The organism is Pseudoduganella sp. jia 12, assembly GCF_055502675.1.
This window is the reverse complement of sequence record NZ_JBUXKP010000005.1, coordinates 341671-457013: the sequence shown is the minus strand read 5'-3', so window position 1 is coordinate 457013 and position 115343 is coordinate 341671. Positions and strand designations below refer to the sequence as shown.

Annotated in this window: 83 protein-coding genes (2 of these 83 only partly in view); 33 read left to right on the top strand and 50 right to left on the bottom strand. The window is 64.9% G+C overall.

What is annotated here, in order from left to right:
• Window positions 1-354: the 5' portion of a 3-keto-disaccharide hydrolase gene (locus ACY65G_RS14075; protein WP_464997976.1), read on the bottom strand. The gene continues 273 nt to the left of window position 1, outside the view; the window shows 354 of its 627 coding nt (coding positions 1-354); its start codon is at window positions 352-354; the stop codon falls past the left edge of the window.
• 15 nt (window positions 355-369) lie between these two features.
• On the opposite strand from ACY65G_RS14075, the gene ACY65G_RS14070 reads away from it, so the two are divergent.
• Window positions 370-1299: an alpha/beta hydrolase gene (locus tag ACY65G_RS14070; RefSeq protein ID WP_464997975.1), complete on the top strand. Its 930-nt coding sequence runs from the start codon at window positions 370-372 to the stop codon at window positions 1297-1299.
• A gap of 176 nt (window positions 1300-1475) precedes the next feature.
• Here the strand turns inward: ACY65G_RS14070 and ACY65G_RS14065 are convergent, their stop codons facing one another.
• The 5 genes from ACY65G_RS14065 to ACY65G_RS14045 form a co-directional block, all read right to left on the bottom strand.
• The gene (locus tag ACY65G_RS14065) at window positions 1476-1811 is read right to left on the bottom strand and encodes an L-rhamnose mutarotase (protein WP_464997974.1); all 336 of its coding nucleotides are present in this window, start codon (window positions 1809-1811) and stop codon (window positions 1476-1478) included.
• Window positions 1808-3022: a glycoside hydrolase family 88/105 protein gene (locus ACY65G_RS14060; RefSeq protein WP_464997973.1), complete on the bottom strand. Its 1215-nt coding sequence runs from the start codon at window positions 3020-3022 to the stop codon at window positions 1808-1810. Before ACY65G_RS14060 ends, ACY65G_RS14065 begins: the two co-directional genes overlap by 4 nt.
• The gene (locus ACY65G_RS14055; protein WP_464997972.1) at window positions 3019-4461 is read right to left on the bottom strand and encodes a glycoside hydrolase family 28 protein; all 1443 of its coding nucleotides are present in this window, start codon (window positions 4459-4461) and stop codon (window positions 3019-3021) included. Before ACY65G_RS14055 ends, ACY65G_RS14060 begins: the two co-directional genes overlap by 4 nt.
• 190 nt (window positions 4462-4651) lie before the next feature.
• Window positions 4652-5968, bottom strand: a complete 1317-nt coding sequence (gene rhaI / locus ACY65G_RS14050) for an L-rhamnose catabolism isomerase (protein ID WP_464997971.1) — start codon at window positions 5966-5968, stop codon at window positions 4652-4654.
• A 101-nt stretch (window positions 5969-6069) separates the two neighbouring features.
• Window positions 6070-8169, bottom strand: coding sequence for a bifunctional rhamnulose-1-phosphate aldolase/short-chain dehydrogenase (locus ACY65G_RS14045; protein WP_464997970.1), 2100 nt, complete (start codon window positions 8167-8169; stop codon window positions 6070-6072).
• Window positions 8170-8509: 340 nt separating this feature from the next.
• Here ACY65G_RS14045 and ACY65G_RS14040 point away from each other — a divergent pair, with 340 nt between their 5' ends.
• The 6 genes from ACY65G_RS14040 to ACY65G_RS14015 are packed head-to-tail and all read left to right on the top strand — an operon-like array spanning window position 8510 to window position 15408.
• A complete protein-coding gene (locus ACY65G_RS14040; protein ID WP_464997969.1) occupies window positions 8510-9376 on the top strand; it encodes a DeoR/GlpR family DNA-binding transcription regulator in 867 nt (288 codons plus the stop codon).
• On the top strand, window positions 9373-10407 hold the full coding sequence (rhaS, locus tag ACY65G_RS14035; protein ID WP_464997968.1) for a rhamnose ABC transporter substrate-binding protein: 1035 nt from the start codon (window positions 9373-9375) through the stop codon (window positions 10405-10407). The genes ACY65G_RS14040 and rhaS overlap by 4 nt, the downstream gene beginning before the upstream one ends.
• 3 nt (window positions 10408-10410) lie before the next feature.
• Window positions 10411-11961 (top strand): sugar ABC transporter ATP-binding protein, encoded by a 1551-nt coding sequence (locus ACY65G_RS14030; protein WP_464997967.1) that lies wholly within the window; start codon window positions 10411-10413, stop codon window positions 11959-11961.
• 20 nt (window positions 11962-11981) lie between these two features.
• Window positions 11982-12968 carry an ABC transporter permease gene (locus ACY65G_RS14025; RefSeq protein ID WP_464998032.1) on the top strand — a complete coding sequence of 329 codons (987 nt, stop codon included), beginning with the start codon at window positions 11982-11984 and terminating at the stop codon, window positions 12966-12968.
• A 5-nt stretch (window positions 12969-12973) separates the two neighbouring features.
• A complete protein-coding gene (locus ACY65G_RS14020; RefSeq protein WP_464998031.1) occupies window positions 12974-14020 on the top strand; it encodes an ABC transporter permease in 1047 nt (348 codons plus the stop codon).
• A gap of 11 nt (window positions 14021-14031) precedes the next feature.
• The gene (locus ACY65G_RS14015) at window positions 14032-15408 is read left to right on the top strand and encodes an FGGY-family carbohydrate kinase (RefSeq protein WP_464997966.1); all 1377 of its coding nucleotides are present in this window, start codon (window positions 14032-14034) and stop codon (window positions 15406-15408) included.
• Window positions 15409-15675: 267 nt separating this feature from the next.
• On the opposite strand, the gene ACY65G_RS14010 is transcribed toward ACY65G_RS14015, so the two are convergent.
• The 3 genes from ACY65G_RS14010 to typA form a co-directional block, all read right to left on the bottom strand.
• Window positions 15676-16677 (bottom strand): glycoside hydrolase family 43 protein, encoded by a 1002-nt coding sequence (locus tag ACY65G_RS14010; RefSeq protein ID WP_464997965.1) that lies wholly within the window; start codon window positions 16675-16677, stop codon window positions 15676-15678.
• 38 nt (window positions 16678-16715) lie between these two features.
• On the bottom strand, window positions 16716-19850 hold the full coding sequence (locus ACY65G_RS14005; RefSeq protein ID WP_464997964.1) for a TonB-dependent receptor: 3135 nt from the start codon (window positions 19848-19850) through the stop codon (window positions 16716-16718).
• A gap of 318 nt (window positions 19851-20168) precedes the next feature.
• The gene (typA, locus tag ACY65G_RS14000) at window positions 20169-22001 is read right to left on the bottom strand and encodes a translational GTPase TypA (RefSeq protein WP_464997963.1); all 1833 of its coding nucleotides are present in this window, start codon (window positions 21999-22001) and stop codon (window positions 20169-20171) included.
• Window positions 22002-22239: 238 nt separating this feature from the next.
• Between typA and ACY65G_RS13995 the strand changes: the two genes are divergently transcribed.
• Complete coding sequence (locus ACY65G_RS13995) at window positions 22240-24654, top strand: ATP-binding protein (protein ID WP_464997962.1); 2415 nt, start codon at window positions 22240-22242, stop codon at window positions 24652-24654.
• 9 nt (window positions 24655-24663) lie between these two features.
• On the opposite strand, the gene ACY65G_RS13990 is transcribed toward ACY65G_RS13995, so the two are convergent.
• The 15 genes from ACY65G_RS13990 to ACY65G_RS13920 form a co-directional block, all read right to left on the bottom strand.
• Window positions 24664-25329, bottom strand: a complete 666-nt coding sequence (locus ACY65G_RS13990) for a PEPxxWA-CTERM sorting domain-containing protein (protein WP_464997961.1) — start codon at window positions 25327-25329, stop codon at window positions 24664-24666.
• A gap of 131 nt (window positions 25330-25460) precedes the next feature.
• Window positions 25461-26153: a PEP-CTERM sorting domain-containing protein gene (locus tag ACY65G_RS13985; RefSeq protein WP_464997960.1), complete on the bottom strand. Its 693-nt coding sequence runs from the start codon at window positions 26151-26153 to the stop codon at window positions 25461-25463.
• Between the two features lie 464 nt (window positions 26154-26617).
• The gene (gene truB / locus ACY65G_RS13980) at window positions 26618-27574 is read right to left on the bottom strand and encodes a tRNA pseudouridine(55) synthase TruB (protein WP_464997959.1); all 957 of its coding nucleotides are present in this window, start codon (window positions 27572-27574) and stop codon (window positions 26618-26620) included.
• Window positions 27571-27990 carry a 30S ribosome-binding factor RbfA gene (rbfA, locus tag ACY65G_RS13975; protein ID WP_464997958.1) on the bottom strand — a complete coding sequence of 140 codons (420 nt, stop codon included), beginning with the start codon at window positions 27988-27990 and terminating at the stop codon, window positions 27571-27573. Before rbfA ends, truB begins: the two co-directional genes overlap by 4 nt.
• A gap of 89 nt (window positions 27991-28079) precedes the next feature.
• A complete protein-coding gene (gene infB, locus ACY65G_RS13970) occupies window positions 28080-30956 on the bottom strand; it encodes a translation initiation factor IF-2 (RefSeq protein ID WP_464997957.1) in 2877 nt (958 codons plus the stop codon).
• A gap of 68 nt (window positions 30957-31024) precedes the next feature.
• Window positions 31025-32590 (bottom strand): transcription termination factor NusA, encoded by a 1566-nt coding sequence (gene nusA, locus ACY65G_RS13965; protein WP_464997956.1) that lies wholly within the window; start codon window positions 32588-32590, stop codon window positions 31025-31027.
• Complete coding sequence (rimP, locus tag ACY65G_RS13960; RefSeq protein WP_464997955.1) at window positions 32587-33075, bottom strand: ribosome maturation factor RimP; 489 nt, start codon at window positions 33073-33075, stop codon at window positions 32587-32589. The genes nusA and rimP overlap by 4 nt, the downstream gene beginning before the upstream one ends.
• Window positions 33076-33507: 432 nt before the next feature.
• Window positions 33508-35748 (bottom strand): 23S rRNA pseudouridine(2605) synthase RluB, encoded by a 2241-nt coding sequence (gene rluB / locus ACY65G_RS13955; RefSeq protein ID WP_464997954.1) that lies wholly within the window; start codon window positions 35746-35748, stop codon window positions 33508-33510.
• A complete protein-coding gene (gene scpB, locus ACY65G_RS13950; protein WP_464998030.1) occupies window positions 35741-36478 on the bottom strand; it encodes an SMC-Scp complex subunit ScpB in 738 nt (245 codons plus the stop codon). Before scpB ends, rluB begins: the two co-directional genes overlap by 8 nt.
• Before the next feature lie 393 nt (window positions 36479-36871).
• Window positions 36872-37888, bottom strand: coding sequence for a glucokinase (locus tag ACY65G_RS13945; RefSeq protein WP_464997953.1), 1017 nt, complete (start codon window positions 37886-37888; stop codon window positions 36872-36874).
• Window positions 37889-38095: 207 nt separating this feature from the next.
• Entirely contained in the window at window positions 38096-39061 is a 966-nt protein-coding gene (locus ACY65G_RS13940) for a VTT domain-containing protein (protein WP_464997952.1), read from the bottom strand.
• Window positions 39062-39073: 12 nt separating this feature from the next.
• The gene (locus ACY65G_RS13935; RefSeq protein ID WP_464998029.1) at window positions 39074-40759 is read right to left on the bottom strand and encodes an ABC transporter ATP-binding protein; all 1686 of its coding nucleotides are present in this window, start codon (window positions 40757-40759) and stop codon (window positions 39074-39076) included.
• Between the two features lie 8 nt (window positions 40760-40767).
• Window positions 40768-41802 (bottom strand): ABC transporter permease, encoded by a 1035-nt coding sequence (locus tag ACY65G_RS13930; protein ID WP_464997951.1) that lies wholly within the window; start codon window positions 41800-41802, stop codon window positions 40768-40770.
• Window positions 41799-42737 carry an ABC transporter permease gene (locus tag ACY65G_RS13925; protein WP_464997950.1) on the bottom strand — a complete coding sequence of 313 codons (939 nt, stop codon included), beginning with the start codon at window positions 42735-42737 and terminating at the stop codon, window positions 41799-41801. Before ACY65G_RS13925 ends, ACY65G_RS13930 begins: the two co-directional genes overlap by 4 nt.
• A gap of 151 nt (window positions 42738-42888) precedes the next feature.
• Window positions 42889-43125 (bottom strand): hypothetical protein, encoded by a 237-nt coding sequence (locus ACY65G_RS13920; protein WP_464997949.1) that lies wholly within the window; start codon window positions 43123-43125, stop codon window positions 42889-42891.
• Between the two features lie 39 nt (window positions 43126-43164).
• On the opposite strand from ACY65G_RS13920, the gene ACY65G_RS13915 reads away from it, so the two are divergent.
• The gene (locus ACY65G_RS13915) at window positions 43165-45939 is read left to right on the top strand and encodes a TonB-dependent receptor (protein WP_464997948.1); all 2775 of its coding nucleotides are present in this window, start codon (window positions 43165-43167) and stop codon (window positions 45937-45939) included.
• Window positions 45940-46424: 485 nt separating this feature from the next.
• On the top strand, window positions 46425-49214 hold the full coding sequence (locus tag ACY65G_RS13910; RefSeq protein WP_464997947.1) for a TonB-dependent receptor domain-containing protein: 2790 nt from the start codon (window positions 46425-46427) through the stop codon (window positions 49212-49214).
• A gap of 151 nt (window positions 49215-49365) precedes the next feature.
• On the opposite strand, the gene aroG is transcribed toward ACY65G_RS13910, so the two are convergent.
• The gene (gene aroG, locus ACY65G_RS13905; RefSeq protein WP_464997946.1) at window positions 49366-50424 is read right to left on the bottom strand and encodes a 3-deoxy-7-phosphoheptulonate synthase AroG; all 1059 of its coding nucleotides are present in this window, start codon (window positions 50422-50424) and stop codon (window positions 49366-49368) included.
• A 360-nt stretch (window positions 50425-50784) separates the two neighbouring features.
• Here aroG and ACY65G_RS13900 point away from each other — a divergent pair, with 360 nt between their 5' ends.
• From ACY65G_RS13900 to ACY65G_RS13890, 3 genes are all read left to right on the top strand, one after another.
• The gene (locus ACY65G_RS13900; RefSeq protein ID WP_464997945.1) at window positions 50785-50907 is read left to right on the top strand and encodes a hypothetical protein; all 123 of its coding nucleotides are present in this window, start codon (window positions 50785-50787) and stop codon (window positions 50905-50907) included.
• Between the two features lie 457 nt (window positions 50908-51364).
• On the top strand, window positions 51365-54229 hold the full coding sequence (locus tag ACY65G_RS13895) for a TonB-dependent receptor (RefSeq protein WP_464997944.1): 2865 nt from the start codon (window positions 51365-51367) through the stop codon (window positions 54227-54229).
• A gap of 167 nt (window positions 54230-54396) precedes the next feature.
• Window positions 54397-57090 carry a TonB-dependent receptor gene (locus ACY65G_RS13890; protein WP_464997943.1) on the top strand — a complete coding sequence of 898 codons (2694 nt, stop codon included), beginning with the start codon at window positions 54397-54399 and terminating at the stop codon, window positions 57088-57090.
• Window positions 57091-57238: 148 nt separating this feature from the next.
• Here the strand turns inward: ACY65G_RS13890 and tldD are convergent, their stop codons facing one another.
• The 3 genes from tldD to ACY65G_RS13875 all read right to left on the bottom strand — a co-directional run bounded on the left by tldD (window position 57239) and on the right by ACY65G_RS13875 (window position 63893).
• Window positions 57239-58699, bottom strand: a complete 1461-nt coding sequence (gene tldD, locus ACY65G_RS13885; protein WP_464997942.1) for a metalloprotease TldD — start codon at window positions 58697-58699, stop codon at window positions 57239-57241.
• 87 nt (window positions 58700-58786) lie between these two features.
• Window positions 58787-59593 (bottom strand): carbon-nitrogen hydrolase family protein, encoded by an 807-nt coding sequence (locus tag ACY65G_RS13880; protein WP_464997941.1) that lies wholly within the window; start codon window positions 59591-59593, stop codon window positions 58787-58789.
• Window positions 59594-59600: 7 nt separating this feature from the next.
• Complete coding sequence (locus ACY65G_RS13875; protein ID WP_464997940.1) at window positions 59601-63893, bottom strand: YhdP family protein; 4293 nt, start codon at window positions 63891-63893, stop codon at window positions 59601-59603.
• A gap of 206 nt (window positions 63894-64099) precedes the next feature.
• Here ACY65G_RS13875 and glnE point away from each other — a divergent pair, with 206 nt between their 5' ends.
• Window positions 64100-66841: a bifunctional [glutamate--ammonia ligase]-adenylyl-L-tyrosine phosphorylase/[glutamate--ammonia-ligase] adenylyltransferase gene (glnE, locus tag ACY65G_RS13870; RefSeq protein ID WP_464997939.1), complete on the top strand. Its 2742-nt coding sequence runs from the start codon at window positions 64100-64102 to the stop codon at window positions 66839-66841.
• A gap of 186 nt (window positions 66842-67027) precedes the next feature.
• Complete coding sequence (locus ACY65G_RS13865) at window positions 67028-69730, top strand: TonB-dependent receptor (protein WP_464997938.1); 2703 nt, start codon at window positions 67028-67030, stop codon at window positions 69728-69730.
• 224 nt (window positions 69731-69954) lie between these two features.
• Here the strand turns inward: ACY65G_RS13865 and gap are convergent, their stop codons facing one another.
• Both gap and tkt read right to left on the bottom strand, forming a co-directional pair.
• Window positions 69955-70965, bottom strand: coding sequence for a type I glyceraldehyde-3-phosphate dehydrogenase (gene gap / locus ACY65G_RS13860; protein ID WP_464997937.1), 1011 nt, complete (start codon window positions 70963-70965; stop codon window positions 69955-69957).
• Window positions 70966-71057: 92 nt separating this feature from the next.
• Window positions 71058-73055 (bottom strand): transketolase, encoded by a 1998-nt coding sequence (tkt, locus tag ACY65G_RS13855; RefSeq protein WP_464997936.1) that lies wholly within the window; start codon window positions 73053-73055, stop codon window positions 71058-71060.
• Between the two features lie 176 nt (window positions 73056-73231).
• Here tkt and ACY65G_RS13850 point away from each other — a divergent pair, with 176 nt between their 5' ends.
• A complete protein-coding gene (locus tag ACY65G_RS13850) occupies window positions 73232-73954 on the top strand; it encodes a 16S rRNA (uracil(1498)-N(3))-methyltransferase (protein WP_464997935.1) in 723 nt (240 codons plus the stop codon).
• 224 nt (window positions 73955-74178) lie between these two features.
• On the opposite strand, the gene ACY65G_RS13845 is transcribed toward ACY65G_RS13850, so the two are convergent.
• On the bottom strand, window positions 74179-77220 hold the full coding sequence (locus ACY65G_RS13845; protein WP_464997934.1) for a TonB-dependent receptor: 3042 nt from the start codon (window positions 77218-77220) through the stop codon (window positions 74179-74181).
• Window positions 77221-77641: 421 nt separating this feature from the next.
• Between ACY65G_RS13845 and ACY65G_RS13840 the strand changes: the two genes are divergently transcribed.
• Window positions 77642-79273, top strand: coding sequence for an NAD(P)/FAD-dependent oxidoreductase (locus ACY65G_RS13840; protein ID WP_464997933.1), 1632 nt, complete (start codon window positions 77642-77644; stop codon window positions 79271-79273).
• A gap of 130 nt (window positions 79274-79403) precedes the next feature.
• Here ACY65G_RS13840 and ACY65G_RS13835 read toward each other — a convergent pair whose 3' ends face one another.
• From ACY65G_RS13835 to glnA, 5 genes are all read right to left on the bottom strand, one after another.
• The gene (locus tag ACY65G_RS13835; protein WP_464997932.1) at window positions 79404-80369 is read right to left on the bottom strand and encodes a magnesium and cobalt transport protein CorA; all 966 of its coding nucleotides are present in this window, start codon (window positions 80367-80369) and stop codon (window positions 79404-79406) included.
• A 125-nt stretch (window positions 80370-80494) separates the two neighbouring features.
• Window positions 80495-81979, bottom strand: a complete 1485-nt coding sequence (ntrC, locus tag ACY65G_RS13830) for a nitrogen regulation protein NR(I) (RefSeq protein ID WP_464997931.1) — start codon at window positions 81977-81979, stop codon at window positions 80495-80497.
• Window positions 81980-82038: 59 nt separating this feature from the next.
• Window positions 82039-83160 carry a nitrogen regulation protein NR(II) gene (gene glnL, locus ACY65G_RS13825; RefSeq protein WP_464997930.1) on the bottom strand — a complete coding sequence of 374 codons (1122 nt, stop codon included), beginning with the start codon at window positions 83158-83160 and terminating at the stop codon, window positions 82039-82041.
• Complete coding sequence (locus ACY65G_RS13820) at window positions 83157-83639, bottom strand: DUF4124 domain-containing protein (RefSeq protein WP_464997929.1); 483 nt, start codon at window positions 83637-83639, stop codon at window positions 83157-83159. The genes glnL and ACY65G_RS13820 overlap by 4 nt, the downstream gene beginning before the upstream one ends.
• A 135-nt stretch (window positions 83640-83774) precedes the next feature.
• A complete protein-coding gene (gene glnA, locus ACY65G_RS13815) occupies window positions 83775-85190 on the bottom strand; it encodes a type I glutamate--ammonia ligase (RefSeq protein WP_464997928.1) in 1416 nt (471 codons plus the stop codon).
• Window positions 85191-85526: 336 nt separating this feature from the next.
• Here glnA and ACY65G_RS13810 point away from each other — a divergent pair, with 336 nt between their 5' ends.
• On the top strand, window positions 85527-85982 hold the full coding sequence (locus tag ACY65G_RS13810; protein ID WP_464997927.1) for a rhodanese-like domain-containing protein: 456 nt from the start codon (window positions 85527-85529) through the stop codon (window positions 85980-85982).
• Between the two features lie 70 nt (window positions 85983-86052).
• Here the strand turns inward: ACY65G_RS13810 and ACY65G_RS13805 are convergent, their stop codons facing one another.
• The 6 genes from ACY65G_RS13805 to ACY65G_RS13780 all read right to left on the bottom strand — a co-directional run bounded on the left by ACY65G_RS13805 (window position 86053) and on the right by ACY65G_RS13780 (window position 95607).
• Window positions 86053-88542 (bottom strand): TonB-dependent receptor plug domain-containing protein, encoded by a 2490-nt coding sequence (locus tag ACY65G_RS13805; protein WP_464997926.1) that lies wholly within the window; start codon window positions 88540-88542, stop codon window positions 86053-86055.
• A 128-nt stretch (window positions 88543-88670) separates the two neighbouring features.
• The gene (locus tag ACY65G_RS13800; RefSeq protein ID WP_464998028.1) at window positions 88671-90038 is read right to left on the bottom strand and encodes a TAXI family TRAP transporter solute-binding subunit; all 1368 of its coding nucleotides are present in this window, start codon (window positions 90036-90038) and stop codon (window positions 88671-88673) included.
• Window positions 90039-90259: 221 nt separating this feature from the next.
• Entirely contained in the window at window positions 90260-93400 is a 3141-nt protein-coding gene (locus ACY65G_RS13795; RefSeq protein ID WP_464997925.1) for a transglycosylase domain-containing protein, read from the bottom strand.
• Window positions 93401-93719: 319 nt separating this feature from the next.
• A complete protein-coding gene (locus ACY65G_RS13790) occupies window positions 93720-94523 on the bottom strand; it encodes a competence/damage-inducible protein A (RefSeq protein WP_464997924.1) in 804 nt (267 codons plus the stop codon).
• Entirely contained in the window at window positions 94520-95347 is an 828-nt protein-coding gene (locus tag ACY65G_RS13785; RefSeq protein WP_464997923.1) for an EI24 domain-containing protein, read from the bottom strand. The genes ACY65G_RS13790 and ACY65G_RS13785 overlap by 4 nt, the downstream gene beginning before the upstream one ends.
• Window positions 95347-95607 carry a hypothetical protein gene (locus ACY65G_RS13780; protein ID WP_464997922.1) on the bottom strand — a complete coding sequence of 87 codons (261 nt, stop codon included), beginning with the start codon at window positions 95605-95607 and terminating at the stop codon, window positions 95347-95349. The genes ACY65G_RS13785 and ACY65G_RS13780 overlap by 1 nt, the downstream gene beginning before the upstream one ends.
• Window positions 95608-95832: 225 nt before the next feature.
• Here ACY65G_RS13780 and ACY65G_RS13775 point away from each other — a divergent pair, with 225 nt between their 5' ends.
• Both ACY65G_RS13775 and ACY65G_RS13770 read left to right on the top strand, forming a co-directional pair.
• Window positions 95833-96189 carry an FKBP-type peptidyl-prolyl cis-trans isomerase gene (locus ACY65G_RS13775; protein WP_464997921.1) on the top strand — a complete coding sequence of 119 codons (357 nt, stop codon included), beginning with the start codon at window positions 95833-95835 and terminating at the stop codon, window positions 96187-96189.
• A 44-nt stretch (window positions 96190-96233) separates the two neighbouring features.
• Window positions 96234-96461 carry a hypothetical protein gene (locus ACY65G_RS13770; RefSeq protein ID WP_464997920.1) on the top strand — a complete coding sequence of 76 codons (228 nt, stop codon included), beginning with the start codon at window positions 96234-96236 and terminating at the stop codon, window positions 96459-96461.
• A 216-nt stretch (window positions 96462-96677) separates the two neighbouring features.
• Here ACY65G_RS13770 and ACY65G_RS13765 read toward each other — a convergent pair whose 3' ends face one another.
• Window positions 96678-97502, bottom strand: coding sequence for an anti-sigma factor (locus ACY65G_RS13765; RefSeq protein ID WP_464997919.1), 825 nt, complete (start codon window positions 97500-97502; stop codon window positions 96678-96680).
• A 201-nt stretch (window positions 97503-97703) separates the two neighbouring features.
• Here ACY65G_RS13765 and ACY65G_RS13760 point away from each other — a divergent pair, with 201 nt between their 5' ends.
• Together ACY65G_RS13760 and ACY65G_RS13755 are read left to right on the top strand one after the other, a co-directional pair.
• Complete coding sequence (locus ACY65G_RS13760; RefSeq protein ID WP_050409188.1) at window positions 97704-97991, top strand: HU family DNA-binding protein; 288 nt, start codon at window positions 97704-97706, stop codon at window positions 97989-97991.
• A 180-nt stretch (window positions 97992-98171) separates the two neighbouring features.
• Complete coding sequence (locus ACY65G_RS13755) at window positions 98172-98426, top strand: acyl-CoA-binding protein (RefSeq protein WP_464997918.1); 255 nt, start codon at window positions 98172-98174, stop codon at window positions 98424-98426.
• Between the two features lie 50 nt (window positions 98427-98476).
• On the opposite strand, the gene ACY65G_RS13750 is transcribed toward ACY65G_RS13755, so the two are convergent.
• Window positions 98477-98752 (bottom strand): polyhydroxyalkanoic acid system family protein, encoded by a 276-nt coding sequence (locus tag ACY65G_RS13750; RefSeq protein WP_464997917.1) that lies wholly within the window; start codon window positions 98750-98752, stop codon window positions 98477-98479.
• 45 nt (window positions 98753-98797) lie between these two features.
• Window positions 98798-100054 carry a putative Na+/H+ antiporter gene (locus tag ACY65G_RS13745; protein WP_464997916.1) on the bottom strand — a complete coding sequence of 419 codons (1257 nt, stop codon included), beginning with the start codon at window positions 100052-100054 and terminating at the stop codon, window positions 98798-98800.
• Between the two features lie 181 nt (window positions 100055-100235).
• Here ACY65G_RS13745 and ACY65G_RS13740 point away from each other — a divergent pair, with 181 nt between their 5' ends.
• The 5 genes from ACY65G_RS13740 (at window position 100236) to ACY65G_RS13720 (ending at window position 105188) form a co-directional block, all read left to right on the top strand.
• Window positions 100236-101717 (top strand): hypothetical protein, encoded by a 1482-nt coding sequence (locus ACY65G_RS13740; protein WP_464997915.1) that lies wholly within the window; start codon window positions 100236-100238, stop codon window positions 101715-101717.
• Between the two features lie 31 nt (window positions 101718-101748).
• Window positions 101749-102048 carry a protealysin inhibitor emfourin gene (locus tag ACY65G_RS13735; protein WP_464997914.1) on the top strand — a complete coding sequence of 100 codons (300 nt, stop codon included), beginning with the start codon at window positions 101749-101751 and terminating at the stop codon, window positions 102046-102048.
• Between the two features lie 187 nt (window positions 102049-102235).
• Complete coding sequence (fdxA, locus tag ACY65G_RS13730) at window positions 102236-102559, top strand: ferredoxin FdxA (RefSeq protein WP_464997913.1); 324 nt, start codon at window positions 102236-102238, stop codon at window positions 102557-102559.
• Window positions 102560-102645: 86 nt separating this feature from the next.
• Complete coding sequence (locus tag ACY65G_RS13725) at window positions 102646-103713, top strand: NAD(P)/FAD-dependent oxidoreductase (RefSeq protein ID WP_464997912.1); 1068 nt, start codon at window positions 102646-102648, stop codon at window positions 103711-103713.
• A gap of 251 nt (window positions 103714-103964) precedes the next feature.
• Window positions 103965-105188 (top strand): polyhydroxyalkanoate depolymerase, encoded by a 1224-nt coding sequence (locus ACY65G_RS13720; protein WP_464997911.1) that lies wholly within the window; start codon window positions 103965-103967, stop codon window positions 105186-105188.
• A 62-nt stretch (window positions 105189-105250) separates the two neighbouring features.
• Here ACY65G_RS13720 and ACY65G_RS13715 read toward each other — a convergent pair whose 3' ends face one another.
• A complete protein-coding gene (locus ACY65G_RS13715; protein WP_464997910.1) occupies window positions 105251-106060 on the bottom strand; it encodes a substrate-binding periplasmic protein in 810 nt (269 codons plus the stop codon).
• Window positions 106061-106232: 172 nt separating this feature from the next.
• On the opposite strand from ACY65G_RS13715, the gene rsxB reads away from it, so the two are divergent.
• Both rsxB and nth read left to right on the top strand, forming a co-directional pair.
• Window positions 106233-106934, top strand: a complete 702-nt coding sequence (gene rsxB / locus ACY65G_RS13710) for an electron transport complex subunit RsxB (RefSeq protein WP_464997909.1) — start codon at window positions 106233-106235, stop codon at window positions 106932-106934.
• Complete coding sequence (nth, locus tag ACY65G_RS13705; protein WP_464997908.1) at window positions 106931-107578, top strand: endonuclease III; 648 nt, start codon at window positions 106931-106933, stop codon at window positions 107576-107578. The genes rsxB and nth overlap by 4 nt, the downstream gene beginning before the upstream one ends.
• A gap of 208 nt (window positions 107579-107786) precedes the next feature.
• Here nth and proB read toward each other — a convergent pair whose 3' ends face one another.
• The 4 genes from proB to rplU form a co-directional block, all read right to left on the bottom strand.
• A complete protein-coding gene (gene proB, locus ACY65G_RS13700) occupies window positions 107787-108920 on the bottom strand; it encodes a glutamate 5-kinase (protein WP_464997907.1) in 1134 nt (377 codons plus the stop codon).
• 195 nt (window positions 108921-109115) lie between these two features.
• Window positions 109116-110225, bottom strand: coding sequence for a GTPase ObgE (gene obgE, locus ACY65G_RS13695; RefSeq protein WP_130185980.1), 1110 nt, complete (start codon window positions 110223-110225; stop codon window positions 109116-109118).
• An 89-nt stretch (window positions 110226-110314) separates the two neighbouring features.
• Window positions 110315-110578, bottom strand: a complete 264-nt coding sequence (gene rpmA, locus ACY65G_RS13690; protein WP_130185981.1) for a 50S ribosomal protein L27 — start codon at window positions 110576-110578, stop codon at window positions 110315-110317.
• Window positions 110579-110617: 39 nt separating this feature from the next.
• Window positions 110618-110929 carry a 50S ribosomal protein L21 gene (rplU, locus tag ACY65G_RS13685; RefSeq protein ID WP_130185982.1) on the bottom strand — a complete coding sequence of 104 codons (312 nt, stop codon included), beginning with the start codon at window positions 110927-110929 and terminating at the stop codon, window positions 110618-110620.
• Window positions 110930-111138: 209 nt separating this feature from the next.
• On the opposite strand from rplU, the gene ispB reads away from it, so the two are divergent.
• The 4 genes from ispB to ACY65G_RS13665 form a co-directional block, all read left to right on the top strand.
• On the top strand, window positions 111139-112122 hold the full coding sequence (gene ispB, locus ACY65G_RS13680; RefSeq protein ID WP_464997906.1) for an octaprenyl diphosphate synthase: 984 nt from the start codon (window positions 111139-111141) through the stop codon (window positions 112120-112122).
• Window positions 112123-112273: 151 nt separating this feature from the next.
• Window positions 112274-112969, top strand: coding sequence for a FadR/GntR family transcriptional regulator (locus ACY65G_RS13675; protein ID WP_464997905.1), 696 nt, complete (start codon window positions 112274-112276; stop codon window positions 112967-112969).
• Between the two features lie 258 nt (window positions 112970-113227).
• Complete coding sequence (locus ACY65G_RS13670) at window positions 113228-114631, top strand: glycoside hydrolase family 88/105 protein (protein WP_464997904.1); 1404 nt, start codon at window positions 113228-113230, stop codon at window positions 114629-114631.
• Window positions 114632-114641: 10 nt separating this feature from the next.
• Window positions 114642-115343: the 5' portion of a DUF4861 domain-containing protein gene (locus ACY65G_RS13665; protein ID WP_464997903.1), read on the top strand. Its footprint extends 531 nt past the window's final position; the window shows 702 of its 1233 coding nt (coding positions 1-702); its start codon is at window positions 114642-114644; the stop codon falls past the right edge of the window.

Here is a 115343-nt window from a genome sequence, read left to right as displayed (position 1 = left end):
CAGGTCGCCGGCGGCGCCGTGCTTCGTCTGCACCTGGATGCTCGTCGGCCACACGCGGTCCATCGGCCCGTCGGCGATATGCAGCAGCACGCCGCCGTTGCCCGGCTTGTCCGTCCAGCGCCATTCGACGTGCAGCCGGTAGTCGCGGTAGCTGTCCGTGGTGGCCAGGAAGCCGGAGGGCTTGCCGGCCGTCGCGATCACGCCATCGGGCAGCAGCTGGAACACATCGGCCGCGGCGGCGGCGGGATCGGTGCGCAAATCCCACCCAGCGAAGCCGCGCGACGCAAACAGGTTTTCCGCGCCAGCCGACGCACACAAAGCCAGCAGTCCCGTGCACAATATCTTCTTGATCATTACACTCCACCACTCATGAAAAAATTCGTCCTTCCCATCCTGCTTGCCATGACCTTCTCGTACGCTTCATTCCCCACTGCCGCCGCGAAATCCAACGTCTTCCCCCTGTGGCCCGAAGGGGTGCCCGGCCTGAAGGATATCGGCCCCGAGCAGAACGGCAAGGGCTATATCCAGAACACGTCGAACCCCACGCTCACGCTGGTGGGCCCGGCCGTGGACCGCCCGAACGGCACCGCGATCATCGTGGCGCCGGGCGGTGGCTACGTGCGCCAGTCGGTCGACCGCGAGGGCACCCAGTATGCCACCTGGCTCAGCACCCTGGGGGTGACGACGTTCGTGCTGAACTACCGCATGCAGGAGTATGGCCACCCTGCCCCGTTGCAGGACGTGCTGCGTGCCGTGCGCCTGATCCGCTCGCGCGCGGCGGAGTTCGGCATCGACCCGAACCGCATCGGCGTGATGGGCAGTTCCGCCGGTGGCCACCTGGCGGCCAGCGCCGGCACGCTGTACGACAACCCGGCCGGCCGCACCGGCACGGACCTCGACAAGGTCAGCGCCCGCCCCGATTTCCTCGTGCTGATGTACCCGGTGATCGCGATGGAAGGCCCGGCCGCGCACATGGGTTCGCGCAAGGCGCTGCTCGGCGAGAAGCCGTCGAAGGAACTCGTGCAGCTGATGTCCGTCGACCGCCAGGTCACCGCGCAAACGCCGCCCACGCTGCTGATCCACACGCAGGCCGATACCGCCGTGCCGGTCGAGAACAGCATCCTGTTCTACCAGGCGCTCACGAAGAACAAGGTGCCGGCCGAGATGTACCTGTTCGAGCAGGGTGCCCACGGCATGGGCATGCGCGACGGCCTGGCCAACGCTTCCCAGTGGCCGCGCCGCGCCGAGGAATGGCTGCGCGCCCGCGGCTTGCTGACGCCTGCCAAGGCGGCGAAGTAATCCGCGCACGACCGGTGCGGATCGCGGCAGCCTGTGCCGCGCCTGCACCGGATACGGCAAAATGCCGGTCCATGCAGCAGCAGTTCGGCGCCACCGGCACGGCACGGCCCCAGGAGTCGCCGGACCCGGCCAATGCCCAGGCCGGGGTGAATGCATGCGTCAGCGGCAGGCCGCCGTCATGCCGGCGTCCCCGCGAAATGGAACATCTGCGGCAGCGCCCACTCCTTCGGACGATTGCCAGGTTCGACTTCCATTAAAGGCGCCATATGATCCCACCACCGCTTCATCACTGGCTGCTGCGGCAACTCCGCGATGGGAGCACCATCGCGAACCTTCAGCACGGCGAACAGCGACAGCGTGTCCTCGTCGAGGAAGATGGAGTAATCGAAGATGCCCGCGCCATCGAGCGCCGCGGCCAGGTCCGGCCACAGCTCGTCGTGCCGGCGCTTGTATTCCTCCACGACGCCGGGCTTCAGCTGCATCTTGAAGGCCTTGGTGGTAAATGTCGTCATTTGATCGCCATCTTCTTCAGTTCGGCGGCAGCCTGCATGAAGCCGCCCACGCCGTAGTTGTAGCTCGACGACGGCCGGTAGTGGGCCGGCTCGGCGCCCGTCTGCTGGATGCCGCCCAGGCGGCCGTCCGCGTAGATGTGGTTCTTCACCAGCGCGGCCCATGCCTTTTCGATCACCGGGCGGTAGGTCTTCTCGTCCAGGTAGCCGTTGTTCACGCCGTAGGCCATGCCATGGATGAACATGGCCGCACCCGACGTTTCGGCCAGCGGCCATGCCTGCGGGTCGAGCAGGCCGGCATGCCATTCGCCTTTCTCGTCCTGGATCGACGCCAGCTTGGCCGACATCTCCTGCAGCTGCTGCACGTAGAACGGGCGGTTCGGATCGTTCTTCGGCGTGAGGTCCAGCACCTTGGCCAGGCCGGCCATTACCCAGCCTTCGCCGCGCGACCAGAAGATCTTCTTGCCGTTCGGCTCGCGCTTGTTCGGGTCCTCGTAGGCGGTGTCGCGGGCGAACAGGTGTTCTTCCTTGTCGTACAGCAGGTCATACGTTTTCTTCCACTGCTCGTGCACGTAGTCGGCGTAGCGCTGCTCGCCGGTGGCCTGCGCCATCTTCAGCCATACGGGCGGCGCCATGAACAGCGCGTCGCACCACCACCACGGCAGGCGCGGGTCGTTCGGGCGCAGCGTGTCCAGGTCGATCAGCACGTCCAGGTATTTCTTCAGCACGGCGATCTTCTCCGGGCTCGGTTCCTGCAGGTACAGGTCGAGGTACATCTGGCCGATGCTGATGTCGTCCGCGTTGGGGTACTGGCCCGCGCGCAGCGTCCAGTCGAAGCCCTTCGCCAGCTTCAGCATCGCGTCGCGGTACTTCGGATCGCCCGTGGCCTTCGACGCGTCCATGAAGCCCGCGTAGGTCACGCTCGCGGTCCAGATCTGGTCCGTGTATTCCATCGTGCGGCGCAGCTGCCAGTCGGCCACCTTGCGCAGCACCTTGTCGATATCCTTCTTTGTGATGGCCGGCGACAGGTCCTTGGCCAGCGGCCCCGCGTCTTCGGGCGCATCGCCGAACTTGCGGCGGATATCCTTGTCGATGATGGCCTGCATGGCGGCCGTCGGCTGCGGATAGTCAACCTTCGGCGACTGGGCATGCAGCGCGGTGCTCGCGCACAGGGTCAGAGCGGCAACGGCCAGCGTAGTAAAACGATTCTTCATGACTTGTCCTGTTCTTCAAAGCTTTTCTTGGAGGGATCTTCCTTGATCGGGCGCGGCTGCACCACGAAGCTGCCTTGGGCGAGGCCACGCACGGCCTTGCCGTCTTCCATCTCCACCGGCTTGCCCAGCTTGAGCTGCGCGTTTTCAAAGGTCCAGTCGGCGATGTCGTAGAGGTGGCCGCCCTGCTCCGCCTGGATGTCCAGGTTGCGCAGCGAGAAGCGCGTGGCCGGCTTTTCCTTGTAGCTGTCCACTTCGAACGCCGTCTTCGCGCCGGTGGCCTTGATGTTCCAGATCTTCACGTCGCGCAGCTGGGCCATGCCCTGCTCCTTCGGCACCGGCGTGGCCAGCACCTTCCAGTAAGGCGGCACTTCCTTCACGTCGTCCGGGATCTTCGCGTAGCTGTAGCTGGGGTTCCAGTTCATCGTGATGCGCAGCACCACCGGCGTGCCCTTCATCGTGAAGTCGTGCAGGCGGATGTTCTCGCCGTAGCCGCCGCGCGTGTGGGCGGACTTGAACAGGATCCCGACGGGCACCTTGTCCAGCACCGTGATGTTGTAGGCCTCGATGTTGCGGAAGCCGCCCGACGTTTCGCTGCCGAACGTGAAGCCGGCCGCGCCGGAGCGGACGATCGAGTCGCGCACGACGACATCCTCGGTGCGCCGGCCGACGCGCAGGCCGTCCGAATCGCGGCCCGCCTTCATGCACAGCGCATCGTCGTTGACGTCGATGTCGGCGTTCTGCACGAGGATCTTCTTCGACGAGTCGATATCGATGCCGTCCGTGGACGGGCCGAGGCCATCCTGGTTGTTGCGGATGATGACACCGTCGATCGTCACGCCTTCCGAGTAGCAGATATGCACGGTCCAGAAACCGGCGCGCTTGAGCAGCAGGCCGCCGCCCAGCTTCACGTCCTTCGAATCGAACACCTGGATCAGGCGCGGGCGCTGCGCATCGTAGTCGGACGCCCAGCGCAGGCCGCGCGGTTCGTATTGCTTGCGCAGGGTCCAGTAGCTGTCCCAGAATACCTTGCCGTCGCCGTCGATCGTGCCTTCGCCTTCGATCTTCGCGTTGTTCTGCTGGTAGACATTGACCAGCGCCGCCGGCCATTTCATCTCGATGCCCGCGATCCGCGTGGGCAGCACCGGGTAGTCCTTGATGTCCTGCGATCCCAGCAGGGTGACGCCCTTGTCCACCTTCAGCGTGACACCGCTTTTCACGAAGATCGAGCCGGTGAGGTAGGTGCCGGCGGGGAATGTGACGGTGCCGCCCTGCTTCGCGGCGGCATCGATGGCGGCCTGGATGGCCTGGGTGTTCATGGTCTTGCCGTCGGGTTTCGCGCCGTATTTGCTTGCATCAAAGTCGGCGGCGTGGGTCGCGTTCGACATCATGAACGCGGCCGACAGCATGATTGCTGCGAGCGCGCGTAGCCAGTGGGTCATGGGGTCTCCTCCTGTGTTTTTGTAGTTGGCGGCCGAGCCACTGGGGTCAGTCCCCTATCCAGGCCAAGGACCAGGATCACGGCCAACACTTACCGGGGACAGACCCCTGAAACGCGAACGTCTTCTGCGACTTCAAGGGTCCGGACGTGCAAAAGCCTGCCCGCGAAGCGGGCAGGCTTGACCGGCAAGCTTAAACGATGCCGCTGCTGCTGGCACCGGCCTTGGCCGGGCGGCGCTCGGCGGCGCCGTCGCGATAGCCGGAAGAGCGGTAAGCGGCGACCGGGTCGGCGGCGCCGCCGGCACGCACGCGGGCCATGGCGAGGATCGCGGAAACGTCGGTGCGGTAGGCTTTCTTCAGCGTTTGCGCGGCGTTCAGCACGTCGTTCGACTCCTGGAACGCGCGCAGCGCGTTGCGGTCCACCAGCGCGGCCTGCACGAACGCGCGCTGCACTTCCACGGCGGACGACATCAGGCTTTCGATCGGATCGGTCACGTTGTGCGACTGGTCCAGCATGTAGGCCGGGGCGAAGTCGGTGTTGCCGGTCTTCGCACGTTCCGCCGCGTCGGCCAGCTCGTTGAACACCAGGAACAGCTGGAACGGGTTGATCGAGCCGGAATCCAGGTCGTCGTCGCCGTACTTGCTGTCGTTGAAGTGGAAGCCGCCCAGCTTGCCGAACTGCGCGAGGCGCGCCACAATCATCTCGATGTTCGTGTTCGGCGCGTGGTGGCCCAGGTCGACCAGGCATTTCGCTTTCGGGCCCAGTTCCTGGGCGCAGGCGAAGCTCGTGCCCCAGTCGGCGATCACGGTGGCGTAGAACGCCGGCTCGAACAGCTTGTGTTCGATGAACACGTTCCAGTCGGCCGGCAGCGCGCCGTAGATGTCGCGCATGCTGTCCAGGTAGCGTTCCAGCGAGCCGCGCAGGTTGTTCTGGCCGGGGAAGTTGGCGCCGTCGCCCACCCACACGGTCAGCGCCTTCGAGCCCAGCTTCTGGCCCAGTTCGATGCATTCGATATTGTGCTGCACGGCCTGCGCACGGGCGGCGCCCGATTGCGCCGACAGGCTGCCGTACTTGTACGTGTGGTCCTGGCCCTGCTGGTCCTGGAAGGTGTTCGAGTTCACGGCGTCGAAGCCCAGGCCGTAGCCGTCGGCGATTTCCTTCAGCGCGGCCGGGTCGTCGGTGCGGTCCCACGGGAAGTGCAGCGACACGGCCGGCGTGGCGCGCGTCAGCTGGTTGATCACGGCGCAGTCTTCCAGCTTCTCGAACACGTTGCGCGGTTCGCCGCGGCCCGGGAAGCGGGCGAAGCGGGTGCCGCCGGTACCGGCGCCCCAGCTGGGTACCGCGACCGCGAACGTGCCGGCCAGGGCCGTCAGCCGTTCGATGTCGACACCGCGGCGCGACAGCATGCCGCCCAGCGCGTCGTAGTCGGCTTGCAGGTTGGCCTGCTGCCCTGCGTTGTGCTCGGCCACCAGGCCAGCGTCGATCACTGCATTCTTAATGTCGGTCATGTTCGTCTCCTTCAAGTACCGCCGCCGCGACGGGGCGCGGCGGCGCGCTTTCTACAAGCGTGGCTTCGTTATTGTACGTGGCTATATGTGACCATCGGCGATCAGCGGGTGAACGCAGCGGCGTTGCCGGCATCCACGTTCAGCACGTTGCCGGTGCTCTTGCCGGCCTTGTCGCTGGACAGGAAGTACACGGCTTCGGCGATGTCTTCCGGCAGCACCGAGCGCTTCAGCATGCTGCGGTCGCGGTAGAAGGCTTCCACGTCGTCGGCCTCGATCTTGTTCGACTGGGCGCGTTCCTGCTTCCACTTGCCGTCCCAGATCTTCGAGCCCTTGATCACGGCGTCCGGGTTCACCACGTTGACGCGGATGCCCAGCGGTGCGCCTTCCAGCGCCACGCAGCGTGCCAGGTGGATCTCGGCGGCTTTCGCGGTGCAGTAGGCCGATGCGCCGGCCGATGCGACCAGGCCGTTCTTCGAGGCGACGAACACCATCGAACCGCCCAGCTTTTGCGTCTTCATCATGCGGAAGGCGGCGCGGCTGGCCAGGAAGTAGCCCTTGACCAGGATGTCCTGGTTGCGGTCCCACACTTCCAGCGTGGTGTCTTCCAGCGGTGCCGACGAGGCGATGCCCGCGTTCGAGATCAGGAGGTCGACGCCACCGAAGCGCAGCGCGGATTCGGTGAACACGGCTTCCACCTGCTCTTCGCTGGTGATGTTGCCGGTGATCGTGGCCACGTTGTCCTTGCCGGCCACCTTGGCCAGGGCGCTTTTCGCCTCGTCGAGGGCGCCGCCGTCGATGTCGGTCAGCAGCACGCAGGCGCCTTCGGACAGCAGCTGCTTCGCCACGGCCTGGCCGATGCCGCCGGCGCCGCCGGTAACGACCGCGATGCGGCCGGCCAGCGATTTCGGCTTCGGCATGCGCTGCAGTTTCGCTTCTTCGAGCAGCCAGTATTCGATGTCGAACGCTTCCTGCTCCGGCAGGCCCACGTATTTGTCGACGCCGTTCGCGCCGCGCATCACGTTGATGGCGTTGACATAGAACTCGCCGGCGATGCGCGCCGTGGCCTTGTCCTTCGCGAACGACAGCATGCCCACACCCGGGATCAGGTAGATGATCGGGTTCGCGTCACGCACTGCCGGCGAGTTGTCGCGCTTGCAGCGGTTGTAGTAGGCCGTGTAATCGGCGCGGTAGGCTTCCAGCGCGTCGTCCAGGCCGGCGGCCACGGCGTCGAAGTCCGGTTTCGTCGGGTCGAAGTCCACGACGAACGGGCGGATCTTCGTGCGCAGGAAGTGGTCGGGGCACGAGGTGCCCAGTGCCGCCAGCGGTGCCAGGTCGGCGCTGTTGACGAATTCCAGGATCGTGTCCGAATCCTCGAAGTGGCCCAGCTTGTATTCGGTCTTGCTGATCTTGCCGCGCAGCAGGGGCATCAGTTTCGCGGCGAAGGCGGCACGCTCGGCGGCTGGCAGGGCCGTGTGTTTCTGGCCGCCGAACACCGGCTGGGCGATGTTCGCATCCAGCCATTCCTCGGCGCGCTTGATGATCGCCAGCGTGGTTTCGTACGCTTCCTTGGCGGTGTCGCCCCAGGTGAACAGGCCGTGGCCCTCCAGGATGATGCCTTTCAGGTGCGGCTGCTCGGTCGACAGTTTTTCCAGGTCCAGGCCCAGGTCGAAGCCGGGGCGCTTCCATGGCAGCCAGCCCAGCACGCCTTCGAAGATCTTCTCCGTCAGGGCGCGGCTGTTGGCCGTGGCGGCGATCGCGATCAGCGAATCCGGGTGCATGTGGTCGACATGCTTCTTGTTGATGTAGGCGTGCAGCGGGGTATCGATCGACGCGGCGCGCGGGTTCAGGTTGAACGTGGCGTGCGGCAGGTAGCCGACCATTTCATCTTCGTGTTCCAGGCCGCGGTAGCGGTTCTTCAGCGCGTGCAGCTTGTCCAGGTACAGCGTCGAGAAGCCGTCCAGCTTGATGCTGCCCAGGTCGCCGCCCGAACCCTTCACCCACAGTACCTCGACCTTTTCGCCCGTGAGCGGGTCATCCATCATCACCTTGGCCGACGTGTTGCCGCCGCCGAAGTTGGTGATGCGCAGGTCCGAGCCCAGCAGGTTGGAGCGGTACAGCAGCAGCTCCGGTTCGCTCATCGTCGAGGCCTTCGCGTCGTCCCAGAGCGACGTGATGGGCTGTTTCTGCTTCGGTTGGTTCATGTGGTCTCCATCGTTGATTTGCATTCGGTTTTGCCCCCGTTTGACCAGCGATTTGATTGGTTTGATCAATCGATTTTTCGGTCCGGGAAGCAAGCGGAGTCAGTAGAAATCAGAGCCCACAGGGGTGTCAATGCACAAGCGATCAACATCGTGACCAAGAATGAATTAATCATTTACTTGAGCGAAATGATCAGAACGTGACAAGCAAATTTGGAAAAAATCATACATTTGAGCGCAGGGTGATTGACCTAAGCCATTCTTAAGCGTTAGGCTTGCCCTTAATAAATAGACCACTCACGGCACCCGCCGCGAAGTAGGATCACGACAAGGAGACGGAAACATGGTGAATCACAAGCGCCGTAAACGTTTGCTCAAACTGCTCGCCGAGCACCAGAACGCCAGCGTTCCCCAGCTGGTCGAATGGCTGAGCGCTTCCCCTGCCACCGTGCGCCGCGACATCAGCTGGCTCGCCGCGCGCAACCTGTTGACCCGCACCCGCGGCGGCGCGGCGAACCTGGCGCAGAAAAAGCGCAATCTCACGCTCACGAGCGAAACCTTCGAACACAACATCCAGTGCTTTGCCGACCGCAAGCGGGCCATTGCCCGTTACGCGGCCGGCATGTGCGAGGAAGGCGAAACGATCGTCATCAACGGCGGCACGACCACGTTCATGATGGCCGATTTCCTCGTCGACAAGCACCTGAAGATCCTCACGAACTCGTTCCTGATGGCCGAGCGCCTGCTGCTGTCGTCGGAAAACGAAGTGATCCTCCCGGGCGGCAAGGTGTACCGCGAGCAGAACGTGATCCTTTCGCCGTTCGACAACGACATCACGCAGCACCACTATGCGGCGAAGATGTTCATGAGCGTGTATGGCCTGTCGCTGCTGGGCCTGATGGAAGCCGACCCGCTGCTGATCCAGGCCGAGAAGCGCCTGATCGGCCAGGCCGAGGAACTGATCGTGCTGGCGGACAGCTCCAAGTTCGCCAAGAAGGCGGGCCTGATCCTGTGCGGCCTCGACCGCGTGTCGTGCGTGATCACGGATACCTATGCGTCGGACGCCGCCGTCCAGCTGCTCGAGCAATCCGGCGTCAAGGTCGTGACCGTGCAGCCGGAAGCCGTGCCCACCCAGGTCGGATCGCTGCAATTCTCGCACGGGTACGACTTCCCGGCATCATCGCTGTTCCACCCGGAGGCTGCACATTGAAACGCAAGACTTTTATCCAGGCGGTGCTGGTCGCCGCGGTGGCCGCAACGGGCATCACGGGCTGCGGCCAGAAGAGTGACAAGGCGGCAGCGGGCGCGAACGGCGAGAAGGTGAAGATCGCAATGGTCGTGAAGAGCCTGGGCAACGGCTTCTTCGATGCCGCCCACACGGGCGCCAAGGAAGCCGCCGGCGAGCTGAAGGATGTCGAGATCATCTATACCGGCCCCACCACGCCGTCCGCCGAAGGCCAGATCGAAATCGTCAACTCGCTGATCAGCCAGAAGGTCGATGCGATCGTCATTTCCGCCAACGATCTGAATGCGCTGGTACCGATCGCCAAGAAGGCCATGCAGCGCGGGATCAAGGTGGTGTCGTTCGACAGCGGCCTGGCGCCGGAAGGCCGGCTGATGCAGCTGAACCCGTCGAATCACGAAATGATCGCCCGCAAGCAGCTGCAGATGGCGGCCGATTCGATCGGCGGCGCCGGCGAGATCGCGATCCTGTCCGCTTCGGCGCAGGCCACGAACCAGAACATCTGGATCGACGTGATGAAGTCGCAGCTCGCCCAGCCCGAGTTCTCGAAGCTCAAACTGGTTGCCACCACCTATGGCGACGACCAGTCGGACAAGAGCTACCGCGAGGCGATCGGCCTGCTGCGCAGCTACCCGAACCTGAAGGCGATCATCGCGCCGACGACGGTCGGCATCGTGGCGGCGTCGAAAGCCGTCGTCGACGAGAACGTGGTGGGCAAGGTGTTCGTTACCGGCCTGGGCCTGCCATCGGAGATGGCCGGCCACGTGAAGAGCGGCGCCGTGAAGGAATTCGCGATCTGGAACCCGATCGACCTGGGCTACGCGGCCACCTACGCCGCCTACGACTTCGTCAAGGGCGCGCCGGACGCGAAGGCCGGCGGCAAGTTCGCCGCGGGCCGGATGGGCAATATCGCGATCGACGGGAAAGGCGAGGCCGCGATGGCCGAACCGTTCACGTACAACCGCGACAACGTCGACCAATTCGCCAAGATCTTCTAAGCCATGCAACAGACAACGAACACACCTGCCGGGGGTGCAACCCCGGCGGGCGAGGCCGTGCTGCGCCTCGAGGGTATCTGCAAGCGCTTCGGCGGTATCACCGCGCTGAATAAAATGGCGCTCACCGTGCGCGCCGGCGAAGTGATGGCCCTGCTGGGCGAGAACGGCGCCGGCAAGTCCACCCTCGTGAAGACGCTGACCGGCATCTACCAGCCGGACGAAGGCACGATCACGCTCAACGGCGAACGTGTGCAGTTCGCCAATGCGCAGGATGCGATGCGCGCCGGCGTCACGGCCGTGCACCAGGAAAGCGTGATGTTCGACGAGCTCACCGTGGCCGAGAACATCTACGTGGGCCGGCAGCCGCAAAAAGGCGGCCGCATCGACTGGAGCCGCATCGAGCGCGAAGCGGAACAACTGTTCGCACGGCTCGAGGTACCGCTACCGGTGCGCACGAAAGTAAAAGACCTGTCGGTGGCGCAGCGCCACTTCGTGGAAATCGCCCGCGCCCTGTCGCAGGATGCGCGCGTGGTGATCCTGGACGAGCCCACCGCCGCCCTCTCGCAGCGCGAGATCGGCGAGCTGTATCGCATCATCAACCAGCTGAAGGCGGCCGGCACGGCGATCATCTTCATCACCCACAAGTTCGACGAGATCTATGCCGTCGCGGACCGCTACACGGTGCTGCGCGACGGCCACTACATCACCGAGGGCGTGCTGGCCGACATCACCGAAGGCGAACTGGTATCGCTGATGGTGGGCCGCGCCGTGACGCAGGCTTACCCGAAGGCGGACGTGACGCCGGGCGCCACGCTCCTCGAAGTGAAGAATTTCTGCCACCCCACCGAGTTCGACGACGTGAGCTTCACGCTGAGGAAGGGCGAGATCCTGGGCTTCTACGGCCTGGTGGGCGCGGGCCGCTCCGAAGTGATGCAGGCGCTGTTCGGCCTCACGAAACCTTCGCGCGGCACCGTGGTCATCGAAGGCAAGGAAGTATCGATCGGCTGCGCGGCCGAGGGCATCGCGCACGGCATCGCCTACGTGCCGGAAGACCGCCAGCACCAGGGCGCGCACCTGACGATGCCGATCCTGCACAACATCACGCTGCCGATCCTGGACAAGATGGGCTGGTTCCTGCGCGGCGGCAAGGCAAAACGCGAATCGCTCGGCGTGGCGCGGCTGTACAGCGAGCAGCTGGAACTGAAGGCGCACCACCTGCGCCAGAACGTTTCCGAACTCTCCGGCGGCAACCAGCAGAAGGTGGTGCTGGGCAAGTGGCTGGCCACGAACCCGAAAGTGATCATCCTCGACGAACCCACGAAGGGCATCGACATCGGCTCGAAGGCCGCCGTGCACCGCTTCGTCGGCGAGCTGGTGAAGCAGGGGCTGTCCGTGATCCTCGTGTCGTCCGAACTGCCGGAAGTGCTGGGGTTGTCGGACCGCATCGTGGTGATGCACCAGGGCCGCGTCGAGCGCGTGTATGCGCGCGGCGAGGCGACACCGGAGAACGTTTGCGCGGCCGCCTCGGGCGCCGTGCTGGAGGAAGCGGCGTGAACGCAGCAACCCTGAAATCCATGAAGCGCGAACTGCTGCTGGCCGCGTCCATCGTCGTGCTGATCGTCGCCGTGGGCATGCGCGCACCGGTGTTCGTTACCGGTGCGAGCCTGGCCAACCTGCTGACGGACAGCACGCTGCTGATCATGCTGGCGCTGGCGCAGATGCTCGTCATCGTCACGCGCGGCGTCGACCTGTCCGTGGCATCGAACCTCGCCTTGTCCGGCATGGCCGCCGCCCTGCTGGCCGCCAGCAACCCGGGCCTGCCGCTGCCGGTGATCGTGCTGGCCGCCGCCCTGCTCGGCCTCGTGCTGGGGCTCGTCAACGGCTACCTGATCGGCTACCTGGACCTGCCGGCGATCGTCGTCACGCTGGGCACGATGAGCGTGTACCGCGGGCTGGTGTTCGTGCTGTCCGGCGGCGCGTGGGTGTCGTCGCACCAGATGCCGGAAGCCTTCATCGCCTTCCCGCTCACGAAATTCCTGGGCGTGACGAACCTGGTCTGGATCGCGTTCGTCGTCGTTCTGGCCGCGTGGTACCTGGCAAATCACAGCCGCTTCGGCCGCGACCTGTACGCGGTGGGCAACGCGCCTTCGTGCGCCCGCTATGTCGGTATTCCGATGGCGCAGCGGCTGCTGTGGACCTACGGGATCTCCGGCCTGGTGGCCGGCGTGTGCGGCTACCTGTGGGTGGCGCGCTACGCGGTGGCCTACACGGAGATCGCCTACGGCTTTGAATTCACCGTGATCGCCGCGTGCGTGATCGGCGGCATCAACATCGCCGGCGGCACGGGTTCCGTGGCCGGCGCCGTGCTGGGCGCGCTGTTCCTGGCGGTGATCGGCAATGCGCTGCCGGTCGTGAAAGTGTCGCCGTTCTGGCAAAGCGCGCTGACCGGCGCCGTGATCCTGATCGCCGTGCTGATCAACGCCCGCGACCGCAAGAAGGAAGGCCGGCAGATCCTGCCGCTGCACCTCGATTCTCATTCACCTGCGCGGAGTGCCGCTTGAATACGATGACCGCCACCACCGATACGACCACTACAGGCGGGACGCCGGACGCCGGAGCGCCGCCCGTGAAATCCCGCTACACGATCCTCGACCAGCCGAAGCTGGGCATCAAGGGGGTGCTGGGCAAATGGGAAACGCTGCTTGCCGTGCTGTTCCTGCTGGCCTTCGCCACCAACGGCATGCTGCTGGAGCACTTCCTCGATCCGTACAACCTGGCGGACGGCACGTTCAACTTCAGCGAGAAGGCCTTGATCGCGCTGCCGATGGCTTTATTGATCATCTGCCGCGAGATCGATATCTCCGTGGCCGGCATCCTCGCGCTGTCGTCCGTGGCGATGGGGCTGGCGATGAATGCCGGCTTCCCGCCCGCCTCGCTGCTGTTCGTGGCGCTGGCCACCGGCGTGGCATGCGGCACGCTGAACGGCGTGCTGGTCACGCGCTTCGGCTTGCCGGCGATCGTCGTCACCATCGGTACCGTGTCGCTGTTCCGGGGCCTGGCTTCCGTGGTGCTGGGCGATAAGGCCTTCACCGGCTACCCGCAGGTAATGACGGACTGGGGGCAAGGCTACTTCTTCGACTTCATCCCGCGCGAATTCGTGATCCTGCTGGTGTTCGCGGCGATCTTCGCCTTCGTGCTGCATGCCACGCGCTGGGGCCGCCGCATCTACGCGATCGGCAACAACCCGATCGCCGCAAGGTTCTCCGGCATCGAAGTGGACCGCTATCGCATGGTGCTGTTCATGCTGACCGGCGCGATGGCGGGCCTGGCGGCCTTCCTGCTGACGGGCCGCATCGGCAGCACGCGCCCGAACATCGCCATGGGCTGGGAGCTCGAAGTGATCACGATGGTGATCCTGGGCGGCGTGTCGATCGCGGGAGGCGCCGGCACGATCGGCGGCGTGATGCTGGCCGTGCTGACGCTCGGTACCGTGACATACGGCCTGTCGATGGCGAATATCCCGGGTATCTACATGACCATCGTGATCGGCTTGCTGCTGCTGGTGACGATTGCGCTGCCGCGCCTGCTGCGTGGGAAGAAGGTAGCCAAATGAGAGGTGGCCAAATGACCGCAGTTGTCAGCAACATCATCGTCCTCGATATCGGCAAGACCAACGTCAAGCTGGCCCTCATCGATGCCGAAGGCACGCAGCTGGCCGAGCGCCGCAAGGCCAATACCGTGCTGCGCGACGGGCCGTATCCGCATCACGACACGGAAGGCATCTGGAACTGGATGCTGGACACGATCAGGGAGTTCGCCGCGACCGCGCCGGTGCGCGCGATCGTGCCGGTGACGCATGGCGCCACGGCGGCGCTCGTCGACGACGCTGGGCTGGTGCTGCCGGTGCTCGACTACGAGTTCGAGCCGCCGGCCGCGCAGCGCTCGGCATACCTTGGACAACGGCCCGCGTATGACACGACGTATTCGCCGTCGCTGCCGGCCGGCCTGAACCTGGGGCGGCAGCTGGCCTGGCTGGCATCGGCCTTCCCCGCCGACTTCGCGCGCACGAAGCACATCCTGATGTATCCGCAGTACTGGGCGTGGCGCCTGTCAGGCGTGGCCGCCGGCGAAGTGACGTCGCTCGGCTGCCATACGGACCTGTGGCAGCCTTCGCGCCAGCAGTATTCGCAGCTCGTCGAGCGGCAGGGGTGGACCCCGCTGATGCCGCCGCTGCGCAATGCCTGGGATGCGCTGGGGCCCGTGCTGCCCGCACTGGTGGAACGCACCGGCTTGCCGGCCGACTGCCAGGTCGTCTGCGGCATCCACGACAGCAATGCCTCGCTGCTGCGCCACCTCGATGCCACGGGTAGCCATGCGGCGCCGCCGGCCATCCTGTCGACCGGCACGTGGGTGATCGCCGCCCTGCCCGGCGGCCAGCTCGACGGCCTGAAGGAAGCGTCGGACATGCTGGCCAACTGCAGCGCGCTGGGCCAGCCGGTGCCGTGCATCCGCTTCATGGGCGGCCGCGAGTTCGGCGCGCTGGCCGGCACGGACGCGATACCGTGCAGCGTGGCCGACCTGCAGCAGATCATCGACCAGGGCACCTATGCATTGCCCGCGTTCGCCGAAGCGGGCGGCCCGTTCGCCGGGCGCAAGGGCTCCGTCGTCGGCCCTGCGCTGCCGACGGATGCCGAGCGCACCGCGCTGGCCACGCTGTACTGCGTGCTGATGAGCGACTGGTGCCTGACCGCGCTGGGTTCGGCGGGCGACATCGTCGTCGAAGGCAGCTTCACCAACAATCCCCACTTCGCCCCGCTCCTTGCCGCCTTGCGGCGCGGCCAGCAGGTCACCGTGACCGACGACGCCAGCGGCACCACCAGCGGCGGCTGGATGCTCGCCCACTGGGGCTCCGCCCCCGCCGTGCGTTCCCACGCCGCCGCGCCCATTGCGCTGCAGGGCTGGCCGCAATACCGCGAACGCTGGCTCGCCCAGTTGCCCTGAAAACAAACTGGGGACGTACCCCTGTTTAAAGGAAATAACAGGGACGAAATATCAGGGACGGACCCTGTTTTACAGAAAATTTCTTGTAAAACAGGGTCCGTCCCTATTTGTTGGTCCCTATTTGTTGCACGACTGGCCGCAATACCTCTAACGCTGGGTGGCTCAGTTCACGAAAGTCCGCAGTCGCCGATCCAAAAACTGGGGACGGACCCTGTTTTTGAGGAAATTTCCTCTAAACTAGGGTACGTCCCCAGTTTTTCTTAAGCGCTACTTGTCGGCCACAGGTACCCCGAAATCCGGCGTGCCATCGGCCTTCCAGTTGATCACCTGCGCCCGCGTATGCCGGTCGGGATTGCGCAGCGGGTCGCCGGCGATGTCGCGGTAGTTGCGCGCGTGGTAGACCAGGATGTCGGTCTTGCCGTCCGGCGTGGTGGTAAACGAGTTGTGGCCCGGGCCGTACTGGCTGTTTTCCACGCTGCTGGCGAACACGGGTTGCGCGGACTTGGTCCACGATTTCGGGTCCAGCAGGTTGGCATCGGCGCGCGCGGTGAGCATGCCCAGCGCGTAGCTGGCGTCGGTGGCGGAGGCCGAATAGGTCATGAACACGCGGCCGTTCTTCACCAGCACGGACGGTGCCTCGTTGACGGCGTGCTTGACCTTTTCCCACGCATATTCGGGTTCCGTCAGCAGCACGGCCGGGCCGGAGATCGACAGCGGCGTGTCCATCGGCGCGATATAGATGTCGGTCTGCTTCCTGCCTTCCTGCTTCGGCCGCTGCGTCCACAGCAGGTAGCGCTGGCCTTTCAGCTCGAACGTGGTGGCATCGAGCGCGAACGATTCCCAACCGGTTCTGAGCTGGCCCCGTTCCTTCCACGGGCCGCGCAGCGGATCGTCGGATTCGCATTCGAGCACGTACAGGCGGATTTCCCAGATCGCATCCGAGCGGCCGGCCGTGAAGTAGATGTACCACTTGCCGTCGATCTTGTGCATCTCGGGCGCCCAGATGTGCGCGCCCATTTCGCCCCTGGCGTGCTTGCGCCAGACGGTATGCACGTCGGCCTTGCCCAGATCGTCGAGCGAGCGGGCGCGCCGCACTTCGATGCGGTCGTACTCCGGCACGGTGGCCGTGTAGTAGTACCAGCCGTCGGGCTGCAAGGTCACGTGCGGGTCGGCACGCTGCCGCACGAGTGGATTGTTGAACTCCGGCGCGGCAACGGCAGCGGTGGATGCTGCATGCGCGGGCGCCCCCAAAAGAAAAAGCGCCGCCATTGCGGCAGCGCTTGAGAGTGAAGCATGTCTCGTCATTGTCAGTATTTGTACGATGCACTCAGGAAGTAACGGCGGCCCGAGAAGGCAAGTTCGTTGACACGGAACGGATCGCCGGCATCGGTGACCTGCTCCTGGTCCGTGAGGTTCTTGCCTTCGATCGAGAACGTGAGGTTATCGTTATACCGGTACTGGAACTTCGCGTCCAGGAATCCGGTCTTGTTCTGGAACACCGGGTTGCCCGACACGTCGTTGTTCCCCGTGAAGAAGCGGTCGCGGTAGGTGTAGGCCAGGCGTGCGTTGTACTTGCCCAGGTCGTACCACACGGCGGCGTTGTAGCTGTTCTTCGACAGGCCCGGATACGGCAGCACGGTACCATCGAGCACGTTCAGGCGCTCGGTGCCTTGCGAGTACTTGAAGGTCATCCGCGTGTAGTTGCCGTCCACGCCGAAGCCGGACAGCCAGCCTGGCAGGAAAGTCAGCGCGGTGCGTGCGGTCAGCTCGATGCCCTTGGTTTCCGCGCCTTCGCCGTTGACCGGCTGGGTCACGGAGTACAGGTTGCCGTCCTTGAACAGGTCGACGTTCTTCACCACCGTGCGGTCCAGGATGTAGCTGGTGATCTTCTTCTTGAACAGCGCCAGGCTGACCTGCGAATCGTTGTTCGGGTAATACTCGAACGACAGGTCGTAGTTCTTGGCGCGGAACGGCTTCAGGTCCGGATTGCCGGCCGTGCAGTCGTCCTCGCCGTCACCGCCGAACAGGGGATTGCCGCTGCCGGCAATACAGTTCGCGTTCGGTGCCAGCAGGTCGATGCGCGGGCGGGCCATCACCTTGCCGAAGCCTGCGCGCACCAGGAACTCGTCCGGGATCGCCCACATCATCACGTTCGCACTCGGCAGCCAGTCGTGGTACGTGTTGTCCACCGTGGCCACGCTGTTCGACAGCACGAAATCGGACCAGCCACCGCCGGTGCTGTTCGCCACGCGCACGCGCTGGCTGCTCGAACCGGTGGAGATGTCGCGCGTACGGGTGTAGCGCATGCCGATGTTGCCCGAGATGCCGCGGTCGAACAGTTCGGTGTCGAAGTCCAGGCGGGCATAGGCTGCCTGGGTTTTCTCGCGCACCTTCCAGGCCGGGATCTGTGCATACATGTTGCCGTCGCTGCCCGGTGCGTTGTACAGGTACTGGTGGCTGAAGTTCGACGTGTCGAAGTTCGGCGCGGCGGCGGCGTAGTCCGGCGAGATCCACGACGACGGCAGGCCGCTGACGCCGTCGAAGCCCTTGAAGAACGTGCCCGGCGAACGGCCGGCGATCGACTGGACCAGCGTCGCCATCTGCTGCGCGTTGATGTAGTTCGTGGCGTTGAACTGGCTCATGAACGCGAACTTGTCCGGTGCGCGGTTCGCGCCGGCCGGTGCCAGCGGATCGAAGATCAGCGTCTGGTTGATGTTCGAGCCCACCACCGTGACGTCGTCCGCCGTGGAGTTCAGGTCGGCGCCGTTGCTGGCCAGGTAGCCGCCGCCGTTGTAGCGCTTGCCGGCCGTGTCGCGTGCCTGCGCACCGAACCACAGCTTGCTGAAGAACGGCGTATCGAGCTTGTACTTCAGGTCGATCTTGGCCTGGTCTTCGCGGTTGGTGGTTTCATACGGGCGGTACTGCAGCTGTACCTGCGTATAGGAACCGGGGTTGTCCGGCGAGTACGCGCCCGGGAAATCGAAATGCGGCAGGCCCTGCGCATCGAGCGACACGCGCAGGCCGGGCGCATTCTGCGTCATGACGACGCTGTTCGAATTGTTGGTGTACTGCGAATTCGAGGTGCCCAGCAGGCCTTCGATTTCCCACTTGCCCTGCTTGTAGTTGAAGCCCGTGGTGGTGTATTTCGAGTCGATGTCGAGCGCGAAGTCGCGCGCCGACGTGCTGAACGCGTTCTGGCCGCCCTGGCCACCCGCATACAGGCAATTGCCGACGGTGTACTGGGTGACGTGGTGGTTGTCGACGATCACGCCTTCCGGCGTGGCCGTGGTCGACGCCGCCGTGCAGTTACCACCCGAGGGGATGCCGGCCGCATTGTAGGTCGGCGCGGTACCGGCGTTGGCCAGGCGGTTGACGTTGCCCAGTTCGGTGCCGAAGTTGCGGTCGTTGAGGCGCTGCTCCTGCTTGTTGTGCTGGTAGCTCACATAAGCGTTGAAGCTCTTGCTGAACTCGTATTGCGCGGTCAGCTCGGCCGACGCGCGCTTGTGGTCGCGGGTCCAGATGCCGTAGCGGGCGATGCCCGGCGAATAGTCGTTCCACTGGTTGGTACAGGCGGTCTGCTGGTCCGTGGACAGGCCGCTGGTGCCGCAACCGGCCTTGCTGCCCACCGCGGCGACGGCGGGATCCCGGCTCACGACGGTCTTGTCGGCCGAAAAATCCCAGTCGCGCAGGAAGCGCCACGACGTATTGCGCGCATAGTCATTGCGCGTCAGTACCTTGTCGTAGACGATGTTCGCCATCACGCCCAGCTTGTTGTCCAGGAAGCGGTCCGCCGCCAGCAGCGACAGGCGCGGCTGCACGCCGCCCCGGCTCGACGACTGCTCGGCCGAGACGGTGGTGGCGATGGTGCGCTTCTTGAAGTCCAGCGGCTTGCGGGTCTTGATGCTGACGGTGCCGCCAACGCCGCCTTCGGTCATGTCGGCGGTGGTGCCCTTGTACACGTCGATGGAGGAGATCAGCTCGGAGGCCAGTTCGCGCAGCTCGGCGCCGCGGCCCGCTTCGCCGTTCGTGCCCAGCACCGACATGCCGTTGATCTCCACGCGGTTCAGGTCCGGCTCCACGCCGCGGATCGCCACCTGCGAGCCCTCGCCGAAATCGCGCGTCAACTGCACGCCGGTGATGCGCGACAGCGCCTCGCCCACGTTCTTGTCCGGGAACTGGTTAATGTCCTCGGCGATGATGGAATCGGACACGGTGGCGTTGCGGATCTTGCGGTCGATCGCCGACGCGACCGACTTGCGCGTGCCGACCACGGTCACCACGGCGCCCTGACCGACCGCGGGTTCGGCCGCCGGCGTTGCCGGCTGGGCTGGCGCCTGCTGCGCCATCGCGGCGCCTGCCGCCAGCATCGATGCGGCGATGGCAAAGGCGGTTCTGCGGTACAGGCGGCCAGCCGCCCGCACCTTGTTCGAATGCTTCGTCACTATGAATCTCCTCCGGTGTCGGCCCAGCTTGCAAGCCGCTAGTGAATGACTATTTTTTTGCAATTCTATGTGAGTCACACGGATGCAAAGTAGCGCGCAGGCAAAGAATCAAGATGATGATTAGGGAGCGATTTTGCTCAATAGAGTGAGCATTTCACGCAAGAGCATGCGCAGCGACGTGGAAACGTTCCCGTGAGCAAGCTCGTAAGTGCCTTCCCCGGCCGCGAGCAGCGGAACCGGGCGCTGGTCGTCGGGGCGTAAAAAAACCCGCCGGGCTTGCGCCGCGGCGGGTTTTTTCGATCGGCCAGGCCGAAGCGATTACGCTTCGCGCGATGCCTTCTTGCGCTCGTGCTCTTTCAGGAAGCGCTTGCGCAGGCGGATCGATTTCGGCGTGATTTCGACCAGTTCGTCGTCCTCGATGAATTCCACGGCGTATTCCAGGGACATCTGGATCGGCGGCACCAGGCGCACCGCTTCGTCGGTACCCGACGAACGCACGTTGGTCAGCTGCTTGCCCTTGATCGGGTTGACGACCAGGTCGTTGTCGCGCGAGTGGATGCCGATGATCATGCCTTCGTACACCGGGTCGTTGTGCGACACGAACATGCGGCCGCGGTCCTGCAGCTTCCAGATCGCGTAGGCGACGGCGGCGCCGTCATCCTGCGAGATCAGCACGCCGTTGCGGCGGCCAGCCAGCTCGCCGCGGGTGTTGTCGACCGGCGCGTAGGCGTCGAACACGTGGCTCATCAGGCCCGTGCCGCGCGTCAGCGTCATGAACTCGCCCTGGAAGCCGATCAGGCCACGGGCCGGAATGCGGTACTCGAGGCGCACGCGGCCCTTGCCGTCCGATTCCATGTTCTGCAGGTCGCCACGGCGGCGGCCCAGTTCTTCCATCACGCCGCCCTGGTTCACTTCTTCCACGTCGACGGACAGGTTTTCATACGGCTCGTGGCGCACGCCATCGACCATCTTGAACACCACACGCGGACGGGACACGGCCAGCTCGAAGCCTTCGCGGCGCATGTTCTCGATCAGGATGGTCAGGTGCAGCTCGCCGCGGCCGGACACTTCGAAGATCGTGTCGTCGTCGGTCGGTGCCACGCGCAGGGCCACGTTGGCCTTCAGTTCCTTGTCCAGGCGGTCGCGCAGCTGGCGCGACGTGACGAACTTGCCTTCACGGCCGGCCAGCGGCGAGTTGTTGACCATGAAGTTCATCGTCAGGGTCGGCTCGTCGACGGTCAGCATCGGCAGCGGGTCCACGGTATCCGGTGCGCACAAGGTCGAACCGATGCCGATTTCCTCGATACCGTTGATCAGCACGATGTCGCCGGCAACGGCTTCATCGACCAGCACGCGCTCCAGGCCCTTGAAGTTCAGCACCTGGTTGATGCGGCCCTTGATCGGGGTGGCGCCTTCGCCATCGACCACGACGACATCCTGGCCGGCCTTGACGCGGCCGCGCGAGATGCGGCCGATGCCGATCTTGCCCACGTACGACGAGTAGTCCAGCGACGTGATCTGCATCTGCAGTGGGCCGTCCGGGTTGTCATCACGCACCGGCACGTGCTTCAGGATCGCTTCGAACAGCGGCTTCATGTCGCCGCCGCGGACGGACTCGTCCAGGCCGGCATAGCCGTTCAGGCCCGATGCGTAGACGATCGGGAAGTCCAGCTGCTCGTCGTTGGCGCCCAGCTTGTCGAACAGTTCGAACGTCTGGTTGATCGCCCAGTCGGCGCGCGCGCCCGGACGGTCGATCTTGTTGACCACCACGATCGGCTTCAGGCCCAGCGCCAGCGCCTTGCGCGTGACGAAGCGGGTCTGCGGCATCGGGCCTTCCTGGGCATCGACCAGCAGCAGCACGGAGTCGACCATCGACAGCACGCGCTCCACTTCGCCGCCGAAGTCGGCGTGGCCCGGGGTGTCGACGATGTTGATGTGCGTGCCTTCATACTCAACGGCGCAGTTCTTCGACAGGATCGTGATGCCGCGCTCCTTTTCGAGGTCGTTCGAGTCCATGACGCGGGTATCGACCTGCTGGTTTTCACGGAAGGTGCCGGACTGGCGCAGCAGCTGGTCCACGAGGGTCGTCTTGCCGTGGTCGACGTGGGCGATGATGGCGATATTACGAATTGCGCGTTTAGTATTAGACATGGTCATTATGTTTAGTAAAACTGGTGGGACGCCGAAGCTGCTGGGTACTGATGACGCTGACGGCTGCTGAGCAGGCGCCCCGGCAAGTGCGGATACACTGAACCCACTAGTATAGCATGGGCTTGTGACAGCTCAAAGACCACGCCCGCCCGGTGTCGTTCAGTTTCGCTGTGTGACCTGCCCAACTGAACGAACGTTGCAATGCTGGCATGCTGCATTGATTCACCGTTGGATACCGATGAGCGATCTAACCCCCGACCCGAGCGCCGTCTTCGGTGCCGTTTTTGGTGCCCTGCCCGCGCCTTACCTGCTGCTGGCCGCCGATTTCACGATCGTGCTGGCCAGCGACGCCTACCTGCATGCCAACGGCTACGCGCGGGAAAACCTGATCGGGCGGGACGTGTTTGCCGTCTTCGGCGCCGTGCCCGCCGATCCGCACGCCAATGCGGGCACGATGGCCAACCTGCGCGCCTCGCTGCAAAAGGTGCTGGAAACCAGGGCGCCGGATGCGATGCAGGTGCAGCGCTACGACATCCCCGTGCCGGACGGCTCCGGCGAATTGCGCCAGAAGTTCTGGAGCCCCGTCAATACGCCGGTGTTCGACGCTGCCGGCAACGTCACGCACATCCTGCACTACGTGAAGGACGTGACGGCGCGGGTGCGCGGCAATGCGCGGCGCGATGCGCTGATCCGCCTCACCGATGCCTGGCGCGACCTGCGCTCGCCGCGCGAGATCGTGCTGGCGGCGCTGGCGATCCTTGGCGAACTGCTGGGCGCGAGCCGCGTGTCCTATGGCCGCTATAACGAAGCCACCGATACGCTGTACATCGGGCCCGACTGGCGCATGCCCGACGTGCCGTCGCTGGAAGGCACGGCGCACCTGCGCGAATTCGGTTCGTTCGTGGACGAGATGCTGCACGGCCATGCCGTGGTGGTGAGCGACGTGGCGCAGGATCCCCGCACGGTGGCGCACGCCGAGGCGTTTCGCCGCCATCATGCGCGGTCGTTCGTCGACATGCCCGTCATCGAACAGGGCCAGCTCAAGAGCATCCTGGTCGTCAGCAGCACGGTACCGCGCCAGTGGGCCGCCGAGGACGTGGCCCTCGTGCGCGAATTCGCCGAGCGCATTCGCACCACCAGCGAACGGGCGCGCAGCATGGAGGCGCTGGCCACCAGCGAAGCGAAATTCCGCTCCATCACCAATGCGATGCCGCAGATGGTGTGGTCGACGCTGCCGGACGGCTGGCACGATTACTACAACCAGCAGTGGTACGAATACACCGGCGTGCCGGCCGGCAGCACCGATGGCGTCGCCTGGAACGGCATCTTCCACCCCGAAGACCGCGAGCGGGCATGGGAAGCGTGGCACCACAGCCTGGCCACCGGCGAGGTATACGAGATCCAGTACCGGTTGCGGCACCGCTCGGGCGAATACCGCTGGACGCTGGGCCGGGCGCTGCCGGTGCGCGACGACACGGGCCGCATCCTGCGCTGGATGGGCACCTGCACCGACATCCATTCGCAGAAGCTGGCCGAGGATGCGCTGCGCGAGGCGGCCGCGCGCAAGGATGAATTCCTGGCCATGCTGGCGCACGAGCTGCGCAACCCGCTGGCGCCGATCGGCACCGCCGCGCAATTGCTGAAGACCGGGCTGACGAATGAAAGGACGCGGATCGCGGCCAGCGACATCATCACCCGGCAGGTGCGGCACATGGCGCACCTGGTGGACGACCTGCTCGACGTCTCCCGCGTCACGCGCGGGCTGGTGCAGCTCAACATCGTGGAACTGGAACTGGCCGACGTGGTGGCCAGCGCCGTCGAGCAGGCGCTGCCGCTGATCGAGGAACGCCGCCATGCACTCGACCTGGAGCTGGGGGACGTGCCGGCCAGGGTGGAGGGCGACCGCACGCGGCTGGTGCAGGTGATCGCCAATCTGCTGAACAACGCGGCGAAGTACACGCCGCCCGGCGGGCGCATCGCGCTGCACGTCGACGTAGCGGACCACCATGCCCGCGTGACCGTGCGCGACAACGGCAACGGCATCGCGGCCACGCTGCTGCCGCATATCTTCGACCTGTTCACGCAGGGCGAACGCAATCCGGACCGTGCCCAGGGCGGGCTCGGGCTCGGCCTGACCCTGGTAAAGAGCATCACCTCGCTGCACGGCGGCTTCGTGACGGCGCACAGCGAGGGGGCCGGCAAGGGCAGCGAATTCACGATCGGCCTGCCGCTGCTCGGCGACGTGCCCTTGGCCGCCCCGGCCACCCCGGCCACCGTGCACCACCCTGTCGGGCGCCCGCTGCGCCTGCTGGTGGTGGAGGACAATCCGGATGCCGCCGGCGTGCTGGCCGAACTGCTGCGCTCCGAGGGGCACGACGTGGCGGTGGCCGAGGATGCGGAAACGGCGCTGCGCCGCGCCGACCTGCCGGCCATGGATGCCTTCATCCTCGACATCGGCCTGCCCGGCATGGATGGCTACACGCTGGCGCGGCACCTGCGCGCCGACCCGGCCACGGCCGGCGCCACGCTGCTCGCGCTGACCGGCTACGGCCAGCCGAGCGACCGCGCCCAGTCGCACGCCGCCGGCTTCAACCGGCACTTCGTCAAGCCCGCCGATCCGGCCGAACTGCTGCTGGCGCTGGCGGCGGTGTAGCGTGGCGGGTCAGCTCCTGTTGCGCCGGCGCCGCGTCATGCAGCCCAGCAAACCCAGGCCGCCGGCCAGCATCGCCCACGTTTGCGGTTCCGGTACCGGCGCCGCCACCGAAATGTGGAAATTGTCGATCGAGGACCACACGCCCGGCTGCTGGCCGGCGGTGACCGTCAGCGACACCAGGTCGGCGCTGGAGACGAAACCGACGAACGAATGCACATCCGGATTTTCCAGCGTAAATGTCACCGTTGCGCCGGTGCTGTCGGTGGCGGTCAGCAGCAGGCTGGCTGCGGGAGTCGGATGGCTGTAGGTGTCCGAACCGAAGAAATTGCCGCCGGCGCCGGCCACGCCGTCCTGCAGCACGAACGTGGTGATATCGGTGCGGTTCTGCGAAGTCAGGAAGAAATCCACATAGTCCTCGGTGCCGGCCCAGATGGCCGGGGCTTTCGGCCCCGCGCTCACGCTGTAGGCATAATCGCCGGCCTGGCGCGGTATCTGGTCGAAGTACATTTGCTGGATCAGGTCGTTATAGTCGTCGACGCCGGTATTGCCGACAGCGGCAAGGTACGACGCCTGGCTGGTGAAGGTGGTGATTTCTGCCTGCGCGGAACCGGCGCAGAGCAGCAAGGCGGAAGCAATGGTCGCGGCAACGGCCGCGGCGGATGGGATCGATCGCACGTCAAGACTCCATGAACAGGGATGAACGGTGCCGCGTACCGCCGCCCGGCGCATCGTGCGCCGGCGTTGGCAGCGGCATCGGGAAGGCGCCTAGCGAGACAGCCTTCTGTTGCGCAGGTTCGCGTTGGTGCCTATGGCGCCGGCTGCGAGCCCTGGCGCTGCCGGCGCCGCGCGGTCCAGCCCAGCATGCCCAGGCCGGCCAGCAGCATCGCATAGGTACCCGGTTCCGGCACGGCGGCCACGGAGAGGTGCAGGTTGTTCACGGTGGGCCAGATAGGGTAGCCGTCGGCGCCCGTCTGGACGCCGGTGGCCACCGACATCGACACGATCTGCGCATCGGACACGAAGCCCAGGAACGAGCTCGGCACGGGATCGGTGATCGTGTAGGTCAGCGTGGCGCCGGTGCTGTCGGTCGCGGTCACGGTGATGTATGGGGCGAACACCGAATAACCGCCGCCATCCGACCCCCAGAAATACCCGCCGGCGCCGGCGACCGGCGTGTCGAAGCTGGAGAAGGTAACCGAGTCGGAGGCGCGGCTCGGGGTCAGGTACCAGTCGATATCGTCGTCACTCGCACCGTAAGCGCGCGGATTGCCGGGGCCGGTGGTGGCGACATAGCCGATGTCGCCCGCCGCGCGGGGGAACGGCGTGTCGTAGGGTTCGATCCAGAGGTCGTCGAACGTGTCGATTCCGGTGGTGCCGACCGCGGACAGATAGGCGGACTGGCTGGTGTAGGTGGTCAGGGCGGCATGGGCTGCCGAAGCGGAAAACAGCAGGATGGCCGAAGCCGCGGCGGTGGTAACCGCGCGATACGTCTTGCGCACTATGTGCTCCTTGTGGAAGTGGAGAGGAAGACTGACTGGGTACTTCGGCCGAAGTAGAGCCAATGTAGCCTTGCCTTCCTGCCGCCTCAACAAGGTTTTACGAAAGAATAATAATGATGATTAGTTACCGGCGAATCGTGGCTTTCCGGTTAAACGTACCGATTCGGGGAATTGACAGTGCAGCTGAGGCCGTGTCCCCGTGCCAGGCAGTGCGGGCACTGCCCGCACAACACGGGCTCAACCGAAAGGATTTGCTGCCTGAACCCGGAATGCCGCACGTGACAGCGCAGCCGAGCCCGTGTCCCCGTGCCAGGCACCGGGATACGGGCTCGACCGAGAGAGTTGTCTTTAAACCGGGGAATCTCGCAGGTAACAGTGCAGCTGAGCTCGTGTCCCCGTGCCAGGCAGTGCGGGCACTGCCCGCACAACACGGGCTCGACCGTGGGGAGACTTGCTAGGAAGTCTTACTGCGCGGCGGCGATCAGCCGCTCGGGCTTGAGGATGGCCCACTGCTCGAACAGCCCGGTGCCGAGGAGCTTGCCGCCTTCGCTGGCCGGTCCGTACACGCGCACGCGGCCTTCGTACGGCGCGGGCGTCTGCACATCGGGCTCCTTGCCGAGCGGCAGCCGCTGGCCTTGCAGGAAGCGCTTCGCCAGGTCGGCGGTCAGCTCGATGCGGGGGAACGACGACAGCAGCGCATCCACGGGGGCCAGCAGCGACATGGGCGCGGCGTGCGCGTTTACCTGTTCCAGCGTCACCATGCCGGTGGCGTCCAGCGCGCCCACGCCCGTGCGCCGCAGCGCGTTCAGGTGCGCGCCGCAGCCCAGCGCCGCGCCGATGTCCTCGCCCAGCACGCGGATATAGGTGCCCTTGCTGACCGTGGCTTCGAGCCGCAGGAACGGCGCTTCGTACGACAGCAGTTCCAGCCGGTGGATCACCACGTTGCGGGCTTCGCGCTCGAGCGTGATGCCGGCGCGGGCGTATTCGTAGAGCGGCTTGCCGTCGCGCTTGAGCGCCGAATACATCGGCGGCACCTGTGCGATCGGGCCGCGGAACCGGGCCAGCACGGCTTCGATCTCTTCCACCGTGATGGTGGCGGCGTCGCGGTCCAGCGCGGGGTCGGCGTCGAGCACGAGGCCTTCCGTGTCGCCCGTGTCGGTGCGCACGCCCAGGTGCACGGTGGTCACGTAGGTCTTGTCCGCTTCCAGCAGGTCCTGCGAGAACTTGGTCGCTTCGCCGAAGCATAGCGGCAGCAGGCCCGTGGCGAACGGGTCGAGCGTGCCGGTGTGGCCCGCCTTCTTCGCGTTCAGTACGCGCTTCACCTTGATCAGCGCATCGTTCGACGACAGCCCGACCGGCTTGTCCAGCAGCAGCACGCCGTCGACGAGGTCGCGCACCCGCTTTACCTTGGCTTCGGTCATTCCGCGTCTTGTTCCTTGCGTTGCTCTTGCTGTTCTTCGTAATCGGCCGCGCGCGTGGCGTTGGCCTTGTCGATCAGTGCCGACATCGCGATACCGCGCGAGGCGGACGTGTCGTGCACGAAGTGCAGCTGCGGCAGCGTGTGGATATGCAGGCGCTTGCCCAGCTGGTTGCGCAGGTAGCCGGCGGCGGCATGCAGGCCGGCCAGCGTGTTCTTCACGGTCTCGGGATCGTCCTTGAGCATCGTGAAGTAGATCTTTGCATGCGCGTAGTCCGGCGTGAGCTGCACTTCGGCGAGCGTGAGCATGCCCACGCGCGGGTCTTTCACCTCGAAGGCGATCAGTTCGGAAAGGTCTTTCTGGATCTGGTCCGCCACGCGCAGGCCGCGGGCGGGGATCGATTTGCTGTGTTTAGCCATGATGTTCTACCAAATATGAAAATGGCGGGTGGCGCCCATCCGCTTGCGCGGAGTGGGCGGCACCCGCCATGGATACCGCGTGCTGCGATTTACAGCGTACGTGCCACTTCCTGAATTTCAAAGACTTCCAGGGTGTCGCCAACCTGGATATCGTTGTAGTTCTTCAGCGACAGGCCGCACTCGAGGCCGGCGCGCACTTCCTTCGCATCGTCCTTGAAGCGCTTGAGCGAGTCGATCTCGCCGGTCCACACCACGATGTTGTTGCGCAGCAGGCGAACCGACGAGGAACGCTTGACCACGCCATCGGTGACCAGGCAACCGGCGATCGCGCCAACCTTCGACACCAGGATGACCTGGCGGATTTCCACCTGGCCCGTGATGTGCTCGCGCTTCTCCGGTGCCAGCATGCCCGACATTGCCGCCTTCACCTCTTCGATCGCGTCGTAGATGATGTTGTAGTAGCGGATGTCCACGCCGTTGGTTTCGGCCAGCTTGCGCGCCTGTGCATCGGCACGGGCGTTGAAGCCGATGATGACCGCCTTCGAGGCCGTGGCCAGGTTGACGTCCGATTCCGTGATGCCGCCGACGGCCGCGTGCACGATCTGCACCCGCACTTCGGAGGTGGACAGCTTTTGCAGCGAGCCCACCAGCGCTTCCTGCGAACCCTGCACGTCGGTCTTGACGATCAGCGGCACGTTCTGCACTTCGCCTTCGGCCATCTGGTCGAACAGGTTCTCCAGCTTGGCGGCCTGCTGCTTGGCCAGCTTCACGTCGCGGAATTTACCCTGACGGAACAGGCCGATTTCACGCGCCTTGCGCTCGTCCGCCATCACCATCACTTCTTCGCCGGCGGCCGGCACTTCGGTCAGGCCCTGGATCTCGACCGGGATCGACGGACCGGCTTCGGCGATCGCCTTGCCGTTCTCGTCCAGCATCGCACGGACACGGCCATACGACGAACCGGCCAGCACCACGTCGCCACGCTTCAGCGTACCGGACTGCACCAGGATCGTGGCCACCGGGCCGCGGCCCTTGTCCAGGCGGGCTTCCACCACCAGGCCACGGGCCGGCGCGGTAACCGGCGCCTTCAGTTCCAGCACTTCGGCCTGCAGCAGCACGTTTTCCAGCAGCGTGTCGATGCCCTGGCCCGTTTTCGCGGACACTGCCACGAACGGCGACTCGCCGCCGTATTCTTCCGGCACCACGCCTTCGGTGATCAGTTCCTGCGTCACGCGCTCCAGGTTGCCGCCCGGTTTGTCGATCTTGTTGACCGCCACCACCAGCGGCACGCCGGCTGCTTTCGCGTGGGCGATCGCTTCCTTCGTCTGCGGCATCACGCCGTCGTCCGCCGCCACCACCAGGATGACGATGTCGGTCGCCTTGGCACCGCGGGCACGCATCGCCGTGAAGGCTTCGTGGCCCGGGGTATCCAGGAACGTGATCATGCCGCGCGGCGTATCGACGTGATAGGCGCCGATGTGCTGCGTGATGCCGCCGGCTTCGCCCGACGCGACCTTGGCGCGGCGGATGTAGTCCAGCAGCGACGTTTTACCGTGGTCGACGTGGCCCATGACGGTGACGACCGGTGCGCGCGACGTGGATTCGTAATGCGTCTGCTCGCCCTGGTCGGCCAGCAGCGCTTCCGGATCGTCCTCGGCGGCAGGGAATGCCTTGTGGCCCATTTCCTCGACGAGGATCATCGCCGTTTCCTGGTCCAGCACCTGGTTGATCGTGCACATCTGGCCCAGCTTCATCAGCTGCTTGATCACCTCGGAAGCCTTGACGGCCATCTTGTGCGCCAGTTCGGCCACGGTGATGGTTTCCGGCACGTACACTTCCTTGACGATCGCTTCCGTCGGTGCCTGGAAGTTCGATTCGCGGTCATCGTGGTGCGAGTTGCGGCCACGGCCGCCACGGCCGCCACCGGCACGCCAGCCATCGCGGCTGGCCGGCCCGGTGCTGGTGCCGCGGCCCTTGCCGCCGCCCGGCGCGCCGCGCTTCTTGGCGTCGTCGGACCAGGTGGACGACACGTTGGCCGACTTGATCGACTTGCGATCGCCCGGCTTTTTATCGTCTTTCTTGTCGGTGCTTGCCGGCGTGGTGGTGCCCGGCTTCTTGTCGGCCGGCTTGTGCAGCGTGCCAGCCGGCGCGGCCGGCTTGGCGGCCACGGGTGCCGGTTCCGGCGCCTTGATGACGCGGCGCGGCTGCGCCATCATGGCCTTGATCTGCGCCACTTCGTCGGCCACGGCCTTGCGGGCACGCTCGGTTGCCGCGGCACGTTCCGCAGCTTCCTTGGTTGCCTGCTCGGCCTTCTTCTTGGCTTCCTCGGCGTCGGCAGCGCGTTTCTTGTCGGCGGCTTCGGTATCGGCCTGCTTCTGCGCGTCGCGGGCACCGGCCTTCTCGGCGGCTACCTTCTCGGCCGCCGCTTTCGCGGCTTCCTCGTCGGCGCGGCGCTTGGCATCCGCTTCTGCAGCAGCGGTGGCCTTGGCTTGCGCTTCCTTCTCCGCGTCCAGGCGCGCCAGGGCTTCCTGCTTCTCGCGCAGGTCCGCTTCCTGGCGGGCGATCAGCTCGGCCTGGCGGCGTGCGTCTTCCTCGCGACGGGCGTTCTCGGCCTCGTCGACCACCGGCGCCGCCGGGGCGGGCGTGGTGGTCGCGGGCAGGTCGTCGCGCTGCACGAAGGTACGCTTCTTGCGCACTTCGACCTGGATCGTGCGGGTCTTGCCAGAGGCATCGGCCTGCTTGATCTCGTTGGTTTCCTTGCGCGTGACCGTGATTTTCTTCTTCTCTGATGCTCCAGCCGCGCCGTGCGTGCGGCGCAGGTGCTCCAGCAGCTTGTCCTTATCATCTTTCGACAATGGATCTGACGCCGAGCTCTTCTCGACGCCCGCGGAACGCAGCTGCGTCAGCAGCAGGTCTGCAGGCATCTTCAGTTCGGTGGCAAATTGGGCTACGTTGTTACTCGCCATTCAGTCCTCTTTTCTATGTGTCGCGTAGATGATAATTGTTAGCTCGGCTGCCGTGGTGTCCAGGGCGCTCAGGCCTTGGCCGCCTCGGCCACCGACCACGCCTTGGCCTGCAGGGCCTTGGCGCGATCGTCGTACTTGGAGTCGACCAGCTTCATTTCATCGTCGGTCACATCTTCAAATTCATTTTTAATCAGTTCACTTGCACGGTCCGTCGACAGCGCGAGGATGGCCCCGAACTCGTCGTATGCCAGGCCGGCGAACTGTTCCAGCGTCTTGATGCCCGCCAGGCCCAGTTTGCCCGCCGTGATGCGGTCCATGCCTTCCAGGCCGACCAGGCCTTCTTCCATGCCTTCCAGGCCTTCTTCCGAAGCGATCGCCTCCGTGACCAGCGCATCTCGTGCCCGGGTACGCAGTTCGTTGACGGTGTCTTCGTCGAAGGCTTCGATGTCCAGCATCTCGGAAATCGGCACGTAGGCGATTTCTTCCAGGCTGCTGAAACCTTCTTCGACCAGGATGTCGGCCACTTCCTGGTCCACATCGAGCTTCTCCATGAACAGCGAGCGAACCGCCGCCGTTTCCTGGGCTGCCTTGTCGGCCGATTCCTCGGCCGTCATGATGTTGATCTTCCAGCCGGTCAGCTCGGAAGCCAGGCGCACGTTCTGGCCGGAGCGGCCGATCGCGATCGCCAGGTTTTCCTCGTCGACGACGACGTCCATCGCGTGCTTGTCTTCATCGACCATGATCGACGACACGTTGGCCGGGGCCAGCGCGCCGATCACGAACTGCGCCGGGTCTTCGGACCACAGCACGATGTCCACGCGCTCGCCGCCCAGTTCACCGGTCACGGCCTGCACGCGCGAACCGCGCATGCCGACGCAGGTGCCGATCGGGTCGATGCGCTTGTCGGCCGTGTAGACGGCGATCTTGGCGCGCACGCCGGCATCGCGGGCGGCGGATTTAATTTCCAGCATGCCCTGCTCGATTTCCGGCACTTCCAGCTCGAACAGCTTCATGATGAATTCCGGCGCGGTGCGCGACAGGATCACCTGCGGGCCGCGCATGTTGCGGTCCACGCGCAGGATGTACGCACGCACGCGGTCGCCGATGCGCAGGTTTTCCTTCGGGATCATCTGGTCGCGCGGCAGGCGGGCTTCGATCTTGCCGGATTCGACGATCGCATCGCCACGTTCCATGCGCTTGATCGTGCCGGTCACCAGCGCATCGCCGCGCTCGAGGAAGTCTTGCAGGATCTGTTCGCGTTCGGCATCGCGCACGCGCTGCAGCACTACCTGCTTGGTGTCCTGCGCGAAGCGGCGGCCGAACTCCACGGATTCGATCGGCTCTTCGATGTATTCGTCGACTTCGATATCGGGGATCTGTTCCTTGGCTTCGAACAGCAGCACTTCCTGGTCGGGCAGCTGCAGGCCGGCTTCGTCGGGCACCACGTGCCAGCGGCGGAAGGATTCGAATTCGCCGGAATCGCGGTCGATCGAAACGCGGATGTCGACTTCACCTTCATAGCGTTTCTTCGTGGCCTGCGCCAATGCGAATTCGAGCGCGCCGAATACCACGTCCTTGTCGACGTTTTTCTCGCGCGCAAGCGCGTCCACCAATAACAAAACTTCGCGACTCATGCTTTGCGGCTCCTAAAATCCACCTGCGGCACCAAACGTGCCTTATCCATGTCTGCGAGCGTGAAATTCAGCACCGCAGGACCATCTTTACTTTCAAATTCGATTCCCAGCTGGTCACCCTCGGGTGCCTGCAGGATGCCCTGGTAGGACTTGCGGTTGGCGGTGCCAGGCAGTGCCATGCGCAGCTTGACGATGGCCTCGAGGCCGGCGAAGCGTTCGAAGTCGGACAGCTTGCGCAGCGGCCGGTCGAGGCCCGGCGACGAAATCTCGAGCCGCTCGTAGGACACGTTTTCCACTGTCAGCACGTGCGACAGCTGGTGGCTCACCGTGGCGCAGTCTTCTACCGTGATCGGGCCCTTTTCCTCTGCGTCCGCAGGGAGGAAATCGATGTACACGCGCAGCAGGCCGCGCTCGGCCCGTTCGAAATCGACCAGGTCATAGCCGAGACCCGCGACGGTCTTCTCAATCAGTTCCGGCAGTTGCAAAGGAAAATCTCCAGATCGGGGTCGTGCGCATGCGCGCCGCGGACCCATAATATTCAGCTTACGTATTCAGTTCACTTCTCACTCACGCGCTGCATACTCGCTGCATACTTTTCGTGAGCAAAAAAAAAATGGGCAACTGCCCATCTTCTTGTACTACCAGCCAGATGAAAGCATCTTCGAGGAAACCATCCCCTTCCAAGGAAATAATCCTTGTGAAGAACTTTTACTAGGCCGCTTATTATAACGGCATATCCATTCCGCTGCAATGCCGCATAGGCGAAGCGGACGCCGTTACAACAGAGTCAAGGTTGGTTTTTTATACTGCCGAGTAGCAGCAAACCGCGGAGGACAGGCAAGCTGTGGCGTTAAGACAACGCCACCAACTTGTAGAAATCCGATATGTAGACGATCTACGGGAATTCAAGCTTTTAATCAGCCCTTCCGACGCCGCGGCATACCGTGATCGGTTGCACCGCCCCGTGGTTGTCCGCCACCGCGGCGCTGCGACTGGCCGCCGAAGCCGAACGTGGTTTGCAGCGGGTCCGGCTGGCGCGGGCCGCGGGCCTTGCCCTGCTGCGGACGGCCGCTGGTCTGCTCGCCGAAGGCCGGGCGACCGCTGCCGCCACCCGCACCGGCGGGACCGCGACCGGGACGACCGCCGCCACCGACTCCGAAGTAGCTGCCGGCGCCCTGGCCACCCGGGCGGCCGCCACGCGGCGACTGCGGGAACGGATCGGCGTTCTTGTTGGAAACATCCATCCGGTTGAAGTTCGGCTCGCTGTCGCGCTCGCGATCACGGCCGCCGCCACGCTTTTCACCGCCACGCTCGCCGACATTGCCGCGCTCGTTACCATTGCGCTCGCCGTTACCCTTGCGCTCGCCGGCATGGCGTTGGTTACCCTGACGTTCGCCACCGTTACGCTCATTGCCCTGACGTTCGCCGCCATGACGTTCGTTACCATTACGTTCGTTGCCATTGCGCTCGCCCGCCTGGCCGGCTTTCTGCTCGCCGCCGGCCGCCTTCTTCTCGACACCCACGAACGCCATCAGGTCGCGCACGGTGTTCTCTTCCATCTCTTCCCAGCGGCCGCGCTTCAGGTTCGACGGCAGCGTCAGCGCGCCATAACGGGTGCGGATCAGGCGCGACACGGTCAGGCCCACGGCTTCGAACATGCGGCGCACTTCGCGGTTGCGGCCTTCGCCGATCACCACGCGGTACCACTTGTTGACACCTTCGCCACCGCCATCGGCGATCTTCGAGAACTGCGCCAGGCCGTCTTCCAGCTCCACGCCGGCCAGCAGCTTCTGGCGCATGCCTTCTTCCAGCTCGCCCAGCGTGCGCACGGCATATTCGCGGTCGATGTTGTAACGCGGGTGCATCAGGCGGTTCGCCAGGTCGCCGGACGTGGTGAACAGCAGCAGGCCTTCGGTATTGAAGTCCAGGCGGCCCACGGCCAGCCACTTGCCGACCTTCATCTGCGGCAGGCGGTCGAACACGGACGGGCGGCCGTCCGGATCGTCGTGCGACACGATTTCGCCGGCCGGCTTGTGGTACACGAGCACGCGCGGCGGTTTCTTGCTGACTTTACGCTGGATCAGCTTGCCGTTGATGCGCACGGCATCGGTCGGCAGGATGCGCTGGCCGATATGGGCAGGCTCGCCGTTCACCGACACGCGGCCGGCCACGATCAGGTCTTCCATGTCGCGGCGCGAGCCCAGGCCCGCCTCGGCCAGCACCTTGTGCAGCTTCGGCGCGTCGTCGTCGGCCGTCAGGTCGCGGCGCACGGCCTTCGGCTGGCCCTTGCCGCGGGCGCCGTCTTCCTTGTCGAACGCCTCGGAGGTGACGAACGAGAACACCGCATCCGCGTCGTTCGGCTTGCCGGCGCCATTGCCGCGCTGGCCCTGGGCACCCCGGCCCTTGCCGCGCGCATTCTGCGCGTTGCGGTCGTTGCCGCGCGTGCCGTCGGCGCGCGCACCTTCCGCGCGGGGGCCGTCGACGCGAGGACCATCGGTGCGGCCGCCTTCACGGTTCGCATCGTTGCGGTTCCTGCCCTTGTTGCGGCCACCCTCGCGGCGCGCCGCGTCGGCGCGGGCTTCCGGGGAGGCTTCGGCCTGTGCCGACTCGGATACGGCGACCGGCTGTCCGGCCGGCTGTGCTTCGGCAACCGCCGGCTGGTGCTCGCCGGCCTGCTCGACCTGGCCGGCCGGCTCGCCCTGCTCCGCCTTCAGCGCCTCGCGCACGGCGCGCTGCTCGCGCATCTGGCGCGGACCGCGTGGCGCGCGGGGCTTTTTCGGCGCAGGCTCGGCTTCGACGGCCTCGGCGGCCGATTGCGCTACCGGCGCAACTTCGGCAGCCGGTGCGGCCGCGGCAGGCACCGCTTCCGCCTTCGGCTTGCGGGCACGGGGCTTTTTCACTGGTTCGGCGTCGCCTTCGGCGGGAGCCGCAGCGACCGGTGCGGCCGCGACGGGTTCCTGCGCAGGCTCGGCCTTCTTGCGGGTGCGCTTCGGCTTGGCCGGCGCTTCCGCCGCTTCGGCCTGGGCCGCAACAGGGGTCGCGGCCGGGGTTGCGGCAGCTGCCGCTTCTGCGGCGATCTGCGCCTTGGTGCGGCGCTTCGGCTTCACGGCCGGTTCAGCCGGCGTGCCGGTCTCGTTTGTGTTATCAGTGTTATTCATGCGTATGTTCTTGCGTGGGCTCAGCGTCAGGCGCCTGCACCGCGGGTGCGGATGCTTCCCCGGGCGCTACATTGTCAGTGACATCGGCGGCATGGGCCGCCTTCTCGAAATTCTCCTGCAGTGCGGCTTCGAGCATCTCGATCGAATTGGCGTTCTGCGTATCGCCGATTTGCTGCAGAGGCGGCAGCTGGGACAGCGACTGTAATCCCAGGTCGTCCAGGAAATGCCTGGTAGTGCCGAGAAGCGCCGGACGACCCGGCACGTCGCGGTGGCCGACGGTGTCGACCCAACCGCGCTCTTCCAGCATGCGGATCGTCTGCGAATTCACCGCCACGCCGCGAATCTCCTCGATATCGCCACGCGTGACGGGCTGGCGGTAAGCGATGATTGCCAGCGTTTCGAGCGTGGCCCGGGAATACTTCTGCGGCTTTTCCGGGTTCAGGCGATCCAGGTATTGCTTCATTTCGGGCCGGCTCTGGAAGCGCCAGCCGGACGACAGGCTGGCCAGCTCGATCCCCCTGCCCTGCCATGCCTGCCGCAACTCCTCGAGCATGCCGCGGATGTCAGCGTTACCAACGTTACCAACGCCATCGGCACCGACGCCGTCGGCCAATGGCCGGCCCGCATCGTCGACATCGACGAACAACCGCTTCAGGCTGTTCATCGACAACGGCTCGCGCGCGCATAGCAGTGCGGTTTCGAGGATTTTCTTCGCCTCAGCTGTATCCATATACCAACATGTGGTCGCCGTTCCGGCCGAACGAAACGCAAGCAATGAATAACTTCAACAAATATCAAGACTTGAATAATGGCCGGAAATGCCGGGGTGTGAGGCTTGCCCGGGGCGTCAGATCAAACAAGGGTCAACGATGGAGAGAAGTGTTTTCAATGCGCAGTAGCACAGGAGCGTATTGCCTTGCTGAACTGCCTGAAAAACTTGTCGGCCTTACCCGGAAGAGTTGCTGGGTCGGGTGGCGCCATTTCATCCAATGACGGGCATTGTACTCCATAAAATCGCGGGAAGTGCAATTTGCAGCTTCCTGCCGGAACAGCAAGCGCTTCGTGCGGCATGCCTGACCTCGATCAGGCCTGCCGGCATGCTGCGCCCACACCGGCAACGGCCTCAGTCGGCCAGCCGTTCGGCCAGGATCGCGGAAACGCCGATGAATGCCGGGTAGTCGGCGGTGATGACGAACGCGGGAATCGCCGCCAGGTACTGGCGGAAGCGGCCCTTGGCTTCGAACCGGGCACGGAACGCGGACCGGTCGAAACGCTCGCCCAGCTTCGGCACGATGCCGCCGCCGATATAGATGCCGCCCTGCGCGCCAAGCGTGACGGCCAGGTTGGCGGCGATCGTGCCGAGCATGCCGCAGAACGTTTCGATGGCCGCGTCGCACAGCGCGCAGTCGCCGGTCAGCGCACGGCGCGCGATCTCGGCCGGGGTCAGGGCTTCGGCCGGCAGTTGGCGCTGGTCGGCCAGCGCGCGGTAGATCAGTTCGATGCCGGCGCCGGACATCAGCCGTTCGGCGGACACGTGCTCGAATTCGCGCCAGGCGAACTGCAGGATCGCCACTTCGGTCTCGTTGACGGGCGAGAAGCTGACGTGGCCGCCCTCGGACAGCAGCGCCGTCCAGCCGGACGGCGACGGGATCAGGCCCGACACGCCCAGCCCGGTACCGGCGCCGATCAGGCCCAGCGGCGTGTCCGGCACGCCGGCGGCGCCGCCGACCTGGCGCTTGTGCTCGCCCAGGAACGGCAGCGACCGGGCCAGCGCCGTGAAGTCGTTGACGACGGCCAGCACCTCGAACCCGCACTCCTGGCGCATGGCCTCGATCGAGAATGCCCAGTGGTGGTTGGTCATCCGCACGTGATCGCCCGTGACCGGATTGGCGATCGCGATGGCGCCATGGCGCACCACGGGCGCGGCAGCCGCCACGTCCGGCAACGCCAGGTAGGCCCGCAATGCCGCCGCCAGCGTGGGATACTCCGCGCCAGGCAGCACATGGATGTGGCTCACCTGCCCCGGCGCCGATTCCAGCGCGAAGCGGGCATTCGTGCCGCCGACGTCGGCCAGCAGCCGGGGCCCGCCTGGAAATACGGATACGAGGGTCTGCTGCGCGGGAGTCGACATGGCGTTCATGGGCACGGGAGAAAAAGGTGAAGCCCAATGCTAGCGGATTTCTTGGCGAACGCGCAAGAGTTGGGTGTAGTTTGGGTACAAACTCTGCCGTACCTGTGGGGCCGACGCCAAAATAGCACGGTAGTATGACTACCTAACACCGGGGTCAGACCCCAATTTTAGGAAATATTTCCTGAAATTGGGGTCTGACCCCGGTTTCAGGCAATATCAGCGATGCCCGTCCACGGCGGGGAGCTGTTCGCCGACGACAACCGTTTCGCCGGCCCGGAACGCCGAGTTGTAGGCTTCTAGCCCGCCATGCAGTGGCCTGGCGAGCGTGTAGCCCTGGTCATGCAGCTGCTTGGCCACGCTGGCGGCGGTGACGTCGTTCGGGCAGCTGCAGTAGACGATGATGTGCCGGTCGCGCGGCAGTGCGCCGAGCAGGCCGGAGAGGTTGCCGTCCACCGGCAGCGCGCCGGGCACGGGCGGGTCGAGCTGGCGGGCGGTGGCGCTGCGGGCATCGACCATCACCGGGTCGTGTCCGGCATCGAGCAGGGCGCGCAGTTGCTCGACGTTGATGCGTTCGGTCTGCATCGCGCGCTGGAAGCGGCGCCGTTCGATGTACTTGAACAGCACGAACAGCGCCAGCAGCGTGCCCAGCACGGCAAGCGCGGTGCCGCCCATCGTCGACAGGATTTCCAGCACTTCGTCGATGTTTTCGTTGAAATACACGCCGATCAGGATGCCCGTCAGGCTCCACAGCAGGCCGCCCAGCAGGCTGAACGACAGGAACAGCGGCAGCCGCGTGCCCAGCGCACCGGCCATCGGCGGCGCGATCGTGTTGAAGCCGGGGATGAACTTGGCCACGATCATCGACTTCACGCCCCACTTCCTGAAATTGTCTTCCGTTTGGGAGACGCAATAGTCGGGCGAGAGGGAGATCCGGCACAGCACCTTCAGGATGCGCTTGCCATAGCGGCGCCCGGCGGTGAACCAGAACATGTCGGCCATCACGCAGCCGGCGAGGGCCACGGCCAGCACGCCGGCCAGCGGCGTGCCGCCGTTCATCGCCAGCGCCCCGGAGATGATCAGTACGGGATAGGCGGGAATCGGCGCCCCCATCTGCTCGACCAGGACGACGATGAAGACGATCAGCACGCCGTATTCCTGCAACAGATAGATCAAGTTCGCCATAGTGCCGCCATCTTACTCCACGCCACGGGGAAACGCCGACAACAAGCTGCGCGTATATGGATGCCGGGGGTTGCGATACAGCTCGTCGGCATCGGCGGTTTCGACGACCGCGCCGCCCTGCATCACCATCACGCGGTCCGACATGTATTTCACCACCGCGAGGTCGTGCGAAATGAAGATGTACGACAGGCCGAATTCATCCTGCAGGTCCTGCAGCAGGTTCAGCACCTGGGCCTGCACCGACACGTCCAGGGCCGATACCGATTCGTCGCAGACGAGGATTTCCGGCCGCATCGCCAGGCAGCGGGCAATGGCGATGCGCTGGCGCTGCCCGCCGGAAAATTCGTGCGGATAACGGTGCACCGCCTGCGCCGGCAAGCCCACGCGGTCCAGCAGGTCCATCGCCATCGCCATCCTTTGCGCGTCATCGGCGCCGATGCGGTGCAATCGCATCGGTTCGAGCAGGATCTGGCCGACCGTGAAGCGCGGGTTCAGCGATGCATACGGGTTCTGGAAGACGATCTGGATGCGCCGTTTGTACGGGTGGAACTCGCGGTCCGGCAGCGCCAGCAGGTCGCGCCCTTCGAACAGCGCGCTGCCGCCGGTGGCCCTGTGCAGCCGCAGCAGGGTCAGGCCCACCGTGGTCTTGCCGCAACCCGATTCGCCCACCACGCCCAGCGTTTTCCCGCGCGGCAGCTGGAACGACACGTCGTTCACGGCCCGGAATTCGCGCTTGCCGAACAGCCCTTCGCGGGTGAAGAAGCTTTTGCGCAAATTGCGCACGTCGAGGATGATGTCGTCTTCCGGTGCAACACCGCGCGTCCGCTGCGGCACCGCCTCGGCCAGCGCCCCCTGCTCCATGTAGTCGGCAATCACGGGCAGCCGCACCGGCCGCGAGTCCAGCGACGGCCGGCAATGCAGCAGCGCCCGCGTGTACAGGTCGCGCGGCGCGCCGAGCACCTGGGCCGCCGTACCCGTTTCGCGGATCTCGCCGTTGCGCATCACGATCACGTGGTCGGCGATCTCGCCCACCAGCCCCAGGTCGTGCGTGATGAACAGCATCGCCATGCCCCGCTCGCGCTGCAGGCGGCGCAGCAGCGCCACGATCTGCTTCTGCACCGTCACGTCCAGCGCGGTCGTCGGCTCGTCGGCGATCAGCAGCTTCGGCTCGCAGGCGATCGCCATGGCGATCATCACGCGCTGCTGCTGGCCGCCGGACAGTTGCCCCGGGTAGGCGTCGATCCGCCTGGCCGGATCGGGAATGCCCACTTCCTCGAGCAGGGCCAGCGTGCGCTCGCGCGCCTGGCGCCGGCCCATGCCCAGGTGCCGGCGCAGCACCTCGCCGACCTGGAAGCCCACGGTGAATACCGGGTTCAGCGACGACATCGGTTCCTGGAAGATCATCGCGATGTCGCGGCCGCACAGCGCGCGGCGCTCGCCGGCGGGCAGGTGCAGCACGTCGTGGCCATCGAAGCGGATGCTGCTGTCCGGATCGATCACCGTGGTGTCGGGCGGCAGCAGGCCCATCACGGCCAGCGAGCTCACCGACTTGCCGCTGCCCGATTCGCCCACCAGCGCCACGGTGGCATGCTGCGGCACGTCGAACGAGATGCCCTTGACGGCTGCCACGGTATGGCGCTTGTCCACCCGGAAGGCGATGCGCAGGCCGCGCACCTGCAGCAACGGTTCGTCGATCATTGCCTGTTTCACTGTTTCACCTTCGGATCGAGCGCGTCGCGCAGCGCATCGGCGAACAGGGAAAACGCCGTGACCAGCACCGCCATCGCCGTGGCGGCGGCGGCCAGCTGCCACCATTTGCCCAGCAACAGCTCATTTTGCGCCTCGTTCAGCATGGAACCCCACGACACCACGCCGGCGGGCACGCCGAAGCCGAGGAAGGACAGGATCACTTCGGCCTTGATGAAGCCCACGACCAGGATCGATACCTGCACCAGCGCCACATGGCTCACGTTCGGGAAGATGTGCACGAACATGCGGCGCCATGCGGAAGCGCCGATCGCGTCGGCCGCCAGCACGTATTCGCGCGCCTTGTGCCGGATGTATTCGGCGCGCACCAGCCGGTACGGCCCCGTCCAGCCGGTCAGCCCCAGGATCAGCACGATGGTGGCCACGCCCTTCACCTGCAGCACGGCGGCCACCGCCAGGATCATCAGGATCGACGGGATCGACGCGAATACGCTGTACAGCCATTCGAACAGGTCGTCGGCGATGCCGCCCGAATAGCCGGCCAGCGCGCCGAAGAACGTGCCGAGGCCCACCGCGACGAAGGCCGCCACCAGGCCGACGACGATCGACGTTTCGGCACCCTTGACCGTTTTCTTCAGGATGTCGTGGCCCCACTTGTCGGCGCCGAACGGCAGCGTGGCCCGGCGTTCGGGCGCCGCCCCGCCTTGCGGCAGCGTGGCACGCAGCGCCGCGATGTCGGCGGCCAGCGGGTCGAACGGATTGTCGCGCGCCGCGGGCGCGGACAGGGAGGATGGAACAGCGGGGCCTGCCGGATGAGCCTTGTCATTCGCCGCCGCGCCCAGGAACGATGGCGGCGCGTAGTTCACGCCCACCTCCTCTTCCCAGTCGCCGGCGATCCAGCCCGCGGCCGACAGCGCCACGAGCACCAGCCAGCCGGCGACGACCGCCAGCGCCGCCATCGCCAGCCGGTCGGCACGCAGGCGCCGCCACGCAAGCGTCCACAGGCCCGCCGGGGCGGCGTGGAACTCCGTCATGCCGGCTGCACCCGCGGGTCGACGAACCGGTACAGCACGTCCGTCAGCAGGTTGAACACCATCGTGGCGGCGGCCACCATCACGGTAATCGCCTTGATGACGGGGAAGTCGCTGCGCTCCACGGCCAGGATCACTTCGCGGCCGATGCCGGGAATGCCGAAGAAGCGCTCCAGCAGGAACGCGCCGATCAGCAGTGCCGGCAGGCTGGCCATCACGTGCGTGATGATCGGGATCGCGGCGTTGCGCAGCACGTGCACCCACATCACGCGCCGCTCCGGCAGGCCCTTGGCGCGCGCCGTGCGCACGTAATCCTGGTTCGCTTCGTCGAGCACGAAGCTGCGGTACAGCCGCAGCGTGGGCGCCACGGAAACGGCCAGGCCGATCAGGATCGGCAGCGGCGCATAGCGCAGCAGGTTGTCCGCCACGCCGTCTCCCCAGCCCTGCACCGGGAACCACCCCAGGCGGTAGGCCAGGCCGTACTGGAACACGATGATGTAGACAAGGATCGATACCGACATGGCCGCCGTGCAGGCCACCATCACGGCGCGATCGGTCAGCGAACCGCGCACGAAGGCGATCGCCAGCGCCAGCGCGATGCCGATCGCCGTTTCCAGGATCGTCAGCGGCACGAGCACCGTCAGCGACGGCCCCAGTCGGGAAGCGATGACGTGGCCGACGTCCTCGCCGGTGGCCCAGCTCTGGCCGAAGTCGAACGTGGCGACCTGCTTCATGAAGATCAGCAGCTGCACGGGCCACGGTTCGTCGACACCGAGCTGGCGGCGGATATTGGCGATGGCTTCCGCGCTCGACATCTTCCCGGCCAGCACGTAGGCCGGGTCGCCGCCCACCCAGTTGAACAGCACGAACACCAGCAGCACTACGCCGAGCATCGTCGGCAGCATCTGCCACAGGCGGCGCAGGACGAATCGGAGCATGGGCGGCCAGGAAGATGAAAAGCACACGATAGCGCAAAACCTTGCGGTACGGCAGTTTGATGCTTTTGCAAAATAAAGTTGCTTCATCAAAAGTTATGCAGAGAAGTGTATCAATTCGTCCACATCCGCGAAGTTGCCATTTATTTCATAATCAAAGTTCAATATCGCCGAAGATCAGCACAGAAGATGGGCAAGTCAGCAAAATTGTCGAGATTTCCCTGTCGCGCAGATCGCATTGGCATGCCGGCATACATTTGAGGGCATTCACCGCGACAACTTTTTGTTTGACCGTTGTGAAGCCGGGGTGATTACATGCAGCCTCAAGGAAGCACCGCGCTTCCTGGACACGAGCAACGGACACGCACACAACGCAGCCTTTGTAGCTCATCAGAAATTATTAGTGGAGGTAGTACCCATGGTAGAGAAAATGATGGCACGTTCGGTTCGCCTGTTATTCACGGGCGGCCTGATGGCCACGCTGGGCATGGCAGGCACGGCCGCGGCCCAGGACAACACGAACATGCAGCGCGTCGAGATCACCGGTTCGAGCATCAAGCGCGCGACCGCGGAAACCGCATCGCCGGTGCAGGTGATCGGCCGCGAAGAACTGCTGCGCTCGGGCAAGGCCACGGTCTCCGAGTACCTGCAGACGCTGACCGTCGACGGCGCCGGTTCGCTGCCGACCGGTTTCGGCAACGGCTTCGCCGCCGGTTCCACCGCGATCTCGCTGCGCGGCCTGGGCGCCACCTCCACGCTGGTGCTGCTGAACGGCCGCCGCATGGCGCCGTTCGCGCGCGCCGACGACGGCCAGAAGAGCTTTACCGACCTGTCCACCGTGCCGATGCAGATCGTCGAGCGCATCGAGATTCTGAAAGATGGCGCATCGTCCACCTACGGCGCCGACGCGATCGCCGGCGTGGTCAACATCATCCTGCGCAAGGACGTGCAAGGCCTGGAATTCAAGGCCGACACGGGCTGGTCGCGCTATGACGACGGCAAGCAGAACAAGGCTTCGGTCACGTTCGGCAAGGGCGACCTGGACGAAGACAAGTACAACTGGGTGGTCAACGCCGAGTACATGCAGTCCGACCGCATCAAGAACAGCGACCGCAAGGACCGCGCCTACATCGGCAGCGGCGATCTGCGTCCGTATGGCTTCCCGATCGGCACGCAATTCGCCGGCGGCTACATCAACGGCACCAACAGCGTCAGCCCGTCGCCGACCGGCATGGTGCGCGACCCGGTCACCACGAACTACACGAACCTGCCTGGCTGCGCGGGCATCTCGGCCACCACGAACCAGGCCGGCGCGAACGGCGGCTGCCTGTACTACGTCGACCAGTGGCGCGACATGCAGCCGGAGATCGAGTCGCTGAACCTGTACACGAAGGGCACGCTGCAGATCAACGAAGCGACCCAGGCCTACGTGGAACTGGGCTACTCGAAGCGCTCGACCGCCTTCATGATGACGCCGCCGTCGGTCACCCCGACCGTGGCCTTCCCGCCGAACGCGCAAACGCCGCAGGGCTTCATCAACTACGGCAATGCCAACCTGATGTCGGCCCTGCACCCACAGAATCCGTTCGGCGCCAACGCCCGGATGCGCTACATCGCCACCGACATCGGCCCGTCCGAGCGCCGTGCCGACAACGAATTCCGCCGCTTCGTCGTGGGCGTGAAAGGTTCGCTGGCAGGCTGGGACTACGACACCGGCTTCACCTATTCCGATTCCAAGCTGGACCTGGAATACACGAACATGCTGAACATGAACGTGGTCACCCAGGCGCTGAGCAATCCGGCTTCGCAGTACTTCCCGTACTACATCGGCGACCAGGCCTTCCGCAACCCGGCCTCGCTGTACCAGGCCATGGTGGTCGATGCGCTGTCGCACTCGAAGACCAGCCTGTCGGTCATCGACTTCAAGGCATCGCGCGAACTGCCGATCGCCCTGCCGGGCGGTAACATCGGCCTGGCGATCGGCGCCGAGCACCGCCGCGAGAAGGTGTCGAACCCGTCGCTGGCCGGTTCCGAGAACGGCTCGATCAACTCGTCGTACGTGGCTGCGTTCGGCGATTCGAAAGTGTCCGCCGTCTACGCCGAGATCCTGGCTCCGCTGCTGAAATCGCTCGAACTGTCCGCCGCCGTCCGCTACGACAAGTACGACAACTTCAACTCCACGACGCCGAAGGTCGGCCTGAAGTGGACGCCACTGCGCACGTTCGCCCTGCGTGGCACGTACACGGAAGGCTTCCGCGCACCGGGCGCCGCCGAAGGCAGCTCGTCGTCGCAGTCGACCGGCACGTCCACCGTGCGCGATCCGATCCGCTGCCCGAACGGCCCGGCCGCCGGCGGCGCCACGGCCACCGACTGCGCGATTCCGGTCGCCGCCGTCAAGGTCGGCGATCCGCGCCTGCAGCCGGAAACGTCGAAAGGCGTGACGCTGGGCATGGTGTGGGATCCGTTCGAAGGCACGTCCGTGGCACTGGACGGCTGGAAGATCAAGCGTGAAAACGAGATCAACCCGCTGCCGTACAACGAAGCGGCTGCCCTGCCGACCGCGATCCGCAACGACAACAACCTGGTGCAGAACGGCCAGGTGATCCCGAACTCGGGCACGCTGATCCTGACGCAGGCACCGTACCGCAACTCCAGCTTCACGGAAGTCTCGGGCGTGGATCTGGATGTCAAGCAGCGCCTGCGCCTGGGCGACTACGGCCGCGCCACGCTGGGTATGGTGATCACGCACGTGGCATCGTGGAAGCGCCAGGAGTCGGCAACGACCGCGTACCAGTACGCCGGCACGCACGGCAACTGCGACACGTCGAACTGCGCCGGCACGCCGAAGAACAAGGTCAACCTGTCCGCCACGTGGGACATCGCCGCGTTCAACTTCAACGCCAACCTGAACTGGCGCGACAAGATGGACAACGTGCTGTTCGTCGGCGACGCGTGCGCGTCCACGCTGGCCAACGGCCAGCCGGGCACGAAGGATTGCGAAATCGCTTCGTTCACGACGCTGGACCTGTCGACCCGCTACAACGTGAGCAAGAACTTTACGCTGTACGCCTCGGTGAACAACGCGTTCGACAAGATCGCCCCGCTCGATCCGCTGACCTACGGCGGCATCAGCTACAACCCGATGGATGCATCGGGCGCGGTTGGCCGTTACTTCAAGATCGGCGCGAGCTACAAGTTCTTCTAAGCTGACGTTTCGGCGACATGCAAAGCGGCCCTCACGGGCCGCTTTTTTTTTCGCCGTTGGTGTGCACCTGCATGCCGATTCCGTTGCATCCCCCTGAAAGCAAAGGTCGGGGTCAGACCCCGGCTTTCTGCTTGGGTTCAACAACGGGGCGCCCCCGAATTTTTAATCAGTTACGTTGTGCGTATCCCACACTCCGCATAGATGAATTGTTCATTTTCATAGCTACCAGGACTTTTCGGAGACTGTGTCCATTTGGTCCATTCTTGGCAGTACCTCGTCACTTTTGCTGACATCCACCGAACAAAAATTGACAACAGGCACGTTTTGATGGTTTGATACGCACCCCCGTGATTATTTGTGAGAATCGCGGGGGCTAGTGGTCACTGTATAACAGTTACTTCCAGTTGCAGCGTGGGCTGCGCCGGCCGCCACCTTACCCGGGTGGCGGCCGTTTGTCGTTCGCAATAACCCCTGAAAGAAGTTTCATGATTGAGAAAGTTTTGTCTCGCTCCCTGCGCGTAATGTTCGCGGGCAGCCTGGCGATGGGCATGCATGCCGCGACCGCGCAGGAAGCCGCCGAGCAGCCCATGCAGCGTGTAGAAATCACCGGCTCGTCCATCAAGCGCATCGCCGCCGAAGCGTCGCTGCCGGTGCAGTCCTTCAACCAGAAGGACATCAAGAAAACCGGTGTCACCACGGTTACCGACTTCATCCAGCAGATCCCGGCAATGCAGGGCTTCACGTCCGCGGCCCAGTCCGTGGGCGGCGGTGGCGGTGGCATCACCACGGCTTCCATCCACGACATCGGCGAGCAGTACACGCTGGTGCTGCTGAACGGCCGCCGCATCGCACCGTCCAACTCGGGCACCACGATCGACCTGAACTCGATCCCGCTGTCCGCCGTGGAACGCGTGGAAGTGCTGACCGACGGCGCCTCGGCGCTGTACGGTGCCGACGCCATTGCCGGCGTCGTGAACTTCATCCTGAAAAAGGGTGCTTCCGACTGGCAGATCGATGCCAAGTACAACAACCCGGAACGTTCGGGCGGCGCGTCGAATTCGGTGTCGATCTCGAAGGGCTTCGGCGACATCGATGAAGACGGCTACAGCGTGTTCTTCTCCGCCAGCCACGACGTGCAGAAGTCGCTGAAGGCTTCGCAGCGCAACTTCGCCAAGAGCGGCTTCATCAACTTCACCGACCCGGCCACCGGCAAGGCGCTGATGTTCGCAACCGGCTCGAGCCGCGCGCTGCCGGCCAATGCGTCGGTGCGCTACACGGCTGCCGACGGCACGTCGAAGGCAGTGAACCTGAACCCGTACGCCCTGTCGCACAACGGTGCCTGCGCACCGCTGAATGCCGACCTGTATGGCGACGGCGCCTGTTACTTCGACTCGTCGTCGACGATCGAAATCAACCCGGAAACGAAGCGCGACGGCATGTTCAGCTCGGGCGAACTGAAGCTGGGCAACACCGGCTTCAAGGCCTTCTACGACTTCGCGTTCACGAAGGCCAATGTGCGTTCGGCGATCGCACCGTTCCCGGCGCAATTCTCGATCGCCAAAGGTTCGTCGCTGTACAACCAGTACATCGCGCCGTACCTGACCGCCGAACAGGCGGCCGGCGTGACCGCCGTGAACGCGAACTACCGCCTGATGGAAATGGGCAACCGCACGTATGACTACGGCACCAAGTCCACCCACGTGGTGGCTGGCGTCGACGGCAATGCGTTCGGCTGGGACCTGAACTCCGCGTTCACGTGGTCGCGCAACCGCCAGACGCAGGACTACGTCAGCGGCTTCCCGCTGGCATCGAAGTTCGGCGCCGCGATCGATGCGGGCCTGCTCGATCCGTTCAGCTACGGCCTGGGCGAAATGCCCGAGTCGATGAAGAACACGCTGCTGGGTACGGGCTTCTCGGGCCTGTACCAGACGCAGACCGTGATCATGAAGGGCTGGGATGCACGCGGTTCGCGTGAAGCGTTCAAGCTGCCGGGCGGCACCGCCATGCTGGGCGTGGGCGTCGACTACCGCGACACCAACTACCACATGGACAGCGAGCCGGTCGCGGAAACCGCGTCGATCCTGTATGAAGGCGGCGCTGTCGACAGCGGCTACCACCGCGCCAATGCCGGCGCTTATGCCGAGCTGATGATGCCCCTGACGAAAGCCCTGGAACTGACCGCCTCGGCGCGCTACGACCGGATCGGCGCCGTCAAGGACAACGTCGGCGGCAAGACGTATGGCGATACCGAAAGCGCCAATACGTGGAAGCTGTCCGGCAAGTACACGGCCACGAAGAACCTGATGTTCCGCGCCGCGGCCGGCACCGGCTTCCGCGCCGCCACGATGCAGCAGATCGCAGGCGTGCAGGAAGACTGGGGCGTCACCGCCGGTACCTACCAGTGCCCGCTCGCCGGCACCAGCCACCCGCTGGCGTCGTACTGCAACGGCATCGGCCGCACGCAGTTCGAAGCGTTCCGCGCCGGTAACGCCAACCTGAGCCCGGAAAAGTCGAAGCAGTGGTCGATCGGTACCGTGTGGGAACCGCTGAACGGCCTGTCGCTGGCACTGGACCTGTGGAACGTGGAAATCAGCGACCAGGTGACCGACGTCGCCGAATCGCAGATCTTCGCCGACCCGGCCCGCTACGCGAACCTGTACACGACCAAGTACCTGAACTCGACCAACTCGAACGAGCTGGCGATCATCTACGCACCGATCAACATCGGCAAGACGGAAAACCGCGGTATCGACTACGACCTGACCCACAAGATGAACGTGTGGGGCGGTCGCCTGACGAGCCGCCTGGCCGGTACGTACCTGCTGCGCTCGCGCTACACCGAGCCGGGCACGGATGACGTGTGGACCACGAGCCTGAACCGTTACGGCAGCAACGACAAGGTCAGCTTCCGTCACGTGATCAAGGCATCGACGTCGTTCGAAACGAAGGAATTGACGCACACGCTGACCGCTTCGTACCGCAACGGCTACGCCGACAAGGTGTGGACGGTGGACGACTGCGTGGTGATCGTGGCCGGTTCGGCCGGCGAATGCGCCGCCGCCGCGCTGCAAGTGCCGAGCTATACCACGTTCGACTACCAGGTGGCCTACCGCCCGCTGTCCAACGTGGAAATCTCGGCCGGCGTGCTGAACCTGTTCGACCGCAACCCGCCGCTGTCGCTGCGTAATGCCGGCTCGCACCAGATGGGCTACAACCCTGCCTACTCCAGCGCGCTGGGCCGGCAGCTGTACCTGTCCGGTTCCTACCGGTTCTGATGGACTCCGGGCCTTACGGCCCGGCAGCCCAACAAAAAGCGGCGCCTCGTGCGCCGCTTTTTTATTGCCGGAATTCGGGGTCTGACCCCATTTCCAGGAAATATTTCCTGCAACCGGGGTCAGACCCCGATTTCAGGAAACTTTCTGTTGCTTATTCGCCCTTCAGGCGGCGCTGGCGAACGGCGTCGGCCAGTTGTTCCAGCACTTTTTCGCTGGCTTCCCAGTCGATGCAGCCGTCGGTGACGGATTGGCCGTAGGTCAGTTCCTTGCCCGGCACCAGGTCCTGGCGGCCGGCGACGAGGTGGGATTCGACCATCACGCCGACGATGCGCGTGTCGCCGCCGGCGACTTGCCCGGCGATGTCGGCGCAGACAGGCACCTGGTTTTCCGGCTTCTTCGAGCTGTTCGCGTGCGAGGCGTCGATCATCAGGCGGGCGGCCAGGCCATGGCCGGCGATGGCCTTGCTGGTTTCCTCCACGCTGGCGGCGTCGTAGTTCGGTGCCTTGCCGCCGCGCAGGATGACGTGGCAGTCCTCGTTACCGGCCGTCGACACGATGGCCGAGTGGCCGCCCTTCGTCACCGACAGGAAATGGTGCGGCTGCGACGCTGCCTTGATCGCTTCGACGGCGATCTTGATGTTGCCGTCGGTGCCGTTCTTGAAGCCGACCGGGCACGACAGGCCCGACGCCAGTTCGCGGTGCACCTGCGATTCCGTGGTGCGCGCACCGATCGCGCCCCAGGCGATCAGGTCGGCGATGTACTGCGGGCTGATCACGTCGAGGAACTCGGTGCCGGCCGGCAGCCCCAGCTCGTTGATGTCGCGCAGCAGTTCGCGCGCCATGCGCAGGCCGTCGTTGATGCGGAAGCTGTTGTCCATGTACGGATCGTTGATCATGCCCTTCCAGCCCACCGTGGTGCGGGGCTTCTCGAAGTACACGCGCATCACGATTTCCAGGTCGCCCTTCAGGCGCTCGCGCAGCACGACCAGCCGGCGCGCATACTCCATCGCCGCTTTCGGATCGTGGATGGAACACGGGCCGATGACCACCATCAGCCGGTCGTCCTGGCCATGCAGGATGCGGTGCAAGGCTACCCGCGCGCTGGATGCCGTGGCGGACGCGGCTTCGGTGCAGGGAAATTCGCGGATCAGGTGCGAGGGGGGCGTCAGTTCCTTCATCTCGCGGATGCGCAGGTCGTCGGTGCGTTGCATGGTGCTCTCCTGGAAAATTGCGGCTTGAACTTGCTTGTCTGGGTAAAAACAAAAAAAAACCGCCATCACTGGCGGTTTGTTTGTATCTGCTGGGACTCGTTCGCTGCTTCTGCTTACGTGCACCGGCCTTTACTCAACCGCCTGGAGGCAGGGAGCCAAAAGTAAAAAAAGCCGGTAAAGAAAACGAAGCGGTGCATGAACCAATCCTTTGAGTTGAGTTCACTATAACAACAAAATCTGAGGTTTGGCAAGACATTGTTTGGCCTGCGATGTTGCCAAGCGTATTTGATTGCCCATGCTGGTCCTCCGGGCCTTTTACAGGCTCAGCTGAACGAACACAGATGCCGGTCGAGGACGGTCATGCGAACCATTTCGAAGGCCTCGTTCGCCTGCCACATAATGCCGGGCTGCGCCGGCAGCATCATCCTGGTGCTGGCGACGCGCCTTTCCATTATGCAATCTGAGCCGGTGTTCTCGCTCTAATAATAATGGCGTCGAAAAATCGCCATTTAAGCCTAATTTAAGGTTTCTTCTCCAAACGCAGGCAGGAAGGAAGAGGTATCAAATTCACCTCTTCTTTTAGAGACCTCGTTCCACCAGCTTCTCTTTTTCTTTCCAAAAGCTTCTCAACCCTGACCACAGGAGTGGTCAGCACACTCCCGTTCCTGAACCCGGATTCATCTAAATCATTACATCCTCGCTCGCATTGCAGTTATCTTCACGTATATAACAGGATCTGTCTCGAACCCAAAACCGTCGAAATTAGATTCCAAGAGGAACCATAAATTAACTCCGAGTATAAGAAGATAGCGCTGCCATGGCTTGTCCCGCATATGTCCTGTTGCGCACATGAGACATTACGGTTTCGCAAAATCCTTAACTCCTATATAACTTTCACACTCACGAAAACCATTGGACACCTTTTCCGGAGATATAACGAATGAAACCAATGAAAATACGCCCGGTGCCGGGCGTTCTCCGCCGGGCCTTCCCTATCGCCGCACCGCTGCTGATGACGGTGCTGACGGCCCAGGCACAAACCACCGCCCCGACCGCTGCCGGCGCCCAGCCGATCCAGCGCGTTGAAATCACGGGCTCGAACATTCGCCGTTCGCAAGCCGAAACGGCATCGCCGGTGCAGACGGTGAACCGCGCCGACATCGAAAAATCGGGCAAGACCACGGTGGCCGAACTGCTGCAGACGCTGGCGGTCGATAACCAGGGTTCCGTGCCGACCACGTTCGGCAACGGCTTTGCTTCCGGCGCATCGGGCATTTCGCTGCGCGGCCTGGGCGCCGCCTCCACGCTGGTGCTGCTGAACGGCCGCCGCATCGCGCCGTATGGCCTGGCCGACGATGGCCAGAAAGTCTTCGCCGACCTGAACATCATTCCCGCGGAAGCCGTGGAACGCGTCGAGATCCTGAAGGACGGCGCTTCGGCCATCTACGGTTCCGACGCCATCGCCGGCGTGGTCAACGTCATCCTGCGCAAGGATTACGTGGGTACCACCGTGCGCCTGTCGCAGGGCCTGTCGAACGAAAGCGACGGCGGCGATACGCGCCTGGCCGTCACGCACGGCGTGGGCGACCTGGACACGGACCGCTACAACTTCCTGTTCTCGGCTGAATACGGCAAGAAGCGCGAAGTATGGAACCGCGACCGTGCCGGCCGCGGTGCCGTAGGCCGCGGCGACTTGCGCGATTTCGGCTTCTCGGCGCAGGAAGCGCTGGGTGGTACGGGCGCGATCGTTGCCCGCAACAGCGCCGGCAGCTCGGTCGTCGGCAACGTGCGCAACCCGTTCAACAACGATTACTACAGCCGCGGCAACCCGGCCGGCGTGGGCTTCACCCGCACCTTCCCCGGCGCGGCCTGCTCGAACTTCACCAATCACCCGCAAGGCGATCCGGGCGGCGGCTGCCTGACGGATGCCACCCAGATGTACAACCAGATCCAGCCGCGCCAGGAAACGCTGAACCTGTTCGGCCGCGCCACCTTCCAGCTGAACAACGACTGGCAGGCCTACGTGGAGCTGAACGGCTACCACAGCGATTCGGAATCGTGGTCGACACCTTCGGGCATCAGCGGCAGCGTCGGCTACCCTGGCGGCCCGGTCAACAATGCGGACGTGTCGCTGGGTGCCGCGCACCCGGACAACCCGTACTTTGGCAACCGCGCGCGCCTGCGCTATATCGCGTCGGACGTGGGCCCACGCACCAGCGCCATCGAAACGAACTTCGTGCGCGCCGTGGCCGGCCTGAAGGGCACCGTGGCAGGCTGGGATGTCGACAGCGCCCTGCTGTTCTCGCAAAGCAAAACAAATCGCAACCAGAACGGCTACCTGCAACGCGACGTGGCTTTCGCCCTGCTGGATCCGAGCGCGGCGAACGTTGCCGCCGCCAATGCGGGCAGCGCCGCCTACCGGGGCCTGCCTGTGGGCAGCTTCTGGCGCATCGGCGAAAATGCCGGCCTGAATTCGCAAGCCCTGTACGACGCCCTGTCGCCGACGATCTCGAACGACGCCACCACCAGCATCGCCGTGGCCGACGTGAAGGCGTCGCGTGAATTCGGCCAACTGCCGGGCGGTGCGCTCGGCGTGGCCGTGGGCGCCGAATTCCGCCATGATGAGACCGAGCTGAATCCAACGTCGGGCACCGACCGCGGCAACATCATCGGCCTGGGCTACTCGGCCTACGAAGGCCAGCGCAACTCGGCCGCGCTGTACACCGAAGTCATCGCGCCGGTTCTTCCGACCGTGGAACTGTCCGCCGCGCTGCGCTACGACCACTTCAATGACGTGGGCAACTCGTACACGCCGAAAGCGGGCTTCAAGTGGACGCCGGTGCGCAGCTTCGCACTGCGCGGCACGTTCGCCCGTGGTTTCCGCGCACCGAGCGCGGCCGAAAACGGCCGTGGCGGACTGGCAGCCTTCTCCACGTCGGACGATCCGGTCCGTTGCGCACTGGGCATCCCGGCTGCATGCGCCTCGTCGTCCGTTGCGGTGATCACGTCGCCGAACCCGGACCTGTCGCCTGAAAAGTCGAAGAGCTTCTCGCTGGGCGCCGTGTGGGATCCGCTGCCACGCACCAGCATCTCTCTGGACGCCTGGCAGATCGAGCGCAAGAACGAAATCAACCAGGAAACCACGTCGGCTGCGATCGCCGCGGGTAACCTCGTACGCGATCCGGGCAGCTCGCAGTTCGCCGGCGATCCGGGCGCCATCGTGGCCGTGCTGACGAACTACATCAACTCCAACTCGACCAAGGTCAACGGTATCGACCTGGATGCGCGCACCACGTTCCAGATGGGCGATGCCGGTAATCTGACGGCCGACATCAAGTGGACGCACATGTTCAAGTTCGAGCGCACCGACCTGGAAGGCAACACGGTCGACTACGCCGGCACGCACGGCAACTGCGATGCGACGAACTGCATGGGCACGCCGGACAACCGCATTAACCTGGGCCTGACCTGGGACCGTGGCCCGCTGCGCCTGTCCGGCGTGGTCAACCACCGCGGCAAGTTCGACAACACGCTGTTCAAGGACGATCCGGACGGCTGCGCCTTCCACTTCGCCAACGGCGACGACTCGCCGAACGGTTGCAAGATCAGCTCGTTCACGACGCTGGACCTGACCGCGAAGTACCGCTTCACCAACAAGGCCGAGCTGTTCGCCACGATCCAGAACGTGCTGGACAAGGAACCGCCGCTGGATCCGCTGACCTACGGTGCCGCCGGCTACAACCCGCTGGACTACAGCGGTGCACTGGGCCGCTACTTCCAGGTGGGCATGCGCTACACGTTCTAAGCGTCATCCCTGCAACAAAAATGGGCCTTCGGGCCCATTTTTTACGCCTGCAATTTGCGAATGATCAATATCGTGTCAAAGTGTTATTGCGAGCTGATGCGCACAATGAAAACATCGGCTGCTTCTGAGCGGTTCCATGAAAACTACTTGAGGAAGAACTCCCATCCATGAAGACCACCCGTCCACCCCATCGCCCCGGTTTCGCTCCTCGTTCCAGCTTCCGCTTCAACCTCCGTCTCGCCGCCCTCCCCCTCGCACTCGCTTCCCTGACACCGTTTTCCGCCCATGCCCAGCAGGCCGAGGAAGGCCAGATCACCCGCGTGCAGATTACCGGTTCGTCGATCAAGCGCATCCAATCGGAAACGGCCACGCCGCTGACCGTGTTCCGGGCCGAGGAATTCGTCAAGCAGGGCCTCACCACGGCGCAGGAAGTGCTGGACCGGATCCCGTCGAACCAGAGCAGCTTCGGTTCCGCGAACGCGGTGGGCGGCAATGCCAGCGGCTTGCCGACCGGCGGCCAGGCCACGGCCGACCTGCGCGGGCTGGGCGGCGACAAGACCCTGGTGCTGCTCAACGGCCGCCGGCTCGCCACCCACCCGTATGACGGCGCCAGTGTCGACCTGAACCTGATTCCCGTGGCGGCGCTGGAACGCGTGGAAGTGCTGCGCGATGGCGCATCGGCCATCTACGGCACCGATGCGATCGGCGGCGTGATCAACTTCATCACCAAGCGCAGCGTCGACCGCGCCACCGTTGCGGTGGAAGCCACGTTCCCCGAAGAGACGGGCGGCCGCGAACGGCGCGCCAACCTGACCGCGGGCGGCGGCGACCTGGACCGCGACCGCTGGACCGTGCTGGGCGTGCTCGACTGGCACCAGCAGGATGTGCTGACCTCGCAGCAGCGCCCCTTCTCCGCCACCGGCGTGATTCCGGGGCGCGGACTGAACATCACGTCCGGCACCACCTTCCCGGGTAACTACTTCGACCCGATCACCGAGGTGCAGGGCAACCCCGGCAATGCCTCCGGCTGCAACGCGCCGCTGTCCGTGCCGCATCCCACCAACGGCACGTGCCGCCAGGATTACACGCGCCAGATCGACAACAACCCCGAGCAGGAACACGTGACGGCGTACGGCAAGGCCAGCTTCAAGCTGGCGCCGGACCACACGGCGTACGTCGAACTGCTGCATTCCGTGAACCACGTGAAAGCGCGCACGGCGCCCCCGCCGCAGACCGACCTGGTACTGCCCGCTTCGAGCCCTTACTACCCGGGCAACTCGGGCGGCGTGCCGGCGCAGGCCGGGCTGTCCGGCGGGCCGCTGACGGTCAACTGGCGCCCCACCGAGGCCGGCCAGCGCCAGATCAATTCGAAGGGCACGGGCACGCGGGTGGTCGGCTCGCTCGAAGGCCTCATCGCCGGGTGGGATTATCAGGGCGGCCTCAGTTATTCCGTCAGCCGCTCCGAAGAGGAATTCACCGGCGGCTACGTGACCGACGCCACGTTCGCGGCCGGCGTGTTCAACGGCATCCTGAACCCGTTCGGGCTGCAGGACCAGGCAGGCCGCGATTACCTGGCCAGCACTGCGCTGCGCGGCCGCGTGCAGGACGCCAGCAACCAGCAGAGCGCGTTCGACTTCAAGGCCAGCCGCGAGCTGTTCGACCTGGGCGGCGGCAAGCTGGCCGTGGCGTTCGGCGGCGAGCTGCGGCACGAGAAGGCCGACTTCAACGTCAACCGCGACATCGCCGGGCAGGCATCGAGCTCGGGCCTGTCGGGCTCGCTGTCGAAGGATGGCAGCCGTACCGTGCAGGCCGTGTTCGGCGAAATCAGCGCGCCGTTCCTGAAGACCCTGGAAGCGTCGCTGGCCGCCCGCTACGACCACTACAGCGATGCCGGCAGCACCTGGAACCCGAAGGCTTCGCTGCGCTTCCAGCCCACGCAGGCCTTCGTGCTGCGCGGTTCGGCCAGCACCGGGTTCCGCGCACCCACGCTGTTCGAGAAGAACGCCCCGCTGTCGCGCAACGACACGAGCAATACCTACGACGATCCGATCCTGTGCCCGGGCGGCGTGCCGCAGCCGGGCGCGAATCCGCTGCGCGACTGCGACCTGCAGCAGTACAAGCTGCAAGGCGGCAACTCGGACCTGAAGCCGGAAAAATCGCGCACGTTCTCGATTGGCGCCGTCTTCGAGCCGATCCCCGCCATCACGCTGGCCGTGGACTACTGGACCATCCGCCTGCGCGACAAGATCGGCGCGCTGCCGGAACAGACGATCTTCGGCAATTATGAAAAATACCGCGACCGCTTCATCCGCTTCCCCGACGGGTCGCCGAACGCGATCCTGGACCTGAACGAGAACCTGGGCAAGGTCAAGACGGACGGCGTCGACGTGAGCCTGACCGCGCGCACGCCGAACCACAGCTGGGGCGCGCTGTCGTTCACGCTGGACGGCACGTGGGTACACAACTATGAATACCAGAACGAACGCGATGGCGAGTTCACGCAGAACGTGGGCCGCTACGCGGACAACAACGTGGTATTCCGCTGGCGGCACAACGCGGCGCTGACGTGGCGCTCGGGCGTGTGGAGCGCCACCGTGGCCCACAACTTCAAGACGGGCTACGACGACCAGAACCTGGTCGAGCCGCAATTCTTCAACCACGTGCCGTCGTATGGCCTGGTGAACCTGTCGGGCACGTACACGGGCTTCCAGAACATCTCGCTCACCGCTGGCATCAAGAACGTGGCCGACAAGGAACCGCATTTCTCGAACCAGGGCACGCTGTTCCAGAAAGGCTACGACCCGCGCTACACCGACCCGGTCGGCCGCGCGCTGTACGTACGCGGCTCGTACACGTTCTAAACAGCAAAACTGGGGACGTACCCCTGTTTAGAGGAAACTCGCTGGCTGCATCGGCGAGCGAAGTTTCCTGGAAACCAGGGTACGTCCCCTGTTTTGAGGCAACAAAAAAGGCGCCGGGAGGCGCCTTTGCGTTGGGGCGAAGCGAGCGTTACGCGGTGCCGCCGACGGTCACGCCGTCGATGCGCAGGGTCGGCTGGCCGACGCCGACCGGCACGCTCTGGCCTTCCTTGCCGCACACGCCCACGCCGGAGTCGAGCTTCATGTCGTTGCCGATCATCGACACGCGGTTCAGCACGTCCGGGCCGTTGCCGATCAAGGTGGCGCCCTTGACCGGGTAGGTGATCTTGCCGTCCTCGATCATGTAGGCTTCGCTGGCCGAGAACACGAACTTGCCGTTCGTGATGTCGACCTGGCCGCCGCCGAAGTTCACCGCGTACAGGCCGTTCTTCACGGAGGCCAGGATCTCGGCCGGGTCCTTGTCGCCGGCCAGCATGTAGGTGTTCGTCATGCGCGGCATCGGCAGGTGGGCGAACGATTCGCGGCGGGCGTTGCCCGTCACGGGCATCTTCATCAGGCGCGCGTTCAGCGTGTCCTGGATGTAGCCGCGCAGGATGCCGTCCTCGATCAGCGTGGTGCACTGCGTCGGGTTGCCTTCGTCGTCGATGTTCAGCGAACCGCGGCGGTCCTGCAGCGTGCCGTCGTCGACCACCGTCACGCCCTTCGCCGCGACGCGCTCGCCGATGCGGCCGGCGAACGTGGACGAACCCTTGCGATTGAAGTCGCCTTCCAGGCCATGGCCGATCGCTTCGTGCAGCAGGATGCCGGGCCAGCCCGGGCCCAGCACCACGGTCATCGGGCCGGCCGGGGCCGGACGCGAATCCAGGTTCACCAGCGCGCCCTTGACGGCATCCTCGGCATATTGCGTGAGCAGTTCGTCGGTGAAGTAGCCGTAGTCGTAGCGGCCGCCGCCGCCGGACGAACCCATCTCGCGCCGGCCGTTCTGCTCGACGATGACGGTCACCGACACGCGCACCAGCGGGCGGATGTCCGCCGCCAGCACGCCGTCGCTGCGCACCACCAGCACCACGTCGTATTCGCCGGCCAGGCCGGCCATCACCTGCACCACGCGCGGGTCTTTCGCGCGGGCGATCTTTTCCACGCGCTCGAGCAGTTTCACCTTCGATGCGGCATCCAGCGACACGAGCGGATCGTGCGGCAGGTACAGCGAGCGGCCGCCCTGCTGGGCGAGGCTGCCGGCCACCTTGATCTTGCCGGCGCCGGCGCGCGCGATCGTGCGCGTGGCGGCCGCCGCGTCCAGCAGGGCCGCTTCGGAAATCTCATCGGAATACGAGAACGCCGTCTTTTCGCCGGACACGGCGCGCACGCCCACGCCCTGGTCGATCGAGAAACTGCCCGTCTTGACGATGCCTTCTTCCAGGCTCCACCCTTCGTTCTTGGTGAACTGGAAGTACAGGTCGGCATAGTCGACCTTGTGCGTGAACATCGTGCCGAGCGTCTTGATCAACTTGGCTTCGTCCAGGCCGAACGGCGTCAGCAATACATCGCGTGCGACGGCCAGCGAAGAAAGGTTCGGTTCGAATGGTTTCATTTGGATTTCCCGTGCTATGACTGGCTGTCATTGTAGTGGATTCATGCCGGTGCCGCCGGCCCCGTGCCCGCTGCGCAGCGGCCGCGCCTACATGGTGCGGTGGCGCAGCGCCGGCAGCTTTTGCCGCACGCTGGCGATCAGTTCCGGGTCGATCCGCCCGCCGACGATGCCCTCGCCTTCGGGAAGGATCCCGAGCACTTCGCCCCACGGGTCGATCAGCTGGCTGTGGCCCCACGTGCGGCGCCCGTTCACGTGCGTGCCGCCCTGCGCCGACGCCAGCACGTAGCACTGGTTCTCGATGGCGCGGGCGCGCAGCAGCGTGTCCCAGTGGGCGGCCCCCGTGGTGTACGTGAACGCGGCCGGCACCACGATCAGGTCCACCGGCCCCATCGCGCGGAACAGTTCCGGGAAGCGCAGGTCGTAGCAGATCGCCATGCCCACCTTGCCCGCGCCCGCCTCCACGGTGCCGACATGCTTGCCCGGCACGATGGTGCGCGCCTCGTCATAGGACTCGCTCTCATTGGCAAAGCCGAACAGGTGGATCTTGTCGTAGCGGCCCACCTGCGCGCCGGACGGGTCGAACACCAGCGTGGTGTTGAGCACCTTGCCGGCCTCGCCGCTCTCGAGCGGCAAGGTGCCGCCGAACAGCCAGATGCCGTGCGTGCGCGCCAGCTCGGACATCGTGGCCTGGATGATGCCGCTGCCGAGCTGCTCGGCCAGCGCCACCTTGTCCGTATCGCTGCGGCCCATGACCGGCCAGTATTCGGGCAGCACCACGAGGCCGGCGCCATGGTCGACGGCGGCCTGCGCGACGAGGCGGCGGGCGGTGGCGATGTTCTCTTCCACGTCCGGCGTGGAAACCATCTGGATGGCGGCAACGAAATTGGCGTTCATGGCATCCTCATTGTGTACGGGTAGCGTTCTGCCGGGCGGGCGTGGCGACCCGGCCGGGTTCGACTGTATTACTGTCAAGCTTATTGCTGTCAAGCTTATTGCTGTCGAGCTTATTGCTGTCGAGCTTTGTGATGACGGGCGCCTTCCACGGTCCCGTCACCTGCATCTGGTACGTCAGCGCCTTCATCATCGGTTGCGACAGGAACAGCTGGGCCAGGTAACTGCCCAGCCCGATCACGGGGTTGACGGCCAGCGCATACACGAGCGGCGCGGTGCCGAAGTTCAGCTCCGGGATCACCACCACGTGCAGGTTCGTCGATTCGTTGGCGATGTCGGCCATGCCGGCCATCAGCACGGTCGCCTGCACGCCGTGCATCTTCAGGTTATCCGTTTTCACGATGCCGCGGTCGATGACGGCGTGGGCCGTGAGCCCATCGAACTGCAGCCCCTGCGAAAACACGTCGTTGAAATCGAACTTCAGCAGCCGCGGCAGCGCCTGCAGGCTCAGCACGCCCAGCAGCTTGGCCGCGCCCGGATCCTGCTTGAGGAACTGGCCTTTTTCCACGTTCATGTCGAGCTTGCCGGACAGCGTGGGAATGTGGAGCGAATACGGCAACCCCTGCCACGCGATGTCGCCGGACAGCTTGCCCTTGCCGCCTTTCACCGTGTCGGCGAAGCCGAAGCGTTCCAGCAGCTTGCCGGCGTCGTGGATCTCCAGGTTGAAATCGAGCGCGGTGTTGTGCCGCTCGTTCTGCACCTGGCTTGCTCCGCCGCGGCTGACCCAGCGGCCCGTGCCGTGCAGTGCGCCGTCGGCATTGACCAGCGCCAGCTTCGATACGCGCCATTCGCGCGACGACGTGATCAACGCATTATAGGCCTGCAATTCCAGGCTTCCCAGCGGCCGGTTGAACAGCTCGAACCGTTCGGCCACGATATCGAGCGCCGGGATTGCCGGCGAGCTGGCCGACCGTTCCAGCATGTCCTCCACGTCGCCGGCGGACGATTCGGGGATGATCAGGCTCGACAGACGGGCCGTGACCTTGCCCAGCCCGCGGCCCGTGGGCGATTCCGCCCACGTGATGTAGCCGTTGGCCTGCTTCGAGTCGATACTCGCCTGCCAGGTCCCGCCGCGGTGGGTGGCGCCCAGCACCACGCCGTCGAGCTTGCGGCTGGCCAGGATCAGCTCGTCGGCCCGCGCCGCCATCGTTTCCGGAACGATGTATTGCGCCAGGTTGATACCGCCGCTTTCGCCGGTATTGTTACTGCCATTGCCATTGCCACTGCCGCTGCCACTTTCCGCGCCGGCAATCTCGGTGCCCAGCGCCAGCCACTCGTCCACGTTCAGCGATTTCATGCTGACGTTCAGCGCCATGCCGCCGTCCGGTTCCGGCGCCGGTGTGTTGACGCCGATGCCGCCGCGCACCAGTTGCCAGGCGCCGCGCTCCTGGCCATGGCTCTGCCGCTGGCGCTGGTAGGCGGCCGCCACCACGCTGCCGATGGAAATGCGGATATCGTCGCGCGCCAGCCCCGCCTCGTTCGTGGCGGCGCCGTCGAGCACGAAATGCACGGGCAGCGCGTTGGCGGCTTCCTTTGCCAGCGGTGCCGGGAAATCCAGGCCCACGCCGGTCATCAGCGACTCGACGACGACCTTGTACTGGTGGTTGTGCGCCGTGATCAATCCGTTATAACGGGCACTGCCGCTCATGTGCCGGGCCAGCCGCTGCATCGCCGGCACCGGATACGTGCGGCGCAAGCCGTCGACCGTGACGTTGCCGCCGATGCGCACGGCAATGGTGCCGTCGGCCTGGGTACCGCCGCCCACCGTGAGCTGGCCGCCCAGCAGTGTGCCGTTCAGGCCGTTCAGGTTGACGCCATGTTCGTTGAATTCGATCTTGCCGGTGGCCAGCAGCACGGGCGGCATGTCGTTCCACAGCGTCACGTCGTTGCCCTGCAATTGCAGCGTGCCGTTGACCTTGCTCTCGCGCAGCCGGGCCAGCGGCAGGTCCAGCCTGAGGGCCAGTTTCGCGTTGCCGGTGGCCGTGGTCTGGTCGGTGAAGTGGCCGATCCAGCCCAGCACGGGGCTGTTGGCCACGTAACGCAGGTAGTCGCTCATGGTGCCGGCCGCGTTGCCGTCGATTTCCAGCACGCTGTCGTGGTGGATCAGGTCGGCGATCACCGCCTTCACGTTGGACAGGTTCACGTTGCCCGTCTTCGCCGTATCGGCGCGGATCTCCATGCGGGCCCGCTCGAACACGAAACCGCCCCGTATCTGCTCGGCCTGCGGCCACAACGGCGACTTGCCATCCGTGCCGAAGTGCCCCGGCTCGTAATTCAGCTTGCCGTCCAGGATGCGGCCGGCGATGCGGAACTCGCCCTTGTTGAAATCCGGCGTGTCCGCCGCGAACGGGAAATGCGCGAGGTTGCCGCCCAGGCGCACCGACACGTCGTGCGCGGTGCCGCCTTCGAGCGCGCCGGTGAGCCAGGCTTTCAGGTGCGGCGGCGTGGCGATGGGCAGGTAGCGGCCGATGCGGTTGATCGTGAAGCCGTCCAGCTTGCCGCGAATGTCGGCGGTGCCGGGCCCGGCCAGCTTGCCGTCGTCCTGCGCTGGCAGCAAGTGGGTGCCGGACAGCTCGCCCGTCAGGCCTTCCTGGTCGAACGCCAGCTGGCCGAGGTCGACGCGCAGCCCCTCGGCATCGCGCGACCACGACGCGTCGAGCTGCAGCTTCTTGAACGGCATCCTCGCCGTCTCGAACCAGGCCGGCATGTCGAGCACCAGGCCTGGCGCGTCGAGCACGATGCTGCCGCCGTCCGCGCGCGCATCGACCGTGCCGGACAGTTTTTCGAAACCCGGCAGAGCCGGCATGGCGGGCAGCGCCGGGATCTTGCCGTTCGTCGCCACGGCGGCGCGCGCGGCCAGTGCCGACATGCCGAGCTCGCGCAGGTCCGCCCGCACCCGCCAGGCGGCCGGGGCCGACAGTGGCCCCTGCCACTGCGCATGCAGGTTTTCCACCCGGCCGCGCGGTGCCAGGTCGGACAGCAGGCTGCGCGACGCGGCCGGCAGCGGCAGTTTCGTCGCCAGTTCGGCCAGTGCTTTCAGGTCCAGCGCCGGCGCCGTGACTTCGGTGCTCCCTGGCTTGTTCTTCGTGGAAGGCAGGGTACGCTCGGCCACGGTGGTGGGCACCAGCGTGGCGCCGTCGCGCGTGCGCAGCGTGAGTCCGGTCACGCTGGCCCGGTGGCCATAGGCGCCGAACGGCGCGTTGCGGTCGGCGCCGCGCGGCGCCTTGTCTTCGCTGAACGCGAGCCGGCCGGACAGCGCCGCCACGTCCAGCCGCGGCAAGTCGGCGCCCAGCTTGGCCACTACGTCGTGCAGCGCCAGGTCCGTCGTCACGCCCGTGAGCCGCGCGCGGTCGATGTCGAGCCAGGCGCGCACGCTGCCGCGGCCGGATTCGAGTTCATGGGGATAAGGCAGGTGCGGTTTCCAGGCGGCCAGGTCCGCGCCTTTCACCGCCGCATACAGCGTGCCGCGCCACTGCTTGACGTCGGCCGCATGCTGGGTGAAGGCGGGCTGCCGGAAGTCGGCCCGGATGTCGAGCTTGCCGCCCAGCGCGCGCGGCGGTGCGGCCGTGATGCCGAAGCGGTGCCGGCCCCAGCTGTTGTGCAGCACCACGTTCACGTCCTGCAAGGCCAGCGGCGCGGTGCCCCGCAGCGTATCGGTCCAGGCGACGCGCCCTTCGCGGATGACGATCTCGCGCTGCGCCAGCAGCCAGTCGGCGCCACGGCCGTCGTCCTTGCGGTTCGGATCGACGAGGGTGCCGGCCACGTACAGCCTGCCGTCGGCATCGCGCCGCACGTCCAGGTCCGGGCGGATCAGTTCCAGCGATTCGAAGCGCAGGTCGAACGACACCAGGCTCCACCACGACAGCGTGGCCGACACGCTGGGCAGGCGCAGCGCCTGCTGGCCGGCGCTGTCGCGCAGCACCACGTCGCCCAGGAACAGGTTCGGGCGCAGCCCCGACCAGGAAGCATAGATGCGGTCGATCGTGACGGGATTGCCGGCGGCGCTGCTCGCCATGCGTTCGATATCGTCCTTGTAGCGGTCGATATTGGGCAGCACGGCCCAGCGCAGGGCCAGGAACAGCAGCGCCAGCGCGAAATACACGACCAGCACCAGCTTGATCGTGAATCCCAGGACATGGTGGGTGGCCAGGTTGCACAGGCGGTAGGCTGTCTGAAGACGGTGCCAGCGCGCAACCAGGGGCCCCTCTCCTGCCAGCTCTTTCTCTGCCGTTTGTTCCGTCAACACACAATCCCAGGGCCAGCCGCCGAAACTGTTCCGGCGGCAAAATAAATGTCGATTCTTTACGAGGCGCCCATTCTACCCCAAGGCCCGGTTACACTAGGTTCCATAAAGCTGTTCATTACACAACGTTACGAAGTTTATTGTCCAAGGTTTTGTCGCAGTATTTCTGCCTTCCTGCGCCCATCTCTCCCCTTCTCGCTCTCTTCATGCCAAATTCCTCTTCCGTCTCCGACTCCCGCTTTTACCAGCGCTGGCTCGCGGCCGCGCCCGATCGCCAGGCCAAGATCGACGCGCTGGTGCAACAGCCGCTGGACAGTGCGGACCTCGAGGCCTTGCTGGCGGTCGAACGCGAAGGCGGCGCGCTGCCGGCAACCCGCGGCATGCGCCGCCTGCGCAACCTGCTGATCGCCGGCCTGATCCGGCGCGACCTGGAGGGGCTGGCGGACCTGAACGAAGTGGTGACGGCGGTGACGCGGCTGGCCGATTTCGCGATCCGCACCCACCTGGCGGAAGCCGACGCCGAGATGCGCGCGGCCCACGGCGTGCCCACCGGAAGCGAGTCCGGCGTGGCCCAGGAACTGATCGTGCTGGCGATGGGCAAGCAGGGTGGCTTCGAGCTGAACGTGTCGTCCGACATCGACCTGATCTTTGTTTACCCGGAAGACGGCGACACGGTGCCCACGGCGCCGGGCCAGCGGGTGCTGTCGAACCACGAGTATTTCGTGCGGCTCGGTAAAAAGCTGATCGCCGCCATTGCGGAGATCACCGAGGATGGCTTTACATTCCGGGTCGACATGGCGCTGCGCCCGAACGGCGGCTCCGGGCCGCTGGCGGCCAGCCTGGGCATGGTGGAACAGTACCTGATCGTGCAGGGCCGCGAGTGGGAACGCTATGCGTGGGTGAAGGCAAGGGCCGTGACCGGCCGGCCCGAGGATATCGCGGCGCTCGATGGGATCGTGCGGCCGTTCTGCTTCCGCCGCTACCTGGACTTCGGCGTGATCGACGCCATCCGCACGATGCACGCGCAGATCCGCGCCGAGGTGAACCGGCAGGAACGGCTGCACCCGGAGCGCAGCCACAACGTGAAACTGGGCCGCGGCGGCATCCGCGAGATCGAATTCCTGGCCCAGGTGTTCCAGCTGATCCGCGGCGGGCGCGACCCGAGCCTGCGTGACCGCTCCACGCGCGCCACGCTGCGCCAGTTGCCGGACAAGGGCCTGCTGGCGGCCGACATCGTGGAACGCCTGCTCGATTCGTACACATTCCTGCGCAACCTGGAACACCGGCTGCAGTACCTGGAGGATGCGCAGACGCATACCCTGCCGCCGAACGATGCCGACCGCGACACCGTGGCGCGCATGATGGGCCTGACCGACGCCGCCACGCTGATGGCGGCGCTGGATGGCCACCGCCGCTTCGTGGCCGAGCAGTTCGATGCGATGTTCGCCGAGAAGGCCGGCGACGACGAGATCGACCCGGCCACCAGCAACGAGTGCGCCGATCCCGACAACATCGAAGCGATCGAATCGCGCTTCGCCAGCCTGGGCTACGACAATCCATCCGCCGCGGCGCGCCGGCTGATCGCCACGTGGCAGGCGCCGCGCGTGCAATCGATGCCCGAAGCGAGCCGGCAGCTGTTCGTGGCGCTGATCAACGCCGCCCTGCCGCAGATCGCCCGGGCCGCCGAGAACAACCCGGTCGGCACGCAGGTCGGCACGCTGGGCCGGCTGCTCGACTTCCTCGAGGCGATCGCGCGGCGCTCCTCCTACCTGTCGCTGCTGACGGAATACCCGCACACGCTGGAACGCGTGATCGGCATGATGCACGCCAGCGCATGGGCCGCCACATTCCTCACGCAGCACCCGATCCTGCTGGACGAGCTGCTGGACGACCGCATCCGCAACGCCGTGTTCGATCCGCAAACGCTGGCGCAGGACCTCGATGGCCAGCTGGCCGTCTATGAAGGCGACACGGAGCGCCAGCTCGACATCCTGCGCGAAGTGCACCACGCGCAGCTGTTCCACCTGCTGGCGCAGGACCTGGCCGGCGACCTGACGGTGGAGAAGCTGGCCGATTACCTGTCCGAACTGGCGGACGTGATCGTGGCGGCCGTGGTCCAGGCCGCGTGGAAAACGGTGGCGAAGCGGCACCGGGAAGTGCCCCGCTTCGCCGTCATCGCCTATGGCAAGCTGGGCGGCAAGGAGCTGGGCTATGTCTCCGACCTGGACGTGATCTTCCTGTACGACGACGACGACCAGGAAGCGCCCGGCCTGTATGCGAAGCTGGCGCAGCGTTTCATCACCTGGATGACCACGCACACGTCCGCCGGCATCCTGTTCGACATCGACACGGCGCTGCGCCCCGATGGCGCGAGCGGCATGCTGGTGTCGTCGGTCACGGCGTTCGAGCGTTACCAGAAACAGTCGGCGTGGGTGTGGGAACACCAGGCGCTGACGCGCGCCCGCTTCGGTGCCGGCGATGCCGCGATCGGCCAGCGCTTCGAGGATATTCGCTGCGAGGTGCTGCGCCAGCCCCGCGTGACGGGCGAGGAACTGAAGCAGGAAGTGCGGGCGATGCGCCGCCGCATGCACGACGCTCACCCGAGCCGCCCTGAAAGCTTCGACCTCAAGCAGGATGCGGGCGGCATGATCGACATCGAGTTCATCGTGCAGTACCTCGTCCTCCAGCATGCCGGCCGGCACCGCGAACTGACGGCGAACCGGGGCAATATCGCGCTGCTGCGGATCTGCGCGGAGCTGGGGCTGGTCGATGCGGCACTGGCCGCCGAGGTGGGCGACGCCTACCGCGCCATGCGCAAGCTGCAGCACCAGATCCGGCTACAGGGGGGCGAGCAGTCGCGCGTGGATCCGCTGCGGGTCATGCTGCATGCCCAGAATGTGCGGCGCCTGTGGAACGATATCTTCGGCGAAGACAACACGGCCCAGTGACGCGGGAATAATCCCATTACATCGCCATACAATTCATAACAAAACTTTACGTAATTGTTGTATGTAACACGAAAGTAATAATTAACGTTAGATTATTGTTGACTAACGTTAAGGCCGCGTTGTCAGATGCAAGATCGTCCTGTGCACGTCCCGGGGCGGTTCGTGACAACTCTGGAGAAAAACCCGATGAAAGAAACAAACCTGTCCCGCTCGGTGCGGCTGATCTGCGCCGCCGGCCTGGCAAGTGCGCTGGCGATCCCGGCCCATGCCCAGCAAGCGGACCAGCCCATCCAGCGCGTGCAGATCACCGGTTCGGCGATCAAGCGCATCGATGCGGAAACCGCGGTACCCATCACCGTGGTCAAGATGGACCAGTTGAAGGCCGAAGGCATTACCACCGTGGAGCAGGTACTGTCCACCGTGGCGGCGATGCAGGCCACGCAAGGCACCAGCCAGGTCGTGGGCCTGGGCACCGGCGGCGCCTCGTTCGCCGACATGCGCGGCATCGGCGAAAACAAGACGCTGGTGCTGCTGAACGGCCGCCGCCTGGCGAACAATGCGTTCGACAGCTCGGCACCCGACCTGAACATGATCCCGTTCGCGGCGATCGAGCGCGTGGAAGTGCTGCGCGACGGCGCCTCGTCGCTGTATGGCTCCGACGCCGTGGGCGGCGTGATCAACTTCATCACGAAAAAAGACTTCACCGGCGGCGTCGTGACCGTGGGCGGCGATTCGCCGCACCACCAGGGCGGCCAGAGCCTGAACACCAATATCGGCCTGGGCTTCGGCGACCTGGACACGGATGGCTGGAACTTCTTCGCCGTGGGCGATTTCCAGAAGCAGCGCGCCATCGGCGGCCTGGACCGCGACTTCAACACGCGCTATGCCGGCGGCCTGTCGGGCAGCACGAGCCCCGCGAACTACTACCAGGAAGGCGATTCCGGCAACCCGGCCGCGCCGGACTGCACGAGCGCGCCGAACCTGGTGCCGAACGGCACCAGCTGCCGGATGACCACGTCGAGCTTCGTCGACTACGTGCCGCGCTCCGAGCGCGCCACGGGCCTGTTCAAGGGCACGCTGAAGCTGTCGAACAACCATGAACTGGGCCTGGAATACCTGATCAGCCGCAGCAAGGTGGAAAGCGCGATCGCGCCGGTACCCTACGGCGGCCTGATCATGAACCCACGGCTGGCCAACGGCGCGCTGAACCCGTATTACCCGGGCAATCCGGGCGCCATCACACGGAACATTCCGCTCGATCCGAACTTCGGCGCATCCGACCTGCCGGAAGGCGCCCAGCCCGGCTACATCAACGTGATGTGGCGTAACCTGCCGGGCGGTTCCCGCGCGGACGAAAACATCAACCGCCAGCAGCGTTTCGTCGCTTCGCTGTCCGGCAACGTGGCTGGCTGGGATTACCAGACCGCCCTGTCGTACAACGAAAACAAGGTGAAGGTGAACCTGAACGGCTACAGCAACGGCGACATCATCACGCAAGGCGTGCTCGATGGCGTGATCAACCCGTTCGGCGAGCAGAGCGCGGCCGGCATGGACCTGATCCTGGGCGCTGCGCTGAACGGCAACATCCAGAACGCCAAGGGCACCACCAAGACCTTCGACGTCAACGCCAGCCGCGAGCTGACCGACTGGTTCGGCGCCGGCCGTGCCGCCGCCCTGGCCATTGGCGGTGTGGCGAGCCGCGAGCACTTCATGCAGGCTTCGAACACCGAGTACGCCGAGAAAGTCGTGGCCAGCACGGGTATCGACCCGACGGCCTACAACGAAGGTTCGCGCAATGTGTACGCCGCGTACGCCGAGCTGAACGTGCCGCTGCTGCAGACGCTGGACGTGACGGCCGCCGTACGCTACGACAAGTACAGCGACTTCGGCAACAGCACCAATCCGAAGTTCAGCTTCCGCTGGCAGCCGGCACCGGAAGTGCTGGTGCGCGGTTCGTACTCGACGGGCTTCCGCGCGCCGTCGCTGTATGAAGTCAACGCGTCGCAGACGTACACCAACACGTCCACGCAGAACGATCCGATCAACTGCCCGAACGGCACGCCGATCCCGGGCAAGGGCTCGGCCACGAACTGCCGCGTGCAATTCCAGAAACTGCTGGGCGGTAACCAGAACCTGGATCCGGAAGAGTCGACGAACGCCACGCTGGGCATCGTCTACGAAGGCGTGAAGAACCTGACGCTGTCGGCCGACCTGTGGGCGATCAAGCTGGAACACCAGATCGACAGCCTGTCCGAGGATGACGTGTTCGCCGACGCCGTGAAATACGCGGCGCTGTACCACCGCAACGCGGCCGGCAACCTGTCGATCGACGGCTCGCAGTGCGTGACGCCGACGAACTGCGGCTATGTCGACCTGCGCACGCAGAACCTGGGCAACATCAAGACCCACGGTGTCGACCTGGCCGCCCAGTACCGCCTGCGCACCGATGCGTTCGGCACGTACAACTTCGCGCTGAACAGCACCTGGGTGCACGGCTTCAAGTACCAGACGTCGCAAGGCGGCGAATGGATCGAGCGCCTGGGCGCCTACCGCGGCACCGGCCCGGTGTTCCGCTGGCAGAACACCGCCAACGTGCGCTGGAGCCTGCGTGAACTGGGTGCCGGCCTGACCGCGAACTACAAGTCGGGCTACCTGGACGCGGACAACGCGTTCGTGGAAAACCACCGCGTGGCGTCGTACACCACGATCGACGGCTACCTGTCGTGGACGCAGCCGAAAGGCTACGCCGTCACGTTCGGCGTGCGCAACATGTTCGACCGCGACCCGCCGCTGTCCTACCAGGAAGACACCTTCCAGGCCGGCTACGACCCGCGTTTCGCTTCGGCGATCGGCCGCACGTTCTACCTGCGCGCTTCGTACAGCTTCTAAGCTCCACGCCGCATGACAAAGCCCCGCCGGCTCGCGCCGGCGGGGCTTTTTTTCGCACTTACCATGCAGAAAAACTGGGGACGTACCCCTGTTTCCAGGCAATTCTCAGCCAGAGGCACTTATGCCAAGCATATTTCTTTAAAACAGGGGTACGTCCCCAGTTTCGCCGAGAGGCAATAAAAAAGGCGCCGGGAGGCGCCTTTTTGCGGGTGCTGCGGGAGCGATTACTTCGCGTTGAACAGCGCGACGGTGGTGTCGAGCATGCGGTTCGAGAAGCCCCACTCATTGTCGTACCACGACGAGACCTTGACCAGGCGGCCGGAGACTTTCGTCAGCGTGGCGTCGAAGTTCGACGATGCCGGGTTGTGGTTGAAGTCGACGGAGACCAGCGGTTCGGTCTGGTAGGTCAGCACGCCAGCCAGCGCGCCTTCCGAAGCGGCCTTCATGATCTGGTTGACTTCTTCGACAGTCGTGTCGCGCTTGGCGATGAACGACAGGTCGACCAGCGACACGTTGATGGTCGGCACGCGGATTGCGAAACCGTCCAGCTTGCCGTTCAGTTCCGGCAGTACCAGGCCGACCGCGGCGGCGGCGCCGGTCTTGGTCGGGATCATCGACTGCGTGGCCGAACGGGCGCGGCGCAGGTCTTCGTGCATCACGTCGGTCAGCACCTGGTCGTTGGTGTACGAGTGCACGGTGGTCATCAGGCCGGTTTCCACGCCGATCGCGTCGTTCAGCGGCTTGACCAGCGGGGCCAGGCAGTTGGTGGTGCACGATGCGTTCGAGATCACGGTGTCCGACGCTTTCAGCACGCCTTCGTTGACGCCGAAGACGATCGTCGCGTCGACATCCTTGCCGCCCGGTGCGGAGATGATGACTTTCTTGGCGCCGCCCTTCAGGTGGGCCGAAGCCTTTTCCTTGGTGGTGAAGAAGCCGGTGCACTCCAGCACCACGTCCACGCCCAGCTCGCCCCATGGGATTTCAGCCGGGTTACGCTGCGCGAACACGCGGATCTTGTCGCCGTTGACGATCATGAAATCGCCGTCGACTTCCACAGTACCGTTGAACTTGCCATGGGCCGTGTCGTAGCGGGTCAGGTGCGCGTTCGATTGCGCATTGCCCAGGTCGTTGATGGCCACGATCTGGATGTCCTGCTTCTTGCCGCCTTCGTAGAAAGCGCGCAGCACGTTGCGGCCGATACGGCCATAGCCGTTGATAGCTACCTTGATCGTCATTACATGTACTCCTGTTTAAAGAAAAACGGTTTTTATTATGCAACGCCCCGCTACTTGAGCGGGGTCGTCGATATCTCTTTATGCAGCGAAGGTTATGCTTTAACTACGGCTTTTGCTTTCGCAACCACGTTTTCGACCGTGAAGCCGAAGTGCTTGAACAGCACGCTGGCCGGCGCGGATTCGCCGAACGTGTCGATACCGACCACGGCGCCTTCCAGGCCCACGTACTTGTACCAGAAGTGGGTCACGCCGGCTTCGATCGCCACGCGCGGGATACCTTTGCCCAGCACGCTGGCCTTGTAGGCGGCGTCCTGGCGGTCGAACACGTCGGTCGACGGCATCGACACCACGCGGGCCGGAATGCCTTCGCTCTTCAGCGTGGCCGCGGCGTTCACGGCCAGTTCCACTTCCGAACCGGTGGCGATCAGCACGACCTTTGCATCGGCCTCATCGGACAGGATATAGCCGCCCTTGGCGATGTCGGCGATGGCCTGTTCGGTACGCTCGTTGAACGGCAGGTTCTGGCGCGAGAAGATCAGCGTGCTCGGGCCATCCTTGCGCTTGACCGCTTCGCCCCATGCCACCATCGATTCGACGGTATCGGCCGGGCGCCAGTTGTCCAGGTTCGGGATCAGGCGCAGCGACGACACGTGCTCCACCGACTGGTGGGTCGGGCCGTCTTCGCCCAGGCCGATCGAATCGTGCGTGAACACGAAGATCGAGCGCTGCTTCATCAGCGCGGCCATACGCAGCGCGTTGCGGCTGTAGTCGGAGAACGTGAGGAACGTGGCGCCGAACGGGATGTAGCCGCCATGCAGGGCCACGCCGTTCATGATCGCGCTCATGCCGAATTCACGCACGCCATAGTTGACGTGGTTGCCCGGCTTGCCGGAACGGATGTTGGTCGACTCTTTCCAGTTCGTCAGGTTCGAGCTGGTCAGGTCGGCCGAGCCGCCCAGGAATTCCGGCAGGATCGCCGACAGCGCCTGGATCGCGTTCTGCGATGCCTTGCGGGTGGCGATGGTTTCCTTCTTCTCGACGGTGGCGGCGATCGCGGCCTTCAGCGTCTCGTCGAAATTGGCCGGCAGGTCGCCGTTCATGCGGCGCTTCAGTTCCGCGGCTTCAGCCGGGAAGGCGGCGGCATACGCGTCGAACTTGGTGTTCCATTCGGTTTCGTACGAAGCGCCCTTGTCCTTGAAGTTCCACGCGGTGTTGACTTCTTCCGGCACGATGAACGGCTCGTGGCCCCAGCTGATGTATTCGCGGACGGCGGCGATTTCCTTGTCGCCCAGCGCGGCGCCGTGCACCTTGTCGCCACCCTGCAGGTTCGGCGAACCCTTGCCGATGATCGTCTTGCAGCAGATCAGCGTGGGCTTGTCGGCCTTCTTGGCAGCTTCGATGGCGGCATCCACGGCGGTCACGTCGTGGCCGTCCACGTCGCGGATCACGTTCCAGCCGTAGGCTTCGAAGCGCTTCGGCGTGTCGTCGGTGAACCAGCCTTCGACTTTGCCGTCGATGGAGATGCCGTTGTCGTCGTACAGCGCGATCAGCTTGCGCAGACCCAGCGTGCCGGCCAGCGAGCACACTTCGTGCGAGATGCCTTCCATCAGGCAGCCGTCGCCGACGAAGGCATACGTGTAGTGATCGACCACGTCGTGGCCCGGCTTGTTGAATTCGTTCGCCAGCAGCCACTCGGCCAGCGCCATGCCGACCGCGTTGGCCAGGCCCTGGCCCAGCGGGCCCGTGGTGGTTTCCACGCCCGGCGTGATGTCCACTTCCGGGTGGCCCGGCGTCTTCGAATGCAACTGGCGGAAGCCGCGGATGTCGTCCATCGACACGTCGTAGCCGGACAGGTGCAGCAGCGCGTAGTGCAGCATCGAGCCGTGGCCATTGGAGAGCAGGAAGCGGTCGCGGTTGACCCAGTCCGGATTGGCCGGGTTGTGGCGGTGGTGGCCGCTCCACAGCGCGACGGCGATCTCGGCCATGCCCATCGGCATGCCTGGGTGGCCGGAGTTGGCTTTCTGGACGGCGTCCATCGCCAGCGCGCGGATCGCGTTGGCCATCTGGGTGTGGGGAAGCTTAGCGTTCATATCAGTTGGTGCGGGAGGTTGGGGATTCCGGGGGCTGCAAGCCGTCTCGAGCAGGTGCGTGCCTCACTACCGAACTGACACCATGCTGAAACCGCCTTGGCTGCGTAGCCCGCTATTTTACCAGAGGCCGGCGCGGCCGCTTAAAATCAGTGCATTTTGGACTTATATAGATCACGATGCCACGCTTTTACATCGACGCCCCCCTCGCGGCCGGCCAGTTGCTCGACCTGCCCGCCGAGGTCGCCCACCACATCCACGTCGTGCGGCTGGCGCCGGGCGACACGCTGACGCTGTTCAACGGCACCGGCGGCCAATACGAGGCGGTCCTGACCGAGGTCGGCAAGAAGCGGGCAACGGCCGAGCTGGGCGCGTTCGAGCCGCGCGACATCGAGCTGCCTTACGCCGTGACCCTGGCGCAGGGCCTGCCCGAAGGCACGAAGATGGACTGGATCGTGGAAAAGGCCGTGGAGCTGGGCGTGACGTCCGTGCAACCGCTGGCCGCGCGGCGCTGCGTGGTGCGCCTGTCCGCCGAGCGGGCCGTCAAGAAACTGGAACACTGGCGCGGTATCGTCGTGGCCGCGTCCGAACAGAGCGGTCGCAACCGGCTGGCCACCGTGGCCGAACCGGCCGAGTTCCGCGACTGGATCGGCACGCCGGACGGCAGCGGGCCGCGGTTGCTGCTGTCGCCACGGGGGACATCGTCGCTGGTGGACTGGGCGCGCGCCAGTGGCCCGCAGGCAGTGACGATCATGGTGGGGCCGGAAGGCGGTTTTACCGACGAGGAAGAAGATGCGGCCGTGCGTGCCGGGGCCGTGATGGTGACGATGGGGCCGCGCGTGCTGCGCACGGAAACGGCGGCGCTGGCCGCGGTGGCGATGCTGGGCGGGGTGTGGGCTTAACCACCAGAAAAACTGGGGACGTACCCCTGTTTCCGGGCAAGATCCAGCGGTGCCGCTGATGAGCTGTTCAACGCGCGGTTTCCATTGGCACGGAGGTGCGTACCCTGTTTCGTGTTTTCGTGTTTTACGACATCGTCCCCACGCCGGAACAATTGAACCGCATTTGGGGCATATATAAAAAAACGCCGGCTTGCGCCGGCGTTTTTCATGACAACGTCAACCGATCAGAAGCGGTGGTTGTATTCCACGCCCAGGCGCACTGCGCGCGGCTCGGTGTAGCTGATCACACGGCCGTAGGTCGGCAGCACGTCCGTGGTGTAGTCCACGTTCTGCGTCTCGCTGATGGTTTGCGCGGTCTGCTTGTTGAACACGTTGAACACGTCCAGCTTCACGGTCAAGCCCTTGAGGAAGGCTGGACGGTACATCAGGTTCGCATCCAGGCGGATATCCCAAGGCAGCTTGCCGGACGTGCCGCGCGGCGTTTCCTTGCCGTCGCAGTAGAAGTACACGGAACCGTAGTCGTAGTCGCCATCGATGTCGGGCGCCTGGCCGAAGCAGCTGCGCGGACGGCCGGAAGCCGCCAGGAAGTTGCCGCCCACCAGCCATTCAGGCGTCACCTCGTAGTAGCCGAACGCCTTGATCTGGTGCTTGCGGTGGTTCGGCAGCAGGCCGTACGAATTCACCATCAGCTCAGGCGTGTCCCAGGTCGAGGTCGCGGCCACGTCGGTCTGCGCGTTGTCCGAACGGGTCTGGCCTTCCGTGTTGCCACGGCTGCGCGACCACGTATAGTTGATCCGGCCATACCAGCCGTTGCTGAACGGATGCTCGGCGAACAGGTCCATGGCCACGTAGGTGCGCTTGGCTTTTTCAAAGCCCAGCTCGGCCGCCGTCAGGTTGACCGTTTCGTACTTCTGGCCGTCGCCGGCGAAGTCGATCAGGAACGTGTTGTCGCGACCCGGATTGAACGAAGCGCAACCGTACGACAGGCCCGACGAATCGATGCCGTGCGCGTCTGCCCAGGCAACGAACGGACGTGCATCGCACTGGTCGTCGATCGTGGCCTTCAGGTCGCGATAGGTTCCCCTCGCGCCCACCGTCAGCGCAGGCGTGATGACCTGCTCGAAGCCCAGCGTGATTTCATCCTGGTAGGTCGGCTTCATGCCCTTTGCCGCCACCGAGTTGATGTCCTTTTCCTGGCCCAGCTCGTTGTTGGTCGAGTAGACGCCGGAAATCGGGTTCAGGCCGGTCGGCAGGCCGTACTGGTCGGTGCCGCTGTAGGTGAACTGCTGGCGTGTGAACGTGGAGCGGCTGGCGCCACGCACGGCCAGGTGGGTCGGGATCTGCAGCGCATAACGGCCGGCGCTACCGAACACTTTCAGCGAAGCGTCACCCTTCACGTCCCACGACGCGTTCAGGCGCGGCGAAACGATGTCCTTCGGCTCGAGGAACACCTGGCCGTCGCCGTTCAGGTTCTGGAAGCCTTCCTTGCGCAGGCCGAGGGTCACCAGGACGTCCTTCGTGACCTGCCAGCGGTCTTCCAGGTACTGCGCATCCTGTTTCGACGCGGCGCTGGTGCGCGAGTCGAAGATGGTCTGCGTCACGTAGTAGCCCTGGGTGCCCAGGCCGCCGCCGCTGGCGACGGCCACGCGGGTGCCGCCGAAGTTCAGCAGCGAATTCGGGTTGGCCGTGCGCTGGTACGTCCACAGGCCGCCGCCGCCGTACACTTCGCCGGCGTTGGCCGAAGTCAGCGTGTTGTTGTCGACACCGAAGCGCAGCGTGTGATCGCCCAGCTTGTACTCCAGGTCCAGACGCTTCGAGCGGATACGGCTCTCGGATTCGCCGGCAGCCACGAAACCGCTCAGAACCTGCGGGCTGGAATAGTTCAGGCCCGGGTAGCGCGTGTTGCTGGACGAGCTCACCTGGAACAGGTCGCCGGGCACGGTGCCCACGGAATTGTACTTGGCGTAGTTCGGGGTCTTCGATTCGCCATACAGTGCGGACACCGTCAGGTTGTCGCCGATATTGCCCACGTAGCGCAGCACCTTGACGTCGCCACCCACGGAAGGCGTGAAGTCTTCGTTGTTCTTGTAGCTTTGCGAGCCGGTCAAAGCGCCACGCGTGTTGGTCGCATAGTCGTAGCCGTAGAGCGACCGGTCGGTCTTCGCTTCGTCGCCGATGAACGTGGCCTCGATGCGATGGTTGTCGGTGATGTTCCAGTCGAACTTGGCCAGGTAGCGGGTGGTCGTGTCGCGGTCCGATTCCCAGCCCAGCGTGTTCAGGTTGGACGCGGTGCGGATACCAAGCACGAAATCATCTTCGTACTTGCGCTGCTCGACGGCGGCAAACACGAACAGCTTGTCCTGGATGATCGGGCCACCCGCGTAGACACCGTAGATCTTCTCGGTGCGCTCGCGGTTGCTGAAGCGCCGGTACAGCGTGCCGTCGGTAGCGGCATTGCGCTCCGCACCGGTATTGCCGTAGTAAAGGTCCTTGTAGCTGGCGCGCCAGCTCTTCGGCTCGATGCTGGCCTGGCCGCCCACTTCCCACGTGTTGCTACCGCTCTTGGTGGTGATGTTGACCACGCCGCCGACCGAACGGCCGAACTCGGCACCGAAGCCGCCGGTCAGCACCTGCGCCTGGGCGATGGCACCGAACGGCAGCTCGGATGCACCCAGCTGCGTCAGCGGGTTGGTGACGGGGAAACCGTTGATGTAGTAGGCGTTTTCCGAAGCGCCGCCGCCGCCGAACGAAGCGCCCGCGGCATAGCGGGAGTCGGCACGGGTGGTGTTCGGGGCCAGCTGGATGATCGATGCCACGCTTGGCTGGATCGGCAGGCGGGCCAGTTCCTTGGCAGTGAAGGTGGCGCCGTTGTTCGACGTGGACACGTCGATGCGGCTGCGGCGGCCCGTCACTTGCACGGCCTGGATACCGCCGGTAGCAAAGGCGGCTTCGGTACCCTGGCCAGCCAGGACTTCGAGCTGTGTGGTGCCGACGCTGGTGCCGCCTTTTTGCAGCGTGACGGTGTAGTTACCGATCGGCAGGCTGGTGACGCGGAAGTTGCCGCTGGCATCGACCGGAGCGGTACGGCTGGCGTTGGTGTCGGTGTTCTTCAGCAGGACGGAATCGCCGCTACCAGGAGTGACGTTACCAAATACAACACCTGCGGCGTTCGACTGTGCCATGACCGCCGGTGCAACCGCCATCGACAGTGCGCCTGCCGTAAACGCTACCTGCAGCGCACGGGCCAGAACAGTTTTTCTCAACATTTTTGTATTTCCTCATTTAGTAAGCTTGTTCGGTAGAAAAGCTTAGGCGAAACCGTCTTGGCGGATCCGCCAGCACCGGTACAGCTCTGTTTATATGTCCCAACAATTCCTGCCGAATCGCCTTTTGGACGACTCCACCAAACACTCATTGATCATCGTCAATTGCGGTTCGATAGCAAATCTGACCACACCGTCAATTCGCGTGTCAATTGGGAAAGTTTTTTTTGCGGCTCAGATACAACAGTTGTCCGACAATCGATACGGAAAAGAGCAGATATGGTGCGGTTCCTGTCTGTTATGGGGCATGCACCAGGATGGACTTCCGTGCGAACTGACTCGCTTGGCCGGTCCGGGTACAATGGAAGGTTTCCGTGCGCCACCCTGCCGGGTCCGCGCCTCGCAGCCTTCTTGAAAAATTGCCATGCTCCGTTTAAATGAAATCAAACTGCCTCTGAACCACGAAGAATCAGCGCTGAAGGAAGCAATCCTGGAAAGACTGGGCATTCCCGCGGAAGCCCTGCTGCAATTCACCGTGCACAAGCGCAGCTACGATGCGCGCAAGAAGGCGCATATCGTGCTGATTTATTCGGTGGACCTAGAAACCACGGACGATGCCGGCGTCCTGGCCCGCAACGCGCGCGATGTGCACCTGATGCCGTCGCCGGACATGGCGTACAAATTCGTTGCCCACGGCGTGAACCGCGATGGCCGCCAGCCGCGCCCGGTCGTGATCGGCATGGGCCCGTGCGGCCTGTTCGCCGCGCTGGTCCTGGCGCAGATGGGCCTGAACCCGATCGTGCTGGAGCGTGGCAAGACGGTGCGCGAGCGCACGAAGGACACGTTCGGCTTCTGGCGCAAGCGCGCGCTGAACCCGGAATCGAATGTGCAGTACGGCGAAGGCGGCGCCGGCACGTTCTCGGACGGCAAGCTGTACAGCCAGATCAAGGACCCGCGCCACCTGGGCCGCAAGGTGCTGACCGAGTTCGTGAAGGCGGGCGCGCCGGAAGAGATCATGTATGTCAGCAAGCCGCACATCGGCACCTTCCGCCTCGTGAAGATGGTGGAAGCGATGCGCGAGGAAATCGTCGCGCTGGGCGGCGAGATCCGCTTCGAGCAGCGCGTGGTGGACTTCGACATCGAGGAAAAGAACGGCGTGCGCCAGGTGCGCGGCCTGCAACTGGCCACCGGCGAGCGCATCGCCACGAACCACGTGGTGCTGGCGATCGGCCACAGCGCACGCGACACGTTCTACACGCTGTACGAGCGCGGCGTGTACGTGGAAGCCAAGCCGTTCTCCATCGGCTTCCGGGTGGAGCACCCGCAATCGCTGATCGACACGTGCCGTTTCGGCCCGAACGCCGGCCATCCGATCCTGGGCGCGGCCGACTACAAGCTCGTGCACCATGCGAAGAATGGCCGCGCCGTGTACAGCTTCTGCATGTGCCCGGGCGGCACGGTGGTGGCGGCGGCTTCCGAACCGGGCCGCGTGGTCACCAACGGCATGAGCCAGTATTCGCGCGCCGAGCGCAATGCCAACAGCGCGATCGTGGTGTCCATCAGCCCGGACGACTACCCGGGCGGCCCGCTGGCCGGCATCGAATTCCAGCGCAGGCTGGAGGAAGCCGCGTTCCGCCTGGGTGGCGAGGACTACAACGCGCCGGGCCAGCTGATGGGCGATTTCGTGGCGGGCCGTCCGTCCACCGAATTCGGCGCCGTCGTCCCCTCCTACAAGCCCGGCGTGCACCTGACCGACCTGGCGACGATCCTGCCGGATTACGCCACCGAGGCGCTGCGCGAAGCCTTCCCGGCGTTCGACCGCCAGGTGCGCGGCTACTTCAAGCACGACGCGGTGCTCACTGGCCTGGAGACGCGCACGTCGTCGCCGATCCGCATCAAGCGGCGCGACGACGATTTGCAGAGCCTGAACACGCGCGGCCTGTTCCCCGCCGGTGAAGGCGCCGGCTACGCGGGCGGCATCCTGTCGGCCGGCGTGGATGGCATCAAGGTGGCCGAAGCCGTGGCGCTGTCGATGGCGGACGCCGACCACGCCTGAGCGCGGCACGAAAAACAGGGGACGTACCCCTGTTTCCAGGCAAGTTTTTCGGAGATGCGTACCGACCGTACGGGTGCAGAATGCTTTCCCATAAACAGGGGTCCGTCCCCTGTTTTGCTTCATGGTATGGCTATAGCCAGCGGGCTTTCTTGAACCGGCGATACAGGTAGAAGCACACCGAGAACATCGCCACCAATGCCAGCGGATAGCCGTACTTCGATTTCAGTTCGGGCATGAACGTGAAGTTCATGCCCCAGATGCCCGCGAATGCCGTAAGTACCCCGAAGATCGCGGCCCATGCCGCGAGGCGCTTGTTCACTTCTCCCTCATCGAGCGCAATCATCGACAGGTTTACCTGGATCGCCGTGGCGATCGTGTCGCGGATCGCGTCGAGGATCGCCGCGATGCGGGCCAGGTGGTCGTGCACGTCGCGGAAGTATTCCTGGCTGGTCGCGCACACGGCCGGCACGCGGCCGCCGTGCAGCTTGCCGACCGCATCGAGCAGCGGTGCCACGGCATGGCGCAACGTCATCACCTTGCGTTTCAGGTCGTACAGGCGCTCGATATTGTCGCGCTGCGAGGTGCCCGTGAAGATGCGTTCCTCGATCTGCTCCAGCTCGGATTCGAACGCGTCGACCAGCGGGAAATAGCGGTCGACCACCGCATCCATCAGCGCATACAGCACGAAACCGGCACCATGGCGCAGCAGGTGCGGCTCGCGTTCGGCGCGGGCGCGCACGTCCATCAGGTCGTGGCTGCTGTTCTGGCGCGACGACAGCACATAGTTGTGGCCGACGAAGATGTCGATCTCGCCGACGATAAGCTCCTCCCCTTGCGGCTCGACCGTTTTCACCACGACGAACAGCGAATCGCCGTACTCCTCGATCTTGGGGCGCTGGTGGCCGCGCTGCGCATCCTCGACGGCCAGTTCGTGCAGGCCGAATTCGTGCTGCATCTCGGCCAGTTCGGACGGCGTGGCGTCGCGCATGGCTACCCAGACGAACGCATCGTCGCGCGCGATGTAGTTGCCGATGTCGGCCACCGGCAGGTCGGCCAGCTTGCGGCCGTCGTGGTAGGCGACGCAGTTGATCAGCATGGGTATTCCAAAACAAGCTCCCGGTTGTGACACCGGGAGCTTACCTGAAAACCGCTTACTGCCGAGCTCGGATCAACTGGTTTCGCACCGACTGCAAATCAGGCAATCGGGGAAGGGAATGCCGGTCAATCCTCCTTCGCCCCATCGATCCCCAGCTCGGCGATCTTGCGGGTGATGGTGTTGCGCCCGATCCCCAGGCGCACGGCGGCGTCGTTCTTGCGCCCGTGCGTGTATTTGAGGGCAGTACGGATCAAGGCGGATTCGAACTGCCGGCCCAGCACGTCCATCACATCCTGCTGGCCGTCGGACAGCATCGTGGCCGCCTGCAGTTCCAGCAGCGACAGCCAGCCATCCGGGCCCGGTGCGGCGGGTGCGCCGGCGGAGGCGAACGACACGCTGTGCGCCACATGCGGCGACACCGGCACCGGCAGCTCGGGCGCGGCCTGCATGGCGCCCTGCCCTTCGGACAGTTCCAGCGGCAGGTCCTTCACTTCCACCGTCTGGCCGGGCGCCATCACGGTGATCCAGTTGCACAGGTTTTCCAGCTGGCGCACGTTGCCCGGCAAGTCGAGGCTTTGCAGGAACATGAGCGCCGCGTCACTCATGCGCTTGGCTTCCACGCCGAGCTGCCTTGCGCTCTGCACCAGGAAGTGGCGCACCAGGATGGGGATGTCCTCGCGGCGCTCCCGCAAACTGGGCAGCCGCAGCCGGATCACGTTCAGGCGGTGGAACAAATCTTCGCGGAACAGGCCGTCGCGCACGCGCTGCTCCAGGTTCTGGTGCGTGGCCGTGATCACGCGCACGTTGGCCTTCAGCGGCTGGTGCCCGCCGACGCGGTAGAAATGCCCGTCGGACAGCACGCGCAGCAGGCGCGTCTGCAGGTCGAACGGCATGTCGCCGATCTCGTCGAGGAACAGCGTGCCGTTCTCGGCCTGCTCGAAGCGGCCGCGCCGCGTGGTCTGCGCGCCGGTGAATGCACCCCGTTCGTGGCCGAACAGTTCCGATTCCAGCAGATCCTTCGGGATCGCGGCGGTATTGAGCGCAATGAACGGCTGCGCCGCGCGTGGGCTGTGCTTGTGCAGCGCCCGCGCCACGAGCTCCTTGCCGGAACCGGATTCGCCGGTGATCAGCACCGTCACATTCGATTGCGACAGGCGGCCGATGGCGCGGAACACCTCCTGCATCGCCGGCGCCTGGCCGAGGATCTCGGGCGTGTCGGCGGGGCCGGATTCCACGCTGGCTTCGCGCAGGCTCTCGTCCAGCGCGCGGCGGATCAGTTCGACGGCCTTGTCGATGTCGAACGGTTTCGCGAGGTATTCGAAGGCACCGCCCTGGAAAGCCGCCACGGCCGAATCCAGGTCGGAGAACGCGGTGATGATGATGACGGGCAGGCCCGGCAGCCGCGACTTCACCAGCGACAGCAGGTCGAGCCCGGAGTCGCCCGGCATGCGGATATCGGACACGAGCACCTGCGGTGTCTCGTATTCCAGCGCGGCGATCGCGTCGCGCGCATTGGCAAAACTCTTCGTGGCGAGGTTTTCCCGCGCTAGTGCTTTTTCCAGTACCCAGCGGATCGATTCGTCGTCATCGACAATCCAGATTGGCTTCATATGTAATGTGCTTCCCGCAATTTGGATTCATCAGGGACTTCAGCCACATGCCCCCCGGCTTATGGCAGGGGCAGCAGGATGCGGAAGTCCGTAAAGCCGGGCCTGCTTTCGCATTCGATGACGCCCATGTGCTGGTGCACGAAGGTTTGCGCCAACGTCAAACCCAGGCCGCTGCCGCCATCCCTTCCCGATACGAGCGGGTAGAAGATGCGGTCGCGGATCTGGGGCGGAATGCCCGGTCCGTTATCGATGATATGCAAATCTAATGCCAGGTTATAACGCACCTTGGCCAGCGTCACCTGGCGGGCCACGCGCGTCTTGAACGTGAGTTGCGCATCGCCCGTTTCGATGCGGTCGGCGAGTGCCTGCGCCGCGTTGTGGGCGATGTTCAGCACGGTCTGGATCAGCTGTTCCTTGTCGCCGCGGAACTCGGGCAGCGATGCATCGTAGTCGCGCACGATCGCCAGGCCGGCGGGGAATTCGGCCAGCATCAGGCTGCGCACGCGCTCCAGCACTTCGTGGATGTTCACGTCGCCCACGATATGGGGGCGGCGGTGCGGCGCGAGCAGGCGGTCGACGAGCGTCTGCAGCCGATCCGCTTCCTTGATGATCACCTGCGTGTATTCGCGCAGCTCCTGCAGGTGCAATGGCGGCAATTCCATTTCCAGCAACTGGGCCGCGCCGCGGATGCCGCCCAGCGGATTCTTGATTTCATGGGCCAGGTTGCGGATCAGCTCCTTGTTCACCTGGCTCTGGTCGAGCAACCGCTCTTCGCGGTCCAGCTTCATCTGCTGCACCGTTTCGCGCAATTCCAGCAGCACGCTGCCGTCCGGCTCATCCATCGCGCTGGCGATCGCATGCACGTGCAGCGGTTCGCGCCCTGGGCGCTCCAGGGTCAGCTCCTGCCGCAGGTCGGAAAACTTGTGGGCGCGCGCCTGCGCGATCACATGTTCCAGTTCGACGGGATGGGAAAACAGGTCGCACAGCCGCTGGCGGGACAATGCCTTCAGCGAGCTTTCCAGCATGTTCTCGGCCGCGGCGTTGGCAAAGGCGATGCGGCCATCGGCATCGACGATCACGACCGCCGAGGCGAGCAGGTCGAGCCCCGCGAGCGTGTGGGAACGCGGGATGGCGCCCGCCGCCGCAGCCGCGGCACGGGCGATATTGGTCACAATTTTCATCGTATGTTGGCGATCTCGCGCTGTAGCGCTTGCACGTTCTGTTCCGAGCGGGCGATGGCGTCGCGCAGGCTGGCCACCCGCTCCTGGTACTTGGCGTAGTTGCGCTCGTCGCCGCGCCGTTCCGGCTCGCCGTTGTTGTACTCACGGCGCAACTCGCCCAGCTTTTGCGTTTCGGCGGTCAGTTCGTCGGTCAGGATCTGGCGGCGGTCGGCATCGCGGGCTTTCTGTTCGGCCGAGCCCACGCGTGGAAAGCCGGACGCACCCGCGACCGGGCTGGCGGCACGCGGCACCGTGGCGGTGGACGGCCCGGTTGCCGGCGAGCGTGGCCTTGCGGCCTCCCGTGGCGGCGCTGGAATGGCCGCGTTCGGCAAATCCAGCAGCACGCAAGCCTTGCCGCGGATCTGGCGGTCCGTGTATTCCTTGCGCCCTTCGGCATCCGTGCAGCGGTAAATCTGCGCCGAAGCGCCGGCGGCGGCCATAAGCAGAACCAGTAACAACGAGCAGCGTGCGATCATGCCCCGACTATACAACAACCGAAAAAAAACGCGGGGATGGCTCGAAGCCCTCCCCGCGCTGATATGGCTACCGGGTTTCAACTTCCGGCAGCGTCGCCATTACAGCGAGTAGTACATGTCGAATTCGACCGGGTGCGTCGTCTGGCGCATGCGGGTCACTTCCGTCATCTTCAGTTCGATGTAGGCATCGATCATCGAATCGGTGAACACGCCGCCGCGGGTCAGGAACTCGCGGTCCTTGTTCAGGTGATCCAGCGCTTCTTCCAGCGATGCGCAGACGGTCGGGATCAGCGCGTCTTCTTCCGGCGGCAGGTGGTACAGGTCTTTCGACGCTGCTTCGCCCGGGTGGATCTTGTTCTGCACACCGTCCAGGCCGGCCATCATCAGCGCGGCGAAGCACAGGTACGGGTTCGCCAGCGGATCCGGGAAGCGCGTCTCGATGCGGCGGCCTTTCGGGTTCGCTACGTGCGGGATGCGGATCGATGCGGAGCGGTTGCGTGCCGAGTAGGCCAGCTTCACCGGTGCTTCGTAGCCAGGCACCAGGCGCTTGTACGAGTTGGTGCCCGGGTTGGTGATCGCGTTCAGCGCCTTGGCGTGCTTGATGATGCCGCCGATGTAGTACAGCGCGAAGTCGGACAGGCCGGCATAGCCGTCGCCGGCGAACAGGTTCTTGCCGTCTTTCCAGATCGACTGGTGCACGTGCATGCCCGAGCCGTTGTCGCCCACGACAGGCTTCGGCATGAAGGTGGCGGTCTTGCCGTAGCTGTGCGCCACGTTCCAGATCACGTACTTCATGTTCTGCGTCCAGTCGGCGCGCTCGACCAGGGTCGAGAAGCGGGTGCCGATTTCATTCTGGCCGGCGCCGGCCACTTCGTGGTGGTGCACTTCGACCGGGATGCCCATCGATTCGAGGATCAGGCACATTTCCGAACGCATGTCCTGGAACGAATCCACCGGCGGGACCGGGAAGTAGCCGCCCTTGACGGTCGGACGGTGGCCGCTGTTACCGCCTTCGATGTCCTTGTCGGTCGACCACGATGCTTCGTCGGAGTCGATCTTGACCGATGCGCCGGACATGTCGATCTTCCACTTCACGGAGTCGAAGATGAAGAATTCCGGTTCCGGACCGAAGTAGGCGGTGTCGCCCAGGCCGGACGATTTCAGGTAGGCTTCGGCGCGCTTGGCGATCGAACGCGGGTCGCGGTCGTAGCCCTTGCCGTCCGACGGTTCGATCACGTCGCACTGCATGAACAGCGTGGTTTCTTCGAAGAACGGATCGATGTTGGCGGTGCTCGGGTCCGGCATCAGGATCATGTCGGATGCTTCGATGCCTTTCCAGCCTGCAATGGAAGAACCGTCGAAGGCGTGGCCGCTTTCGAACTTGTCGATATCGAAGTGGGACACAGGCACGGTCACGTGCTGCTCTTTACCACGGGTATCGGCGAAACGGAAGTCGATGAACTTGACTTCGTTGTCTTTAACCAATTGCAGGACTTCTTCGGCGGTACGTGCCATTACTCATCTCCTAAGTGAAAAGGGCTGCCGTCACATTGTGCGGCGGTAACTCGGGTACTGTAATGCATGAAGCGTGCCAGCGTAAAGCTTCTATGGATATGCAGCGAGTTACATTGATCTTGCTCCCTACGGAAACTAAAATCATCCGTACGGAAACACAGGGCGAAATGCACCAACTTTGCGCATCGAGGGCTTCGCCCATTTTTGGTGCGTGCCGGTCATTTTGCACCAGTTTCGCGCACTGCGCCCCAAAATGTGGCACGAATGTCCAGGCGGAATGTTTGCCGGTTTTCATGCCGTCGACGATAGAGTCAAATCCACAGGAATTAACGTCAAATGAGCACCAACGACATTCTCGAGCGCGCCCGCGAGCGCGGCCAGGGCCTGCCCTATGCTGGAGCGGTCACGCCCCAGGAAGCGCATGAACTTCTCCAGGGCAACCCGACCGTGCGCCTCATCGACGTGCGCACCAACGCCGAACGCGACTGGGTGGGCCGCGTGGCCATCACCGACGCCCAGCACGGCGCCGTGCAGTGGAGCACGTATCCGGGCGGTGTGCCGAATCCGGAGTTCGTGCAGCAGCTCTCCCGTGTGGCCGGCAAGGACGATGTGCTGCTTTTCCTGTGCCGCTCGGGCGTGCGCTCCCGGCATGCGGCGAAACTTGCCACCGAGAACGGCTACGTCAACAGCTTCGATATCCTGGAGGGGTTCGAGGGAGACAAGGATGCCGAGGGGCACCGCAAGACCGTGGGCGGGTGGTGCAAGGCAGGGTTGCCCTGGCTGGGCGCCTGAACTCCGGCGCATTCAAATGTTGCCTGAAAAATGGGGACGTACCCCATTTTTCAGGCAACTTTGCTGGTGGTTACAGCGCGTAGGTCAGCCGCGCGTAGACGAACCGGCCGGAGCGGCCGAAGGGCGAGTAGTTCGTGAACGGGGCGTTGCCGGTGGTGTTCAGCGCGGCGGGATAAGCGTCCGGGTACTGGTCGAACAGGTTTTCCGCGCCCAATGCCAGCGACAGCGCGTCGTTGATCTTCCAGCGCCCTTCCAGGTCCACCAGCGTTTTCGCGGACATCGTGTGGTCCAGCGCCGGCGTCGTGCCCGGTGTCAGCACCTTGCCGTAGCGTGTCGCCCGAAGGGTGGCGCCCCAGGGGCCCAGGTTCCACGTGCCGCTGGCGGTGAACTTGGTTTTCGGCGTGCCCTGCTCGAACGTGAGCACGTTGACGCGGTCGAACAGCACCGGTGCCGGCGACAGCGCGGCCAGTTCGGCCGTCTGCGGCACCTTGTCCACGTCCGTATCCGTGTAGTTGCCGGCCAGCGTCAGGTCGAAGCGGCCCGCGCTGCCCAGGTTCCACGGGTAGTTCAGCACCACGTCCACGCCTTTCGTCGTGGTGTCGACGCCGTTGATGAAGAAGCGGCCGCCGGCCACGCCGGGGAAGCCGTTCGCGACCAGGTAGTTGCGCACGTTCGCCTGCGTGAGGTTTTCCGAGAGCACGATGCGGTTGCGGATGTCGATGTGGAACGCGTCCACCGTCAGGCTGCCGCGGCCCAGCTTGGTGACCGCGCCCAGCGAGAAGTTCGTGGATTTTTCGGCGTCCAGCGGCTTCGCGCCCAGCGCCACGGCGGCCGGGTCGTTCGGCTTGAACGTGGTCAGGTCGAACGGCACGCCGTTGATGAAGTTGGTCGAGGTGGACGTGAAGAATTGCTGCTGCATCGATGGTGCGCGGAAGCCGTTCTGCACCGAGCCACGCAGTGCGAAGGCCGGGGTGAAGTCGTAGCGGCCGGCCAGCTTGCCGGACCAGTTGCTGCCGAAGTCCGAATAGTGCTCGCCGCGCACGGCGAACGATGCCAGCAGAGACGGCAGGACCGTCGCCTCGAAGTCGGCGAACACGCTGTATGCGGTGCGGTGGCTGTCCGATTCATCGGTGGGCCGGAAGCCGGGGAATACCTGCGAGCCCGAAGCGGTGGGCAGGCCGCTCGGCAGCAGCACGCCGCCGTTGCGGTACGAATCCGGCTCGCCCGCCTCCAGCTTGTACCCTTCCCTGCGCGCCTCGGCGCCGAGCGCCACGTTCAGCGGCGAAGCCAGGCCCACGTCGAACTGGCGCACCCCCGACAGGTTGTAGGTCAGCTGGTCATACGAAAAGCCGCCGGCCTCGAACTCGGTCTTGCTGGCCGCGCCCAGCGAGCGGTTCAGCGTGTTCTGGATCGTGAAATCCATCTTGTTCTTGCCGTAGCTGAACGAGGAGTCCATGTCCCAGCCATCGATGGTCCACGTGAAGCCCGCCGCGGCCGAGAAGTCGTCGACGTCCGGCGCGATGATCGGCAGGAAGCCGTCCGGATAGATCGCGATCGTATTGTTTTCCTGCAGCGCACGGCGGAAGAAGCCGCCCGACTCCGCTTCGCGTTTCTGGTAGCTCGCCCAACCATACCATTTCAGGCTGTCGCTGACCGAGCCGCCGGCGTTGGCGAACACGGTCGACTGCTTCATTTCAGGCTCGCCGTACCACGCGTTGAAGCGGTTGATCGTTGCCTCGCGGGGATCGAAGCCGCCATTGACAAGCGGGTACTGCTGGCGCGTGTCGTAGCCGCTGCGCTCCGTGTGCTCCTGGTCCTTGTACTCGGCCGCGATCGTGAGATAGCCGGTTTCGCCCAATGCCAGGCCTTTCCACAGGCTGACGGTGGCGACGCCGCCATCGCGCCGCTCCCGATCGGCCTGGGTTCCCCAGTTCGCGCCGGCCACCGGCGGCGTGACCGCGAACTCGTATTCCGTGATGCGCTTGCCGTAGCTGACGGTCGCTTCGCCGCCGCTCCTGTCGGTGCGCAGCCGGATGTTGACGACGCCGGCGATCGCATCGGAGCCATATTGCGCCGAGGCGCCGTCACGCAGCACTTCGATGTTCTTCACGATGCCGGTGGGGATCGTGTTCATGTCGACGGCGGCCGAGCCGCGGCCGATCGTGCCGTTCAGGTTGACCAGCGACGAGGCGTGGCGCCGCTTCGAATTCACCAGCACCAGCGTCTGGTCCGGCGCCAGGCCGCGCAGGGTGGCGGGGCGGATCGTGTCGGTGCCGTCCGCCAGGCCCGGGCGCGGGAAGTTCAGCGATGGCAACGCGACGGACAGCGCCTGCGTGATCTCCGGCACGCCGGTATTCTTGATCGTGTCGGCCGAGATCACGTCGACCGGGGCCGTCGTATCGAGCACCGTGCGATTCGATACGCGCGTGCCCGTGACGACGACGGTGGCCTGGTTGTCTTCGGTGGAGGTATTCTGCTGCGCGTGCGCGGCATGGCCGGCAAACAGCGAAGCGATGGCGGCGGCAAGCAATGCCCTGGCTGGTAGCGTATTCCGGTGCATCCTGATCCCTTGTGCAAGTGATGTGAGCGAATGACAGCAACGAACTCATCATCGGGGCCGGTGCGACGGGGTGTCAATCCAATCAGTGCCTTGATCGCAATGTTGTCGTAATTTTTACACGGGTAGTTCTACGTATCGACCGTGCTTTCCTCAGGCGTTCCCCCCGTCAGCCCCACGATCCGCTGGCGCACGAAATGCACATGGCTGCGCAGGCCATACAGGTCGTCGGCGAACGACAGCGGGATCGACAGGTGGTTGACGCGGTCCTCGATTTCGTTCAGCCGTTCGAGCTGCACCGCGTAGATGGCGCCCCGCTCCGCCGGCGGCACGTCCACCGCATCCTCGATCGCCCCTTCCACCGTGCGCAGCTGGCCATACCAGCGGTAGATGCGCGAGCGCACGCGCCACACGTACAGCGGCGGCACGATCTTCGACAGCGGCAGGATCAGCGCGGACAGCGCCAGCAGCAGCACCCACATGCGGTCGAGGAAGTTCGCCAGCCAGAAGCTCATGTAGCGCTGCAGGAACGGTGCGCCATCCTTGTAGTACTTGGCCGCTTCGTCGGCCACCGGAATCTCGGTGTACTTCGCGGACGGGAACTGGCCCTGCTGCTGGAACCAGCCGGCGCCGCCATGGATCTTCGCCGCGGCCTGCACGAACAGTTCCACCAGCGCCGGATGCAGGTCGTCGCGCGCGACCAGCGTGGCGGTGGGCGCGATCAGGTGGTAGTCGCGCGCCGGCAGGTCGCGGCCCAGGTCCACGATGCCGCGCGGGAGCGTCACGTGCGTCAGGAACGGCAGGCGCCGCGTGTAGGCTTCGGCCTGGGCGAAGTCGAACAGGGCGATGCCGGGCGTCTGCAGCAGCATCTGGATCAGCGGGTCGTCCGGCGCGGCGGCGAACACGAGGCCGTCGATGCGGCCCTCCAGCAGTTCCACCGTGGCCGGCGTGTTGTCGAGCTGCGTGGTCTGCAGCTCCGCGCGATCGACGCCGTTCACCTCGAGGATCTGGCGCACGAGCCGCGGCGTGCCGCTGCCGCGCGCGCCGATATTGATCTTCAGGCCGCGCAACTGCGTCAGCTGCGTGGCTGGCGACACGCCCTCCTTCACACGCAGGAACAGCCACACCGGTTCCGTGAACAGGCTGCCCAGCGAGACCAGCCCTTCGCGCTCCGGCGCCGCCTCGTCGGTCGTGCCGCTCTGCATGAACGCGATGTCGACCTTGCCTTCCTTCAGCAGCTTCAGGTTGTCGCGCGAGCCGTGCGAGCCTTGCAGCGCCACCGCGATGCGTTCCTTCTTCAGCAATTCCTGGTACTTCTTGCCGAACACGTCGTAGGCGCTGTTCCCCTGCCCCGTGCCCAGCACCACGTGGCGCGGCGGCGCGGGGTCGACGACCAGGTAAGCCACGATGCAGACGGCGGCAATGGCGAGGATCGTGGGGCCGGCGGAAGCGAGCAGGTCGCGGGGCGAGAAGCTTGTGAACTTCTTCAGGCGGGTCATCGTGGAGCGGAGAACGGGTTTCATCATGGCTGGCACGATGCCAACTTTTGGCCGAACCTGCAAGGGTGGAAGACTCGGCGGCGGTGGAGCGCTGGTGTCAGACACTTTTTTCTGGGCGCTTCATCCAGAAAAAGGTGTCTGATACCGGTTTTCGGAAGGAAACCGGTGTCGCACACTTTTTCCGGAAAAGCGCCCGGAAAAAATGTTCGACACCAGGCGGATCACCCGCCGCAGGCCTTGACCGGCGCACCCAGCGCGGCGGCTGCGGCAGCCACCGAAGAATCGGCCGGCAATGCGGCGGCCTGGTTCGGCTCGATGAGCGGCATCAGGCTTGGCGCCAGTACCGTCAGCAGCTGCACCGGCAACGCGCTGGTGAAGTCGTAGTTCTTCGATTCGGGGCCGCGCACATAGGCGGTCATGCTGCCGAAGAAGCGTTCGCCGATGTTGAACACGAACGTGGCGGAGCGGTTCACGTAGCGCGATTCGATCAGGCGGCCGCCGCCGGCATACACGTCGAAGCGCTGGTCGCCGGTGCCGGTCTTGCCGCCGACGGCGATGTTCGTGCCGTCGGCCGCCACGAAGGCGGTCTTGGCGCGCTTCGCCGTGCCGTCCGACACCACGCCGCGGATCTCGTCGGCGACCACGTGGGCCACTTCGGGCGACAGCACCCGTTCCGCCGCCACTTTCTCGGCCCGCGCCACTTTCGTGTCGTAGGGCGTGCCGGCCGCGAAGTGCAGCGATTCCACGCGCTGGGTGGGCTTGCGCACGCCGCCGTTGACGATGATGCCCATCATCTCGGCCAGCGCGGCCGGCCGGTCGGCCGAGGCGCCCAGCGTGGTCGCATACGACGGCACCAGCGAACCGAACGGATAGCCCATCTTCTTCCATTGCGTGTGGATGCCGATGAACGCTTCCATTTCCAGCAGGCCGGCGATGCGGCGGTCCTGCGCGTGCTTGCGGTGCGTCTTGAACAGCCACTGGTAGACTTCCTGGCGCTCCTTCTCGGAAGCGGCCACCACCTGCGACAGCGTGGCGCCATCGTGCTGGCGCAGGTAAGCCACCAGCCACAGCTCCAGCGGGTGCACGTTGGCAAGGTAACCGCGGTCGGCCAGGCTCCATTTGTCCATCGCATACTGGTCGAACATCTTTTCCAGGCGCTCCTGCGGCACTTCGTTCTGTTCGAGCAGGTTACCGTTGACGAACATGGCGAATTCGCCGATCGACGCCTTCGGGAACAGCGTGCGGTGGATATTGGCCAGGCGCAGCGGTGTGGGGCGGACGCCTTCGACCAGTATCTTGTCGAGCTCCCCCTTCGGCTTGCCTTTGTACTTGGCGTAGAAGCGGTACAGGAATTCCTTGCCTTCCTTGTCCGCGAAGCGGGCCAGGTACTGGGCGCGGCGCGGATCGTCGGCGTCCGCCAGCAGGCTGGCCGACGAACCCGGCATCTGGAACATGTAGAACTTGACCACATCGCGCATCAGCCGCACGAACAGCAGGTTCGTGGAGCGGCGCAGGCCTTCGCGCACCGTGAGGATGCGGCCGTTGTCTTCCCTGGAGAAGTTGCCGAAGTAATGCAGCCCGCCGCCGGTGAAGAAGCCTTCGCCCGGGTTGCCGGAATACGTGCGCTCCATCGCCGCGTTCAGCATCGCCGTCAGGTCGCGCTTGTCCATCGGCGTGATCGACAGCCACTCGATGCCCCAGGCGGTCAGGCGGTCCTTCGGATCGAACACCACCTTGCCCAGTTCATCGGCGCTCATGCGGCCGTATTTCTTGTGCAGCTGGTCGACGATGTCCAGGTACGTTACCAGCGTGCGCAGCTTCGCCGTCGAACCCAGGTCCAGCTTGGCGCCTTCGTTGATGTCCAGCGGCTGGTCGTAGTTATCGGTCTGCACGCGCAGGTAGTTCACCTTGTCGCCGCGCTCGAGCAGCGTGAAGCTGTACACCACGTTGGCCGGATCGCCGTTGCCCAGCATGCCCTTGCCCGTCAGGCCGGCCTGTTCGGCCACGGCGGCATCCTTCAGGTCGCGCAGCATGCTGGCCACGGCGCGCTGCGCGTTCGCGTCGAGCGTGCTGACCACGGACAGGTCGAGCCGGTCCAGGTTGTACATGCGGTTGTCGCCCAGCAGGTTCGCCAGGTGCACGCGCACCGTGTTGGCGGCCTTCTTGGTGACATAGCTGACCGGCGGCGCTGCCTGCAGGCCGTTGCCCTTGGCCGGGCGCAGCCTTTCCTTCAGCGCCGCGTCGCGCAGCCCCGGCGTGATGACGCCGGCCTGCGCCAGCAGGCGCAGGTGGCTGTTGGCCAGTTCTTCCAGGTCGCGGTCGCCGTCGCCCAGGTAGTAGCTGGGGCGGCGCTGCGCGATCAGCAGCGACAGCGCTTCCTTGAACACGAGCGCGCTGCCCGGCTGGTCCATGCGGCCGGCCAGCAGGCGGTTCACTTCGTTGAAGTCGCGGCCATACCAGACCCACATGCCATCGCCGATGCCGTTCACTTCGCCGTAGCCTGGCTTGGCCGACAGCGGTACCGTGTTCAGGTAATCGACGACGATCTGGCGGCGCACCGCCGTCGTATCCTCGCCCTGCTGGTAGGCGCGCAGGGTGGCCGAAACCATCTGCTGCAGCTTGTCCTTCATCGAGCCCGTGCGCCCTTCCGGCGAATGGCGGTATTTCTCGATCTGCGTGGCCAGCGTGCTGCCGCCGGCGGCGCGGCTGCTCGCCAGGCCCACGGCGCTCGCGGATTTTTCCAGGATCGCCTTCGACAGGCGGTCCCATTCCACGGCGGGGTTGCGTTTCGGGTAGGTGCTATCGAGCAGCTCGCGGTTCTCGATGAACAGCAGGCTGTGCACCAGCGCGGCCGGCGCCTGCTGGAAGCCCGGGAAGATGCGCTCCGGGTAGCTGGCCGAGAACAGCGGCTGGGCGCGGCAATCGTAGATCGTCAGGCCCGTGCGGGTCTTTTCGCGGAACGTGGTGAACACGCCCATGTCGGCCAGCTCCACCATCTTCGGCGAAAAGCGCGACTGCGCCAGCACCTGGTAGTCGCGCGCCTTGAGGCGCTCCAGGTAGTCGGGAATGTTGGCGTAACCCAGGCGCTCGTCATACGGGCTGTCGTGCGGGAAGCGGATCGCGTTGCTGGGCCCCGGTTCGACCTTGTAGTTGAGCTCCTTGACGACGCCGGTGAAGTACTTCGCCTGCATCGTGGACGTGCGCGATTCGTGGATCAACCACCAGATGGCCAGCGACAACAGCACCAGCATCAACAGGATGAATGCGTTACGGGAGCGCTTGCCCTTGGGCTCGGACGGCGGCGGCGTGGCCGGCTGGTCGTCGTCCAGGCCTTGCCGTTCTTGGTCGTATTGGGAAGACATAGGTTCTGCTATCTTTACTTGTACTGCATTGCTGCACTGCGTTAGGTGAGGCGTTGGTTGGTACGCCGGGTACTGCGAGAACAAAGGCGGTGGCGAACGGCGGCCGCGCAAACGGCGCACGGCTTATTGCCATTGCACCACATCGCACCTGTGCGCACGGGTCAGCAGGAAGAATATTTGGCGCAGGTGCTTTATTTTCGCAAAAAAACAACGACCCTGATCTGCAAGCAACAGTGACGGCCCCGGCGGCGGCGGCTCGTTTCATCGTGCCGTCATCGTGCCGTCATCGGGCCGTCATGTTGCTGTCATGGCACCGCCGTCAGGCAATGCGCTGGTAGTCGGCGCCCTGCGCGTCGAGCCCCGCGCACAGCCGCAGGAACGCACTGGCCACCTGCTCCGGATCGCCTTTCACGCCCAGTTCGATATGGCGGCGCGTTTGCGCATCGCCCACGCTGGGCAGGCTGAACACCTTCACGCGCGGCCATGCGGCCTCGATTTCTTCCATCAATGGCGTCAGCGCCGCCTCCGCGCCGTCGAACACGAGCACCGCCTGTTCCGACCGCGCCTCGCGGTTGAACAGGTGCGCATGGTGCGTGTCGAGCACCCATTCGATCATGGGCCACGCCATCACGGGGAAGCCCGGCACGAAATAATGGCTGCCCAGCGAGAAACCGGCCACGTTGTTGTAGGGATTCGGGATCAGTTCGGCGCCTTCGGCGAACTCCGCCATTTTCAGGCGCTGCAGGTTGTCCGGTGCATCCAGGTCCACCTCCCTGCCTTCGTCGCGCGCCACCTGCAGCACGCGCTGGCGGATGTTCTCGGCGCCCTGCGGATGCAGCACCAGCGGCCGCCCCAATGCCGCCGCGGCGGCCTGGCGCGTGTGGTCGTCCGGCGTGGCGCCGATGCCGCCGGTGGAAAACACGATATCGCCCGTGGCGAAAGTGCGCTTCAGCGTGGCTGTGATGCGCTCCGGCTCGTCGCCGATGTATTCGGCCCAGCCCAGTTGCAGGCCGCGCGCGGCCAGCAACTGCACCACTTTCGGCAGGTGCGCATCGACGCGCTTGCCGGACAGGATCTCGTCGCCGATCACGATCAGTCCGATGGTTGGTGCCTTGCTGCTCATATGCCTTGATGCTCCATGGTGGGTTCACTACGCGCGCGCAACTGGGAGAGCGCTTCCAGACAATAATACTGAAACCATAATGCGGTGAAGATGAAAATGAGGACGTACAGCCAGACGGCGGCGGCCAGCAGGAACGGGAACATCACCACGGCGATCGCCGCGCCGCCGATCCAGACGATCGCGGGCAGCGAACCGGCCATGCCGGAAGCCACGCCGATCGCCAGCAGCGGCCATTTCCTTTCACGCTGCAGGATGCCGATCTCTTCTTCGCTGGCGTGCTCGGACAGCGCGTCGTAGCTCATCACGCGCGATGTCAGCCAGCCCCACAGCAATGCCGACGACAGGATCGCCAGCGGCGGCACCACGTACAGCGGCAGCAGGCAGAGCCAGATCACGATGAACACGAGGAACAGCGAGATGGCCTTGCCGATGCCCTTGACGAGGCTGCCGCCCTGGCGCTTTTCCAGGTGCGGGAAATGCCGGTCGCCCACGTGCTTCACAATGGCCGGCACGGCCGCCACGCCGATGAAGATCAGCGCCGTGAGGATCATCAGCGGCAGCAGCAGGAGCATGGCGAACAGCGGCACCACCACCGTCTTCAGCATGGCCAGGCCGATGTCTTCCAGCCAGCGGCTGGAGTACTGGTACAGCTCGAAATCGAAGAAGTGGCCGGTCAGCCAGTCCAGCAGCGGCTGCAGCGTGAAGTACAGCACGACGGCCCACACGCCCAGCGACAGCAGGAACGGCACCACCGACAGCAGCATCATGCGGCCGTGCAGCTGCGACAGCACGGCGCGGCCATAGGCATTCAGTACGCCGCGCATCAGTGTGCCCTCCGTGCGAATTCGACCCTGCGCGGCAGGCCCGGCCACTGCTGGCGGCGGAAACCGCGGCCGTGAACGCGACCCGGCATCACGGTGCCGTCGGCGCCGGTGCGCGCGAACGGGTCGCGCACGTTCGCATGCTGCCGGCATCGCGGCATGCGCGATGCCGGCAGCAGCAATCTGTCGGCATGCACAACCGGCAAGCTGGTCAGACCCGAAGCGAAGGACCGGGAACGAAGGAAACGGATACTGCGGAACATGGCGACTCGCGGCAGTGGTGTCGGAGGCCGTATTTTACGGCCAATGCCGGGCATGGCAGGTAGTACCGCTCGTTTTGCAGGGGCATTCATTGCCCGGGTGCGGAGGGGAAACCATGACTTTTCATCAAGGCATTGCCGGCTTTGCCAGGAAGAGTGCTCCACTAGCCCGCGGGCGGCCCCTTGCACTACAATCCCCAGTCCGAACCAACATGTAAAGGAACGCCCATGTCCATCACCACTACCTCATCCGGCCTGCAGTACGACGAAGTCAAGGTCGGCGACGGCGCGGAGGCGAAAGCCGGCCAGAACGTCACCGTGCACTACACCGGCTGGCTGCAGAACGCCGACGGCAGCAAGGGCGCCAAGTTCGATTCCAGCAAGGATCGCAACGACCCCTTCGAATTCGCGCTGGGCGCCGGCATGGTCATCCGCGGCTGGGACGAAGGCGTGCAGGGCATGAAGGTCGGCGGTACGCGCCAGCTGATCATTCCGGCCGACCTGGGCTACGGCGCACGCGGCGCCGGCGGCGTGATCCCGCCGAACGCCACGCTGATCTTCGACGTCGAGCTGCTGGGCGTGTGATGCGCCTGCCGGCATCGCTTCGACGTTTCGCTGCCGCGCGTGTGATGCGTTTGCCGGCACCGGCGCGCTGGCCGCTGCTCGCGGCCGGCCTGCTGGCGGCGATGGCGCTGTGCGGCTGCACCGTGGTTGCCGTCGGCGCGGCCGTGGTGGGCGCCGGCGTGACCGTCGCATCGACCGCGGTCGACGTGGGGGTCGCTGCCGGCAAGGGCGTCGTCTACGTGGGCAAGGCTGCCCTGTCGGACGACGACGACGAGGAAGAAGAGAAGAAGTAAGCCGGTCGTGCGGGCCTGCGCCTTTGACCCGACAATGACCCGGTAATGAATGACCGGTAATGAAAGACCGGTAATGAATGACCGGTAACGAATGACCCGGTAATGAATGGCCTGGCAATAAATAAGCCGGCAATAAGCAAAGGCGCCCATGTGGCGCCTTTGTTCGTTCGATGACAGCGAAAATCCGGTAGCGCAATCGCACCCGCGGCGGCGACGCTAGCGTTGCCAGCCGCGCTGCATGGCTTCCTGCTCGGCCTTGGCATCGAGCGGGTCGCCGGCGATGCGCTGTTCGATCGCCGTTTCCACCGGTGGCGCAATCTCGCCAGCCGCCCTGCCGGTGCCGGCCCGGACCGGCTGCGGACTTTGCATCACCAGGGCAAGGCGCCATTCCTGCCCGGCCTTGCAGGCCAGGCCATCGATCTCGGCGGTGCCGGTGCCGCTGGCGAAGCTGCGGCAATAGCTGCCATCCGTCGACACGAACGACATGCCGATCCGCACCGCGCCGGCCGCCCGTGCCGCCGCATTGGTGGCCACGCCGGCCGCGCCCGGCGGCGCCGACAACTGCTGCTCGAGCGCGGTAACGAGGCGGCCCTGTGCCGTCAGCGTGCCGTCGTGGCTGGCGATCAGGTCGACCTCCGGTTCGTCCGCCTGCAGGTAGGACAGCCCGAACGTGCCGGCCAGCACGCCAACGACGAGTACCCCGCCCAGCGCCGTCCATTCCGGCCATGACCAGCGCCGTTCGCGCGTGGCCTTGCGCGCCGCCAGCTGGGTGGCTTCGCGCCGCGCCCGCACGGCGTCGAGGCTGACGATGGTGGCCTGGCGCGCCTGGCGCGCGCGCTGGCCGTCGTCGCCGGGAGCGAAGCCGGCGAACGCATTGCTGCGCCGCGTCTTGTAGTAGGCAACGCGCCGGGCCAGCGCGAGGTCGGTGGAACAGGCCTGCTCCACGGCGCGGCGCGTGGCCACGTCCAGTTCGCCATCGGCATACGCCATCAGGGTTTCGTCGGAAAAGCTCATGATGTTGGCCCCGCCTCGTTGGAACATCGATCCTTCATATTAGCACCGGGCCGTGGCGGTCCCGCGCCCGCCTTGCACCCAACCTGCAGCCGGCCCCGCATCGTCCTGCGCGGCACCTTATGCCGCACCGCAGCAGCCCAGCAGCCATAAGGGTTTCTGTTGGTTCCGGAGATTACTTTCCGCAAATATTGTGCTAATCTGCGGCCTCTATTAACCACGGAGGTAGTAATGAAAAAAGGCGAACTGATTGCAGAATTCGCGAAGCGTACCGAAATGTCCGGTGCCGCCGCCAACGACGCAGTGAATACCCTGATTGCCATCGTTACCGAACGCCTGAAAAAAGGCGATACGGTCGGCATCACCGGCTTCGGCACCTTCTCGGTTGCCAAGCGCGCTGCTCGCAAAGGCCGCAATCCTGCAACCGGCGAAGCGATCAAGATCGCCGCGTCCAAGACGCCGAAATTCTCGGCCGGCGCGACGCTGAAGGCGGCTGTGAACCCGACCAAGAAGAAGTAATCACGGTTTTGCGCAAACGGCGGTCAGGGCCCGGTCGCCTCGGGTCCGGGCCGCCGTGTTCATTTCGGCACCGCGCCTGCGCAAGACATTGGAATAGGTGCTCTACAGTTTCCTGCGTCGGAGTGCCCGCCGTTTTTGTATGATGCGGCGATTCCAACCCTGCAACCCAACGAGGACACCATGAGCCTGCAACAAGCATTCGACCAGGCGGTCGCCGATTCGAAGAACCTGCCGGAACGCCCGGACAACATGACGCTGCTGAAGATCTATGCGCTGTACAAGCAGGGATCCAGCGGCGACGCGACCGGCGAGCGCCCCGGCATGACCGATTTCGTCAACCGCGCCAAGTACGACGCCTGGGCGGCCCTGCAGGGCACGTCGCAGGAAGACGCGCAGCAACAGTACATCGACCTGATCGCCGACCTCAAGGCCTGACCCTTCACGGACGGTTGCTCATCCGGGCCGGCGCCCGCCGGCCCGCGGCATCATTCGGGCGCGAACACCTTGCGCATCTTTTCGGCGACCTTGCTCTGGATCGCCGGCGCGAAGGCGCCATACAGGAACCCCAGCTTGATCTGCATCTGCGCCTGGTTTTCCAGCAGCGTCAGCGTTCCTTCGACACCGCTTTTCTCGAACCGCAGCACATCGCCCTGCCACTGGCAGGACAGGTCCATGTCGCGCGCCAGCTTGTCGGCCACCTGCTGGGCTGCGGCGCGCGCCGCTTCGGGCGCAAGGTTGTGGGGTTGGGTAATGTTGATCATGCTCGGGTTCGGCAAAAAGGCGCCATGATGCCATAACCGTTCCTGCTACAGCAGCCTGAACGCGGCAATCGCCACGGCTGTCGGCACCAGCGCGGCCAATAGCAGGGGCAGCGCCGATACCGTTTGCAGCGCGAAGTGTTCCTTCAGGATCGACATGCCGGCCGGGTTCGGCGCGTTGGCGATCACCGTCAGGCCGCCGCCGGCCACCGCGCCCGTCACCAGGGCATACTTGAATTCGTCGCTCAGGCCTTCCACCAGCGAGCCCAGGTAGGTGAGCGCGGCATTGTCGGTAATGGCCGTCAGCGCCGTGGCGCCATAGAACACGGCATCGCTGCTCATGCTCATCAGCACCGGCTGCAGCCACCACTGCTGCTGGCCGCCCAGCACCACGAGGCCGGCCAGGAAGAAGGCCACCAGCAAGCCTTCGCGCAGGATCAGCCGGTCCTGGAAGCGCTCGTAGGCATGGGCCACGCCCAGGAAGAACAGGAACAGCCCCATGAATACGGGCGGATGGTGCGCGAACAGCACCACGCCGGCCAGGAATGCCAGGTGCGCCAGTACGAGCGCGAACGGCACGGCCTCCCCCCGGTCGCCGGCGGCGGGACGGAGCGCGGCCAGTTCGCGGGCGAACAGCGCGGTGACGCCGGCTGCATTCACGAACACCGCCAGCGCCGCCTTCCAGCCGATGTGCGACAGCATGAACGGCAAGTCCCAGCCCCACTTGGCCGCCACCATCAGCACCGGCGGCGCCGCATAGGGCGTCAGCGTGCCGCCGATCGAGATGTTGACGAACAGGACGCCCAGCGTGGCGTACTTCAGCCGTTCCGAAATGCCGCCCGCGAAGATGCGTTCCGACAGGATCAGCGCCGCCAGCGTCATCGCGGCCGGTTCCGTGATGAACGAGCCCAGCAGGGGTACCAGCGCCATGACGATGAAATACGTGCCGGCACTGCCGCCCAGCGGCAGCGCACGGGCCAGCAGCGCCACCGCGGCCTTTGTCGTCTGCAGGATCGGCCGCGTGGCGGCGATCACCATGATCACGAAGACGAACATGGGTTCGGTGAAGTTGCGGCTGTCCAGGTAAGCCACCGCGGCACCGCTGCCGGCCGTGGCGCCGATGAACGCCACCAGTACCAGCGCCCAGAACCCGAACACCACCTCCACTTCGCCCAGCAGGTGCCAGATGCCGGCATGGGCGGGATAGCGCTGCGCCACGCCCTCGAACAGCTTGGCGGTGAACGTGTGCAGGATGGCGGCGGCGAACAGGATTGCGCCGGCGATCTCGATAAGGCTGGGCGTCATGCATTGCTCCGTTTGAAATACATCATCATTGTAAACCGGCAATGTCTGACCCATTCGCACGTAAGACGTTTGAGGCGGATCAAACTTGCGGCGCTCGCGCAGGAAGACCATCGATCCAGGTGCGGGAATTTCCTGTTGAATTTCCTGTTACACCGCGCGCGTGAAACCTGAGGAGATCGATATGGACCAGAAAGTGATCGTGCCGGGGCTGGAAGCGGTATTGACGACCCGCCCCGAGCTGCCTGTGGGATTCGTGCCCACGCCGTCCGCTCCCTACCGGCTGCACCGGAAGGTGGCCAAGCTGACCGAGCAGCCAGGCAGCCCGCGGCTGAAGACGGCACCCGGCGTGCCGCAGCGAGTGCCCGCCGCCTCGGCCGGCGCGCGCGTGCTGATGTGGAAGCAGGACCCTTCCGTGGACGACCTGGGCACCCGCAAGGCCTACCTGCATGGCGTGATCCTGGAAGGGCCGCGCGATGCGCGCATCGCTTCCGGCCAGCCGGGCATTGCCCCGGTCAGCCCGAACGCGTTCGGCGACTTCATCGCACCGCCGGACAGCGAACAGTTCGACGCCGTGCACACCTTCACCGTGGTGCGCCAGACGCTGACGATGTACCAGCGCGTGCTGGCCGCGGACGACAGCGGCGCCCTGCTGCCCTGGGCATGGAACAGCGGCAACAACACGGCGCCACTGCAGGTTTTCCCGCACGGCCTGCCGAACGTGATGAACGCTTATTACAGCCGCAACGAGCGGGCGTTGAAATTCGGCCACTTCATGCCGAACGGCGCGGCCGGGCGCATGTTCACGTGCCGCTCGTTCGACATCGTGGCGCATGAAGCGGGCCACGCGGTACTCGACGGGCTGAAGCCGCAGTGGATCCTGTCGTCCGCGCCGCCGCAGACGGGCGGCCTGCACGAATCGTTCGGCGACCTCACCGCGATCTTCCTGGCACTGTCGCAGATGGACCAGGTGGAAGCCGTGATCGCCCAGACCAAGGCCGACCTGCACGACAAGACCTTCCTGGCCGACATGGCCGAGGAGTTCGGCCTGGCGCTGGGCCGCAGCAATGGCCTGCGCAACGCCGACAACGACCTGACGCTGGAGGAAACGGGCGACCAGGTGCACGCGATCTCGCAAGTGTTCACGGGCGCCATGTACGACATCCTGGCCGACATGTTCTCGTTCGAACGCCAGCCGGGCCTGGAAGACGATGCCGCCGTGCTGCACCGCGTGGGCGGCTACCTGTGCAGCCTGACGCTGCGTGCGATCGTGGCGGCGCCGGACCGGGCCGCCACGTTCGTGGACGTGGTGAACCACCTGCTGCGCCTGGCCGAAGCCGACGGCAAGCCTGTCGAGTACCGCAACTTCATCCGCAACCGCTTCGCGCTGCGCGGCGTGGTCGATGTCGATCTCGCCACGTTCTCCGACGATGTGCCGGCCCATGCGAAACTGGCGCCGGTGCGCGACGACCGGCCGCAAGGGATGCAGGACCGCCGCGCCTGCTGCGGCACGATGAACAATGCGCAGTATTTCGACCTGGAGGATGTGCTGGAAGCGGAGCGGCAGGCGCTGGCGCGGTGGTGCCAGGGCTATGCGGCGCGCCAGCACCACCACGCGTCGCCGGCCGGCCCGTCCGGCAGCGACGACGTGGCGGTCAACAAGTGAAGGCGCAACGAGTGAATACCCTGGAGGAAACATGAAGATCACGGCCACCGGCGGCGGCGGTTTCGCCGGCATCACGCAGCGGCATGAAGTGGATACGTCGACCAGCCAGGCCGGCCCGGTGCTGGAGGCGGAAATGAAAACGGCACTGGCCTCCAGCGCGTTCTTCGCGGCGCCGCGCGACGCCGGCGAGGAACCGGTCGGCGCCGACATCCCGCGCTGGACCATCACGGTCGATGCCGATGGCGAGCGCCACAGCGTGAGTTTCGCCGAGGATGGCAACCCCGCCAATGCCCGCTGGCGGGCTTTGCTGGACCGCATTCTCGCCGCCTGAGCCCCTTGCGGGCGAGGTATCCGGGCGGCTGGCGCCGCGCGCCGGCAACGGCGCGCGGCGCATTTGCTTATATGTATTGTGTCTAAGCCTGAATTGTGAGAAAGGGAGAATTGCCCTAAAATACAGTGCTTTGCTGAAGTTGGGATTGTGTTATCGACCGCTTCGCACCAACATTGATAGGACTGCTATGACCCACGTTGTCACCGAATCTTGCATCGCCTGCCGGTATACGGACTGCGTCGATGTTTGCCCGGTAGATTGTTTCCGCGAAGGCCCGAATTTCCTGGCAATTGACCCCGACGAATGCATCGACTGCGCCGTGTGCGTGGCCGAATGCCCGGTCAACGCGATTTTCGCGGAAGAAGATGTGCCGTCCGACCAGCAGGATTACATCAAGCTCAACGCGGACCTGTCCCGCAACTGGCCTTCGATCACGAAGACCAAGCCAGCCCTGCCGGAAGCCGAGCAGTTCAAGGACGTCAAGGAAAAGCTCAACTTGCTGGTGCGCTAACGGCAGCTCCGCCGGCACCCTGCGCCGGGTCGATCGACTCCGCGTGCGCAGGCGTGCCCATTTGAATACACAGGATAGAAATCGTCATGAATATCGTCAGCACCCCTCCAGGTGGCTTCCATGAAACGGATGCCGTCATCATCGGCGCCGGCCCCGTCGGCCTGTTCCAGGTCTTCGAACTCGGCCTGCTGGAAATCAAGGCCCACGTGATCGATTCGCTGGCAGCCGTTGGCGGCCAGTGCGTGGAACTGTATCCGGACAAGCCGATCTACGATATTCCCGCGATTCCTTCCTGCACCGGCCAGGAGCTGACCGACGGCCTGCTCAAGCAGATCGAACCGTTCGGCCCCACCTTCCACCTGGGCCAGGAAGTGACCGTCGTGCACAAGCGCGAAGACGGCCGCTTCGACGTCGAAACGAGCCTGGGCACCAAGTTCATCACGAAGACCATCTTCATCGCCGCCGGCGTGGGTTCGTTCCAGCCGCGCACGATGAAAACCGAAGGCATCGAAGCCTTCGAAGGTTCGCAGGTGTTCTACCGCGTCAAGGATCCTTCGCAGTTCGAAGGCAAGAACATCGTCGTGTGCGGCGGCGGCGACTCCGCGCTGGACTGGGCGCTGAACTTCGTCGGCAAGGCCGAATCCGTGGTGCTGCTGCACCGCCGCGACGACTTCCGCGCCGCGCCCGCCTCCGTGGCAAAGATGAAGCAGCTGTGCGAAGACTATGAAATGCAGCTGATCATCGGCCAGGTGTCCGGCATCGAGCAAAAGGATGGCAAGCTGTCCGAACTGCGCGTGACCGGCGCCGATGGCGTGACCCGCCGCGTGCCGCTGGACATGCTGCTGGTGTTCTACGGCCTGTCGCCGAAGCTGGGCCCGATCGCCGAGTGGGGCCTGGACATCGAACGCAAGCAGCTGAAAGTGGTCTCCACCGAGAAGTTCGAAACCAATGTGCCGGGCATCTTTGCCGTGGGTGACATCAACACTTACCCAGGCAAGAAAAAGCTGATCCTGTCGGGCTTCCACGAAGCCGCGCTGGCCGCCTTCGGCGCCGCGCCTTATATCTTCCCGGACAAGAAGATCCACATGCAATACACGACGACGTCGCCTAAACTGCACAAGGTGCTGGGCGTGGAATCGCCGGTGTTCGATTAAGCATTGCCGAGGTTGGAATCTTACCGACCTCAGACCTGTCCTACAGAAAAGCAGCGGAAACGCTGCTTTTTTTGTTTCACAGGCACTATTATTGTAGGAAGCATGGGGGTTGAGATTTCATTTTGTTGCTGTTTTTCCTCTTTCTAGCAGCAATCTGAAAATGCTTTACGTCAAGAATAAACGGCCTATAATGGGCTTATGATTTCCGCGCTGCACATTATGAAGGCAGCGCATACGACCCGGGAACACCTATGCTTTACCAACTTCACGAGATGCAACGGACCTTCCTGAACCCACTGATGCAGTGGGCGGAGGCGTCATCAAAATTGTTCAGCAACCCGGTGTCGCCCCTGGCGCACACGCCGTTCTCGCAACGGATCGCCGCCGGTTACGAATTGCTGTACCGCCTCGGCAAGGATTACGAGAAGCCTTCCTTCGATATCGATACCGCTACCGTGGACGGCAAGCCGGTCTCGATCATCGAGCACGCCGCGGTCACCAAGCCATTTTGCCGCCTGATGCATTTCCGCAAGGACGTGCGGGAACCGCTGACCCAGCCGACCGTGCTGCTGGTGGCGCCGCTGTCCGGCCACCACGCCACGCTGCTGCGCGATACGGTGCGTGGACTGTTGCCGGAACACGACGTTTACATCACCGACTGGACCGATGCACGCATGGTGCCGCTGAACGAAGGCGCGTTCCATCTCGACGACTACATTTATTACGTGCAGGATTTCATCCGCCACCTGGGCCCTGACGTGCACGTGATTTCCGTCTGCCAGCCCACCGTGCCGGTGCTGGCCGCGATCTCGCTGATGGCGTCGAACAACGATCCGAAGCTGCCGAAAACGATGACGATGATGGGCGGCCCGATCGACCCGCGCAAATCGCCGACCGCCGTGAACAACCTGGCGATCGAAAAACCCTTCTCGTGGTTCGAGAACACCGTGATCTACCCGGTGCCGCCGAACTACCCGGGCTTCGGCCGCAAGGTCTACCCCGGCTTCCTGCAGCATGCCGGCTTCATCGCGATGAACCCGGGCCGCCATGCGCAGTCGCACCGCGAGTTCTACATGCACCTGGTGCGCGGCGACGACGAGCCGGCGGAAAGCCACCGCAAGTTCTACGACGAATACAACGCCGTGCTGGACATGCCGGCCGAATACTACCTGGACACGATCAAGACCGTGTTCCAGGAACACCGCCTGCCGAAAGGCACGTGGGAAGTGGGTGGCCAGCTGGTGCGCCCGCAGGACATCAAGAACGTGGCGCTGCTGACCGTGGAAGGCGAACTGGACGATATCTCCGGCGCCGGCCAGACCCAGGCCGCTCACGAACTGTGCAGCGGCATTCCGGCGGACATGCAGGAAGACTACGTGGTGCCGCAGGCCGGCCACTACGGCATCTTCTCGGGCCGGCGCTGGCGCGAACTGGTGTGCCCGAAGATCACCTCGTTCATCCGGCAGCACGCCTGAGCAAAGGTCTCCTCGAAGATTAGCCGCCCGATGGGCGGCTTTTTTTCGGCCCCGCCACGCCATCAATCCGCCGCCACCCCCACTTCGCCGATCCTGCGCCAGTACGCCTTCTCCACCTGGCCGAAATCCACCTTTTTTGCCGCGTCGTTGAACGCCCGCTGCTGCACCAGTCCCACCTGCGTGCGCTTGAAGCAGACGTGCACGGGACGTTCCGCGAACAGCCGTTCGTTGATGGCGATATGGCCCGGCTCTACTTGCGCGAAGCGCGTGGCCAGCAGGTGGCGCAGCACGCGCCGCTCGATCAGGATGGCGGGATAGCGCCGGGCCAGCAGCTTGCGCAGGTTCGTTTCGTCGTTGACGCCCTCTTCTGCCTCCAGGTGGCCCTGCTTGCGAAGCGCATCGAACTCTTCGCCGTTGGCGAAGCCGCTCACGGTACCGATGCGCACGCCGCGCAGGTCGGCCAGCTGGCCGGCACGCACGGGCTTGTCCTTCAGGTAGGCCAGCACGGTCAGCGTGTTGCCGATGGGTGTCGAGAAATGGCATAACCGTTCGCGCCCGGGTGTGCGCCAGACGGCGAGGAAGCCGGCATAGCGGGGATCCTTCAGGCCCAGCTCCATGGCGCGCTTCCAGGGGAAGTAATCGATCCGGGCCGTATAGCCGAGGCGGTCGAGCACATTGCGCAGGATCGCGCCGGACAGGCCGTCGTCGGGCAGCGCGTCGCTGACGAATGGCGGCCATTCTTCGGCGGCAAAGCGGATCGTTTGCGGCGTTTGCGCGGCGGCCGGGCCGATGGCGAGCACGGAACCGATGGCGAGCACAGAACCGGTGGCGAGCGCGCGCAGCACGGCGGCAAGCGGGTGGCGCGCGCTCATGCCGCAACGGTCTCCATCGGGGTCGGCTTTGCTTTTGACATGCATGCATGCTCCCACAAGGCGGCGGCAAAGCCAAGCGAAGCCTGCGGGCACGCCCGGCATGGCTGCACGGCCCGCCGCGAATGAAGGATAATGCGGTTTTGCCGTTGTTTGCAGCACTGTGACCAGCATCGTGACCCAACAAAAAACCCTCGCCGACCGCATCGAAGACGCCCTGCCGCAGACGCAGTGCACGAAATGCGGCTATGCCGGCTGCCGGCCCTACGCCGAGGCCATCGCGGCAGGCGAAGCGCGCATCAACCAGTGCCCGCCCGGCGGCCACGAAGGCATCGTGCGCCTGTCCGCGGTGACCGGCCATCCCGTCATCCCGCTCAACCCCGAAAACGGCCTGGAACGGCCGCGTGCCGTCGCGTTCATCGACGAGGCGCTGTGCATCGGCTGCACGCTGTGCATCCAGGCCTGCCCGGTCGATGCGATCATGGGCGCGGCCAAGCAGATGCACACCATCGTTCCCGAGCTGTGCACGGGTTGCGACCTGTGCGTGAAGCCATGCCCGGTGGACTGCATCGTGATGTATCCGGTAACCGAATCCACGGGCTGGGACGCCTGGTCGCAGCCCGAAGCGGATGCCGCGCGCGACCGCCACGATTTCCGCATTGCCCGCCTGAAGCGCGAACGCGACGAAAACGATGCGCGGCTGGCCGCGAAGGCGCAGGCCAAGATGGAAGCCGTCAACAACCTGGCGCCGGAAAACGATGCCGAGCTGGCCGAGAAGGAACGCAAGCGGGCGATCATCGCCGCGGCCATGGAACGCGCGCGCCTGAAGGCCGAAGCCGCGAAAGCCGCCGCGCAGGACAAGACACCGGAACAATGAACCCAGCCAAACGCCACGAAATCTTCCGCCGCCTGCGCGAAGCCAATCCGCACCCCACCACCGAACTCGAATACACGACGCCATTCGAATTGCTGATCGCCGTGCTGCTGTCGGCCCAGGCCACGGACGTGGGCGTCAACAAGGCCACCCGCAAGCTGTACCCGGTGGCGAATACGCCGCAGGCGATCCTGGACCTCGGCCTGGACGCCCTGGTCACGTATATCCAGACCATCGGCCTGTTCAACACCAAGGCGAAGAACGTGATGGCGACCTGCCGGATCCTCGTCGAACAGCATGGCGGCGAAGTGCCGCGCGACCGCGAGTCGCTCGAGGCGCTGCCCGGCGTGGGCCGCAAGACCGCCAACGTGGTGCTCAATACCGCGTTCGGCGAACCGGCGATCGCCGTGGACACGCACATCTTCCGCGTGTCGAACCGCACCAACCTCGCACCGGGCAAGACGGTGGACATCGTCGAACAGAAGCTGCTCAAATTCGTGCCGAAGGAGTTCCTGCAGGATGCCCACCACTGGCTGATCCTGCACGGGCGCTACACGTGCATCGCCCGCAAGCCGCAGTGCTGGAATTGCATGATCGCGGATTTGTGCGAGTACAAGGACAAGACGCCGGCGCCGGCGGTGGTTTAGGTTTTGGGTTTAGGGGTCTGTCCCCGCCAGTTATTCGCTCTGAACCCAGTCATCGGCATGGACCTAGGGGACTGACCCCGGTTTTTTGCATGCGTTGTGATCATGCATACAAAAACCGGGGTCAGTCCCCTCGATCAAATATAGTGACTAGGTTTGAAGACAACGACTGGCGGGGACAGACCCCTGTGGCTCAGCCGCCGCGGGGTTATTACAGCAGCACCAGGTTATCCCGATGAATCAGCTCGCGCCCCTCGACGAAACCGAGGATGGTCTCGATCTCGGATGAAGGCTTGCGCAGGATGCGCCGCGCTTCGCCGCTCGTGTAGTTGGTAATGCCGCGGGCGATGGGCACGCCCTTTTCGCTGATGCAGGTGATGACGGCGCCGCGGCCGAATTCGCCGCGCACTTCGAGCACGCCGATCGGCAGCAGCGACTTGCCTTCGCGCGACACCTTTTCCACGGCACCGCCGTCGATGACCACCTGCCCCAGCGTGTGCAGGTGATCGGCCATCCACTGCTTGCGCGCGGTGAGGTGGCCCGTCTGCGCCTGCAGCTCGGTGCCGATCGCCTCGCCCGCGGCCAGGCGCGTGAGCACGCCTTCCTCGCGGCCGAACGCGATCACCGTGTGCGCGCCGGACTTCGCCGCGCGTTTCGCGGCCAGGATCTTCGTCAGCATGCCGCCGCGGCCCAGGCTCGATCCGGCGCCGCCCGCCATGGCTTCCAGTTGCGGATCGCCGGCGATGCCGTTCGTGATCAAATAGGCCGCCGGGTCCTTGCGCGGATCGGCCGAGAACAGGCCGCGCTGGTCCGTCAGGATGATCAGCGCATCGGCTTCGATCAGGTTGGCGACGAGCGCGCCCAGCGTGTCGTTGTCGCCGAACTTGATCTCGTCCGTGACGACCGTGTCGTTCTCGTTGATGATCGGGACCACGCCCAGCGACAGCAGGGTCGTGAGCGTGGAGCGGGCGTTCAGGTAGCGTTCGCGGTCGGCCAGGTCGGCGTGCGTCAGCAGCACCTGCGCGGTGCCGATGCCGTGCGCGCGGAAGCTCGTTTCATAGATCTGCGCAAGGCCCATCTGGCCCACGGCGGCGCAGGCCTGCAATTCGTGGACGTCGGTGGGCCGGTGCTCGAACCCCAGGCGCAGCATGCCTTCGGCGATCGCGCCCGAACTGACGAGCACGACCTGCTTGCCCATCGCGCGCAGCGCGGCGATCTGGGAAGCCCAGCGCGCAATGGCTGCCTGGTCGAGGCCGCGGCCATCGTTGGTGACGAGCGACGAGCCGACCTTGACGATGATGCGGCCGGCTTTCTGGATGATCGATGTGGTGACGCTGGAATTCATGGCGCGGCAAATCTCTTTTCGGAATTGATCTGATGTATCGCCGGGCCGGTTGCCCTGCTTTGCCGCTGACGCCGGCCGATGCGCGGGTGGCAGACCGGGCCAGGTAACAGTTGGAAGAATTTTAACCGGTAACGGCGTTCTCCACCGAAGAACATAAGGAAAAGGCCCGCTAAGCGGGCCTTTTGTTAGTTCGACTCAGTCGAGAACCTTGAAGCGGGGATCGTCCGGATCGATCGACGAGATGCCGCGCGCCTCTTCCGTCATCTGCGTCTCCTCGGCGCGCTGCTCGCCATGGCGTTTCTCTTCCAGGTACTGGTAGATCGCCGTCACGAGTTCCTGCGTGCCATCGCGCGACAGCGCGGAGATTTCAAAGACCGGGCCCTTGAAGCCGAACTTCTTGACGAAGTCCTTCACGCGCTTGGCGCGCTCCGCTTCCGGCACCACGTCGAGCTTGTTCAGCACCAGCCAGCGCGGCTTGTCGACCAGCGCTTCATCGTATTTTTGCAGTTCCTTGACGAGCGCCTTGGCTTCCTTCACCGGGTCCACCGTCGCCTCGAACGGCGCGATGTCGACGATGTGCAGCAGCAGGCCCGTGCGCGACAGGTGGCGCAGGAACTGGTGGCCGAGGCCTGCGCCTTCGGCGGCGCCTTCGATCAGGCCGGGAATGTCGGCGATCACGAACGATTTTTCATGCGACACGCGCACCACGCCCAGGTTCGGGTGCAGCGTGGTGAACGGGTAGTCGGCGATCTTCGGGCGCGCGTTCGACACGGCCGTGATGAACGTCGACTTGCCGGCGTTCGGCATGCCCAGCAGGCCCACGTCCGCCAGCACTTTCAGTTCCAGGCGCAGTTGGCGGCGTTCGCCTTCCTTGCCTTCCGTCTTCTGGCGCGGCGCGCGGTTGGTCGACGTCTTGAAGTGGATGTTGCCCCAGCCGCCCTCGCCGCCCTTGGCGAGCAGTTCGACCTGGCCATGTTCGGTCATGTCGGCGAGGATCTCGCCGCTCACGTCGTCGATGATCAGCGTGCCGACCGGCATGCGCAGCGTGATGTCGTCAGCGCCCTTGCCGTAGCAGTCCGAGCCGCGGCCCGGTTCGCCATTGGAAGCCCGGTGCATCTTGGAATAGCGGTAGTCGACGAGCGTGTTGACGTTACGGTCGGCCACGGCCCAGATGGATCCACCCTTGCCGCCGTCGCCGCCATCGGGGCCGCCGAACGGACGGAATTTCTCGCGCAGGAAAGAGGCGCAGCCGTTTCCGCCGTCGCCGGCGATGACTTCGATACGTGCTTCGTCGATGAACTTCATGATTACCGCCTGAAAATGAAAAAGGCTCCACCGTGGGCAGAGCCTTTAGTTTCGAAAGGCTTGCGCCTTAAGTCACTGTACTGTCCGGATTACTGAGCAGCCGGAACGACGGTGACGAACTTGTTGCTGCCAGCGCCCTTGGTCACGAACTTGACCACGCCGTCGACCAGTGCGAACAGGGTGTGGTCCTTGCCGGTGCCCACGCCTTCGCCGGCGCGAACCGGGGTGCCACGCTGGCGGATGATGATGCCGCCGGCATTGATCGTTTGACCGCCGTAAACCTTAACGCCCAGGCGCTTTGATTCGGAATCGCGGCCGTTGCGGGTAGTACCGCCACCTTTTTTGTGTGCCATTTAATGCTCCTTGATTGAGACTGATTCGGATAACAGCGATTAGCCGTTGATCGAAACGATTTGGATTTCGGTGTAGTTCTGGCGATGGCCCTGGTGCTTCTGGTAGTGCTTACGACGGCGCATCTTGAAGATCTTCACCTTGTCGTGACGACCTTGGGAAACCACTTTCACGAGAACCGTTGCACCTTCAACCAGTGGAGCACCAAACTTGATGCTGTCGCCCGCGCCAACGGCGAGGACTTGATCGATGGTGAGTTCGGAACCAATGTCAGCAGGTATCTGTTCTACTTTGAGTTTTTCGCCAGCGACAACTTTGTATTGCTTGCCACCGGTTTTTATGACCGCGTACATGATTTGAAACCTCATCAAATGTTAAGAAAATTCCCTCCCTCGAACGCCCAAACGGACCGGGCGGAGGCCAGAGAACCAACGATTATACATGCAAGGCAAATAGACGTCAAAAAGTATTCACAAAGCCAAGCGCTCGTGGTATGTCGGCAACGTGCAGCGTGCATGTCGTATAATCGCGGCACTTCAAACCCGACCGAAGCAGGCTTGCCTTGTCCACCCAACCAACCAGCCAGAATCACATCATCAGCACCATCGCGGCCGACATGGAAGCCGTCAACGGCGTGATCCGCCAGCGACTGCATTCCGAGGTGACACTGGTCAACCAGATCGCTGAATACATCATCAGCGCCGGCGGCAAGCGCATTCGTCCGGTACTGGTCCTGCTGGTGGCGAACGCCTACCGATACGAAGGCCCGGCCCACCACGAACTGGCGGCGGTGGTCGAATTCATCCATACCGCAACGCTGCTGCATGACGACGTGGTCGACGAGTCGTCGCTGCGCCGCGGCCGCGCCACGGCCAATGCGCTGTTCGGCAATGCCGCCTCGGTGCTGGTCGGGGATTTCCTGTACTCGCGTTCGTTCCAGATGATGGTTTCGCTGAACAATATGCGCGTGATGCAGATCCTGTCGGACGCCACCAACGTGATCGCCGAAGGCGAAGTGCTGCAGCTGCTGAACATGCACGACCCGGACGTTTCCGAGGAAAGCTACCTGAAGGTGATCCGCTCGAAGACGGCCAAGCTGTTCGAGGCGGCGGCCGAACTGGGCGCGCTGGTGGCCGGCGCTAGCGACGAACAGATTTCCGCGGCCGGCGAGTACGGCCGTTCGCTGGGCACCGCGTTCCAGCTGATCGACGACGTGCTCGATTACGCGGGCGACGCCACCGAGATCGGCAAGAACGTCGGCGACGACCTGCGCGAGGGCAAGCCCACGCTGCCGCTGATCTACCTGATGGAAAACGGCTCCGGGGAACAGCGCCAGCTGGTGCGCTCGTGCATCGAGACGGGCGACGAGCAGCATTTCGACGCCGTGCTGGCCGCCATCACCTCCAGCGGGGCGCTCGACTACACGCGCCGCGCCGCCGTCGCGCAGGCCGACCGCGCCACCGCCGCGCTGGCCAACATGCCGGAAGGCCGCCACAAGGAATCGCTGCTGCAACTGGCCCGTTTCGCCGTCGACAGGACGCACTGATCATAGCCAGCGGGGCGCACGGCCTGCCGGCCTGGCGGGCGCGCCACGCAAGATGGTGATCGTTTCCACTCGCATGCCACAAAGCCGCGGGCCGCTGCCCGCATTGGCTGGAACACAACTATAATCGGCGTTCCACAGAGGACATCCACCCATGAAAAAGAATTCCGCAAACGGCGAGACCCCTGCCGCAGAACCGCGGCTGTACCGCGTCGTTGCCGGACGCGTGCAGCAGATGATCCAGGACGACAAGATCGGCCCCGGCGAACGCCTGCCCGCCGAACGCGAGCTGGCTGCGCGGCTGTCCGTCAGCCGGGCTTCGCTGCGCGAGGCATTGATCGCGCTGGAACTGGGGGGCGTGGTCGAAGTGCGCGGCGGATCCGGCGTCTACGTATGCGAACAGCCGTTGCCGGCGGACGTGCCGGAAACGGGCCCCGGCCCGTTCGAAGTACTGGCCGCGCGCCGCATGATCGAATCCGAGATCGCCGCCATCGCCGCCAAGGCCGCCACCGGCGCGGCCGTCGACGCGATCCTGAAAGCGGTGGAAGAGATGGAACGCCACCACGAAGACCGCGCCAGCAACGAAATGGCCGACCGCAACTTCCACCTGGCGATCGCCCGCGCCACCGGCAACACCGCCCTCGTCGGCGTGATCGAATACCTGTGGAACAACCGCGGCTCGCTGTGGCACAAGCTCAAGGAGCACTACCAGACCGAGGAACTGCGCCTGCAGACATTGCCGGACCACCGCAAGATCCTCGAAGCCATCGCCGCCCACGACCCCGCCGGCGCCCGGCACGCCATGCGCTCGCACCTCGAGCGCGTTACGCGCACGTTCTCGCGCGGGTAACGCCCCCCTTCCGCACTTCCTGTAGAGCTCGTGTCCCGGTGCCTGGCACGGGGACACGAGCTCGGCCACAATTCAAGCGCATCACGCCTGGCCTTCGCTGGCGCCCTTGCGCCATCCCTTCCTGCTGAGCCCGTGTCCCCGTGCCAGGCACGGGGACACGGGCTCGGCCACAGAGTGTGGTCGCCCACCTTGCTTAACTGGCCAGACCAATCTAGAATGGCCTGACCAAAAAGCCACGCCAACCCTGACGGAGACAAGGTGAAGAACTCGACCAAACTGCTGGCCGCCCTGGCCTGCTGCACGCTGCTGGGCACCGCCCATGCCGAAGGCCCCTTCCGCAACCCGGACAACAAGAACCTCAAGGATGTATCCGAGGGCACGTATCCGGTCCCCTACAAGATGCCGGTGGTAGCCGAGATCACGGAACAGCTGAACCGCATCCGCGCCTACATGGACCACGCCACGCCGACCCGCGTGGTCAACAAGAAGACCGGTGCGCCGATCACCGACTTCAAGACGCCGGTGGCCGATGCGGCCTTCGCCGAGGCAGCGGGCGACTACGGCATCATGGTCTACGAAATGGGCGTGGTGCACGCCGGCCTGCTGCGCGCGGCCGAAGCCACCGGCGACAAGAACTTCACCGCGATGACGAAGCGCCACTTCGACTTCTTCGGCCAGACACTGCCCTACTTCCGCGCGCAGGAATCGAAGTTCCACCTGGAGCGCCAGAACAGCTTCGCGCGCTTCATCGATCCCCGCTCGCTGGACGACACCGGCTCCATGTGCGCCGCGCTGATGCGCGCGAAGGCCGCGAAAATCGGCCCGGACCTGAAGTGGATGATCGACAGCTGCAACGACTGGGTGGCGAACAAGCAGTTCCGCCTGGCCGACGGCACGATGGCCCGCAAGCGCCCGCAAGCTGTCTCGCTGTGGGGCGACGACATGTACATGAGCATTCCCGCGCTGGCCGAGGCCGGCCGCATGACGGGTGAACGCAAGTACTTCGACCTGGCCGTGGCCAACGTGCTGGGCATGTCCGAGCGCCTGTACAACCCGCAGCTGAACATCTTCACGCACGGCTGGCACGAGCACGTGCCGAATTCGCCGCGCTTCTACTGGGCCCGCGCGAACGGCTGGGCGGTACTGGCGATGAGCGACCTGCTCGACGTGCTGCCGAAGGACCATCCGGGCTACGACAAGGTGCTGAACCAGCTGAGGAGCGCCATCAAGGGCATCGCCGAACTGCAGTCCGGTACCGGCCTGTGGCACCAGATGATCGATCGGAACGACTCGTACCTGGAAACGTCCGCGTCGGCCATGTTCACCTACGTGATCGCCCACGCGATCAACCAGGGCTGGATCAGCCCCACCACGTATGGCTCGATCGCGCAGGCCGGCTGGGTGGGCCTGACCACGAAGATCAACGACAAGGGCCAGGTCGAAGGCACGTGCGTGGGCACCACTCTCGCATCGGACCAGATCTACTACTACAACCGCCCTGTCAGCGTGCACGCGCTGCACGGCTACGGCCCGGTGCTGCTGGCCGGCGCGGAAATGATCAAGCTGCTGAAGAACCCGAACGTGAGCGTCGAGTACAAGCTGCGCACCTATCATTACCAGCCGAAGGACGGTGGCAAGACCGACTACCGCGAACATCAGTGAAAGGATGAACATGACCCGCTTCCCCCGCCAACTGGCGACCCTCTCCGCCCTGCTGCTGGCAGCCGCCGTGGCCCCATCGATCGCCAGCGCGGCAGCCCTGCGCGTGACGCTGTCGCATGACCTGGACAGCGCCCGCCCGTCCGAAACGGTGACGGTGCCATGGAAGGAGGTGAATGCCGCCCTGCCCGGCGCGCTGATCCAGCGCATCGTGGTCAGGGATGCGGGCGGGAAGGCGGTACCGTTCCAGGTGACGAACGTGGCGCCGCAGGCGAAGGATCCACAGAACGTGGGCGCCGCTTATGGTGAACTGATCTTCCAGCACAGCTTCAAGGCCGGCGAGAAAAGCGCCACGTACACGGTGGAGAAGTCCGACGCGATCGCGCCGGTCTTCCCGCAGCAGACGACGGCGCGCTACATCCAGGAGCGCCTCGACGACTTCGGCTGGGAAAACGACAAGCTGGCGCACCGCACCTACGGCCCCGCGCTGATGGCGCCGGCGGCCCCGGGCAGCGGCAAGGAAGTGCTGCAGACGTCCGGCCTGGACCTGTGGTTCAAGCGCGTGCCGTATCCGATCGTCGACCGCTGGTACAACAAGGGTCATGACCATTACCACAAGGACGAAGGCGAAGGCATGGACTTCTACAACGTCGGCAAGTCGCGCGGTGCCGGCGGCACCGGCGTGTGGGATGGCAAGGCGCTGCACGTGTCGGCC

What these genes read in the sequence shown, in the direction of transcription:
- ACY65G_RS13810 (WP_464997927.1), top strand. Translation starts at nt 85,527, where the DNA reads ATGAGCACCAACGACATTCTCGAGCGCGCCCGCGAGCGCGGCCAGGGC.
- ACY65G_RS13865 (WP_464997938.1), top strand. Translation starts at nt 67,028, where the DNA reads ATGAAAGAAACAAACCTGTCCCGCTCGGTGCGGCTGATCTGCGCCGCC.
- nusA (WP_464997956.1), bottom strand. Translation starts at nt 32,590, where the DNA reads ATGAGTCGCGAAGTTTTGTTATTGGTGGACGCGCTTGCGCGCGAGAAA.
- ACY65G_RS13780 (WP_464997922.1), bottom strand. Translation starts at nt 95,607, where the DNA reads ATGTTCCGCAGTATCCGTTTCCTTCGTTCCCGGTCCTTCGCTTCGGGT.
- ACY65G_RS13910 (WP_464997947.1), top strand. Translation starts at nt 46,425, where the DNA reads ATGATTGAGAAAGTTTTGTCTCGCTCCCTGCGCGTAATGTTCGCGGGC.
- ACY65G_RS13720 (WP_464997911.1), top strand. Translation starts at nt 103,965, where the DNA reads ATGCTTTACCAACTTCACGAGATGCAACGGACCTTCCTGAACCCACTG.
- ACY65G_RS13795 (WP_464997925.1), bottom strand. Translation starts at nt 93,400, where the DNA reads ATGTCTTCCCAATACGACCAAGAACGGCAAGGCCTGGACGACGACCAG.
- ACY65G_RS13890 (WP_464997943.1), top strand. Translation starts at nt 54,397, where the DNA reads ATGAAGACCACCCGTCCACCCCATCGCCCCGGTTTCGCTCCTCGTTCC.
- ntrC (WP_464997931.1), bottom strand. Translation starts at nt 81,979, where the DNA reads ATGAAGCCAATCTGGATTGTCGATGACGACGAATCGATCCGCTGGGTA.
- ACY65G_RS13765 (WP_464997919.1), bottom strand. Translation starts at nt 97,502, where the DNA reads ATGTTCCAACGAGGCGGGGCCAACATCATGAGCTTTTCCGACGAAACC.
- ACY65G_RS13945 (WP_464997953.1), bottom strand. Translation starts at nt 37,888, where the DNA reads ATGAACGCCATGTCGACTCCCGCGCAGCAGACCCTCGTATCCGTATTT.
- rhaI (WP_464997971.1), bottom strand. Translation starts at nt 5,968, where the DNA reads ATGACCGACATTAAGAATGCAGTGATCGACGCTGGCCTGGTGGCCGAG.
- ACY65G_RS13750 (WP_464997917.1), bottom strand. Translation starts at nt 98,752, where the DNA reads ATGATCAACATTACCCAACCCCACAACCTTGCGCCCGAAGCGGCGCGC.
- ACY65G_RS13880 (WP_464997941.1), bottom strand. Translation starts at nt 59,593, where the DNA reads ATGAACGCCAATTTCGTTGCCGCCATCCAGATGGTTTCCACGCCGGAC.
- ACY65G_RS13895 (WP_464997944.1), top strand. Translation starts at nt 51,365, where the DNA reads ATGAAACCAATGAAAATACGCCCGGTGCCGGGCGTTCTCCGCCGGGCC.
- ACY65G_RS13725 (WP_464997912.1), top strand. Translation starts at nt 102,646, where the DNA reads ATGAATATCGTCAGCACCCCTCCAGGTGGCTTCCATGAAACGGATGCC.
- ACY65G_RS13745 (WP_464997916.1), bottom strand. Translation starts at nt 100,054, where the DNA reads ATGACGCCCAGCCTTATCGAGATCGCCGGCGCAATCCTGTTCGCCGCC.
- ACY65G_RS13900 (WP_464997945.1), top strand. Translation starts at nt 50,785, where the DNA reads ATGCGAACCATTTCGAAGGCCTCGTTCGCCTGCCACATAATGCCGGGC.
- ACY65G_RS14010 (WP_464997965.1), bottom strand. Translation starts at nt 16,677, where the DNA reads ATGGCGGCGCTTTTTCTTTTGGGGGCGCCCGCGCATGCAGCATCCACC.
- glnE (WP_464997939.1), top strand. Translation starts at nt 64,100, where the DNA reads ATGCCAAATTCCTCTTCCGTCTCCGACTCCCGCTTTTACCAGCGCTGG.
- ACY65G_RS14045 (WP_464997970.1), bottom strand. Translation starts at nt 8,169, where the DNA reads ATGAACCAACCGAAGCAGAAACAGCCCATCACGTCGCTCTGGGACGAC.
- ACY65G_RS13735 (WP_464997914.1), top strand. Translation starts at nt 101,749, where the DNA reads ATGAAGATCACGGCCACCGGCGGCGGCGGTTTCGCCGGCATCACGCAG.
- ACY65G_RS13835 (WP_464997932.1), bottom strand. Translation starts at nt 80,369, where the DNA reads ATGCTGATCAACTGCGTCGCCTACCACGACGGCCGCAAGCTGGCCGAC.
- proB (WP_464997907.1), bottom strand. Translation starts at nt 108,920, where the DNA reads ATGAATTCCAGCGTCACCACATCGATCATCCAGAAAGCCGGCCGCATC.
- ACY65G_RS13770 (WP_464997920.1), top strand. Translation starts at nt 96,234, where the DNA reads ATGCGTTTGCCGGCACCGGCGCGCTGGCCGCTGCTCGCGGCCGGCCTG.
- ACY65G_RS14055 (WP_464997972.1), bottom strand. Translation starts at nt 4,461, where the DNA reads ATGACCCACTGGCTACGCGCGCTCGCAGCAATCATGCTGTCGGCCGCG.
- ACY65G_RS13785 (WP_464997923.1), bottom strand. Translation starts at nt 95,347, where the DNA reads ATGCGCGGCGTACTGAATGCCTATGGCCGCGCCGTGCTGTCGCAGCTG.
- ACY65G_RS13925 (WP_464997950.1), bottom strand. Translation starts at nt 42,737, where the DNA reads ATGCTCCGATTCGTCCTGCGCCGCCTGTGGCAGATGCTGCCGACGATG.
- ACY65G_RS13755 (WP_464997918.1), top strand. Translation starts at nt 98,172, where the DNA reads ATGAGCCTGCAACAAGCATTCGACCAGGCGGTCGCCGATTCGAAGAAC.
- ACY65G_RS14065 (WP_464997974.1), bottom strand. Translation starts at nt 1,811, where the DNA reads ATGACGACATTTACCACCAAGGCCTTCAAGATGCAGCTGAAGCCCGGC.
- ACY65G_RS14025 (WP_464998032.1), top strand. Translation starts at nt 11,982, where the DNA reads ATGAAGCGCGAACTGCTGCTGGCCGCGTCCATCGTCGTGCTGATCGTC.
- tkt (WP_464997936.1), bottom strand. Translation starts at nt 73,055, where the DNA reads ATGAACGCTAAGCTTCCCCACACCCAGATGGCCAACGCGATCCGCGCG.
- ACY65G_RS13820 (WP_464997929.1), bottom strand. Translation starts at nt 83,639, where the DNA reads ATGGCCGCCGCCGGCGCTTCGGCGCAGATTTACCGCTGCACGGATGCC.
- gap (WP_464997937.1), bottom strand. Translation starts at nt 70,965, where the DNA reads ATGACGATCAAGGTAGCTATCAACGGCTATGGCCGTATCGGCCGCAAC.
- ACY65G_RS13675 (WP_464997905.1), top strand. Translation starts at nt 112,274, where the DNA reads ATGAAAAAGAATTCCGCAAACGGCGAGACCCCTGCCGCAGAACCGCGG.
- ACY65G_RS14030 (WP_464997967.1), top strand. Translation starts at nt 10,411, where the DNA reads ATGCAACAGACAACGAACACACCTGCCGGGGGTGCAACCCCGGCGGGC.
- ACY65G_RS13760 (WP_050409188.1), top strand. Translation starts at nt 97,704, where the DNA reads ATGAAAAAAGGCGAACTGATTGCAGAATTCGCGAAGCGTACCGAAATG.
- rbfA (WP_464997958.1), bottom strand. Translation starts at nt 27,990, where the DNA reads ATGGCTAAACACAGCAAATCGATCCCCGCCCGCGGCCTGCGCGTGGCG.
- nth (WP_464997908.1), top strand. Translation starts at nt 106,931, where the DNA reads ATGAACCCAGCCAAACGCCACGAAATCTTCCGCCGCCTGCGCGAAGCC.
- ACY65G_RS14070 (WP_464997975.1), top strand. Translation starts at nt 370, where the DNA reads ATGAAAAAATTCGTCCTTCCCATCCTGCTTGCCATGACCTTCTCGTAC.
- scpB (WP_464998030.1), bottom strand. Translation starts at nt 36,478, where the DNA reads ATGGATACAGCTGAGGCGAAGAAAATCCTCGAAACCGCACTGCTATGC.
- ACY65G_RS13935 (WP_464998029.1), bottom strand. Translation starts at nt 40,759, where the DNA reads ATGATCGACGAACCGTTGCTGCAGGTGCGCGGCCTGCGCATCGCCTTC.
- rluB (WP_464997954.1), bottom strand. Translation starts at nt 35,748, where the DNA reads ATGAATAACACTGATAACACAAACGAGACCGGCACGCCGGCTGAACCG.
- ACY65G_RS13850 (WP_464997935.1), top strand. Translation starts at nt 73,232, where the DNA reads ATGCCACGCTTTTACATCGACGCCCCCCTCGCGGCCGGCCAGTTGCTC.
- glnA (WP_464997928.1), bottom strand. Translation starts at nt 85,190, where the DNA reads ATGGCACGTACCGCCGAAGAAGTCCTGCAATTGGTTAAAGACAACGAA.
- ACY65G_RS13790 (WP_464997924.1), bottom strand. Translation starts at nt 94,523, where the DNA reads ATGAGCAGCAAGGCACCAACCATCGGACTGATCGTGATCGGCGACGAG.
- truB (WP_464997959.1), bottom strand. Translation starts at nt 27,574, where the DNA reads ATGACCGAAGCCAAGGTAAAGCGGGTGCGCGACCTCGTCGACGGCGTG.
- aroG (WP_464997946.1), bottom strand. Translation starts at nt 50,424, where the DNA reads ATGCAACGCACCGACGACCTGCGCATCCGCGAGATGAAGGAACTGACG.
- ACY65G_RS13920 (WP_464997949.1), bottom strand. Translation starts at nt 43,125, where the DNA reads ATGAGCTACAAAGGCTGCGTTGTGTGCGTGTCCGTTGCTCGTGTCCAG.
- rpmA (WP_130185981.1), bottom strand. Translation starts at nt 110,578, where the DNA reads ATGGCACACAAAAAAGGTGGCGGTACTACCCGCAACGGCCGCGATTCC.
- ACY65G_RS13715 (WP_464997910.1), bottom strand. Translation starts at nt 106,060, where the DNA reads ATGAGCGCGCGCCACCCGCTTGCCGCCGTGCTGCGCGCGCTCGCCACC.
- rplU (WP_130185982.1), bottom strand. Translation starts at nt 110,929, where the DNA reads ATGTACGCGGTCATAAAAACCGGTGGCAAGCAATACAAAGTTGTCGCT.
- ACY65G_RS13940 (WP_464997952.1), bottom strand. Translation starts at nt 39,061, where the DNA reads ATGGCGAACTTGATCTATCTGTTGCAGGAATACGGCGTGCTGATCGTC.
- obgE (WP_130185980.1), bottom strand. Translation starts at nt 110,225, where the DNA reads ATGAAGTTCATCGACGAAGCACGTATCGAAGTCATCGCCGGCGACGGC.
- ACY65G_RS13800 (WP_464998028.1), bottom strand. Translation starts at nt 90,038, where the DNA reads ATGACCCGCCTGAAGAAGTTCACAAGCTTCTCGCCCCGCGACCTGCTC.
- ACY65G_RS13740 (WP_464997915.1), top strand. Translation starts at nt 100,236, where the DNA reads ATGGACCAGAAAGTGATCGTGCCGGGGCTGGAAGCGGTATTGACGACC.
- ACY65G_RS14015 (WP_464997966.1), top strand. Translation starts at nt 14,032, where the DNA reads ATGACCGCAGTTGTCAGCAACATCATCGTCCTCGATATCGGCAAGACC.
- tldD (WP_464997942.1), bottom strand. Translation starts at nt 58,699, where the DNA reads ATGAAACCATTCGAACCGAACCTTTCTTCGCTGGCCGTCGCACGCGAT.
- fdxA (WP_464997913.1), top strand. Translation starts at nt 102,236, where the DNA reads ATGACCCACGTTGTCACCGAATCTTGCATCGCCTGCCGGTATACGGAC.
- ACY65G_RS13995 (WP_464997962.1), top strand. Translation starts at nt 22,240, where the DNA reads ATGAGCGATCTAACCCCCGACCCGAGCGCCGTCTTCGGTGCCGTTTTT.
- ACY65G_RS14040 (WP_464997969.1), top strand. Translation starts at nt 8,510, where the DNA reads ATGGTGAATCACAAGCGCCGTAAACGTTTGCTCAAACTGCTCGCCGAG.
- ACY65G_RS13845 (WP_464997934.1), bottom strand. Translation starts at nt 77,220, where the DNA reads ATGTTGAGAAAAACTGTTCTGGCCCGTGCGCTGCAGGTAGCGTTTACG.
- ACY65G_RS13840 (WP_464997933.1), top strand. Translation starts at nt 77,642, where the DNA reads ATGCTCCGTTTAAATGAAATCAAACTGCCTCTGAACCACGAAGAATCA.
- glnL (WP_464997930.1), bottom strand. Translation starts at nt 83,160, where the DNA reads ATGAAAATTGTGACCAATATCGCCCGTGCCGCGGCTGCGGCGGCGGGC.
- infB (WP_464997957.1), bottom strand. Translation starts at nt 30,956, where the DNA reads ATGGCGAGTAACAACGTAGCCCAATTTGCCACCGAACTGAAGATGCCT.
- ACY65G_RS14020 (WP_464998031.1), top strand. Translation starts at nt 12,974, where the DNA reads ATGACCGCCACCACCGATACGACCACTACAGGCGGGACGCCGGACGCC.
- typA (WP_464997963.1), bottom strand. Translation starts at nt 22,001, where the DNA reads ATGTCTAATACTAAACGCGCAATTCGTAATATCGCCATCATCGCCCAC.
- ACY65G_RS13775 (WP_464997921.1), top strand. Translation starts at nt 95,833, where the DNA reads ATGTCCATCACCACTACCTCATCCGGCCTGCAGTACGACGAAGTCAAG.
- ACY65G_RS14060 (WP_464997973.1), bottom strand. Translation starts at nt 3,022, where the DNA reads ATGAAGAATCGTTTTACTACGCTGGCCGTTGCCGCTCTGACCCTGTGC.
- ACY65G_RS13805 (WP_464997926.1), bottom strand. Translation starts at nt 88,542, where the DNA reads ATGCACCGGAATACGCTACCAGCCAGGGCATTGCTTGCCGCCGCCATC.
- ACY65G_RS13930 (WP_464997951.1), bottom strand. Translation starts at nt 41,802, where the DNA reads ATGACGGAGTTCCACGCCGCCCCGGCGGGCCTGTGGACGCTTGCGTGG.
- ACY65G_RS13915 (WP_464997948.1), top strand. Translation starts at nt 43,165, where the DNA reads ATGATGGCACGTTCGGTTCGCCTGTTATTCACGGGCGGCCTGATGGCC.